Source organism: Lentzea atacamensis (assembly GCF_003269295.1).
Taxonomy (GTDB): Bacteria; Actinomycetota; Actinomycetes; order Mycobacteriales; family Pseudonocardiaceae; genus Lentzea; species Lentzea atacamensis.
In genome coordinates this window covers 1-110,243 of record NZ_QLTT01000014.1, presented here as the reverse complement: position 1 = coordinate 110,243, position 110,243 = coordinate 1, and the positions used below count along the sequence as shown (strand labels likewise).

Annotated in this window: 132 protein-coding genes (1 of these 132 running past the window's edge); 32 read left to right on the top strand and 100 right to left on the bottom strand. The window is 69.5% G+C overall.

What is annotated here, in order from left to right:
- The 29 genes from C8D87_RS42090 to C8D87_RS41955 all read right to left on the bottom strand — a co-directional run.
- A protein-coding gene (locus C8D87_RS42090; RefSeq protein ID WP_112231993.1) for a hypothetical protein crosses the window boundary here: on the bottom strand, window positions 1-331 show its 5' portion. 77 nt of this gene lie to the left of the window's left edge; 331 of the gene's 408 nt are visible here — the first part of the coding sequence; it begins with the start codon at window positions 329-331; its stop codon lies beyond the left edge, outside the window.
- Between the two features lie 95 nt (window positions 332-426).
- Window positions 427-840: a hypothetical protein gene (locus tag C8D87_RS42085; protein WP_146772055.1), complete on the bottom strand. Its 414-nt coding sequence runs from the start codon at window positions 838-840 to the stop codon at window positions 427-429.
- A gap of 357 nt (window positions 841-1,197) precedes the next feature.
- Window positions 1,198-1,518 carry a hypothetical protein gene (locus C8D87_RS42080; protein WP_112231990.1) on the bottom strand — a complete coding sequence of 107 codons (321 nt, stop codon included), beginning with the start codon at window positions 1,516-1,518 and terminating at the stop codon, window positions 1,198-1,200.
- Between the two features lie 200 nt (window positions 1,519-1,718).
- Window positions 1,719-2,132, bottom strand: a complete 414-nt coding sequence (locus tag C8D87_RS42075) for a hypothetical protein (protein ID WP_112231988.1) — start codon at window positions 2,130-2,132, stop codon at window positions 1,719-1,721.
- 242 nt (window positions 2,133-2,374) lie between these two features.
- Window positions 2,375-2,797 carry a hypothetical protein gene (locus tag C8D87_RS42070; protein ID WP_112231986.1) on the bottom strand — a complete coding sequence of 141 codons (423 nt, stop codon included), beginning with the start codon at window positions 2,795-2,797 and terminating at the stop codon, window positions 2,375-2,377.
- 108 nt (window positions 2,798-2,905) lie between these two features.
- Window positions 2,906-3,388 carry a single-stranded DNA-binding protein gene (locus tag C8D87_RS42065; RefSeq protein WP_112231984.1) on the bottom strand — a complete coding sequence of 161 codons (483 nt, stop codon included), beginning with the start codon at window positions 3,386-3,388 and terminating at the stop codon, window positions 2,906-2,908.
- 341 nt (window positions 3,389-3,729) lie between these two features.
- Window positions 3,730-4,113, bottom strand: coding sequence for a hypothetical protein (locus C8D87_RS42060; RefSeq protein WP_112231982.1), 384 nt, complete (start codon window positions 4,111-4,113; stop codon window positions 3,730-3,732).
- Window positions 4,110-4,517, bottom strand: coding sequence for a hypothetical protein (locus C8D87_RS42055; RefSeq protein WP_112231980.1), 408 nt, complete (start codon window positions 4,515-4,517; stop codon window positions 4,110-4,112). Before C8D87_RS42055 ends, C8D87_RS42060 begins: the two co-directional genes overlap by 4 nt.
- Window positions 4,518-4,549: 32 nt before the next feature.
- Window positions 4,550-6,019, bottom strand: a complete 1,470-nt coding sequence (locus C8D87_RS42050) for an ATP-binding protein (protein ID WP_112231978.1) — start codon at window positions 6,017-6,019, stop codon at window positions 4,550-4,552.
- 96 nt (window positions 6,020-6,115) lie between these two features.
- Window positions 6,116-6,505, bottom strand: coding sequence for a hypothetical protein (locus C8D87_RS42045; RefSeq protein ID WP_146772054.1), 390 nt, complete (start codon window positions 6,503-6,505; stop codon window positions 6,116-6,118).
- 213 nt (window positions 6,506-6,718) lie between these two features.
- Window positions 6,719-7,075, bottom strand: a complete 357-nt coding sequence (locus tag C8D87_RS42040) for a hypothetical protein (protein ID WP_112231974.1) — start codon at window positions 7,073-7,075, stop codon at window positions 6,719-6,721.
- Window positions 7,072-7,410 carry a hypothetical protein gene (locus C8D87_RS42035; RefSeq protein WP_112231973.1) on the bottom strand — a complete coding sequence of 113 codons (339 nt, stop codon included), beginning with the start codon at window positions 7,408-7,410 and terminating at the stop codon, window positions 7,072-7,074. The genes C8D87_RS42040 and C8D87_RS42035 overlap by 4 nt, the downstream gene beginning before the upstream one ends.
- A gap of 70 nt (window positions 7,411-7,480) precedes the next feature.
- Entirely contained in the window at window positions 7,481-8,089 is a 609-nt protein-coding gene (locus C8D87_RS42030; protein ID WP_146772053.1) for a hypothetical protein, read from the bottom strand.
- A 106-nt stretch (window positions 8,090-8,195) separates the two neighbouring features.
- Entirely contained in the window at window positions 8,196-9,185 is a 990-nt protein-coding gene (locus C8D87_RS42025) for a bifunctional DNA primase/polymerase (RefSeq protein ID WP_170166780.1), read from the bottom strand.
- 43 nt (window positions 9,186-9,228) lie between these two features.
- The gene (locus C8D87_RS42020) at window positions 9,229-9,774 is read right to left on the bottom strand and encodes a hypothetical protein (RefSeq protein WP_112231970.1); all 546 of its coding nucleotides are present in this window, start codon (window positions 9,772-9,774) and stop codon (window positions 9,229-9,231) included.
- Between the two features lie 84 nt (window positions 9,775-9,858).
- Window positions 9,859-9,987 carry a hypothetical protein gene (locus C8D87_RS48790; protein ID WP_267899928.1) on the bottom strand — a complete coding sequence of 43 codons (129 nt, stop codon included), beginning with the start codon at window positions 9,985-9,987 and terminating at the stop codon, window positions 9,859-9,861.
- 134 nt (window positions 9,988-10,121) lie between these two features.
- Complete coding sequence (locus tag C8D87_RS42015; protein WP_146772052.1) at window positions 10,122-10,580, bottom strand: hypothetical protein; 459 nt, start codon at window positions 10,578-10,580, stop codon at window positions 10,122-10,124.
- Window positions 10,577-11,194, bottom strand: coding sequence for a hypothetical protein (locus C8D87_RS42010; RefSeq protein WP_112231967.1), 618 nt, complete (start codon window positions 11,192-11,194; stop codon window positions 10,577-10,579). The genes C8D87_RS42015 and C8D87_RS42010 overlap by 4 nt, the downstream gene beginning before the upstream one ends.
- Window positions 11,195-11,334: 140 nt before the next feature.
- Window positions 11,335-12,015, bottom strand: coding sequence for a hypothetical protein (locus C8D87_RS42005; protein WP_112231965.1), 681 nt, complete (start codon window positions 12,013-12,015; stop codon window positions 11,335-11,337).
- Between the two features lie 87 nt (window positions 12,016-12,102).
- A complete protein-coding gene (locus tag C8D87_RS42000) occupies window positions 12,103-12,540 on the bottom strand; it encodes an SLOG family protein (RefSeq protein WP_233442545.1) in 438 nt (145 codons plus the stop codon).
- Between the two features lie 170 nt (window positions 12,541-12,710).
- Window positions 12,711-12,902, bottom strand: coding sequence for a hypothetical protein (locus tag C8D87_RS41995; RefSeq protein WP_112231961.1), 192 nt, complete (start codon window positions 12,900-12,902; stop codon window positions 12,711-12,713).
- A gap of 105 nt (window positions 12,903-13,007) precedes the next feature.
- Window positions 13,008-13,424 (bottom strand): hypothetical protein, encoded by a 417-nt coding sequence (locus C8D87_RS41990; protein WP_146772051.1) that lies wholly within the window; start codon window positions 13,422-13,424, stop codon window positions 13,008-13,010.
- A 35-nt stretch (window positions 13,425-13,459) separates the two neighbouring features.
- Window positions 13,460-13,681 (bottom strand): hypothetical protein, encoded by a 222-nt coding sequence (locus C8D87_RS41985; RefSeq protein ID WP_112231957.1) that lies wholly within the window; start codon window positions 13,679-13,681, stop codon window positions 13,460-13,462.
- Window positions 13,682-13,735: 54 nt separating this feature from the next.
- A complete protein-coding gene (locus C8D87_RS41980; protein ID WP_146772050.1) occupies window positions 13,736-14,191 on the bottom strand; it encodes a hypothetical protein in 456 nt (151 codons plus the stop codon).
- Window positions 14,192-14,317: 126 nt separating this feature from the next.
- Entirely contained in the window at window positions 14,318-14,557 is a 240-nt protein-coding gene (locus C8D87_RS41975) for a hypothetical protein (protein WP_112231953.1), read from the bottom strand.
- Window positions 14,558-14,778: 221 nt separating this feature from the next.
- Entirely contained in the window at window positions 14,779-14,988 is a 210-nt protein-coding gene (locus C8D87_RS41970) for a hypothetical protein (protein WP_112231951.1), read from the bottom strand.
- A complete protein-coding gene (locus C8D87_RS41965) occupies window positions 14,981-15,163 on the bottom strand; it encodes a hypothetical protein (RefSeq protein WP_112231949.1) in 183 nt (60 codons plus the stop codon). Before C8D87_RS41965 ends, C8D87_RS41970 begins: the two co-directional genes overlap by 8 nt.
- Before the next feature lie 34 nt (window positions 15,164-15,197).
- The gene (locus C8D87_RS41960; RefSeq protein WP_112231947.1) at window positions 15,198-15,554 is read right to left on the bottom strand and encodes a hypothetical protein; all 357 of its coding nucleotides are present in this window, start codon (window positions 15,552-15,554) and stop codon (window positions 15,198-15,200) included.
- A complete protein-coding gene (locus C8D87_RS41955; RefSeq protein WP_112231945.1) occupies window positions 15,551-16,357 on the bottom strand; it encodes a phosphoadenosine phosphosulfate reductase domain-containing protein in 807 nt (268 codons plus the stop codon). Before C8D87_RS41955 ends, C8D87_RS41960 begins: the two co-directional genes overlap by 4 nt.
- Window positions 16,358-16,611: 254 nt before the next feature.
- Here C8D87_RS41955 and C8D87_RS41950 point away from each other — a divergent pair, with 254 nt between their 5' ends.
- Window positions 16,612-17,838: an IS110 family RNA-guided transposase gene (locus C8D87_RS41950; protein WP_112231943.1), complete on the top strand. Its 1,227-nt coding sequence runs from the start codon at window positions 16,612-16,614 to the stop codon at window positions 17,836-17,838.
- Between the two features lie 155 nt (window positions 17,839-17,993).
- Here the strand turns inward: C8D87_RS41950 and C8D87_RS41945 are convergent, their stop codons facing one another.
- The 30 genes from C8D87_RS41945 to C8D87_RS41800 form a co-directional block, all read right to left on the bottom strand.
- Complete coding sequence (locus C8D87_RS41945; protein WP_215732640.1) at window positions 17,994-18,677, bottom strand: XF1762 family protein; 684 nt, start codon at window positions 18,675-18,677, stop codon at window positions 17,994-17,996.
- Window positions 18,674-19,111: a hypothetical protein gene (locus C8D87_RS41940; protein ID WP_112231941.1), complete on the bottom strand. Its 438-nt coding sequence runs from the start codon at window positions 19,109-19,111 to the stop codon at window positions 18,674-18,676. Before C8D87_RS41940 ends, C8D87_RS41945 begins: the two co-directional genes overlap by 4 nt.
- A complete protein-coding gene (locus C8D87_RS41935) occupies window positions 19,108-19,557 on the bottom strand; it encodes a hypothetical protein (protein WP_112231939.1) in 450 nt (149 codons plus the stop codon). Before C8D87_RS41935 ends, C8D87_RS41940 begins: the two co-directional genes overlap by 4 nt.
- 332 nt (window positions 19,558-19,889) lie before the next feature.
- Window positions 19,890-21,023 carry an ImmA/IrrE family metallo-endopeptidase gene (locus tag C8D87_RS41930; RefSeq protein ID WP_170166779.1) on the bottom strand — a complete coding sequence of 378 codons (1,134 nt, stop codon included), beginning with the start codon at window positions 21,021-21,023 and terminating at the stop codon, window positions 19,890-19,892.
- 297 nt (window positions 21,024-21,320) lie between these two features.
- The gene (locus tag C8D87_RS41925) at window positions 21,321-21,569 is read right to left on the bottom strand and encodes a hypothetical protein (protein ID WP_112231935.1); all 249 of its coding nucleotides are present in this window, start codon (window positions 21,567-21,569) and stop codon (window positions 21,321-21,323) included.
- Window positions 21,570-21,625: 56 nt separating this feature from the next.
- Window positions 21,626-22,039, bottom strand: a complete 414-nt coding sequence (locus C8D87_RS41920) for a DUF7715 family protein (RefSeq protein WP_112231933.1) — start codon at window positions 22,037-22,039, stop codon at window positions 21,626-21,628.
- Window positions 22,040-22,075: 36 nt separating this feature from the next.
- A complete protein-coding gene (locus C8D87_RS41915) occupies window positions 22,076-23,026 on the bottom strand; it encodes a hypothetical protein (protein WP_112231931.1) in 951 nt (316 codons plus the stop codon).
- Between the two features lie 82 nt (window positions 23,027-23,108).
- A complete protein-coding gene (locus tag C8D87_RS41910) occupies window positions 23,109-23,741 on the bottom strand; it encodes a hypothetical protein (RefSeq protein WP_112231929.1) in 633 nt (210 codons plus the stop codon).
- 105 nt (window positions 23,742-23,846) lie between these two features.
- A complete protein-coding gene (locus C8D87_RS41905; protein WP_112231927.1) occupies window positions 23,847-24,341 on the bottom strand; it encodes a hypothetical protein in 495 nt (164 codons plus the stop codon).
- Between the two features lie 104 nt (window positions 24,342-24,445).
- Entirely contained in the window at window positions 24,446-24,670 is a 225-nt protein-coding gene (locus C8D87_RS41900; RefSeq protein WP_112231925.1) for a hypothetical protein, read from the bottom strand.
- Window positions 24,663-24,797, bottom strand: a complete 135-nt coding sequence (locus C8D87_RS48785) for a hypothetical protein (RefSeq protein ID WP_267899927.1) — start codon at window positions 24,795-24,797, stop codon at window positions 24,663-24,665. Before C8D87_RS48785 ends, C8D87_RS41900 begins: the two co-directional genes overlap by 8 nt.
- Before the next feature lie 143 nt (window positions 24,798-24,940).
- Window positions 24,941-25,765 carry a class I SAM-dependent methyltransferase gene (locus C8D87_RS41895; protein WP_146772049.1) on the bottom strand — a complete coding sequence of 275 codons (825 nt, stop codon included), beginning with the start codon at window positions 25,763-25,765 and terminating at the stop codon, window positions 24,941-24,943.
- 228 nt (window positions 25,766-25,993) lie between these two features.
- Window positions 25,994-26,659 carry a hypothetical protein gene (locus C8D87_RS41890; RefSeq protein ID WP_112231921.1) on the bottom strand — a complete coding sequence of 222 codons (666 nt, stop codon included), beginning with the start codon at window positions 26,657-26,659 and terminating at the stop codon, window positions 25,994-25,996.
- Between the two features lie 183 nt (window positions 26,660-26,842).
- On the bottom strand, window positions 26,843-27,472 hold the full coding sequence (locus C8D87_RS41885) for a hypothetical protein (RefSeq protein WP_112231919.1): 630 nt from the start codon (window positions 27,470-27,472) through the stop codon (window positions 26,843-26,845).
- A gap of 69 nt (window positions 27,473-27,541) precedes the next feature.
- Complete coding sequence (locus C8D87_RS41880; protein WP_112231917.1) at window positions 27,542-28,924, bottom strand: hypothetical protein; 1,383 nt, start codon at window positions 28,922-28,924, stop codon at window positions 27,542-27,544.
- 156 nt (window positions 28,925-29,080) lie between these two features.
- Entirely contained in the window at window positions 29,081-29,638 is a 558-nt protein-coding gene (locus C8D87_RS41875) for a hypothetical protein (protein ID WP_112231916.1), read from the bottom strand.
- Window positions 29,635-30,168: a hypothetical protein gene (locus tag C8D87_RS41870; RefSeq protein ID WP_112231914.1), complete on the bottom strand. Its 534-nt coding sequence runs from the start codon at window positions 30,166-30,168 to the stop codon at window positions 29,635-29,637. Before C8D87_RS41870 ends, C8D87_RS41875 begins: the two co-directional genes overlap by 4 nt.
- An 86-nt stretch (window positions 30,169-30,254) precedes the next feature.
- Entirely contained in the window at window positions 30,255-30,968 is a 714-nt protein-coding gene (locus C8D87_RS41865; RefSeq protein ID WP_112231912.1) for a hypothetical protein, read from the bottom strand.
- Window positions 30,969-31,277: 309 nt separating this feature from the next.
- Entirely contained in the window at window positions 31,278-31,607 is a 330-nt protein-coding gene (locus tag C8D87_RS41860; RefSeq protein ID WP_112231910.1) for a hypothetical protein, read from the bottom strand.
- Entirely contained in the window at window positions 31,600-32,463 is an 864-nt protein-coding gene (locus C8D87_RS41855) for a hypothetical protein (protein WP_146772048.1), read from the bottom strand. Before C8D87_RS41855 ends, C8D87_RS41860 begins: the two co-directional genes overlap by 8 nt.
- Window positions 32,464-32,665: 202 nt before the next feature.
- The gene (locus C8D87_RS41850) at window positions 32,666-33,037 is read right to left on the bottom strand and encodes a DUF5983 family protein (protein WP_146772047.1); all 372 of its coding nucleotides are present in this window, start codon (window positions 33,035-33,037) and stop codon (window positions 32,666-32,668) included.
- Between the two features lie 215 nt (window positions 33,038-33,252).
- Complete coding sequence (locus tag C8D87_RS41845) at window positions 33,253-33,588, bottom strand: beta clamp domain-containing protein (protein WP_112231904.1); 336 nt, start codon at window positions 33,586-33,588, stop codon at window positions 33,253-33,255.
- A gap of 169 nt (window positions 33,589-33,757) precedes the next feature.
- Window positions 33,758-35,581 carry a hypothetical protein gene (locus tag C8D87_RS41840; RefSeq protein WP_112231902.1) on the bottom strand — a complete coding sequence of 608 codons (1,824 nt, stop codon included), beginning with the start codon at window positions 35,579-35,581 and terminating at the stop codon, window positions 33,758-33,760.
- Between the two features lie 247 nt (window positions 35,582-35,828).
- Entirely contained in the window at window positions 35,829-36,716 is an 888-nt protein-coding gene (locus C8D87_RS41835; protein WP_112231900.1) for a deazapurine DNA modification protein DpdA family protein, read from the bottom strand.
- A 156-nt stretch (window positions 36,717-36,872) separates the two neighbouring features.
- Window positions 36,873-37,556: a hypothetical protein gene (locus C8D87_RS41830; protein ID WP_112231898.1), complete on the bottom strand. Its 684-nt coding sequence runs from the start codon at window positions 37,554-37,556 to the stop codon at window positions 36,873-36,875.
- 48 nt (window positions 37,557-37,604) lie between these two features.
- Window positions 37,605-38,972: a hypothetical protein gene (locus tag C8D87_RS41825; RefSeq protein ID WP_146772046.1), complete on the bottom strand. Its 1,368-nt coding sequence runs from the start codon at window positions 38,970-38,972 to the stop codon at window positions 37,605-37,607.
- Window positions 38,973-39,233: 261 nt separating this feature from the next.
- Window positions 39,234-39,770 (bottom strand): hypothetical protein, encoded by a 537-nt coding sequence (locus C8D87_RS41820; RefSeq protein WP_112231893.1) that lies wholly within the window; start codon window positions 39,768-39,770, stop codon window positions 39,234-39,236.
- A gap of 198 nt (window positions 39,771-39,968) precedes the next feature.
- Complete coding sequence (locus C8D87_RS41815) at window positions 39,969-40,853, bottom strand: hypothetical protein (protein ID WP_112231891.1); 885 nt, start codon at window positions 40,851-40,853, stop codon at window positions 39,969-39,971.
- 696 nt (window positions 40,854-41,549) lie between these two features.
- Window positions 41,550-42,452 carry a hypothetical protein gene (locus C8D87_RS41805; protein ID WP_112231887.1) on the bottom strand — a complete coding sequence of 301 codons (903 nt, stop codon included), beginning with the start codon at window positions 42,450-42,452 and terminating at the stop codon, window positions 41,550-41,552.
- A gap of 337 nt (window positions 42,453-42,789) precedes the next feature.
- The gene (locus C8D87_RS41800; protein WP_112231885.1) at window positions 42,790-43,290 is read right to left on the bottom strand and encodes a hypothetical protein; all 501 of its coding nucleotides are present in this window, start codon (window positions 43,288-43,290) and stop codon (window positions 42,790-42,792) included.
- Window positions 43,291-43,895: 605 nt separating this feature from the next.
- Between C8D87_RS41800 and C8D87_RS41795 the strand changes: the two genes are divergently transcribed.
- Window positions 43,896-44,753: a MarR family winged helix-turn-helix transcriptional regulator gene (locus C8D87_RS41795; protein ID WP_146772045.1), complete on the top strand. Its 858-nt coding sequence runs from the start codon at window positions 43,896-43,898 to the stop codon at window positions 44,751-44,753.
- Between the two features lie 112 nt (window positions 44,754-44,865).
- Window positions 44,866-46,053 (top strand): MFS transporter, encoded by a 1,188-nt coding sequence (locus C8D87_RS41790; protein WP_170166778.1) that lies wholly within the window; start codon window positions 44,866-44,868, stop codon window positions 46,051-46,053.
- A 23-nt stretch (window positions 46,054-46,076) separates the two neighbouring features.
- Here the strand turns inward: C8D87_RS41790 and C8D87_RS41785 are convergent, their stop codons facing one another.
- Window positions 46,077-46,619, bottom strand: a complete 543-nt coding sequence (locus C8D87_RS41785; protein ID WP_146772044.1) for a hypothetical protein — start codon at window positions 46,617-46,619, stop codon at window positions 46,077-46,079.
- 489 nt (window positions 46,620-47,108) lie between these two features.
- Between C8D87_RS41785 and C8D87_RS41780 the strand changes: the two genes are divergently transcribed.
- The 6 genes from C8D87_RS41780 to C8D87_RS41755 all read left to right on the top strand — a co-directional run bounded on the left by C8D87_RS41780 (window position 47,109) and on the right by C8D87_RS41755 (window position 53,964).
- Window positions 47,109-47,612, top strand: a complete 504-nt coding sequence (locus tag C8D87_RS41780) for an AraC family ligand binding domain-containing protein (protein WP_146772043.1) — start codon at window positions 47,109-47,111, stop codon at window positions 47,610-47,612.
- A 30-nt stretch (window positions 47,613-47,642) separates the two neighbouring features.
- Window positions 47,643-48,110 (top strand): hypothetical protein, encoded by a 468-nt coding sequence (locus C8D87_RS41775; protein ID WP_112231876.1) that lies wholly within the window; start codon window positions 47,643-47,645, stop codon window positions 48,108-48,110.
- 576 nt (window positions 48,111-48,686) lie between these two features.
- Window positions 48,687-49,976 (top strand): GGDEF domain-containing protein, encoded by a 1,290-nt coding sequence (locus C8D87_RS41770; protein WP_146772042.1) that lies wholly within the window; start codon window positions 48,687-48,689, stop codon window positions 49,974-49,976.
- Window positions 49,977-50,448: 472 nt separating this feature from the next.
- Complete coding sequence (locus C8D87_RS41765; protein WP_112231872.1) at window positions 50,449-50,715, top strand: helix-turn-helix domain-containing protein; 267 nt, start codon at window positions 50,449-50,451, stop codon at window positions 50,713-50,715.
- A gap of 43 nt (window positions 50,716-50,758) precedes the next feature.
- Window positions 50,759-51,268 (top strand): hypothetical protein, encoded by a 510-nt coding sequence (locus C8D87_RS41760; protein ID WP_112231870.1) that lies wholly within the window; start codon window positions 50,759-50,761, stop codon window positions 51,266-51,268.
- A 296-nt stretch (window positions 51,269-51,564) separates the two neighbouring features.
- A complete protein-coding gene (locus C8D87_RS41755) occupies window positions 51,565-53,964 on the top strand; it encodes a helix-turn-helix transcriptional regulator (RefSeq protein ID WP_112231868.1) in 2,400 nt (799 codons plus the stop codon).
- A gap of 44 nt (window positions 53,965-54,008) precedes the next feature.
- On the opposite strand, the gene C8D87_RS41750 is transcribed toward C8D87_RS41755, so the two are convergent.
- The 9 genes from C8D87_RS41750 to C8D87_RS41715 form a co-directional block, all read right to left on the bottom strand.
- A complete protein-coding gene (locus C8D87_RS41750) occupies window positions 54,009-55,211 on the bottom strand; it encodes a cytochrome P450 family protein (protein WP_112231866.1) in 1,203 nt (400 codons plus the stop codon).
- Window positions 55,212-55,836: 625 nt separating this feature from the next.
- Entirely contained in the window at window positions 55,837-56,733 is an 897-nt protein-coding gene (locus tag C8D87_RS41745; protein ID WP_112231864.1) for a formyltetrahydrofolate deformylase, read from the bottom strand.
- The gene (locus C8D87_RS46555) at window positions 56,733-56,873 is read right to left on the bottom strand and encodes a hypothetical protein (protein WP_170166777.1); all 141 of its coding nucleotides are present in this window, start codon (window positions 56,871-56,873) and stop codon (window positions 56,733-56,735) included. Before C8D87_RS46555 ends, C8D87_RS41745 begins: the two co-directional genes overlap by 1 nt.
- Entirely contained in the window at window positions 56,870-58,228 is a 1,359-nt protein-coding gene (locus C8D87_RS41740) for an MFS transporter (protein WP_170166776.1), read from the bottom strand. Before C8D87_RS41740 ends, C8D87_RS46555 begins: the two co-directional genes overlap by 4 nt.
- Window positions 58,229-58,394: 166 nt before the next feature.
- Window positions 58,395-58,808 carry a DUF6355 family natural product biosynthesis protein gene (locus C8D87_RS41735; protein WP_112231860.1) on the bottom strand — a complete coding sequence of 138 codons (414 nt, stop codon included), beginning with the start codon at window positions 58,806-58,808 and terminating at the stop codon, window positions 58,395-58,397.
- Window positions 58,809-59,083: 275 nt separating this feature from the next.
- Complete coding sequence (locus tag C8D87_RS41730) at window positions 59,084-59,491, bottom strand: hypothetical protein (RefSeq protein ID WP_112231858.1); 408 nt, start codon at window positions 59,489-59,491, stop codon at window positions 59,084-59,086.
- Window positions 59,492-59,737: 246 nt separating this feature from the next.
- Window positions 59,738-60,403 (bottom strand): hypothetical protein, encoded by a 666-nt coding sequence (locus C8D87_RS41725; RefSeq protein WP_146772041.1) that lies wholly within the window; start codon window positions 60,401-60,403, stop codon window positions 59,738-59,740.
- A complete protein-coding gene (locus C8D87_RS41720) occupies window positions 60,400-60,960 on the bottom strand; it encodes a helix-turn-helix domain-containing protein (protein ID WP_112231854.1) in 561 nt (186 codons plus the stop codon). Before C8D87_RS41720 ends, C8D87_RS41725 begins: the two co-directional genes overlap by 4 nt.
- A 17-nt stretch (window positions 60,961-60,977) precedes the next feature.
- Window positions 60,978-61,856, bottom strand: coding sequence for an inositol monophosphatase family protein (locus tag C8D87_RS41715; protein ID WP_215732639.1), 879 nt, complete (start codon window positions 61,854-61,856; stop codon window positions 60,978-60,980).
- Between the two features lie 434 nt (window positions 61,857-62,290).
- On the opposite strand from C8D87_RS41715, the gene C8D87_RS41710 reads away from it, so the two are divergent.
- The 7 genes from C8D87_RS41710 to C8D87_RS41675 are packed head-to-tail and all read left to right on the top strand — an operon-like array spanning window position 62,291 to window position 68,180.
- Window positions 62,291-63,448, top strand: coding sequence for a hypothetical protein (locus tag C8D87_RS41710; protein WP_146772040.1), 1,158 nt, complete (start codon window positions 62,291-62,293; stop codon window positions 63,446-63,448).
- Window positions 63,445-64,173, top strand: a complete 729-nt coding sequence (locus C8D87_RS41705; RefSeq protein ID WP_112231850.1) for a hypothetical protein — start codon at window positions 63,445-63,447, stop codon at window positions 64,171-64,173. The genes C8D87_RS41710 and C8D87_RS41705 overlap by 4 nt, the downstream gene beginning before the upstream one ends.
- 27 nt (window positions 64,174-64,200) lie before the next feature.
- Window positions 64,201-64,824: a hypothetical protein gene (locus C8D87_RS41700; protein ID WP_112231848.1), complete on the top strand. Its 624-nt coding sequence runs from the start codon at window positions 64,201-64,203 to the stop codon at window positions 64,822-64,824.
- The gene (locus C8D87_RS46550) at window positions 64,821-65,918 is read left to right on the top strand and encodes a hypothetical protein (RefSeq protein ID WP_170166775.1); all 1,098 of its coding nucleotides are present in this window, start codon (window positions 64,821-64,823) and stop codon (window positions 65,916-65,918) included. The genes C8D87_RS41700 and C8D87_RS46550 overlap by 4 nt, the downstream gene beginning before the upstream one ends.
- Complete coding sequence (locus C8D87_RS41685) at window positions 65,915-66,703, top strand: thioesterase II family protein (protein WP_112231842.1); 789 nt, start codon at window positions 65,915-65,917, stop codon at window positions 66,701-66,703. Before C8D87_RS46550 ends, C8D87_RS41685 begins: the two co-directional genes overlap by 4 nt.
- Window positions 66,700-67,239: a GNAT family N-acetyltransferase gene (locus tag C8D87_RS41680; RefSeq protein WP_170166774.1), complete on the top strand. Its 540-nt coding sequence runs from the start codon at window positions 66,700-66,702 to the stop codon at window positions 67,237-67,239. Before C8D87_RS41685 ends, C8D87_RS41680 begins: the two co-directional genes overlap by 4 nt.
- Entirely contained in the window at window positions 67,236-68,180 is a 945-nt protein-coding gene (locus tag C8D87_RS41675; protein ID WP_112231838.1) for a glutaminyl-peptide cyclotransferase, read from the top strand. The genes C8D87_RS41680 and C8D87_RS41675 overlap by 4 nt, the downstream gene beginning before the upstream one ends.
- A 73-nt stretch (window positions 68,181-68,253) precedes the next feature.
- Here the strand turns inward: C8D87_RS41675 and C8D87_RS41670 are convergent, their stop codons facing one another.
- The 22 genes from C8D87_RS41670 to C8D87_RS41570 form a co-directional block, all read right to left on the bottom strand.
- Complete coding sequence (locus C8D87_RS41670) at window positions 68,254-69,159, bottom strand: NUDIX hydrolase (protein ID WP_170166773.1); 906 nt, start codon at window positions 69,157-69,159, stop codon at window positions 68,254-68,256.
- Between the two features lie 164 nt (window positions 69,160-69,323).
- Window positions 69,324-69,512 carry a hypothetical protein gene (locus C8D87_RS41665; RefSeq protein WP_112231836.1) on the bottom strand — a complete coding sequence of 63 codons (189 nt, stop codon included), beginning with the start codon at window positions 69,510-69,512 and terminating at the stop codon, window positions 69,324-69,326.
- A 257-nt stretch (window positions 69,513-69,769) separates the two neighbouring features.
- Window positions 69,770-70,969, bottom strand: a complete 1,200-nt coding sequence (locus C8D87_RS41660; RefSeq protein ID WP_112231834.1) for a hypothetical protein — start codon at window positions 70,967-70,969, stop codon at window positions 69,770-69,772.
- Window positions 70,970-71,059: 90 nt separating this feature from the next.
- Entirely contained in the window at window positions 71,060-71,278 is a 219-nt protein-coding gene (locus C8D87_RS41655; RefSeq protein ID WP_146772039.1) for a hypothetical protein, read from the bottom strand.
- A 117-nt stretch (window positions 71,279-71,395) separates the two neighbouring features.
- Entirely contained in the window at window positions 71,396-72,394 is a 999-nt protein-coding gene (locus C8D87_RS41650) for a hypothetical protein (protein WP_146772038.1), read from the bottom strand.
- 46 nt (window positions 72,395-72,440) lie between these two features.
- Window positions 72,441-73,358 (bottom strand): DUF4238 domain-containing protein, encoded by a 918-nt coding sequence (locus C8D87_RS41645; RefSeq protein ID WP_112231828.1) that lies wholly within the window; start codon window positions 73,356-73,358, stop codon window positions 72,441-72,443.
- 164 nt (window positions 73,359-73,522) lie between these two features.
- Window positions 73,523-74,137 carry a hypothetical protein gene (locus tag C8D87_RS41640; RefSeq protein WP_146772037.1) on the bottom strand — a complete coding sequence of 205 codons (615 nt, stop codon included), beginning with the start codon at window positions 74,135-74,137 and terminating at the stop codon, window positions 73,523-73,525.
- A 328-nt stretch (window positions 74,138-74,465) separates the two neighbouring features.
- Window positions 74,466-75,383 carry an aminoglycoside phosphotransferase family protein gene (locus C8D87_RS48360; RefSeq protein ID WP_233442538.1) on the bottom strand — a complete coding sequence of 306 codons (918 nt, stop codon included), beginning with the start codon at window positions 75,381-75,383 and terminating at the stop codon, window positions 74,466-74,468.
- A gap of 51 nt (window positions 75,384-75,434) precedes the next feature.
- A complete protein-coding gene (locus C8D87_RS48355; protein WP_233442537.1) occupies window positions 75,435-76,142 on the bottom strand; it encodes a dTMP kinase in 708 nt (235 codons plus the stop codon).
- A complete protein-coding gene (locus C8D87_RS41630) occupies window positions 76,136-76,945 on the bottom strand; it encodes an inositol monophosphatase family protein (protein ID WP_233442536.1) in 810 nt (269 codons plus the stop codon). Before C8D87_RS41630 ends, C8D87_RS48355 begins: the two co-directional genes overlap by 7 nt.
- Entirely contained in the window at window positions 76,942-77,493 is a 552-nt protein-coding gene (locus C8D87_RS48350; RefSeq protein WP_112231822.1) for an AAA family ATPase, read from the bottom strand. The genes C8D87_RS41630 and C8D87_RS48350 overlap by 4 nt, the downstream gene beginning before the upstream one ends.
- Window positions 77,490-78,341 carry a nucleotidyltransferase family protein gene (locus C8D87_RS41620; RefSeq protein WP_112231821.1) on the bottom strand — a complete coding sequence of 284 codons (852 nt, stop codon included), beginning with the start codon at window positions 78,339-78,341 and terminating at the stop codon, window positions 77,490-77,492. The genes C8D87_RS48350 and C8D87_RS41620 overlap by 4 nt, the downstream gene beginning before the upstream one ends.
- Window positions 78,338-79,462 carry a hypothetical protein gene (locus tag C8D87_RS41615; protein ID WP_112231819.1) on the bottom strand — a complete coding sequence of 375 codons (1,125 nt, stop codon included), beginning with the start codon at window positions 79,460-79,462 and terminating at the stop codon, window positions 78,338-78,340. The genes C8D87_RS41620 and C8D87_RS41615 overlap by 4 nt, the downstream gene beginning before the upstream one ends.
- The gene (locus tag C8D87_RS41610; RefSeq protein ID WP_112231817.1) at window positions 79,450-80,265 is read right to left on the bottom strand and encodes a cupin domain-containing protein; all 816 of its coding nucleotides are present in this window, start codon (window positions 80,263-80,265) and stop codon (window positions 79,450-79,452) included. Before C8D87_RS41610 ends, C8D87_RS41615 begins: the two co-directional genes overlap by 13 nt.
- On the bottom strand, window positions 80,262-81,044 hold the full coding sequence (locus C8D87_RS41605; protein WP_112231815.1) for an HAD family hydrolase: 783 nt from the start codon (window positions 81,042-81,044) through the stop codon (window positions 80,262-80,264). Before C8D87_RS41605 ends, C8D87_RS41610 begins: the two co-directional genes overlap by 4 nt.
- Entirely contained in the window at window positions 81,041-81,748 is a 708-nt protein-coding gene (locus tag C8D87_RS41600; RefSeq protein WP_112231813.1) for a beta/alpha barrel domain-containing protein, read from the bottom strand. The genes C8D87_RS41605 and C8D87_RS41600 overlap by 4 nt, the downstream gene beginning before the upstream one ends.
- Window positions 81,732-82,664, bottom strand: coding sequence for a sugar phosphate isomerase/epimerase family protein (locus C8D87_RS41595; protein ID WP_112231811.1), 933 nt, complete (start codon window positions 82,662-82,664; stop codon window positions 81,732-81,734). The genes C8D87_RS41600 and C8D87_RS41595 overlap by 17 nt, the downstream gene beginning before the upstream one ends.
- Entirely contained in the window at window positions 82,655-83,110 is a 456-nt protein-coding gene (locus tag C8D87_RS41590) for a nucleoside 2-deoxyribosyltransferase (protein WP_112231809.1), read from the bottom strand. The genes C8D87_RS41595 and C8D87_RS41590 overlap by 10 nt, the downstream gene beginning before the upstream one ends.
- Window positions 83,107-83,856, bottom strand: coding sequence for a 7-cyano-7-deazaguanine synthase (locus C8D87_RS41585; protein WP_112232083.1), 750 nt, complete (start codon window positions 83,854-83,856; stop codon window positions 83,107-83,109). The genes C8D87_RS41590 and C8D87_RS41585 overlap by 4 nt, the downstream gene beginning before the upstream one ends.
- Window positions 83,857-83,891: 35 nt before the next feature.
- Window positions 83,892-84,605, bottom strand: coding sequence for a nucleoside/nucleotide kinase family protein (locus C8D87_RS41580; RefSeq protein ID WP_233442535.1), 714 nt, complete (start codon window positions 84,603-84,605; stop codon window positions 83,892-83,894).
- Window positions 84,606-84,660: 55 nt separating this feature from the next.
- The gene (locus C8D87_RS41575; protein ID WP_112231807.1) at window positions 84,661-85,362 is read right to left on the bottom strand and encodes a 7-carboxy-7-deazaguanine synthase QueE; all 702 of its coding nucleotides are present in this window, start codon (window positions 85,360-85,362) and stop codon (window positions 84,661-84,663) included.
- Window positions 85,359-86,102, bottom strand: a complete 744-nt coding sequence (locus C8D87_RS41570; RefSeq protein ID WP_146772036.1) for a 6-carboxytetrahydropterin synthase — start codon at window positions 86,100-86,102, stop codon at window positions 85,359-85,361. The genes C8D87_RS41575 and C8D87_RS41570 overlap by 4 nt, the downstream gene beginning before the upstream one ends.
- Window positions 86,103-86,259: 157 nt before the next feature.
- On the opposite strand from C8D87_RS41570, the gene C8D87_RS41565 reads away from it, so the two are divergent.
- The 3 genes from C8D87_RS41565 to C8D87_RS41555 all read left to right on the top strand — a co-directional run bounded on the left by C8D87_RS41565 (window position 86,260) and on the right by C8D87_RS41555 (window position 89,713).
- On the top strand, window positions 86,260-87,654 hold the full coding sequence (locus C8D87_RS41565) for a sporulation protein (protein ID WP_112231803.1): 1,395 nt from the start codon (window positions 86,260-86,262) through the stop codon (window positions 87,652-87,654).
- 9 nt (window positions 87,655-87,663) lie between these two features.
- Window positions 87,664-88,503 (top strand): AAA family ATPase, encoded by an 840-nt coding sequence (locus tag C8D87_RS41560; protein WP_112231801.1) that lies wholly within the window; start codon window positions 87,664-87,666, stop codon window positions 88,501-88,503.
- A gap of 130 nt (window positions 88,504-88,633) precedes the next feature.
- A complete protein-coding gene (locus C8D87_RS41555; protein WP_112231799.1) occupies window positions 88,634-89,713 on the top strand; it encodes a glycosyltransferase family 4 protein in 1,080 nt (359 codons plus the stop codon).
- Window positions 89,714-89,901: 188 nt separating this feature from the next.
- Here the strand turns inward: C8D87_RS41555 and C8D87_RS41550 are convergent, their stop codons facing one another.
- Entirely contained in the window at window positions 89,902-93,219 is a 3,318-nt protein-coding gene (locus C8D87_RS41550; protein ID WP_112231797.1) for an error-prone DNA polymerase, read from the bottom strand.
- Between the two features lie 431 nt (window positions 93,220-93,650).
- Here C8D87_RS41550 and C8D87_RS41545 point away from each other — a divergent pair, with 431 nt between their 5' ends.
- Both C8D87_RS41545 and C8D87_RS41540 read left to right on the top strand, forming a co-directional pair.
- Window positions 93,651-94,148 (top strand): ATP-dependent DNA ligase, encoded by a 498-nt coding sequence (locus C8D87_RS41545; RefSeq protein ID WP_170166772.1) that lies wholly within the window; start codon window positions 93,651-93,653, stop codon window positions 94,146-94,148.
- Window positions 94,127-94,570 carry a DNA ligase-like domain-containing protein gene (locus C8D87_RS41540; RefSeq protein ID WP_112231793.1) on the top strand — a complete coding sequence of 148 codons (444 nt, stop codon included), beginning with the start codon at window positions 94,127-94,129 and terminating at the stop codon, window positions 94,568-94,570. The genes C8D87_RS41545 and C8D87_RS41540 overlap by 22 nt, the downstream gene beginning before the upstream one ends.
- A 100-nt stretch (window positions 94,571-94,670) precedes the next feature.
- Here C8D87_RS41540 and C8D87_RS46545 read toward each other — a convergent pair whose 3' ends face one another.
- The 8 genes from C8D87_RS46545 to C8D87_RS41505 form a co-directional block, all read right to left on the bottom strand.
- Complete coding sequence (locus C8D87_RS46545) at window positions 94,671-94,829, bottom strand: hypothetical protein (RefSeq protein ID WP_170166771.1); 159 nt, start codon at window positions 94,827-94,829, stop codon at window positions 94,671-94,673.
- On the bottom strand, window positions 94,826-96,085 hold the full coding sequence (locus tag C8D87_RS41535; RefSeq protein WP_112231791.1) for a hypothetical protein: 1,260 nt from the start codon (window positions 96,083-96,085) through the stop codon (window positions 94,826-94,828). Before C8D87_RS41535 ends, C8D87_RS46545 begins: the two co-directional genes overlap by 4 nt.
- Before the next feature lie 192 nt (window positions 96,086-96,277).
- Window positions 96,278-96,901, bottom strand: a complete 624-nt coding sequence (locus C8D87_RS41530) for a hypothetical protein (protein ID WP_112231789.1) — start codon at window positions 96,899-96,901, stop codon at window positions 96,278-96,280.
- Window positions 96,901-97,485: a hypothetical protein gene (locus C8D87_RS41525; protein WP_112231787.1), complete on the bottom strand. Its 585-nt coding sequence runs from the start codon at window positions 97,483-97,485 to the stop codon at window positions 96,901-96,903. The genes C8D87_RS41530 and C8D87_RS41525 overlap by 1 nt, the downstream gene beginning before the upstream one ends.
- On the bottom strand, window positions 97,482-97,979 hold the full coding sequence (locus C8D87_RS41520) for a hypothetical protein (RefSeq protein WP_146772034.1): 498 nt from the start codon (window positions 97,977-97,979) through the stop codon (window positions 97,482-97,484). The genes C8D87_RS41525 and C8D87_RS41520 overlap by 4 nt, the downstream gene beginning before the upstream one ends.
- Before the next feature lie 177 nt (window positions 97,980-98,156).
- Window positions 98,157-98,522: a hypothetical protein gene (locus C8D87_RS41515; protein WP_112231783.1), complete on the bottom strand. Its 366-nt coding sequence runs from the start codon at window positions 98,520-98,522 to the stop codon at window positions 98,157-98,159.
- Between the two features lie 119 nt (window positions 98,523-98,641).
- On the bottom strand, window positions 98,642-98,965 hold the full coding sequence (locus tag C8D87_RS41510; protein ID WP_146772033.1) for a hypothetical protein: 324 nt from the start codon (window positions 98,963-98,965) through the stop codon (window positions 98,642-98,644).
- 148 nt (window positions 98,966-99,113) lie between these two features.
- A complete protein-coding gene (locus C8D87_RS41505; protein ID WP_112231780.1) occupies window positions 99,114-100,274 on the bottom strand; it encodes a coiled-coil domain-containing protein in 1,161 nt (386 codons plus the stop codon).
- Between the two features lie 141 nt (window positions 100,275-100,415).
- Between C8D87_RS41505 and C8D87_RS41500 the strand changes: the two genes are divergently transcribed.
- The 11 genes from C8D87_RS41500 to C8D87_RS45480 form a co-directional block, all read left to right on the top strand.
- On the top strand, window positions 100,416-101,228 hold the full coding sequence (locus C8D87_RS41500) for a hypothetical protein (protein WP_112231778.1): 813 nt from the start codon (window positions 100,416-100,418) through the stop codon (window positions 101,226-101,228).
- Complete coding sequence (locus C8D87_RS41495; RefSeq protein WP_112231776.1) at window positions 101,225-102,448, top strand: hypothetical protein; 1,224 nt, start codon at window positions 101,225-101,227, stop codon at window positions 102,446-102,448. The genes C8D87_RS41500 and C8D87_RS41495 overlap by 4 nt, the downstream gene beginning before the upstream one ends.
- Entirely contained in the window at window positions 102,445-102,594 is a 150-nt protein-coding gene (locus tag C8D87_RS46540; RefSeq protein WP_170166770.1) for a hypothetical protein, read from the top strand. The genes C8D87_RS41495 and C8D87_RS46540 overlap by 4 nt, the downstream gene beginning before the upstream one ends.
- 39 nt (window positions 102,595-102,633) lie before the next feature.
- On the top strand, window positions 102,634-102,966 hold the full coding sequence (locus tag C8D87_RS41490; protein WP_112231774.1) for a hypothetical protein: 333 nt from the start codon (window positions 102,634-102,636) through the stop codon (window positions 102,964-102,966).
- Window positions 102,967-103,141: 175 nt separating this feature from the next.
- Window positions 103,142-103,399, top strand: a complete 258-nt coding sequence (locus C8D87_RS41485) for a hypothetical protein (RefSeq protein ID WP_112231772.1) — start codon at window positions 103,142-103,144, stop codon at window positions 103,397-103,399.
- Between the two features lie 312 nt (window positions 103,400-103,711).
- Window positions 103,712-104,431, top strand: a complete 720-nt coding sequence (locus tag C8D87_RS41480; protein ID WP_112231770.1) for a hypothetical protein — start codon at window positions 103,712-103,714, stop codon at window positions 104,429-104,431.
- Window positions 104,428-105,069: a hypothetical protein gene (locus C8D87_RS41475; protein ID WP_112231768.1), complete on the top strand. Its 642-nt coding sequence runs from the start codon at window positions 104,428-104,430 to the stop codon at window positions 105,067-105,069. Before C8D87_RS41480 ends, C8D87_RS41475 begins: the two co-directional genes overlap by 4 nt.
- A complete protein-coding gene (locus tag C8D87_RS41470) occupies window positions 105,066-106,214 on the top strand; it encodes a tyrosine-type recombinase/integrase (protein WP_112231766.1) in 1,149 nt (382 codons plus the stop codon). The genes C8D87_RS41475 and C8D87_RS41470 overlap by 4 nt, the downstream gene beginning before the upstream one ends.
- A 353-nt stretch (window positions 106,215-106,567) precedes the next feature.
- Window positions 106,568-107,932 (top strand): hypothetical protein, encoded by a 1,365-nt coding sequence (locus C8D87_RS45485; protein WP_146772032.1) that lies wholly within the window; start codon window positions 106,568-106,570, stop codon window positions 107,930-107,932.
- A gap of 835 nt (window positions 107,933-108,767) precedes the next feature.
- The gene (locus tag C8D87_RS41455) at window positions 108,768-109,952 is read left to right on the top strand and encodes a ParA family protein (RefSeq protein ID WP_112231760.1); all 1,185 of its coding nucleotides are present in this window, start codon (window positions 108,768-108,770) and stop codon (window positions 109,950-109,952) included.
- A partial coding sequence (locus C8D87_RS45480) for a hypothetical protein (protein ID WP_215732638.1) occupies window positions 109,949-110,243 on the top strand: 295 nt, incomplete at its 3' end. The genes C8D87_RS41455 and C8D87_RS45480, both read left to right, overlap by 4 nt.

Genomic DNA, 110,243 nt, shown 5'->3' with positions numbered 1-110,243 from the left:
GCACGAGCACCACGCCGAGCGGCGCCAGGTCGCCCAGCTCCCCGAACGCGACGGCCAGCGGCGTGAGAACGACCCCGGCCGCGGCACCCCAGCGCTTCCGCCGACGCCGGAGCTTGGGCAGCAGCCACAACCGCGTGAGCCAGGCAGCCCCAGCGGTGAGCACTGCGCCGAGAATGACCAGGAACGGGAGCGCGGCCACCCACGTGCTGCCGGGCGCGAACACCCTGCCGGTCACCACGGCGACCAGTCCCGCGGCTGCGGCACCGAAGTAGGCGCCGGCGCCGAAGGCGCCGATGAACCGGAGGAAGGCGACGAACGAGGAGAACCTCATGTCGTCGAAGGGTAGGACACCTGGCCTGCGCGAACGGCGGAAACCGGAACTCTGGGGATGTCTGGACGGCTGTCGTGCGCGCAGTTCGGACCGGCTCACCTGGTCACCGCCAGCGCCCGGTGGGTGAGGGCCTGCGCGCGCAACTGCCGCGCGGCCGCTGCCGGGTTGCGCAGCACACGGCGGAACTCGTTCACCGCCGCGGTCCACTCCTCGGCGCAGCGCTGGCAGGCCACCGTGCGGGCCGGGCGGCCGCGGTCGAACTCCCGAGAGGACCGGGTGCCGTCGCAGTCCTCGCAGTGTGCCCGCCAGAACCTGCACACCGGGGACTGCGCGTACCAGCCTTCGCTCTGGCACGACGGGCACAGGCACACGGTGCCCTTGGGCGGCGGCTCGGTGGGCAACGGCGTGTGGTTCGTGTCGGTGCCGAAGAACATGCTGTAGGTCAGACCGCCGTAGTCCACGGCGAGATCGAAGTGGTCCGTTCCAGGGGCGTAGGTGCCAACAGGCACGACGGAACCTTTCTGCAGACGGGCGGCGGCTTGCCGGTCGCGGCCCGGGGGCTCGGTATCGAGCCCGACGTCGAGAAGTCGCCCTCGGCCGGGCGGACCCGATGGGGGTAGGCGGGTGCCCGGCCGAGGGATGAGCGGGCAGCAGCGTCGGGTGGTGGCGACGCGCGCCTCAGCTCAGCCAGGAAGACTCGACGCCTCCGCGCAGCGGCAGGTAGGTGGAGGCGGTGAAGGGCCCGCAGGACCGGGGAGCGCCTCGGCCAGGGCGTCGGCTCGCCTCGCCCTCAGGGCTTCGACTGCCGGTCCTGCGGGTGTTCGCGGTGCCCAACCGATCCACGGTGGGGCAGTGACGTGGGCGGCTCAGGCGGCTGGCGTGACAGCCCCGGTCTGCATGGCCGCTTTGACGTGCCGCGTGTGGGCGCCCTTGGCGTAGGGCGCGCCCATCGGCTTGCTTCGCCACTCGCCGCACGCGCACGACGCGACGAACTTGCCGTCGAGCTCCTGCAGGACGATGCTGTGCCGCTCCGTCCCCGGCCGTTCCACCTTGGTACGCAACGCGTCTGGGCCGTGACGGTCGAAGTTCGCCGCCAGGCGCTCGTAACGTGACCGGGCGGCGTGCTTGACCCCGGCGGCCGCGCGGCGCTGCGCCAGGCTCACGACGTTGTTGTGCCGCTTGTTCATGGGACAACCTCTCCAAGGGCGCGGAAGGACTACGCGATGCGCAACTCGATGCCGGTTGTCCGAGTCGTGCGGACAACCCGGGGATGTGGGTGAGGACGAGCTCGCAGGTGCTGCGACCGAGTCGACGCGGGCAGGCGCGCGGTCGGACAGCGTGAGCTCCACTGGGCAGAAGTGCGTGGTGCGACCGGCTGCTTGCCCGATCAGGCTGCTGCCGCCACAGCACCATGGCCGCCGCCGTTGGTCTGCCGGGCCAGCCGCATCGAGCGCAGCGTGCGACGAATGTTCTGTTCGTAGACGCCCGAGGCGGTGACATCGGCCCTGTACCGGCGGTCCCAGGCCAGCCACTCCGACATGCTCAAGCCGGGCACCTCCTCCTCCAACTGGCCCGAGCGTTCCAGGTGGGTGCGCACGTTCTGCGGCAGGAAGTGCCAGTACTGCGGGGCCACCGTCGCGTCGCCGAGGCGGGCACGTTCGCGCGTGGTGCGGAGGTAGCCCTGGCGCCACAGGTCGATCGTCGCCGACCAGCGCTCGTAGCGCGCACGCGCGTCGGTCTTGGCGTCGGCCGCCGCGCGGCGCTGCGCCAGACACACCACGTTCTTGTGCTGCTTGCTCATGACAACCCTCTCGGCCAAGGTTCGACAACGACATCGCTGCTCAGCGCGGTTACGGCTGTTCACACACCGAGCTGGGGTGTGTGGACAACCGATGGCGCACGAGTGGACGGGGTCTCGGCCAGGCGCGACGCCGGGGGGTGACGGCGCGCGCCTGGCCGAGGTGAGCGGGCAGCTGTGCCACTGCGAGGGGGCACGCGCCTCAGCTCGGACAGAAGGTCTGGCAGGTGAACTTGCTTGCTGGATCAGGTGCCGTCGAGCCCGCAGTTCAGGCACAGCAGCACGACGGGCTCCGGCGACGACAGGTCCGCGGCCTCGTCCTCGGTCATCTGCCGGCCGTCGGCGTAGAACCAGGCGCTGCGGCGGTCGGCGGCCGTGCAGTCCTCCGGACGCTTGACGGCCCACTTCCTTCCCGGAACCTCGACGACAGTTCGGCCAGGCGCCACCCAGTCACCGCCGTAGCGACTACCCGCGGCACCGTGCCACCGCACGAACTGCCGGCGGTACCGAAGCGCGGTGCCTTTCAGGTCGGGGCCCTGGTAGTAGATGCCGTCCCCGAACATGAAACGCGCAGCGTTGTCGGCGAACTCGTTGATGGCGATGGACCACGGGGTGCCACCGGCTTGCGCGGCCGGCGTTTCGAAGGTCTCGACCAGAACGGACGACATGACGGGTAAGTCCTCCAACTCGGTGAACTGGCAGGAGAGCGGAACGAGCGCACGGGTGGTGGCCCCTCACCGTGGTGCTGAGGTGAGGGGCCACGACCGGGGTGTGGATCAGAACGGGGGCTCGCCGGAGCCGGCGTTGGCCGGGGCCGCGCCCCACGGGTCGTCGGCGGGCGCGCCGCCACCTTGCGGCTGCTGGCCGCCGAAGCCACCACCCTGGCCGCCGTTGCGGCTGACCTTGTTGACCTTCGCGGTCGCGTACCGCAGCGACGGGCCGATCTCGTCGACATCCAGCTCGACGACGGTGACCTTCTGGCCTTCCTTGTTCTCGAACGAACGCTGCTTGAGCCGTCCCTCGACGAGAACGCGGGTGCCCTTGGTCAGCGACTCGGCGACGTTCTCCGCCACCTGCCGCCACACGTTGCAGCGCAGGAACAGCGTGTCGCCGTCCTTCCACTCGCCGGACTGACGGTCGAAGTTGCGCGGGGTGGAGGCGATGGTGAAGCTGGCGACGGCCGCGCCGGACTGGGTGAAGCGGAGCTCGGGGTCGGCGGTCAGGTTGCCGACGACGGTGATGGTGGTCTCTCCAGCCATGGCGAGAACTCCCTTGCAGATCGGTGATCAGGTCACCGACAACCCCGCCTCCTCCTCACCCACCCCGATGGCAATTTCATCGAGTGGGTTCGGCCCGAGGGGGCTGCCGATCTGCGGCAGGCAGATCAGGGCGTGGAAGGCCCCGAAGGGGGTGTCAAGGAGTTCGGCCCGCGCTTTTCGGGCCGGGCTCCTTGACACGGACCTGGAGCGTTCTGATTTGCTCAGAGCAGATCGACAGCCCCCGGTCCGAACCCGCTTGCCCCTTCCCCCCGCACAGCAACCACCACGTTGTTCGCATCGACGCGGCGCGTGGTGAACGAGAGGGCCAATGGCCGTGCGGATCAGCTGGCGGGGCCGACGACGCGGATGATGTTCGGGTAGCGGTCGACAGCGTCGAGACGCTGACCCGCGATCCTGACGACGACGGTGGAGCCGGGGCGCAACTCCTCGTCGACATCGCGCACATCGCGGCTGTTCTTCCAGAACCACAACGAGGTTTCGTTCGCCAGCGTGCCGCACTGCACGGTGTGCACCCGGCGCTCACGGTGCCGGCGTTTGCCGGATCCCAGGCTCTTGCCGGTGATCGTGCAGGTGACGTCCTGCTGGTTCGCGTGGACCTGGCGGGTGACGTAGACGCACGCACACAGGGCGGCAACCGCCGCCGCGGTGACCAGCGCGCAGACGGCGCGACGGTCGCGCAGCCCGCTCCTGTGTGGACCGCTCACCGGTAGGTGCCCCCGTCGAGCCGGTGAACATGTTCGTAGCGGCGACGATCAGGTTCACCGCTTTCCCAGCCGGGAACGTCCCGCCACACCGAGAGCGTCCGCTCTGCGGGCACCATCGTGACGTCCCAGGGGCATGGGGAGGCGGGAACCGTCGTCGGCTCGACCTCGTAGCCGGTGACGTAGGAGACCTCCACGATGCAGTTGTTGAAGAACAGCCTGTGCTCCTCGGCGAATCGCAGGGCCTCGTCGAGGTCCTCGAACGTCTGCGTGAAGCCTGCGCCGCCGAACTGCTCCCAGTCCGCTTTGGAGCCAAGAACCATGCCTTGACGAATAGCGTTGCGGACGTAGACCTCGACCCTGCGGTAGACCCGCACGGCCTCCCTGGCTTCCGACTCGGCGTCCACAGATCCTCTTTTCCTAGCAACAGAACCACTTGTCACGCCGGGACACCGCACGACGCGGAATCCCGGCGTACGCCGAGGCCGTTGCGCAGCGACAGCGCCTGGCGGACGTGGCGGTCCGAAGGCACGTCGGCGCCGGCGAGGTCGGCCAGCGTCCACGCGAGACGCAGTACGGCGTCCCCACCTCGAACGGACAGCACGCCGCGCTGCTGCGCGTCCTGTACAGAGGCGGTGGTCGCGGCGGGCAGCGGGACGGCGTGCAACACCTCGGCTGGCACCGTGGCGTTGAGCTCGCCTCCAGCCGCACCAGTCGCGCCGGTGCGGCCACGCCAACGGCCCACCGAGCGAGCCCGTGCCGCGCAGACCGCCGCCCGCTCCTGCGCGAGAAGGCGCATTTCCTGCTCTCGATCGGTTGGCTCGGCGACGCACGTGCTCAGCGAGTGCGCCATGTCGAAGGCGTCGACCAGAACCGGCGCGAGCCGCGACGCTCTGGCGGTGTGCGTCGCGAGCAGCTGAAACCCCGCCGGGTAGCGCGTCACACGACCACCGCGGGCGATGGACACCTCGCGCCGGCACATCATCGAACGCAGCGCGTCCAGCTCCGCGCCCGAGAAGTCGCCGAGTTCTCGGGCGACCAGCAGGCCGTGGTGCGCTTCGCTGCCCGCGCCGGGCGCCGTGCCGCCGATCAGCGCGGCGAGCAGCCTGCTGGGATGCAGGTTGACCATCGGCGGCGTGCGCGACAGGCGGACACCTCCGAGGTGCGGCCCGGTCAGCGAGCGCACCACGGCGACGTCGAGTTGCTGTGCCGGGGTGAGGTCGGGCAGGAGTTGGTGAAGCCATTGGGCCACCAGCCCGGTGGCCGCATTGTCGGCGCCGTCGATCAAGAGGTGGTGCCCGCCGGTGGCGGCGACCTTCGCGATCTCCCGTGCTTCCGCCGAAACCGGACGGGCCGGCGAGCGTAGGTGATCTGTGAGGTCGCTGGCCGCCGGGCGCCGGGTGCTGAGAGCGTCGTCGTCGCCCCGGAGCCAGGCGGCAACGTCGGACAAGCCACGCCCAGCAAGAACCTCGGCTCCGTCGATCAGGAGGGCCTCGCGGGCGGCGGCCGCGGGCACGATGACCCTGCGGATCCCGTGTGCACGGGCCGCCTGCACAGCCGACACGGTTCCACGCGTAGGACGCAGACCGCCGTCCAGACCGACCTCACCGAGCACGGCGCTGCCCGCGAGGCGTTCTGCGGGAACATCGTTGGCGGCCGCCAGCATCGCGACCGCGACCGCCGCGGCGTCCGGCCATTGCGCGGTCACCGGGTCGAGACGTACTTCGACCTGGTGGTGTCGGTCTCGTTCACCGGCGCCGTCCAGCGCCGCGAGCACACGCAGGAGCAGGGTGGTCGGGTCGCCGTCGCCGGTGAAGGTGATGCGCTCCTCGCCGGGGGCCGCGGTTGCAATCAGCCTGATCATGTGACCGGTCAGCCCGTGCAGAGCCACTGTTTTGACGGTGATCATGACGGAAATCCGTTCTGCAGACGAGAGATTCGCGCGCGCATGAGGACGCCCCCGTCCGGCACGAAGTGCGTGCCGGACGGGGGCGAGGCAGTGAGGTCAGCCCGGCAGGCCGGCTGCGTAGCGGAAGGCGCCGGGGTCGACGTCGATGGGCCCGCCGTCCATCGCGACCGGTCGCACGCCGCGACCGGCGAGCAGCCCGGCTTCCTCGGGATCGGCTGCGTAGTCCCAGCGTTCGTCGGCCCGCACCTGGTCGTAGATGTGGTCGTGGCCGTTCTCGCAGGCGTAGCCGCGGTTGCCGGGCAGGTACCAGGTCACGCCGCCGCACTCGACGTAGGTGCTTTCGCCGTCCTCGGGGTTCGTGAGTTCGACGAGCCAGCTGCAGGGCCACACCTCCTCCTCGAGGAAGCAGGCGCGGATCGCGGCGATGCTGGCGTGCGTGACCGGGGTGCCTTCGGCGTGACGGGCTCGGTTTCCGCATACAGGCAACGAGGTTCTCCCGTGTGGTGCTGAGCGGGAGTTGTTCGATTTCCCGCTGCCCCGCCGTGCTGGTGGGGTGCACTCGGGTCGCGCCGGGCGCGGTCCGGGGTCAAGCCGCGGTGTTTTTCCGTGGCTTGACCCCGGGGCGGGGCCGGGGCAGAGTGCGGCGCCCCACCAGCACGGCGGGGCGGCCACTCCGGAGCGCTTTCGGCCCAGATGCGGTCAGATGACGACCACGCTGGCAGGACGCACGTTGCACATGACTTTGCCGTCCGCTGAGCGCAGCTGCAGACGGCCGGGGAAGCCGGGTTGGGCCCACGCAGTCCAGGTGGTGCCGTGGTGCTCGATGAGGCTGCCCTGGTATCGCACGGTTTCACCGCCCTTGATGCGTGGTGCCTTGGGTGTGGTGGGGCGGGGCCCGGTCGTGTGTGTGACCTCGTGGTTGGCGAAGCGGGTGCCGCGTGCGGTCGTCCACGGATACTGGTCGCTGGGGTAGCGGGGGGCGAATGTGACGGCGACCGCGGTGTTGCGCGTGACGTGGCCGGCGGCGGTCTGCTCGGACGTCGGGCTTGTCATCATTCGCCGCTCCTGCGGTGCACCCGCCAGTCAGCGTCGGGGCCGATCTCGATCGTGACCACGGCCAGGAAACCGGTGTCGTCTACCTCAACTCCGGGCGGCAGGTTGTCCAGCCGGAGATGGCCGCCGACGATCACACCCATGCCCTTCAAGGCGCCCTTGAGCGCGCCGGGGAACAGCGAGCTGTTGGCGAGCCCGTGGAACTTCGGGTGGCTACGAAAGGCGGCCATGTCGCAGTGACGCGTGCCGATGATCGGCACCTTCACCTGGCGGTACATGAACTCGCGGTCTACGGAGAAGACGTCACTGGCCTTCGCCTTGAAGCTCACCGTTGCCATGTCTTGTCCTTCCGCAGATTGTGTTGCCGCGCATGCGGCACTCCAGTGGCTCGTCCGCCCGCCACGTCCGTCACTCGGCACGACCGGTGATTGCGCGGCGTCCTCCGCGCACAGCGCCCGATTCCGGTACGTCAGGACCGGTAACGCCGGGCACCGGAAGATGTGCTGGCTCTGGGGTGACGCCGTTGCGGTTGAGCACCCCCAGCAGCGCCAGAGCCCCCAGCTTGCGATCACCGCCGGTGCCGACCGGCGTGTCCAGGACAGGCCGCAGGGATTCCGCGGCCTGCTCGACGTCGATGACCACCGCGCCGTCCGCGACCGGCAGCGCGATCCCGTCGTACATCAACGTGTCGAGCACGGGCTGTGCCTCGGGTGCGAGATCGCGGGGCCGGGAGATCTGCACGCGCCGCGGCTTGGGCAGGCGGCGGGTCCAGTCATCGGCATGGCGATGGTGGAACTCGGGATTGGTGACGCATCGCCTGCACAACCGGCCGGGTTCGATCTCGGCGTGCAGTAGCGCGGCGATCAGCGGTTCGACGCCGTAGTCGACGAACTCGCCGATGATGTCGGCCAGAGTGCGGGACCAGTTGCAGTGCAGGGCCCCGCTAGGAAACGCAAGGTGCACCGTCGGATGGGCATCGTGCGCGACGGTGCCCATCAGGTGGCGGGCTGTGATCATGGCGTGGCTCGGCTTTCCCCCGCGTGCGGGAAATCTGGCTGTGTGCCCTCGCTCGGCGTAGGTGATGAGCTGCTCTGCTGGAAGCAGGTGCCCACGGCAGCGACGATCAGGCTGCGCGGTCTTCCAGCCGCCGCGGTGATCGGCGGCCGGCTTCCAGGCCGTCGCTGATGGCGGCGTCGGCCTCCAGCGCCGGAACTCGTCGCTGCTGGGCGGCGATGTGAAGTGCGGATCGCGCCTCGTCGTCGGTGAACTCGCCGCCGCCGACCAGGCGGCCGAGTGTGTAGGCGGCGCTGACCAGGGTGTTGTGGGCGGTGCCCGGCAAGGCGTTCGCGACTTTGCCGGCGACCGTGTCGAGGTAGGCCTGGCGGCGGGCGTCTGCCAACGGGCGCACGTCGCCGAACACGATCAGCTCGGGCTCTGGACGCGAAGGCGGGGTGAAGAGCGGGACCACCCACTGCGGCAGCGGTGCGATCGGCGCGCGGCGGGCGACGGTGTAGAGGCCGTCGCGGCGCATCGACCCGGCGGCGACGACGAACCCGCCGGCGCCGCGGCTGTCGATGCGCCACCCGGCGCGTCCGGCGGTGTTGCGCAACGGGCAGTCCTCGTCCACCGCGAAGTAGAGATGCGTCGACGGGCTGGGGCTCACGACGGTGTAGGTGTCGTCCGGGTACGGCTGCCCGGCTAGTTCGGCGAGACGGGCCAGGACGTCGCTGCCGTGCCGGGCACCGGCCCACTCCGGTGGGGCCTGCTCGCCATGGGCGTCGTCGAGGTCAAGCACGTACAGGTTGCTGGGGCCGCAGGCGATGCCGACGTTGGACGTCGGTGAGGCGCTCCACCAGTAGCGGATGAGGTCCGGGTCGGTCGTGGCGCGCTGCTCCCATCCGAGGTGGCCCTGGGCACACACCCCGGTGCCCTGGCAGCGGCGTTTTCCGTGCAGGCACGGAGTCTTCGAACGCGGCCAGAGCGGAAACACGTGCAGGCCGGCGAGTGCGGCGGCCAGGGCCACGCCCATCAGGCGCGGCGCGGGGCGGCGCCGCCACGTTGGACCTCGTGTCGTGTGGCGGAGCACCTCGCCGCCGGGTCGCGGTGTGGTCATCGTCATCTTCCCTTACGACCAGAGTAGGCCGACTTTCCCCTGTTCAAGCGGATTTTCGGCTGAACGGAAGCACCGTCGCGAGTGGACGCTCGGCGGTGCGGCGCAGGTGCAGATCCACCAGCAGCGCCAGGAAGGGCAGGGACGGAGGGTGCTTGTGCACGCCGTTGAATCCGGGATCGTCGGCACCGGCGGGGATCTCGCCGTTGACGGTGACCTGCCAGTAGTCGCCGCGCGGCCCGTACGGAGCGGACTCGGCCCGCGACACGACGGTAATCTCCTGGCCGTCCGGATCGCGCAGGCGCACCGTCACCATCGAGCCCATCCCTTCGAGCACGCGTTCCCCGACGAGCGCGGGGTCGTGCGCAGGGCGGACGAGCAGCTCATGGAGGTGCACCGACAGCGGGACGCCGCCCAGGCGCCGGTGCAACTCGACGAGGTGCCCGCGGGCCCAGTTGTAGACGCCGCACTCGCCCAGACACCCGCGCGGAACGTTGGTCTCGACGGCGTCGGGCAGCAGGTAGCTGCGGCTGAAGTCGTAGGGGGTAATCCAGCGCAGATACCGAACGGGCTGGACAGCTGCGGGTGCCACAACGCCTCCTGACTGTCAGTGGTGGGCAACGACGGTGACGCCAGCGCTCCAAGCCGCTGAAGCGAGCAGGAGCGCTGGCGTCACTCACGACTTGAACAGCCAGCACACCCAGATCACCACGAAGATCACGACGACCACCACGGGAATGAGATTCGGGCCCCGCAGGTCTTCGACGGGAAACGGCTTGCTGGCGAGCTCCATGACGACGGGCACGGCGCCTCCTGACACAGTTCGGTGTAGACGGTGGTGGCGCGCGGAGTTCAGGGGGCGGGCGCGACGGCCGCCACAGCGCGGACCCGCTCGGCGGCGAGGGCTTGTCGCCCCCGAGCGGGCGAGTTGTCCGTTGCTCAGCACGAGCGCTGGCTGCGCAGGTGCGGGAGATCGAGCCACCGGCACAGCCAGCCGACCGCGCGCACCTGGTCGACGGGCAGCTGGTCGAGGTCGACGCGCCCACCGGCACCGACGAGGTGGTCGATCGCCCACTGCCGGGCGTCGCCGGGCCGTTCCACCAGCTCCGACCAGACCCGCTGCAGCTGGCTGAGCGGCACCCCGGCGACCACAGAGCGGCGCACGGAGTCGTCGAGGCACCAGTGCCGCATGCCGGACTCGACGCGCACCCGGTGCGAGTCCGGGAACAGCACGCCGTCTTCGCGGTCGACGCCGAGCCAGTGCAGCTCGTAGTGCGAGAGCAGGCTTGCGCGCAGCCTGAGTTCGCGCGTGTCCAGGACGGCCGACGACGCATGTGGCTCTCCGGGCGGGGTGGCGTTGCGGGACACGCGGGCAGGGGCGCGGTGACCCGTGGTCAACGGCGCAGCCGAAGCAAGGACGCCAGCAGTGAACTCAGGCTCCGAAGTCCCGCGGGTGCCGGCGAGGTGGAGAGCAGCTCGGGCGGTACGGGCGCGGGACCGGGGTGCTGCGCGGGCGGACGGTCGCAGGAGTCCTGAATGGAGTCCCGGCTGGAGTCCCACGGCGTGCAGTGGGTGGTGCGGCGGCCGTCGTCCCACAGCACGGTCATCTGCCAGCTGGGGCTGGCGGGGTCGTCGTCGTGGAAGTCGTAGTCGATCGAGACGACGGTGTAGCCGGTGCCCCAGTAGCCGCACCGGTAGCGGAGGCCGGGCTCACGGGGTCCGACAGCTCGGGCGATGCCTTCCCAGGCATCGCGGGCCCGCTCGGCGTTGCCCCAGGACTGGTAACGCGCGCAGAGCTCCTCGAGGACCTCCGGTGCAGGCGACCACACGCAGCCGCAGTCGTTGTCTTCCTCGTGCAGCGGCGTGTATGGGTTGATCCGCCGGTCCCACACAGGAGTCCAGAGGAGTCCGGTGCCGCGGCAGTGGCCGCAGCCGGGGTCGGCCCATGTCCACCGTGCGTGCTCGACCTTGCAGTAGCCGTCCGGTGGGGTGATCGTGAGGTCTGTCGCCATGGGGCTCTCCGTGTGGGGTGGGTTGCGGGACAGGCGGCTGTCGGGGTGGACGCTCGGCTCGCAGTGGGTCGCGGAGGACACCGGATCGTGTGTTCTCGTTGCAGGACAACGGATGCAGCGAGCCACGCCGGGAATCTGGCTCAGTACATGGGGACGGTGCCGTCGCCGGCGCGCTGCCGGATCGGTGGCCGTTCGATCACCTGCGGGCACCCCACGTGGTCGAAGGCGTAGAACCGGTCGTCGATCGCGACCACGTCACCGACCGCCAATGACCTGTTGCCCCGGTCGCGGTACTCCACGGCCCGACGGTCGGGAGTGCCGAACTCAGGGTCGTGACCGATGTAGAACAGGTCGAACGCCCGGCCCAGCAGGACGTGGTCGTCGAGACCGTCCTCGACGTAGGTGAAGACCTCGGTGACCGACTGGCCAGGCGCGTAGCCGCTGGCGGTCGCGTGGTTGTTGTGGAATACGCGGATCCACACTGCGGGGAAGGCGTCGGCGGCGGCCTGGGCGGTGGTCATGGACCCTCCTGTGGTGCGGATGGTCCGGCCAGACGCCGGCCTGCGAAGGCCGGGGCGTTCCTGGTCGGGCCGTGACGAGACAGGCCGGTTCTGGCGAATTCGCTGGTCAGAACCGGAGGGGGAGCTGGTGATCAGCCCGCCGGGCAGGACGACGGAGCTGCTTGTGACCCGAGCGGGCTTCTTGTGGCTCAGGCAGGTGATGACGGCACCGACTCGGTAGCTGCCGACCCGCTCGAAGTGGCAGTGGCAGGTGAGTTCGCCGACGGTGATGGTGCGCACCGTGAGCTCGAGGAGAGCCATCCCCGTACTCCGTTCACTGGGTTTGCGTGCGCGGGAGTGGTCGGTCTCCCGCTGCCCCACCGGTACGGCGGGGTGGGGCGACCCTGGCTACGGCCTGTTCAGCAGCGGCACCTCTTGCCCGGACGGGACATTGGGGTGGCTCGTGGCGGGATAGACGCTTGTCCAGATTCCCGCTGCGCGCGCCAGGCCGGCGGTGTGAGTGGCGCCGGGAGACTCGTCGAGGATGAACGCCAGGCAGCGTCCGGCGCCGAGGTCGACGGCGGCCTGGACCATCTCCTCGTTGCGGCGGAACCCGGCGTTGCGCCGGAACTGGCCGTCCTCAAACCATTTCGCCGGGTATCGGTCGACGCGGCCGCCCCAGTGCGTCCAGCACTCTTCGCACAGGCGATCGGCGCCGCGCGGGCATGCCCCGGACATCAGGATCGTGTCCGGGTGCCATACCTGGGCGAGCTTGTCGCGGATAACAGTGGTGTCGGTCCAGAGCTGGGAACCGGTGATCAACACCCGCCGGTAGAACCCGTCCATCACGTGGGCCGCCTCCGAGGTCGGTGAACTCCCCGCAGTGCGCAGGGCGGAGGTGACTCACGTGGTCGGGGTTGGCGGGGTCCAGCGCGGTGTGCTGGAGGCCGGCGGCACCGGCCACGTACCGTCGCTGGCCCTGCCTTGCGGGAGGACGGCGATCTCGGCGGCCGCTCTTACCTGATCCAGCCCATGCCGAAAAGCATCACCCGGCAGTACACGAGGATCAGTGCGATCGGGTAGGCGCGCCACCAGCCGACGTAGTGCCCGAACACGGCGAGCACCCCGATCGCCAGGACGGCGATGTAGGCGGCATACGCCACGAGGCGGAGATTGTCGACGACGAAGTCGACGATGGTGTTCTTCATGGAAAGGTCCTCGCTCGGCTTCGGGCCGCGCGGCGGCAGTGGTCGGTCCGCGTCACGCGGCGTCTTGTGGCAGCGCGGAGGCCTGGACTGACTCCGTGCGGGGAGTCAGCCCAGGCCTTCGGATGAGTCGGCGCGGCTGGTCCACGCTTGCGGCTTGTAATCCAGGCTGCGGTAGGGATCTCGGCGGCGGAGGCCGTGTGTGGAGCAGACCCTGGTCGTGACGTCGGTCCGGGTGCCGTCGTTCGCGCATGGTCCGCAGTGCCCCGCGGCCGCGCCTCGGTCGGTGAGCGTCCAGTTTTCGAAGTAGTCGAGCAGGATCCACGCCGTGTCATGGGTGGGGCACAACGAGGCCTCGGTGTTCTCGCCGCACCGGCCGCACAGCCAGAGGCCGTGAAACGTCGTCTCGGTGCGCACCTCGAAGTCCGCGTCGGGTGTTGCACGTCTGGCCAGTGCCGCCTTGACGAGCTTGTGTGTCCTGTCGAATGCGACCTCGTCGAGCTGCTCGGCGGTCATTCCGGTCATCGACTGCCTTCCTCGTCGGGTGCCGTGACGCGGGCTCAGAGCCCAAGGTGGCGGCGGGGGTCGTCGCAGGCGGGCAGGTGGTGTTTCAGCCAGTGGGCGGCGCCGTCATGTCTTCCGTGGTGTTCCAGCTGCGCGACCATCGCGTTGATCTCGCGGCAGCTGTAGGCGAAGGCAAGGTCTTCGGCGAGGGCAGGGTCGCTGAACACCTCGGCGAAGAGGCTGTTGGGGTCGTAGACGAGTTCGTCGGGTGCGGGCATGGGCAAATACCCCCTCTCCGGGGTGTCGGGGCAGCAGCAGCGGCTGCGGGCGGGTCAGAAGACGCGGAAGCCTTGGTAGCGGGCGGCCGTGCGCAAGAACGGGATGAAGTCGTCTGCGAACGCGGCCGGATGCTCCGCGCCGGCGGCGCGGGCGAGGTCGTAGGCGGCGAGGGCCTGGGCGCACTCGTGAGCGGGCACGTGCCAGCCGTCACCGCTGGCGAGCTTGTGGGTGGGAATGCCGGGCATCCCGGTGTCGCCGTGGTCGGCGCGGACGAGTTCCAGGGCCTGCAGGTACTCGCGGGCGCGGGAGGTGATTGGCTGCTCGTCGCGGAAGTCGCTGCGGTCGAGGTGGTCGCCGTCGGGGAATTCGGGCACCGGGCTGGGAAACGCCATACCGAGCTCGACGAGTGCGTTGCACAGCGCGGTGGTCTCAAGCGCGACCCCGCGTTCGATGTGGACGTTCAGCTCGAAGTCGGGCACGCCCTGGACGTGCATCTGGTGACAACCCACGTGGAGTCCTTCCGCTCGGTTTCCGGTGCTCACCGGCCGGGGTGGTCGATCCCGGGCATGAGCACCGCTGTGGGGCAGGGAGAAGGAGCTCGCCGGTCGAGGCGAGGGTGTGGAGCAGGAGTGCGATCAGGGCGCGGTGCGCGGCGAGCCGGCCGTCGTGGCCGCAGCCTTGGTGGCGGCCTTGGGCGCTGCCGCCGCAGAGCGAACCGACTCGGGCTCGTCGTCGACGTCCTCGGCCAGGTCGTCGGCAGGGTTCTGGATGCCGTAGCGGATGCGGTCACACCAGGCGTCAACGAGCTTCGGCGCGGCGGTGAGCACGACAACCATGCCGAGAATGGCCAGGGCACCAAGAATCGGATCCCACATAGGACACTTCCTCACGTCGCGGGTGCTGCTCCGCCGGGTGGTGGAGCGCGGCCCGTCGGCGCGGCCGGGCCCGTGGGGGCAAGTGCTCTTCTTGCCCCCACGGGACTGGTCGTGCAGGCTCGGCGCGATCCACCACCCGGTGGGCCACCCGCGTGGCAACCCTCACCGACGGTCCGCACCACGCAGGCCGGAACGTCGTCGGTCTGGTCCACGGCGGGCGGTCAGGGTTTGGTGGTTCCCGCAAACGCGTCGTTGGGTTTGCCCGATGCGCGGTGGTCGGCGAACCTCCGCACCTCGCTGGTCGCCCACCTCAGTTGCTGGATCATGCGGTCGGCCGTTTCCGGCGCGACGGCCACCTTGACCTCGGTCATGCCGACGCTGAAGCGGAGCGTCACGTGTTCGCCGGCCCAGTCGACGTCGGCGTCAGTCACTGGTCACGACCGGGATCTCGCAGCTGACGCAGTGCCGATCGGAGGTGGTGTTGTAGCAGCCGCAGGCGCAGCGGATCAGGAGGCCGGCGCGCAGCGCCACTATGCGGATGACGGTGTCCTCCTCCGGCGTGGCGTTGGCAAAGAGCAGGGACAGTGTGTCGGCAGGTTCGGGCATGATGCTGTTTCCCTATCACGAGGTGATGCGCTGCTCAGGGGCATGGCGAATGCCGCGCCGAGTTGCCGGGCCTCGCGGCCGAGGGCGGCGCTTCACGCGCCGAGCCGGCTTGGCGATCACGGTGCAGAGCCAGTAGCCGGTCCGCTTCGTCCGCGCACTCCTGCATCGCGGTCACGTACCGCGCGTGCAGTTCGCGGGCCACGGCTGCGAGCCACTCCGCCGGCTGCTCAGCGGCCGTGTCGAGCACGGAGTCGAGGTCCCCCGCGACCTTCGCGTAGATCCCGGACTGGGCCTTCAGGCGGATGACGATGTTCGGTAGGCCGGACCGCGAGAGCACAGACGTGGCTGTGGCGGTCGAGACGTCGTCGGAGATCTGTGCCGGGGGGCTCATCGGACAGGTTCCTTTGCACGTCGCAGGATCTCGGCCATGCTGAGATCGGCTTTGAAGGTGTGGCCGATCCGCTGTTCGACTGCGGCGTACTCCTCGGCCAGTGCGGGGTTGTGCTGTGCGGCGAGAACCAGTTCCTTCGATCCGGCCAGCACGCAGAACACACACGACAGCCGCGGCATGCCGAGGTCGTAGGCGGGATGGTGGGGCAGCCCGGAGCGGCGGATGGTCGTCCACACCTGGTCTTGGGTCCAGGTGAAGATGGGCAGCCAGCGGTCGACGATCCGGCGGCTGTTGGTCGCCGCCTTGTCGGGTCCGAATGGGACCTTCTTGGCGCGGGCGTGGGACTCCTCGGCGCGGATGCCAAGGCAGTTGAGGATCCGGATCGGACGGAACAACGTGCTGGGGTTGCGGCGCCGGTGGGCTTTCGCGAGTCGCGTCATCAGCTTGGCGACCTGCGCGGTCTTGTGATCACTGGTGCAGTAGCGCGCGGTGGCGGACGGAAACTTGCCACGCTGCGCGATCTGATCCAGCAGATCGCCGAGCTCGCGGCGGACGACCTCGAAGTACAGGCCATAGGCCTCGGCATGTCGCCGGGCGAGGTCCAACGTGCCCGGCCACTCGACGCGACCAAGGTCCGCGTGGACGACGATGATCCGCCAGCGGCCGACTCCGGCCGCGTCGCACTGCTCGACGACGTGCGTGAGCATCGCCTGTGAGTCCTTGCCCGCACTTGAGTTGATGAGGATGACGTCGTAGGACGCCAAGTCGGGCGTGCTCACCTCCAGTGGCACGGAGATGTTCATGGAAGTCCTAATCAGTTCTGGGAGTGGCCATCCGGCACACTCCTGGTGGTAGCCGGCCGGCGGGTGAGCACTCTTTTGTCCTGGACGCCTGAGTCCTGCTGAAAGACAGTGCCCCTGCCGGTGGGCCGGGAGAGTCGATCGCTGCTGGGATGTCGTGCCCCGCGTGTTCGTGGCGGGAAGCACTGCTTGATTAGGTCGCTGATGGTTCTCCCGCGGGCTGCACAAGGAGATCGAGATCGAGAGCGGGAGGGCCGTTGCGGCTGTTCGTGGGGGATGACTGGGCCGAGGACCATCACGACGTCGAGCTGATGGACGGCACGGGTCGCCGGCTGGCCAAGGCCCGGCTGCCCGAGGGCGTGGCGGGGATGGCCCGGCTGCACGCGATGATCGGCGAGCAGCTCGGCGAGACCGACGACGAGGACGTGGAGGTGCTGGTCGGGATTGAGACCGACCGGGGCCCGTGGGTGGCGGCGCTGGTCGCGGCCGGCTACACGGTGCTGGCGGTCAACCCGTTGCAGGCGGCCAGGTTCCGCGACCGGCTGGGAGTGTCGGGCGCCAAGAGCGACGCCGGTGACGCGCACGTGCTGGCGGACATGGCCCGCACCCACTCCCACGAACTGCGGCCGGTCGCCGGGGACAGCTCCGAGGCCGAAGCGATCAAGGTCCTGGCCCGCATCCACAAGACGCTGATCTGGGAACGCACCCGTCACACCCAGCGACTGCGGCACGCCCTGCTCGACTACTTCCCCGCCGCACTGGACGCGTTCGAGGACCTCGACGCCGCCGACACCCTGGAACTGCTGGCCAAAGCCTCCACTCCAGCGCGGGCCGCCCGGCTGACGATCGCCCAGATCAGCGGCGTGCTCAAACGCGCGCGCCGCAAGAACATCGCGGAGAAAGCCAGCCTGATCCAGGCCGCGCTGCGGACCGGGCATCTCGGCCGGCCCGAGATCGTGGCGGAGGCCTACGCCGCCTCGGTCCAGGCGCTCATCGCGGTCCTGGCCACGCTCAACACGCAGGTGAAGACCTTGCAGGGGCAGGTGGAGGCCCATTTTGGGCAGCACCCGGCCGCTGAGATCATCGGGTCCCAGCCCGGTCTGGGACCGATCCTCAGCGCTCGGGTGCTCGCAGAGTTCGGCGACGACCCCGGCCGTTACGCCTGTGCCAAGGCCCGCAAGAACTACGCGGGCACCTCCCCGATCACCCGCGCGTCGGGCAGGAAGAAGGTCGCCCTGGCCCGCTTCATCCACAACGACCGGCTGATCGACGCGCTGATGTCCCAGGCGTTCGGCGCGCTGAAAACCTCGCCCGGAGCACGCGCCTACTACGACCGGCAGCGCGCCCGCGGCGCAGGGCACAACGCCGCCCTGCGCCAGCTGGCGAACCGGTTGGTCGGCATCCTGCACGGCTGCCTCAAAACCGGCACCCTCTACGACGAGACGACCGCCTGGTCGCATCACGCCGAGAACGTCGCGGCTTGACATTTCAGCTCCTGGGATGTCTTTCAGGACGCCGAGTTCGGCTGCGGTGGCGCACCAACAGGAAGGAGGTCGGCGAAGGGTGAGTGGCGCGGGCGCGCAGGACGGCCTGGCGGACCGGCTTCATGCCGGGCGCCGCACGAGCCAGGTGCGGTGGATCAGGAGTGATTCGCTGGTCGCGGATACAGCTCGTCGACGCTGAGGTCGTAGAACTCCAGGCTTGCCTGCTCGGCGCCACCGAGGCAGGCACGGCACATACCCTGGTGCCGGCTGAGCGCGGCTCGGCCGACATCGGTACCGCATTCCCTGCAGCAGTGGGCCGCGAGCAGGGATGCGACAGCCTCGGGCGGCGGCGGGGAGGCCTGCGGCGCCTCCCACAGCGTGCGCTGAACGCTGGCGGAGCCGTGATCTGTGCGCGGCCGCGAGGGGCGGTTCCACCCGGCGTGGGGGCGCCGGTGCGCAACCACGATCCATACGGCCGCACGCAGGCTTGCACCGTTCTCGCCGCTGTCGGGCTGGGTGTAGGTGATCAGCCGGGTGTATCCCAGGGCCTGCGCGGCGCGCCATGCGGTCGCGTAGAGCGCGCTGCAGGCGTTGCGAGTGCCGTCGGTCGCGGTGCGCACGACCTCGAGCGTCTGGCCGTCGTCGAAGTGCTGGGCGACCGGGCGGCCGACGATCACGACCCCGGCCAGCGTCTCGCTCGCCACGTGGACGACGCCGGCACTGAACTTGTGGCCGGGCGGGGGAGGCAGGTGCCGGTGGTAGTCGGTGACGAACTCGCACGCCTGCTCGAAAGTCACCGGGACGATGGTCAGCAGCGAGGTCTTCTGCTGCCTGGTCACGGTTTCTCGTCGCGGCCGGTGAGACGGTGGACCACCACGCCTGCGGCAGGGGCGAGCGCCGCGTAGACGTCGGGGGCGACATACCAGCCTCGCATCGCCGTCCACGGCTCGCCGTCGTAACGACGAGGCTCGCCCAGCAGCGACGGGTGGACGTGGCCTGCGCGCAGGTTGCCATCCCAGTACGGGCCGTGCGAGACGCGGTCGAAGTAGACGTCCTCGCCGGTGAGGTCCAGCCGGATCAGTGGTGTGCCGTCAGGGATCTCCAAGTTCGGGCGAGACAGGAAGTCCTCCAGCGGGACGCTGCTGACGATCTCCCACAAGCCGCGCATGCCGTTGAGGAGGACAACGGCCGCGGAGACATTGCCGGCCATACCGACCTGCACCAGGCGCAGACGGTGCCGCAGCGGTTCGCGGTAGCCGCGGATCGGGCTCACGGCGACACCTCCCCGGTGGAAGGCAGGTACAGGCCGGGTTCGAGTGCGACGGCCTGCTCGTCATGGACAGCCCAGCTGGTCGCGAGGTAGCGGCGGACCAACTCGTCGACGACGGCTTGGCCGTCGCGGGCGCGAAACCACGGCTCAAAGGTCGACTGAGTACCTCCTGTGATGCCGTCGGGGAAGCAGGTATCGCCGCCCAGCACCTCGCAGTCGGCCATTTCGGTGTCCGCGCAGAGTCTCGGTTGGCGGGAGTGGTACTCCAGTGACATGCCGCCACCGGGCGAGTGGAGTAGTTCGGGGCGGACCTGCAGTTCGACGGCGCCGAGCGGCCCGATGACGATCACGGACAGGTAGGAATCCAAGGGGCAGCGCCGCACCTGCAGGGACAGCGGGGGTGGGATCGAAACGCTGGTGTCGAACACGACGAGGTCGGTTCCGGACATGCGGTTCTCCCTTACACGAGAACAGTTCGGGCTGGCTGGTCCACCAGGTGCGCGCGGACCGCAGGACGACCAGAAGGCTTGGGGTGCGTGGCCGGGGTGTGGCTGGTTCACCCCGGCCACGCGGTTCAGGGGGCGGCGGCCGCAGCTGGCAGGACCGCTAGGCTGGGGCGGTCGGGCCGGTGGTCGGGTATTCCGCTCGGTTTCCCCGGCCGGCTCAGACAGCCGGTGGATGCCTGTGGTCGGACGTCCCGCGTTCGCGCGAGACGTTGCCCTTTACCGGGCACATCCACCGGCACCCCAGCACGATGGGCCGCGCGGACCGCGGTTGTCGTTCAGGCCGCCGCGGGGAACTCGTCGGCGAGCTCGTCCTCCGCGTCGGAAAGCTCGGCAGGGTCCAGGGCCGCGAGGATCTGCTTCGACACGCGGAGCACCGTCTCGGCCGCGGCCTGGATGACCTGGACATCACCTTCGGCCCAGGAATTGACGTAGGGCGCGGAGTACTTGCCAGTGTCCAGCCCCAATGCGCCGCACACGATGTAGGCGACCGACTCGGCCTGGGTCTCCGCCTTGCCGCGGTGCCGTGCGTAGCCGTAGTCAGGATCGACGTGGCCGCACAACTTGTGGGCCAGCTCGTGCACCGCTGTCTTGACCTTCTGCGCGTCGGAGACGTCGTTGCGTACCCACACCGTCCTGCCATCGGTCCGGCCGTTCGCGCCGCCCAGCGTCGCGGGGTCGACGTACTTGAACGCCATGCCCGAGGCTTCGATCAACGCGATCACGTCGGCCAGCGCACCGGTGGTGTCGTCGCCGGTGAGCAGCTCGGGCCGTGCCCCGTGCACCTTGATCCGCCGCCGCACGGCGAGCGGCGCGGGGATCTCGGCGTCCTGCGGCCGCTTGAGCTGCGAGGCGTCGAAGACATAGGCCGGTTTGAAGCCGACCAGTACCTGGTTCAGGCTGCGTCCGTGCGCGTCACGCGCGATCTTCTTGCCGGTGTCGGCTTCGTGCTTGTCGCACTCCTCCTTGGTCAGCTTGCGCTTGCGCGGTCTCCAGATCGGGATGCCGAAGGCAGCGTCGGGGTCGGATCCGGCAGGGCGCTGCGGCACGTTGAGGTCGCAGCCGCAGTACTTCAGTTTCGCGCCCTTGCACACGGCGGGGTCGTGCGTGGCCTGCGCTTTCCAGGCGCTGAAGGACTGCACGAACGTGGGCGCGAAACCACGCGCCTGGCAGGCCAGGAGGATGAGGAGCTGGTTGCCCAGCGAGTACCTGGCGCCGAACTGCGCGACGAGGTCGAGGGTCTCGATCCACTTCTCCTCGTTGCCCAGGGCCGCGATCGCAGCGTCGAGCCGGGCCTTCATGGCCTCGACGACCTCATCTCGTGCGGCTGACGACTCGCGCTTGCGGGAGCGTCGACGGGCCGGCGCAGGCGCGGTGGGCTTGTCGGCGGTGAGGGCTGGGGAGTCGGACATGCTTCCTCCGCTCAGTCTCTGCTGCCCAAAGGGGTGGTCGGTCCCCTCTGAACAGAAGCGTGTGAGCCCCGGTCTCGGTGGGGCGCACTCGCCCCGCGTTGGCACCGGGGGAAGGGGGCAAGCCCGCATTTGGCTTGCGCCCGGCCCGGTGCCAACGCAGAGTGCGGCCGCCCCACCGAGACCGGGACGGGCACGTTGTTGCTGCCACTCACCTCTGTCATTCCTGGACGTGGACCCGTGAGCGCGGCGTCGGGCCACCACCTGGGGTTCGGGAGCCGTGCCAGGCGGGTATCGGGCTCAGCTCTCGTCCAGGTCGAGACAGTCGGCCGCCAGGCCCAGCGCCAGACCGCGCGCGGTGAGGGCGTCGGGACTTTTGTCCATGGCCAGCAGGTATGCGGAGCCCTCCGGCTCGCGGTCGTGGTCGAAGTGGACCTCAGTGGTGACCACCAGGCGGACGAGGGATTCCAGTTCGTGCGGTGCAAGGCCGGACATCGCGCGCAGCAGCGGTGACGGACCGGGTTGGGCGGCGAGCTTGATAGCGGTCACGGTGGCTCCTTCGAGTGGCTGAGGTGATCCCTTGTGGACAGAAGTGGCGGAACACGTCACTGTGTGGCCGCCGTGGTGACGGGCGGCCGTTCGTGGATGTCGTCGCCGCGGCGTTCGACGACGGTGCCGACGGGAAAGGCGCCGGCGATGCGGGCGATGTCGCGAGCGGCCTGGTAAGCCCAGTCGCGCACGGTCCGGTTGTCGGGCAGTCCGGCGCGCAGCAGGCTGGTGTGGTGGGCGACGACGTAGTCGCTCCAGGTCATCTCACGTTCGACAACCTCGGCGGTGCTGGTCGGTTGCCGCGTGTCCAGGCCGGTGAAGGCCCGGCAGCAGCGGCAGGCGCGGTCAGGATCGGGGTTGTCGCAGGACGAGGTGATATCGACGAGTTCGTCGGGGGAGCAGCCGATGAAGTCGTCGCCGTGCAGCCCTTGGGTTCGGGTGGTGGCGACGAGCACGGCGAGGGGGGACACGGGGCCTCCTTCGGTCGCCGGGCGGCGATGCGCGAGTCAGGCCAGGGTGTGGGCAGCGTCGGGGTCGAACTCGACGCTGACGCGAAAGATCTGGTCGCCCTCGCCGACGTCGTGCTTGGCGAGGGCTCGGTGGCCGTACGGCGCGGTGCGTAGCGCGGCGTCGCGGTCGGGGCCGACGAAGAACAGCTCGGCCTTCATGGGAGCGGCCACAGCGTCGATCGCGGCGTTGGGACGGGCGAGCCGGCCGTGGATCTCCAGCGGCTGCTCGGTCTGGGAGTCGCGGTAGGTGAGGTACTGGTCAAGCAGCTCGCGGTGGTCGTGGAGGTAGTCCTCGATGGACCAGTCCGGGTCCAGCAGCAACGCGTTCAGGTCGGCGACCGGCACCGGGATCGCCGCGGTGAACTGCCAGTAGATCTCCTCGCTGGCTTGGAGTTCCATAGGCACGGCGACCGTCTCGGCGCCGCTGGGGGCGGTGGCGGTGACCTGCAGTCGTGCCCAGCGGGAGTCCGGGTTCGCGAGTGACCGGTGTGCCGCGTCGACCAACTGCGGCATCGGATGCTCCGTGCTGGGTACGTCGTCGTCGAGCAGGTGACCGGTGTACGCGCGCAGCGCCTCCGGGCCGACCTTGCTCAGCGCGGAGGGATTGCCGTGCACGACCAGGTAATCCACGAGTTCGCAGACCCGCATGGGCGGCAGGGCGGCGAACTCGGCCGCGTGCAGCGGATCGGTGTGCTCGCTGGTGAACCAGTCGATCAGCAGCCGCGCGGCAGCGCGGATGGCGCTCGGGACGCCGGGGGCGGAGCACAGGTTGCGGGAGAGGTCTCGCCGCGCGAGCGCCACGAGCGCCAGGTGGGCGGGCGCGCCGGTGTAGGTGACGCCGTAGGCGTCGGTGAGCTGGTAGTCCGTGCCGGTGTCGGCGGTGATGCCGATGGCGGCCGCGATCTGGGCCGGAACCGGGCGAGTGTCGGGGGTGATGGCGGTGGGCATGGTGAGGTGTCCTTCGGGCAGCACGAGAACGGCCCGCCAGCGCGGAGAACGCTGACGGGCCGTGAAGGAGTGGGGTGTCGGGTTAGAACATGACCGGGTCGAGGTCGGCGTGGTTGACGCGGAGGATCTGCTCGCCGGGGTTGTCGTACACCGTGGTGGTGGTTCCCTCGCCGAGCGCGCGCACCAGCGTGGTCAGGTGGGTGCGGGTGAGGTCGGTGCAGCTGGTGTTGTCGCTGCTCAGGTGGATGATGAGGCTGTTCGTGTCGAGCGTCTGGCTGTTGATGAAGCTGGCGAGCCACGAGGGCATGCTCAGTTCCTGGGCGGCGGCGATCACGTCGTCGTCGACGTCGATGCCGAACTCGGCGAACCACTCAGACAGCGCGTCGACGGTGTCGCCGCCGTTCCAGCCGCCGTCTTCGTCCTCGATCAGCTTCATCCGCCCGAACAGGTCCAGCACAGCGGCGAGCTGCACGACCTCGTTGGCGCTGGCCGCGGACTCGGCGCGACGGCCGGGCACCGGTAGGTCGGGGCCGTTGTCCGGTCCGCTCGGCGTTGCGGACTCCGTTGTGGTGGCCATCTTGTCGACGTGCTCGCCGATCTCCGGATGATCACAGGGTGGCACCGCCATGTCGGCTGCGGCCACGCTGTCCGTAACCGGCACTGTGGCCGGCGTGCTTCCTGGATCGTCGTCGTACCAGGTGTTCTCGCTGTCCATTGGGAACTCCGCTCGGTTTCACAGGGCACGTGAGCGGTTCCGCGCGGCATCGGATGGTCGGCTCCGGGGTGCCGCCGCGACCGCTTCCGTGAAGGGGATCCCGGCTCAGGCCGGGGGCTGGGCACCGGCGTCTGAGCTGCTGGCGGTGAGGACCAGCGGGGCGCCGGTGCCGATCTCGTCGACAAAGCCGAGTGTGCGAGCGGCTTCGTTGAGAAGCGCTTGCAGTTCCTGGTTGATGGTCTTCTTGTTCACCGTGCGGTCGCCGAAGCCGTGGCTGAAGTCGACAGAGCCGTTGGGGCCGAAGTGGGCGTCCTGAAGCCAGTAGGGCTCGTCGACCAGGCGGGACAGGAAATAGCTGTGGGGCTTGGGGTTGCTGGCAGTGGCGATCTGCAGGTGCGCTTCGAGGCCAATCATCCAGCCGTAGCGAGGGTTGGCCTCCTTCTGCCTTGCGCTGGCCAGATAGGTGAGGACGCCGGGTTCTTCCTTGCGTACGACGGAGACGACGGTGGCGGTGACGGTCGCCAGTTCGTCGCCGGTGTCGGGGTCGACGAGCACGATGTCGCGCGCGGGGATGACTGGAGTTGCGCTGCTGGTGGACATGGAGTGTCAGCTCCTTTGGGAGTGCAGCGGGAGATGGCGAAGCGCGGGCCGGATGGCTCGGTGATTCGCCGTTCGGCCCGCGCTTCGGGAGTCCAGAGGTCTGTTCAGATCAGAAGGGCGCGATCCGCACCTGGGAGCCGGGATGGTGTTCGTCGGTAGGGCTCGGTCAGTTCGACGACACGCTCGGCCTCGGCGCGGGTGAGCATCGCGGCATGGGCTTTGCGGCGCGTCGTGTGGCCGTCCGGCGTGACTCGCTGCGCGGTCTTCTGGTCGGGGAACCGCACGAACACCGCCCAGTACCGGTCGGCGCTCGGAGGGAGTTCAGTCACCGTCGTCCGGTTTGGTGCAGTCAGGGCACAGCAGCCGGCCGTCGGAGGTCTGGACGAAACCGCTGTCGATGGCGTGCCGGGTCGCTTTCCGCTCGGCGGCCGCGCGGTCCTGCTCGGTGGTGCCCATGATCTCGAAGGGAACCTCGATCGGAACGCCGGCGTCGCCGGAGCCCTACTGCACTGGTCGCATTGGATCCAGAGGCCGTGGGTGATGGCCATGCTGGGGGTTCTCCTGTTCGTCGCTGCACACGCGGGACTGGTCGCGAGCAGCTATCGGGTGAGCAAGGCCAGCTGGCCGTGGTGGTCGGCCACGGGAAGCCGGGCGGCCGACGCACGTTCGGCGAAGTCCGCGCGGACGACCTCCACGACCACGTTGACGTCGAGCCAGTCGTCCTTGTAGAAGGCCGTGTCGATGCCGACGCTGGGCTCCGGCTTCAGTTCGATGCCGGTTGCGGCAACGAACTTGCGGTATTCGTCGTCGCCGGTGTCGCGCTGCAACCCCGGCAGTCCTGAGTAGCTGAACGGGGCGGCGGTCTGCGGGATGAGAAACGTCCCGCGGCGGGCGATCATCGAGGCCAGAGCGATGACGTGGTACTCGAAACGGCGGCCGCGGTACCCGCCGGGTGCGTCCGCGCTGCGGGGGACCGCGCCGTAGGGCGGATTGGAGACCGCGTAGTCGAACGTGCCGAGCTCGTCGAGCATCGTCGGGATGTCCATGACGTCCGCGCAGATCCACTGGGCTTCGGGTACGACGCGTTTGCCGACCCGCACGTACTCGGGGTTGCGTTCGATGCAGACCAGCGGTCGGCTGCCGTGCGGATACCGGCCCCAGCTGTCTCGGCAGTGGAACGCCAACCGGCCGATGCCGGCGCACAGATCGACGACCCGCTCGCCGAACACCTCCAGGTGTGCCATCTCGCGTGCCAGCCCGGCGGGTGTGAAGTGGGCTCGGTCGGAGGCGCTGCGGGCGGTCGAGGAGGCGAGATAGTGGTCGAGGACGAACTCCTTTTCGTCCTCATCCAGTGGGCGATCGGAATCGACCAGTCGGCAGGCTTGTTCGTGCAGACGTTCCTGTTCGAGGGTCAGCTTGGCCACGGTGGCCCCCTTGTTCGCTCGATTGCCGTGGCGCGCGATGCAGGTGGTCGGTCCTGCGTGGACGCGCGGGAGTAAGTGCGGCGCGAGGTGCGCGAATCCGGTGAAGCTGGGCTCCCTGTTCACCGGGTGGTGGCGGCGCAGGGGTGCGGCGCCACCACCACGCGGGCGAGATGTGAAGCCCCTTGCGTGTGAAGCCATTCGGTCAGCTCGGGCGAGTGCCCGAGGCGTTCAGCCGCCGCGACGGCCGGCCAGCACGTCGCGGTCACGTCCCGCGTCGGCGACAAGGGTGTGCGCGAGCGCGGGGATGAGCAGGCGCACGGCGGCCTGCGGGTCGTGGTTCCAGATGCGCTCGGCGATGGTGATCCGCCGCGTGTCGTGGTCGATCTCGGTCAGGGCACCGGGCGTGACGCGATAGCAATGCTCGCCAAGCTGGTCGATCAGATGGCGTGCGAACTCGGCGGGATCACCGGCGACATCGGGCGCTGTCTGGGTGCGGACGTGGTTGTCGAGCGGGTCGGTCTGGCTGAACTCCCAGCGACGCGACGTGCGGAACACGCAGCGCCCGTCGCGCTGGCCCGCCTGGTAGTGCGGACGGACCACGCGCAGGCCCGTCTGGTCGGGCTTGGGCTGGCGGCCGCGGCGGGCCCAGCCTTGCTCGGTGTCGATGTCGCGGAGCACCAGCTGGTGCTCGCCTGCTTGCAGAAGCAGGGAGATCTGGTTGTGCAGGCTCAGTTTCTGCACGCTGCTGGCCGCGGCGAGCAGCAGCGCGGCCACGGGGTTGTCGGGTTGGGCTTCGGCGAGGTCGGTGAGCGTGTTCCAGTCCCAGCCGCTACCAGGCTGGGGTGCCTGGTAGCGCTGCTCGGTGCGCACGGCGAGGGTGGTTGCGGCAGGCATGCGGGTGCTCCAGTGCTCGGTTTCGCCGACCGCGGTGGGGTGGTCGGTCCCCGTGCGGTCCGGGTGCTGGGGGTGCGCGTTGCGTGCGGTGGGTTCGTGACGACGCGCCTGGGAGTGGCACTTGTCGTGCCGGTCAGTGCGGGTGGGCGCTCACCGGGCCGCGGCGGGTCGGTCCGCCGGGGGTTATCCGAGGTGCACGACGACGACGACGTCGTGGTGGTGGTCGATGTCTTCGAGCGCGATCCCAGCCGCCGCGGCGACGATGGCGGTAGCCAGCTGCGCGCGGCGCTGGGCGATCTCAGCGAGCAGGCCGCTGAACCAGGCCTGGAAGTTGTCGTCCAGCGGTGCCGGAGCGCCGTCGTCACCGAGACCGGTGATCAGACACGGGCCGTGGATCACCGGGGCGGTGTCGAGGTCGAGCACGGCGCGGACGTAGCCGCGTTCGCCGTCGCTGGCGATGTAGTGTCCGTCGCGGACGTCGGCGAGCAGCTGGTGCAGCAGCACGGTCGCGCCGGGGTTGACCGACTCGCTGGTTTGGTCGCGCATCTCGACCAGGAACTGCACCTTGCGCAGCGCGGGTATCAGCGAACAGAACTGGTCACCGACGTGGCGGGCGATGTCGCGAGCCGGGTTGGTCGCGCTGATCTCGACCGGCCTGGCGCCGAACATGTCCAGCGCGATCGCGACCATGGCACCAGGCGCGGCGGTCGCCCACCGGGGCACGGTGTGTTGTCCGTCCGCGCTCCAACTGGCGGCGTCGTTGGTCAGGGCGTCGATCCGGTCGGTGATGTCCTGCTGGTCGTGTTCTCGCATGGTTTTCCCTTCAGGGCAACGAAAAGGGTCGAGTGAGGGAGGGGGTGGCGGCGCGCGGTTGTCGTTCGGCTACTTCCCGGCGTCGGCGAAGTAGCGGACGTCGTCCTCGTCGGTCACGTCCGCCTCGCTGACCCACGCCCAGAAATCCGCGATGGGGAACAACTCGGCGAGCTCGGCGTGGGCCGCGTCGCTGTACATGACGCCCTCGTGGTTGACCGCGGTGCTCGGCGCGGTCAACGCGGCGATCACCGCGTGCGCCTCGGCCGACAGCCGAACGATCCAGCTGCCGTCTGAGGCGGTGCTGAATCGCGTGGCAGCCTGCGGTTCGGCCAGCTGGCGCCCGAACACCGCGCGCAGGACCAGGTCGCCGAGCTCGCGGTCGACGGTGTGAAGCGCATGGCTGTACAGCCGCAAGAGATCGGCGTTGGCGTGGTCGCGGCGGGCGTTGCCGATGCCGAGGACGGCCGCGCCGAGCAGCGGCACCAGCTCGGCACCGGAGGGAATGGGCAGCGTCTCGTAGATCTCGCTGACGGCCATGCGGTGGCTGCTGGGGTCGCACTCCTCGTCGCGCATCCGCACGCCGCATTCGTCGTTGTCGTACCGCGCGTCCTCGTCGACGAGGTCCAGGGCGTGACCGTCGACGCTGGTGAAGTCGACCTGCCAGCCGTGGTCGCCCACCGTCAGGTAGACCTTCGCGGCCGCTTCAATGTGGTGGCTGTCCGCGATGTTCCACGATTCGACCGCGGCGACCTCGTCGGTCTCGACGGTGCGGCGCTGGTAGGTGCGTGCCCAGTCGGCGGCGGTCACCTCCCGCCAGTCGCTGTCGGTGGACATCTCGTAGAGGCGGCCGTCGACGGCGACCAGGTCGCCTGCGGCGAGTTCCGGGTAGCCCTGGTGCTGGTAGCGGATCGCTTGCGCGGTGACCGGGTCGTGGTGCGGCTGCTGCGCGGTGGCGGGCAGGCTGATCGCGTAGGCCTCGCGCACCGGGGCCATCCGGTCGGCGGCCGGAGGAACACGCCAGTTCAGCACCGAGATTCGGCTGAGCGAGTCGTAGCCGCGGCCTACGCGGGTGAAGGCCTGGACCCACACGGTCTGGTCCTCGTAGACGCGCACCGCGATGACGCCAGCGTCGAACAGCGCCCTGTGCGCGGCGGCCACGTCGTCGAAGACGCGCCGGTGCAGGTCGTGCTTGATCCTGCTGGCCCACCACTTGGCCGGTGCCTTGGTGAGGCTCACCCGCACGCTCTCCTGGCCGCGCATGGGCTTGACGACCAGCCACCAGCCGTCGAGAACGACCACCGTGCAGGTGCCGTCGATGGGGTCGGTGTCGAAGTAGTCCCAGGGCCGTCCGTGCGCGATGGTCCAGTCGCGGTAGCCACGGCGCGGGCCCGACGGGTCGTGCAGCACCGGGTCGGCACCGACGGCCGTGGATGTGGGGAGGGTCGTGGGCATGGTCGAGCTCCCGTTCGGTAAGGGTGGGCAGCGAGGCGCTGTGCCATGGGCCGGGCCTTCGTGCGTGGCGATAGGCAGCGGTGCACGTTGTCGTTGGCGGGCAACAAAAAACCCCGCGTCACGTGGTGACCGGGGCTGGCTGGTTGTTGAGGTTGATCAGCTGTGCAGGGGGACGAGATCAGGAAGCCGGCCGTGCTGGTCCTCGTAGGCCATCAGCCGCTCGATCACCGGGGACCAGTCGTGGGCTTGGTCTTCGCGGCGCACCTCGGCGAAAACGAAGCAGGGATCGTTGCGCAACGCCGGGCATTCCTCGCGCGCCAGTTCAAGGCAGCCCTTGTGCAGGCCGTCGCCCGCCGCGACCTCGCCCTGCGCGACCACTACCCACGCGGTCGGTGCCGAGTTCAGGGCGTCACCGCAGTACTGGCACAGCCAGTGCTGTTCGGCCGCACGAACCCTGACCGCGTTGAGTGCCTTCCACGTGACCTGGTCACCGATGACCGGAGCCACCCACGGCACCGAACGGCCCTTGCTGACCGGCCGGGGCAGGCCGCGGCCGGGCTGTCCTTCATCGCCGACCACCTCGCCCGCCGCGACGCCGTCGAACTCACACCTCGTGTTGAGGCAGTAGACGTACTTCGTGTCGAAGCGCAGTTGCAGCGGTCGCCTGCAGTCAGGGCACGACGGAAACGGAGCCAGGAGCACCGTGGTGCTCACCCCGCGTCCTCCGCGTCGAGGCTGGCGATGATGTCGGCGAGCGACTGCGGGATCGAGGAGTTCGGGATCGCCACGTCGAGCTGGGCGAGGTCGTCATCGCTCACCGAGCGGCCCACCCACTCCTCCAGCTGCTCGCGCGTGATCAGCTGCGTGAGGGGCTGATCGAGGCGGTGCTGAGCGAGAGTGGCGGCGAGTTCCCAGAAACGGAGGATCAGCAGCATCGGTTGTCCCGGCGGTGGCCGGAGCAGACCGAGCCCCGCCTGCTTCAGAGACGTCCAGGTGCCAGCCACCCAGGCGGGATCACACTCGGCGAGGGCGCGGCAGGTAGTGACCTCCGCGGCGGCGACCACGCGGAACGAGGACGAATTCATCGGGTCGGCGGGCTGGTCGAGGGTGCCGGGAAAGTAGGTGAAGAACCCGTCCATCGCGGCCTCGAGGATCACGCCAGGTTCGACCGTGGACTGCTCGGAGTGCGGCTCGGGGTGCTTGATCTCGATGACGGTTCCGGGCTGTGGGAACGGATTGGGCATGCGTGTCTCCAGGGTGCGTACGCAGAGGCCGCGCGCAGGGACAAGGTGTCCGTCGGCGCGCGGGCAGGTCCGAAGTGGAGAGAGGTTCAGCCGATGAGCGCGAGCTGTGACGGCATGTAGACGCAGTCGACGGTTTCACCGTGGTGCTGGCCGGAGCAGGTGATGTCCGTGGGCACGACGCGGCTGGGACGCGCGAGCTTCGCGCGGGCCTCTGCCTCGTGGTCGTCGATGCGGAACCTCTCGATCTTCTCGTAGTTGACGAGCATCTCGGCGAACTCCGGAATCTCGGGCAGGCCGGCTGCCTGGTACATCCGCATGTACAAGCCCGTCGCCGCGGACGTGAGGGGCGAGATCAAGCTGGTGTTGTGCAGCAGGCAGATGACTTCCGCTGCGGTGCCCGGCCGGGTGTCCTCACCGGCGACGACCCGATCGAGCAGCTCACGACAGTGCGCGCGGTAGACGAGCTCAAGGTTCATGCGCTTGTGGGTCGGATAGAACAGCGAAACGCCCACGTGCCAGATGCGGTCCGCCTCGCTGCGGTGCCGGGCGCAGGCCTTCTGAATCTCTTCCTCGCACCACACCCACTGGTCCTCGAACCCGCTGACCGCGCCGACAGCCCCCTCGACCAGGGTCGCGAGGTCGATCCCGTTGGTCGTCGTTGTAGTCGGCTCGGTCTGTCCGTGACGAAGCCGGTCGAGGTTGGCCCACCGGCGCTGATATGACGCCCGTGCGTCGTGCTTGGTGCGTGCCGCCGCGCGGCGTTCCGCCAGGCTCACAATGGTGTTGCGGCGCTTGCGCATGACAAGTCTCCACAAAGGATCGGCTACAGGTGGGTGGGCACGGCGGAGACCGACGTCGTGCCGGAAACCGCCGCTGGCGTCGAACTGCTTCTTGCCGCCACCCGCCTGGTCCGGCCGGGGCCGTGTGCCCCAGGCGGTGGGGCGCACTCGTCATGCGCCGGGAGCGGGGAAAGGGGGCAAGCCCCGCTTTTGGGCTTGCCCCCGGCCCGCTGCCGGGGCAGAGTGCGGCCGCCCCACCGCCTGGGGGCTCGGCGCCACCTGCGCACATCCGCTCTGGTCAGAGGTTCTGGTGTCGCGTGGATCAGCAGGTCAGGGCAGCCGCTGCTGCTCGACCTCGGCCGTCAGCCACTGGTTGAACGTGCGTGACTTGGACCCGCCGGCCGCGCGGTGCGCGCGCCACTCCGCGAGCTGATCCGCGGTGATCGCCGGGGTGACCTCGGACCATCCAGAGCCGGATTCGGCGCGCTCGAAAACCGCCCAGGCGGCCTGGTGCCCCGGCACCACACTGCGAACGAAGACCCGGTCACCGCGGATTGCTGGTCCTGATGGACGGGCTGGCAACAACTCCACGTCCATCTCGGCGCTGTCCAGCGAGAGCGTGGCGAGCCCGAGTGGCGTCTCGATGCTGAGGTCAGCCACCGGGCACCACCGCAGGGACGGAGCCTGCTTCCCGCAGTGCGTTGTCGTTGCCGTGCAGCCAGTCGGCTACCTCGGCCAGCGTGTGTGCACCGAGCACCTCGACGTCGTCGACGAGACCGGCTTCGGCTCGACAGGACCACGGAACGATGACCCGGCCGATGCCGCGGGCGCGGGCGGCCTGCACGGCGGGCAGCACACCGTGGGCGGGGCGCAGCCTGCCGTCCCGCCAGACATCGCCGAACACGGCGGTGCCGGCCAACCGCTGTCGAGAGGTTCCCGCGCCGGACGCGAGCACGGCGGCGGCCACGGCGGCCGACGCCGGCACCGCATTCTGGGGTGGGTCGAGGTGTACCTCGACCCGGCGGCGAAGCTTGTGGCCCGAGTGGGCGACAGCGCCGCGCACCAGTGCGCACAGTTCGCGATCGTCGCCGCCGCTCGCTCCGTTCACGCTGATCGTGTCCGGGCCGTCATCGGTGATTGCGGTGACGGTGACGAGGTGGCCGGTCTCGCCGTCCAGGGCCACGGTGGCCACGGTGGCGATGCTGGAAGTGACGCGGAGGGCGAGACGGCCGGGGCAGCCGTACTTCAGGTCGACGTCGAGGTAGCAGCGGCGGCACGCCACTCCCGTCTCGGAGTAGTCGGCGCCCTTTCCGGTGGCGTGGCAGCAGGGCGTGAGCGGAATCAGGTACTCGGAGTCGTCCGGGAGCCCGGCAGGCGCGGATCTGTCGAGGATGAGCAGATCACCGTCGGCGTCGATGCCGCGGACTCGGGCGGCGAGCAGCAGGCTGACCTGAACGGTGCTGCCGTCCTCGAGCGTGAGCGTCACGTCAGTGCTGGGCGTTGCGGAGTCGGACATGGTCACGGGGCCTTTCCAGGAGGGGAGGGCACGACGAACTGCGGCTGCTCGGCGGACCGGTATCGGTGCGCCGAGCAGCCGCGCGGGTGAGGGGAGTGGTGAGCCGGTTCAGAAAGGTGAGGAGCGGCGGGGGATTCGTTGGTCGCAATCCAGGCCACGACAACGGCGAGGCTGTACTCGCGGGTGGCCGGGGAACGCTGGGCTACCAGTCGAATGTGGGAAGTAGCTCCGTGGTGCACGCGTCCGCGTCGAAAAGGATGTAGGAACAGCCGCTGACGCGGGCAAGGTCGACGATGGGAATCAGCTCGTCAGGCCACTCACCCGGCTCCGCGAACTCAGAGACGGGCTCCTGCGGCACGTACACCAGCCAGCCGTACTCGGTATTGTGGGCGAGCACGCCCTCGTAGGAGTCGAGCTCCATGCAGGTCTTCTCAGCGAGGTGCGAGGTGGAGAGATCGAGATAGGTGGAGATCACCAGGTCGGTGACCGGCGCGGTCTTGCGCCGATTGCGAATTCGCGGAATAGCGGAAAACAATTTACGGCAATGGGATTTCCATCGAAGTCTGGGCAGCATGAAACCCCTCTCGATCAGCGTTGGAATTGCGTGCGTGTCAACCGTGTCCAGATGACCGGTTGTGCGGTGTTGGAGGCAGCTGGGATGGACTCACCGCGGGGCTTGTCTCATCCGGCCGGTGCCGAGCCGTTCATCGGCGGCGGCGCGGGATCAGCTGGACACGGGCATCAGCCGGCCTGCGGCGGCACGCGAGCCGGGCTCGCGGGGGCGGCCCGTCACTGCGAGCAGGTAAGCAGCCAGCGGGGGCTTGGAGCGTGCGGGCCAAGACCGAGGCGACGAGCAGCGTCGGCGAGCCGGGTGTCCCAGCTTTCCTGTGTTCGCAGGCGGTCCAGGGCGAGTAGGTCGAGGGTCCGGTCGCAGCTGGTCAGCATCAGCCGGCCGTCGAGGCCCTCCAGCAGCACGCCGCCGATCACCGGTGCGACTGGCTTGGTCGCAATCGCGATGTCCGCGGCCTGCAACCCGGCCGACAGGTCGGCGTAGGTGGCGGTGAACACGATCGGAGCGGGATTCGTCGCCGTCTCCGTTTCGGGACGTTGCAGCATCGTGGTCAACGTCGATCACTCCTCATAGGACGGAGGCGGTTGGGGGAGACAGCAGCTGGGCGCGGCACTCGCGTGGCGACCACGTGGGGGCGGACCGGAACGCCCGCATCTCGTGCGGCCGAAGAATCGGCGCACAGGGTCGGGCGATGCCGTGTCAGGCACGCCAGAGGGATGCGCGCTACGCGGCTTTGGCGCCGGGGACCCAGCCGGGCGCGAGGTGGGGCCAGCGCTCGATGTCGAGGTCGGGGTCGAGGACGACCTTCTCGATGTGCTCGGCCGGATAACCGAGAAAGGCCAGCACCTCGAAGTAGAAGCGCGTGTCCTCGCTCGGCTTACGCCACGATCCGTCGGCGGTGCTGGTGTAGCCGGCGTTGAAGTGGCTCTCGCACGCGGCGAGCACCATGGCGAGACGGATGTGCGCGGCCTGGGCCGCGGACGTGGTCCGCTTGCGCAGGTGCACGGCGATCGGGTACTCGCTGCGGATGTTGCCCTTGGACTGGTCCAGGCCCAGCAGCGTGCAGGCGTAGCTGTGCATGGGGGCGGCCTCTGCCAGGTAGTGGCTGGCCTGCACCTCGGCGAGCGCGAGCCAGTTCTGCAGCCGCGCGGGCAGCGACTTCTCGTCGCGGCTGCGCCACCCCTTGAAGCAGGTCTTCTCCAGCCACTTGCGGCGGTCGGTTTTCGCCTTCTTCCACAGCTTGTTGTTGGCCGCGGCGCGCTTGTTCTCCGCGGCCTTCCATTCCCTCGAGCGCGTGGCCTCGGACTTGAACCCCTCGCGCAGGAGGTGGCCGTGGGCGGCGTAGTCGGTGCAGACGAAGACGACCTTGGCCTTGTCGTAGACCAGGACGTCCTCGACGTAGGCCGCGTGGCCGGGGCAGTCGGCGTGCTCGTCGTCGCTGAGGTGGTGCTCCGCGCTCTCGTCGGCGAGCAGCCCGCGCAGGGTGACCGCGGTGGCGTCGTCGGAGGCGACCTGCCGGACGCCGGCGGCCTGCAGCTCGGCGCGCGCCGCCTCGATCTTCACCTGCGCGATCGTGCGGTGGCCGAACGCGGCGTAGTCCAGGCAGTACTCGGTCAGTTCGACGTCGAGGTCACTGTCCACCTCGATCGCGACGGCGTGCCCTGGGCAGGTGGCGTGCTGGTCCGGGTCGAGCGGCGTGAGGTCGTCGGCGCCGCAGAGTTCGTCCACGGACTCGGCGGTGTCGGGCAGGTCGCGGTCGTCGACGACCGCGACGCCGTTCTCCTGCAGCCGCTGCGCCTCTTCGGCCTGCTTGATCCGCTGGTTCTGCGCGACGAGCTTCTGCCGCAGCCGCCACTGGAAGTTGCGGGGGTTGGTGTTGAGGACCTCGACGAGCTCGGCGTGATCGGCCTCGTCGGTGATGTCGGCGAGCGCGGACATCAGCAGAATGTCGGTGTCAGGCATGGCCGCGCTCGCGGCGCGGGTCCGCGGACTGGCAGCGACCTTCAGGCCTGCCTCGACGCGCTCGACAGAGTGGGTCACCCTCCTGGCGATCGTCTCGGCGTCGAGGCCGAACAGCGAGAGTTCCTCGTAGATACCGGCCTGTTCGAACTCGGTGAAGTCTTTGCGGTGGCCGTTCTCGTTGCTTTGCGCTACCAGGATGTCTGCCCTGGTGGTGCCAGGCTCGTGCACCACGATGTCGATCAGAAGATCCGGGTTTTCCAGCTTCCTGACCTCCACCGCGGCGGCGTGGCGGTTGAAGCCCGCGATAACCCCCACGACGCCGTCCGTCGGGTCCGGAACCGTCATGATCAGCGAGGCTTTCGGGTCCATGCCGTTCGCGGCGATCGACTCGATCAGGTCGGGCCGTTCGGTGCGGATGTCGCCGATCTCGCGGGAGTTGCCGACCGCGCGCAGCCTGCGTGGGTCGACCCTGCGCAGGATGTACGGGTACTCGGTCTTCTCGTTCGTGACGTCCACTGTCAGGGGAACGATCTCGGCGTCGTCGGCAGGGGTGACGTCGTGCTCGGTGTCGAGGGTCGTGGTCATCGTGTGGCCCCGTTTCAGGTGTTTCGGGCATGGCTGCGCCCTGGCGTGAATGCGGGAATGTGTTGGCGCGAAAGAAAAAGGGGGATTCCGTAACCGGGGCGTGGTCGCCGCCGGCGTGGTCCGGTGGTGCGCTCGCTGTGCGGCGCCGCTGAGGGCGGGGTGTCCAGCGCTGTTTGCTGGACACCCCGCCCTCGGGGGTGCACGCTGCGCGGCGCACACCAGGGCCCGGCGGTGCGGGCGCCCTTGCTCAGACCAGGGCTGGGCGGTAGTTCTCCGACTCGCGGATCGCGTCGATGACCTGTTCGCGCCAGGTCAAGGCCCAGCGCGGGCAGTTGTTGCAGATTCCCTTGTGCCGGCAGCCAGGCAGCCGGAGCTCGGTCTTCCTCGCCTGGTCGGACCAGGCCATGCTGTCCGCTGAGCGGAAGTACGGGGCGTAGGCCCGCAGCGCCGTGACCTTCAGGCCGAACCCGTGCAGCCGGTAGCCGCGGCGGGCGAAGTGTTCGGCGATGACACCGATGGGTTTGATGGAGCCCCTGCGGCACACCGAGCCGAGCCCTACCAGCGGCTGTGCGGCCAGGTCGATGCCCGCTTTGCGGTACATCGCGTCGTGACGCACGTAGTCCTCAAGGGACCAGCCCTGAAGCACAGGCAGCCATGGAGCGTGCGGGAACTCGCGGGCCAGGTACAGGTAGGACTCGAGGGTGTCCTCCTGGTGCTCGAGCACCGTGGCGCCGGCGCGGAGCAGGACGTCCGGCTCGCAAGGGCTGTCGAGAGGCGCCACGAACATCGGCATGCCGATGTCGCCCATGAAGCGGTAGACCATGCCGCCGTAGGTGTCTTCGTTCCAGCGCCAGGCGCCGTGGTCGTGGATCTCGGTGTAGGCGCCGCTGTCGATGACGTACGGCACGCCGGCGATCGGCATCGCGAGGCTGCCGGGCTTGTAGGCGGCGAGCGTGTGCGCGGAGACGCACAGCGGCACCGGGCTGTGCGTCAGCCACCACGGACGGTGCGAGCCCAGGAAGAACATGAGCCGGCGCGCTGGGTCGCGTGCGCGGTCGTTCTGCGTCCAGGGCGTGATCGTGAGGTCGTACATGCGCGGCCACTGCGCGCGGCGGATCGGGGCGTAGACCGGCATCGAGGTTCTCCTTCCCGATGTCCGGCCGGGGCTGGGCGGCGCGGCCGGACATCGGGCGGCAGTCCGGTCGCGCCACCCAGCCCCGGCGGGAAGGTCCCGCTCAGGCGAGTGCACGCAAGCAGCGACGGACGTGCCCTGCCGGGACGGGCGTGAGCGTTACTGCGAGCGGGACTCGTAGACGTCGGTGCGCCACAGCTGGGAGGTCTCGTCGAGCGCGGTCCAGTCGCGGAAACGCTCGAAGCCCAGTTCCTTGAGGGACTTGTCGGCCGCGGCGAAATCGGGTGTGGTCTGACCGTCGGCCGGCCAGACGGTGAGGCGCAGCGGGCCCTCGCTCTTGCTGTGGACGGTGAGTTCGCAGTGGTGCGGAACCCAGTGCGCGACAGAGGATTCCGGTTCCTCGACGGTGCCGTCGGGCATCGCGGCGATCGCGGTCCGCCACGGCACACCGAGCTTGGCGTCCCGCACGTCGGCGGGTTCGTCGAGCCACTGCAGGACGTCGGACTGGCCGAACAACGCCTCGCCGTAGTTGTCGCAGGGTGCGGCGAACAGGCCGAGGCCGGGCACGTACGAGCAGGTCGTGCCCGGCTCACCGAGGGGTTCCTCGTGAGCGGTGAACGCGACGTCGGGCGCGGCCTCGATCAGCATGTTGGCCAGCGCAGTGGCGTCGCCGAACGAGAACGTTCCTTCCGCGCTGTAGGGCTCGCCCAAGGCCAGGGTGAGGCGGTCGGGCTGCTCGTCGTAGTCGACGAGGCCGTACCGCTCGAGGATGTCCATCACGGTGCGGACGCGGTGCGGCGGGCAGGCGTGGATGGTGGCGGATCCAGAGGTGAAGTTGCCCATGGTCGGGTCGTCTCCCTTTGTCGGCGCGATAGTGCAGGTGGGGTTGGTTCAGACGGTGAGGCGGAGCTGGGAGGCGGCCGCCCACGCGGCGGGGAAGGCCGGGCCGGTCTTGGATTGCGCGGTGGCGGGCGCGATGGTGAGGAACTGCTCGCCGGTCGGTGTGCCGTCGGCGAGCTGGTGCGGTTCGCGGTGACGCAGCCAGGCACGCGGGTGGGTGTCGTCGGGGAATGCCGGGTCGCCGATGGTCACCGGCACTCCCGCGCAGCGGGCTCGCTGGTCCAGGCGGGCGCGCATGCGGCCGGGCTCGCCGACGTCGAGGATGCGCACCGATCGAGCGTGATTGGCCTTGCCGTCCGTGCGGGGCGACAGCGCGCGGCGCACGTCGTAGACCGCCCACGGCAGGCTGGCCAGCAGCTCGGTGAACGCCGCGAGCACCGCGGCGGTGCCGGTTGAGGCGCGCAGCAGCGACAGCAGCCGTTGTCCTTTGATCAGGCCCTGGGTGGGGTTGAGCGCGGTGGCGGCGAACTCCATCGCGAGCGCCAGCACGCCGGCGTCGGGTTCGGCGACGAACCGGGCCACGGCTTCCACTCGCCCTGCCTGGGTCGTCAACGCGAAAGGGCAGTAGGTGCAGGCGCTTTTGACCCAGTCCTGCTCCAGGTCGAAGGTGGTGCGCAGGAACGCCTGGGCGCGGGCGCGATCCCAGCCCCACTCGCGCAGCGGGTATTGGCCGGTGCGCAGCGTGGTGTTGTACTTCGCGTCGCGCTCGGCGCGGCGGGCTTCGCCGAGTTCGTAGCCCATGACGTGCCGGTACGGCTGGCCCTGGGTGAGCTCGGCGATCACGGTGTCAAGCGGCCAGGCCTTGAAGTGCTGGCTGCACAGTCGGTCACCAGTCGTCTGCGGGACGGTCCCGCCGTTGAACATCTCGTGCGCCAGCGTCCAGGCCCCCACCAGGTGCAGCCGGTCCGGCGCGCGGGTGTCGGACAGGATGTCCACGCCATCGGCTTGGCGGGCGCCGTGCCGGGCGACCTGGATGTACCGCACACCCGCCGCGGTCATCTGCGGCAACAAGTGGGTCTCGACCAGGCGGCGGGTGGTGGGCCATTCCTGCCCCGTCATGCCGGTGATCACCGCGAGCTCGCTGAGGTCGAAGTCCCGGCTGGAGGGGTCGGCGAGCCAGCGGGCGAGGATCGCGCTGGAGTCGCAGCCCAGCCCGTAACCCAGCACCACCTTGGGAGGTGGCTGGCCACGGATGACCGTCAGCGGTAGGACCACCGGTGGTGGCCGCAGCAGCCCGAGGCTCGCCTGCGCCTGGCGGACAGCCTGGAGTGCGACCTCCTCTGCGATGCGGTCACCGAGCGGATCCAGCAGGGCGGTGACCCCGTCACGCCTTTGCCCGGTGAGGGTGTTCGCGGGCATCGACATGGCCTCCTTCAGGTGTCGCGGGCATGGCTCCGCCCTCGTTCGGATGCGGGAATGCGTTGGAACTAAACGAGAAGGTGGGGGCGACGTGAGCAGCGCTGGCCAGACGGCCCTGGGTCGTCTCTCGTTTCCGGGTCGGCCGCCGTTCACACCGCAGACGCAGCACATCCCGCCCAGCAGGGCGGGATGTGCTGGTTGGCGTGACCGAAGAACGGCGAGCCTGTCCGCGGTCCGCTGTCGGTGTCAGCGGTTCGTGCGCTAGCCGGCGAGGGTTTCGGTGTAGACGGTGGCTCCGGTGCGAGTGATGATCCTGACGGTCTGGCCGCCGTAGAGGTCGTGGTCGTCGTAATTGATGACCCACTGGGCGAAGGTGGCGGCCGGGGTGTCCTGCAGGTAGGTGACGTCAGCGCAGTACGGCTCGCCGGTGGGTTGGTAGACGTGCACGAACACCAGGTCTGCGGCGGGCTGGATGGGACCCGGTGTGGCGGCAATGGGCTTGGGCGTCGGCGGGACCCGGTGCTGGTTGTGCTGCACGGCAAGGCCTTCTTGCCAGACCGTGCCCCCGTTCTCACGGTCCAGTTTCATGGCCTGTTCCCACGTCAAGGTGAACTGGAAGTAGGCCTTGTGCGGCTCACCTGCCACGACGTGGCCTAGCACGCGCCTGGTTTCCTGCCGAGCGGTTGTCGTCAACTCGACGATCTCCTCCGCGGTCGCGTCCCAGGCGATGATCGTGTCGGTGATGCTCGAGTAAATGGCGAACTTGCCGTTCGGTTGTAGAAGGATCTGCTGACTCACCGCACCTCCGCGTGCGTTCCGGCGGACAGCCCCGGCGCCGGCGGTTCCACCGCGTGAGGGGCGTCCCCGCGTGCTGGCGGGGCGCACTCGTTCGGCGCCGACGCGCCGAGCGGGGGCAAGCCTGTTTTTGGCTTGCCCCCGCCGGTGTGGTGGCGCAGAGTGCGGCGCCCCGTCCGAGCGCGGGGAGATCCGTCAGCCTCAGTCGATGCTCAGAAGGAGGCGGCAGTCCGCGGCGGCGTGCACGACTCCTGACGTGACCAGGGCGTTGTCGTCCCACCGCTGGAAGTTCGCCGTGTATCCCGGCCGCCGGCGTTCGCAGCGACACCAGGCGCCGTGGTAGGCCATGCGGGCGTCGCTGACGAGCGTGAAGGTGCCGGACATCGTGTTACCCCAGACGTGCCACGTGTCGTTGAGGCGCTTGCGAGCCACGTACTGATTCCCGCCGCCCGGAAGATCCTCCGAAGAGGCGTGAATCTCAGCGAGTTGCTTCGCTGTTTCCTCTGCGGTGAGCACCGGGCGGTCGAGTAGTGGCACCCAGGTCAGGCCGTTGAACAACTGCCAGTGGGCGTTTTCCGCGAGGCGATCCTCCGAGTCCGCGAGTTCGGCCGCCGCCTGCTCGCGGTCCGCACGGGTCACGAGGGGCCTCGTGAACGCAATGGGGGCGCCTCGGTAGACGCGGGAGTTGTCCGCCTCGAAGCTCCTGATCAGTCCCTGGCGCTCCCGTCGCATCGTGTCGACCGCGTCGTCGTACTCGGCCTCGCTGACGATGCCGTCGAGTAGGGCTTCAATACCGGAGAAACCCGTCGCCATCGGTTGGCCGTCCTGAACGGACGCGGCGAGAAATTTCTCCAGCTCGCGGGCATCGAACCTGGACCGGTCGTAGGTGTCGAACGTGGTGGCGCCGCCGCGCCCCTCGTTGAAGATCAGGCCCACGACGCCGAGCGTCGGGTGCACGAGCTCGGCGGAGAAGGCGACGCCGTCCGGACTTGGCACGTAGGACAGGTCCTTGATCGTGAACCTGTACGGCGCCTCGATGTTGGTGTGCACCCAGACGGAGCGGGTGTTGGCGCTTTTCCTGGTCATAGGCTGTCCCTGAAGTCGAGGTTGGGGCCCCGGCGGAACGGGCCCTGGACAGCGCGAAGGCCCGGTGCGGGTTCAGTGAGAACCGGCACCGGGCCTTCGCGTCGAACGTGTAGAGGGAGGGCGTCAGCGCTGCTGCGGCCTAGGGCAGCGCCGAGCTCGTCGTGCTAGGCCACAATTGCTTGCGAAGCAAGGGAAAAGACGCTGGCGCGCACTCTGTGACGCGTAGCGGGGAGTGCCCGGTGTGGTGGTGCAGGGGGATGCGGAGGCTCCGCCGGGCTCGGGGAACACCCGGCAAATGGCTCAGGAAGAACGGCGCGCAGCGTGGGCTGCCAGCAGCGCGGTGAGGTTCGACCGCATGTGGCGCGATGCCCCACGGCGCGAGGTTGCTGCGCCAGGTGGGCGGCGGCTGGCTCAGAAGTCGATCGAGCGCGTCCGGGAGCGACGGAGGGCGACTGAGACTGCAGGCGGTAGTTCGCCGTACTGGGCTTTCCTGTGCTCGCTACGGATGTCGATGAGTTCGAAGGCTCCCCCAGGGAGGAGGTAGCCCTGGCCAGTCGACACGGCGTCGCGCATGCGGAATCGCAGGCTCACGTCGATCTCACGACAGGGCATCTCGCTTTCTGTTCCAGGGAAAGGAAAAGAGGGCTCGTTACCCGCGCTGTCTCAGCGCGCGGTGGTGGCGAGCCGCTTGCGACGTCAGGCGTCGTTGAGGCGCAGCCACGAGTCGGCGAGCTGTTCCAGCCACTGCGTGACCGGGCCTTGCGCGGACTCGTCCGGGTGCTCGGCGAAGATCGAGTCTGCGTGGCTGAGCTTCTGGTCGGGTGACCAGACGTAGGCGCACGGGTGGCCGCACCACCAGAAGTTCCAGCGGGTCCCGTCCGCGCCCTCACGGGTGGCCGACCACGGCTGCCAGGGTGCGATGCGGCGGACGCGGTCGCCGAGATCTCGGCGGCCTTCCCACGCGTCACCGGTGAACTCGTCCACCGCCCGCTGGTAGAACGACGAACCGAACGTGCCGGCGAGGGAGCCCTTGAATCCGGGGTCGGGCAGGTTCGCGATCGTCCAGTCCACGATTGCGTCGCGGAGGCCGCGACCCTGGTCGACGATGCCGTGCTCGGCCAGCCACGCTTCCTCCCAGCCGTCGGCGCGGCCCATCAGCCACCGTGTCGACAGCGTGGCCGGTGTGCGGTCGTCGGCGGCGATGGCGATCAGCGGACGCCACACGTCGACCTCACCCGCCGCGGCCTCGATGTGGCTGCCGCCCGCGTACCGGTACCGGAACGCGCCTTGGGTGATGCCGTAGGAGCGCATCTGCCACGGGTCGGCGGCGTAGTCGCGCAGACCCACGCAGATCTCGCCGCCGCGCCACCAGGTGTCGCACAGCGCCTCGAACGCCTCCTGCGTCTCGGGCACGAAGTGCACGGAGCCGGCCGCGGGGTACTTCGGGTGCCGGGAGGGATCGCGCAGGTCGGGCTCGCGGATGTCGAAGCGATCGGGGAAGGCGTCGAACGGCGCGTTCGGGCCGGGATTGACCATGATCTGCATCCACCCGTCCCAGCTGAAATGCAGGTCAGCGCGCTTGTGGTGAAACTTGAACATGTCTGCTCCGGAGCGTCGGTGGGGTACACCAGCGCGAAGGCCCGGCACCAGTTCGTTGTGAACCGGTGCCGGGCCTTCGGCGCGAAAGACGAGCGGGTGATCAGTTGCTGGTGGGCTTGAGGCAGCTCAGGGGCACTCCCTGAAAGTCGTAGGAGGCGCGGCCAGGGGCAAGCCCTGCTTGTGGGCTTGCCCCTCTCGGAGTGGTGGTGCAGAGTGCGTCGCCCTCGCCGGGCGCGGGGAGTGACCGCAGCTCTCTCGACGCTAAGCGCGCGTCACGGGTGCGCGAGCGGCGCTAGCTGGTCACGTAGTGGTGATCCACGCCGGGGCCACCCGCCTGTCAGGTGTCGCGCTGGCCGACCAGGTACCAGCCGGTCACCGTGGCTGCGCCCGCGACCGTGGCCGTGGCGGTGGCGCCCCTGGTGGCGTAGACGCGGCCGTTGACGCGCTTGACCTGGTGCAGGCAGGACCGGGTGATGGTCTCGCCGTCGGCCAAGTGGTCACGGACGGCTGCGAGCACCGCCGACTCGTCGTCGGGATAGCCGGCCGGGGCTGCGGGCAGGGGCACATGCCAGAGCTCGCGGGGGCCTCCGCGTACGGCGATCGCGCCCAGTGGACCCCACCTGTCGTCGATCCTCGGGTCGTTGTTCCTGATCAACCGCTTGGCCAGGGCCTCGGCGTCGGCATAGGACAACGGTCCGTCGTCGATGACAACGTAGGTGTCCTTGTCAGCGAAGACCGAGTCCAGGCCGTGTTCGTGGTCGGCTTGCTCAACGGCGGCGCGGAACGCGGCCGCCAGGTCGGCGCCCTCGATGTAGTCGTAGAAAGGTTCTCCGCCCATGTGGTCCTCTTCTCCTGCGACCCCAAGCGACCAGCACGAGGTTCCCTCGGTGTCGAGGAGTTCTCACGCGGTGTTGTCCGGCCGCTGCCCCGCTGTCCGGCGGGGCAGCGCTCGTCGGCGCCGGGGGCGGCCGACGGGGTCAAGCGCGCGGCGCTCTTCCGCGCGCTTGAGGCCTGGCCGCCCCCGGCGCAGCGTGCGCGTCTGCCCGCCGGCCAGCGGGCCAGCGGCAGCTGGTTCCGGTTCGGCAACGACTTTCGGCGGTATGTTTTGTATCCAAAATGGGGTGTACTCCCAGCTCATACCGCATTGCATGATCCGGTGATCCGGTGATCCGGGTATCGGACTCATCGGTAACGGTGAGCGGGCAAACTGCGGTATAGCTGCTAACAGGGGGATTTAGCCGTCGCTCGGTGATCATCGTTGTTACCAAGCGTGAGCAGAGCTGGCGTACGCTGAGCGCGCTGAACTGTGGCGGCGGTTCAGGTAGCCGGGGATCGGCACAGGGGTGGGTCGGGCCTGGTGCATTGGGGTGGAGGGTCATCGCAGTGACGCATGACGGCAAAGAGGGACGCGACGGGGAAGACGCTGCGCTGCCCTCGCTCGCGGTGAAGTTGCAGCTGCTGATGGACGTCTGCCGCCGGCCGGACGGAAGCCGATGGAGGGGCGGCAAGGACATCGCCGACGACCTCCTCGCGCGGACCGGCGTCGAGGTCACGCCCTCACAGATCTCGGCCCTGATCAGGGGTGCACATCAGAATCCGCACGCGAAGACGCGAGACGGCCTGGCAGAGCTGTTCGGGGTTCCGCTGGAGTACCTCGCCGCACCGGTGTCCGACCGGATCAGGCGCATCACGGCCGAGGTGCACGACGACCTGCTGCGGCAGCAGCGCGACGGCACCGCGAGCGAGCATGCCCAGGACTCCGCGGCTGAGGCCGGTGACGATGCCGCGGCGGCGGACGAAGCCATGTTGACCACCACGTTCGTCCTCGGGGTCAACCAGCAGGTGAAGGCCATCGCCGCCGGGATCGCCGAAGAGTCCGGTTTGACCCCGTCGCAGGCCGAGGCGTTGCTCCAGCTGGCTAACACCAGGCGTTCGATGACGCTGGGCGAGTTCGCGTCGGCGTGTGGAAAACCCGGCCCGACGATGACCCGGGTCGCGGACGCGCTCGAAGCCCAGGAACTGATCTGCCAGTGCCCGCTGGAGACCGATCGGCGCGTGCGGCGCGTCACGATCAGCACGAAGGGGCAGGAACTGGTCGACCGGCACACGCGAGCGCCCGCCGCCGCGGTGCTCGAAGCGCTCGATCTCGAGGGGATGGACCCGGCCTCGCGCGCGATCGCCTTCAAGGTGCTGGGCGCGCTGGCTGGCCTGAAGGACGGCGCGCCGACGGGAACGCAGACGGCCCCAGGGGAGGTCGACAAGGACTCGCCGGGGCCGCCGGACGTGCGTGGCGTAGCGTGACCGCAGGGGCGCGTCGGGTGACCGTGCGCTGAGCTGTTCCGGCACGACGCGGGGGCGAGTGTCGTGGTGAGTTAAGAGGAGTAGGTCGCTGAGGTCACAAGAGCAGCGACCGGTGGGTGCTTTCCGGTTGGTGTGGGCCGTACCGGCCTTCCGCGTGGTGTTCGCCGCGGACGCGGTCTCCACGTTAGGCGATCAGTTCGCGCGTGTGGCACTGGCGCTGTTGGTCTGGGGCCGGACCGGGTCGGCGTGGTGGACCGCCGCGATCTACGCGTTGACTTTCCTTCCGGACCTGGTCGGCTCGATCGGGCTGGCGTGGCTGGCTGACTACTACCCGCGCAAGTCCGTGCTGGTGACCTGCACGACGGTGCAGGCGGTGGCCTACGCGCTTATGGCGATTCCCGATCTTCCGCTGTGGCTGATCGCGGTGCTGCTCACCGCGTCGGCCACCGTGCTGGCGCCGGCGAAAGCGGCACAGGGCGCGCTGATCCCCGAGGTGCTGCCCGCTGAGCGTCTGCCCGCGGGCTTGGGATTGATGGATCAGGCGCGAACCATCGCTCAGCTCGGCGGCTTGGGCGCGGGTGGGGCGCTGGTCGCGGTGGTAGGGCCCGAGGTCGTGCTCGCGACCAACGCCGTGACGTTCGCGTTCGGGGCGGCAGCGGTGGGCTGGGGTGTCACGGCGCGGCCGCCGGCTGGTGGCAGCCGCAAGCCCGCCACGCAGTGGAAGGACGCGATCAGCGCGCTGCGCCGCGACCGCGAGGTGCTGGCGCTGGTGGCGATTGCGTGGATGGCGACGATCGTGGTCGTGCCGGATGGCGTGGTCGCGCCGCTGGCCTCCGAGCTCGCGGCCGGCACCTGGTCCGTGGGCGTTCTTCTCGCGGTGCATCCGTTGGCACTTCTGGCGGGCCTGAACGTGGTGGCGCACGCGTCGCCACGGCGGAAAGGCGTGGTGCTGTGGTCTTTGGCGGCGCTCTCAGTCGTTCCCCTGGTCGGCTTCGCCGCCCGGCCCGGCCTGACTGGCGCGCTCGTGTTGCTCGCGCTGTCCGGGGTCGGCACGGCATATCAGACGATGATGCGCGCCGAGCTGACGATCCGGCTGCCCGATCGGGTTCGCGGTTCGGCCCTGGGGTTCGCGCGCAGCGGTGTGCGGGTCGGGCAGGGCATCGGTGTCGCGGCCGCCGGCGCGCTGGTTGAGCTGACCCGCTCGCCGTCCGTGGTGATCGCGGTGGCTGGGTTGGTGGGGGCCTGCTGGGTGGCCGCGGCCGGGACCGGGTGGCGCCGCGCGCGGATGTCGGCGCGTTAGCGCGCGCCACCCTGCCCTGGGGATCAGCTGGCGCCGTTGAGCGTGGCCTTCAGGTTGGTTCCGGAGACGACCCGGCGGTCCTTGATCGCGTTTCCCTGGTCGTTGGCGATGCGGGCCATGGCCTCGAAGAAGCGCCGGGCGATGTCCAGCTCCTCCAGACTGAACTGGTCGAGGATCTTGTACTGGTGGTCCTGCAGCCCGTAGTAGCCGAAGACGTCGCGGATGAACTCGGCGGGCAGCTGGATGCGGCGGTCGCGAGGATCATCAGTGGGCATGCGGAGGTGGCGGACCGCCCACCCGCGCGCCACCAGGGTGTCGATCGCCGCCCTGGCGCGCTCCTCGGTGAGGTCACTGACCCGCGCGAGCTCGAACTCCGACAGCGTGTTGTCACCGGATTTCTTGGCGAGGTTGGTGATTACCTGCACCGCGTCCTCGCTGATGCCCAGGTCATTGGCCATCGCCTGCCACATGTGCCGCACAGCGAGTGCGACTTCACACACCTGCACGCTCCAGATCTGTTTCTGCTTGGCGCGCAGTTCGTCCTTCAATTGGTCCTGAGTGGACACGTGCCCCCCTATGGAACGTGTTTACAGTCTCTGACCTGCTCTTTGGCTCGTTCGAGCCTGCGACACTACCTGCGGTTAACCGATCCGGAAACGAAGTAATTCTGCGCCGGGTAGAAACCCGTAGTTTTGCCTATTACCTAGCTCGAACGGGTGAAGCGATGGCGTGCTGTAGCCGTCGCCTGCACGATGTTCGTCGGGTTCCGGGCCGCCCTAGGCCGACCGTGTTAGTTTCGAGACGAGTGGGAATCGCGCTCCGCAACAGCCGACTGGCCGGGGCGAGTGCGGTCCGTCGTTCGTGACATCGCTCTCACCACCGCGCCGACGGCGGGGAGGCGCATCGGACGACCCGTGTGGTGCGAGCGCATCACCGACGAGAGGCCCGCGCCGGGGGGCGGGGCCGGTAAGGCCGTTGTGCCGGGTCTCCACTGGGGGGAGGCGACCCGGTGACCCGTCATCCCCCTGCTTGAGGCCCCGTGGAGGCCAAGCAGCATGACTGATCTTCGACCCGTGGTGACCGCCTCGTCCGAGGCTGCGGAGTTGCCGTTTCTTGCCACGACCCACCGGGTGCTCGTGCCAGCGGCCGCGACCGGGGGCGCGTTGTCGGCGCTGGACGCGGGCATCGTCCCGACAGGTTTCGCTCCGCCGTTGCACCAGCACCTGAGCGAGCACGAGTTGTTCATCGTGGCCTCCGGCGCGGTGCGATTCGTGGCGGGCGATGTGACGCAGGTCGTGGAGGGATCGGGTATGGCGTTTCTGCCTGCCCGCGAGGCGCACAGCTTCCAGGTTCTGCACGACGCCCAGATGTACGTGCTCACCGTGCCGAGCGGCCTCGCGCTCGCGGGGAACTACGAGCGGTTCGTCATGGCGGTGAGCGCCTTGTCGGGTGCGGCGGCGCCGACGGACGAGGAGTTGTTCGGACGGCTCGCCACTCTCGGCGCCCAGCACGACATCCCGATCGTCGGCCCGCCACCGCAAATGCAGGAAAGCGCCTAGTCCAGGTCACCGACCAGCGGGGGAGGGGATGTGCGGACCGAGCCGTTCACCGTGCAGGCCGTGTGGCCGCCGGGCCTGGACCTGGAGCAGGTCTGCGGACAGCTGGTGACCGCTGTCATCAGCTTCCACACGGCGGGCCCGATCGCCGCGGTGGCGGGGATCCTGCCGCCGGGCATGGGGCCGCGGATGCTGCTGCTGGTGGTCTACACGCCGGAGATGATCGACGCCGAGGAGCTGGGGACGCTTCTCGACGACAGCGTCCTGTCGGCCGTGCATGCCGTGGACGAGACGCTCGATCTCGGCTGCGTGCAACCCGTGCTGATCGCTCCGGTGCAGCTGGCCGGGGTGACACTGCAGGGGGCCGCGTCGATCGAGGCGATCTTCCCGCGCTGCGCCGCGCTGGAGTGGGGAGGCAGCGCCGAGTTGTTGCCCGTCGGGTTGTCGGCCACGCGGGCACGGCGGCCTGTGCCCGTTACGCGCGGTGACACGGTCATGTGACGGGACCAGATCCCATCGGCGGCCTCCAATCTGGTCACGCTGGGTATCCGCTTAGGCCGTTCAGGTATTACTTTCATTATGGAGATGTTTCACGGCGCAATCGTGCTTAGCGTCGGCGTGGACATCGCAGGTCCGGAAACGGGAGGCCGGACGGCGCGCACGGCACGGCGGGGGGAGACAAGGCGTGGAGAACGTCCACGACAGCACAACGGCGGTTCGCGACGGGTGGGCGCCCGTCGCGAACCGCCGCCGACGTTCAGGTATCGCTTGGAGTGCGATCTACCACTCGACTTCGCCGCGCAGCTTCATCGAGTTCACCTCCCCCAGTCGCGCCCGGGACGGCGCGGTTGTCCGGCATGACGTGGACAACGGGGGGCTCACCACTCAACTTCGCCGTGGCGCACGGGGATCACCTCCTGACGGGAGGTCTCGCGCGCAGCGCAGGCACTCACCAGCCGTGGGGCGGCCGGTGGGGCATGGCGTCCGCGCTCGGGGGAGAGGGGACCTTCGCAGCACAGTGTGGCGGAGTCGACCTATTCGCGTTACGTCCGGTCGACGGATGTTTGGGTCCGGCTGATGAACTGGAGGCAATGGGGGTTGTGGACGCTGCGGCCTCGGGTGCTCGCCGGCGTCCTGCTCGTGGAGCTGGGCACGGTGGGGTGGGTCGTGCATTCGGCGCTGACCGGCCCGCGGCCCACCGGCGAGGATTGGGCACGGCTGGGCCTGCTGGCGACGGCCGCGCTGGCGCACGTGCAGCTGTCGCGGCGGGCGGAGGAGCGGCGCCGCGCTGACGGGACGAAGCTGCACATCGACGTGTTGTCGATCTGGACCTTCCCGGCGGCGCTGTTGCTGCCGATCCCGCTGGTGGCGGTGCTGATCGCGCTGACGCGGTGGCAGCGGCACCGCATCGCGCGCAAGCCGACGTTCAAGGCCGTGCTGACCGGGTGCTCGATCATGTTGGCGGCGTGCTCGGCGCATTGGCTGACCTGGGCCACGGGCGCGCTGGGCCGCGGCGTGCTGGTCGAGGGCGCGGTGGTGCTGGTGGCGGCCGCGGTGTTCTGCGTGCAGCAGCTGCTGCTGATCGGCGTGGTGATCCTGCTCGAGGCCGATCAGCGGCCGCCGCTGTCGCAGGTGTTCGGGACTCCGCGTCAGTGGCGGGAGATGTACCTGGCGATTTCGCTCGGCGTGGCGGTCGCGCTGGCGCAGTCGCATCCGGTCCTGGTCGTGGTGATGGTGGGTGTCGGCACAGTGATCAACCGCCTGGCCGGCGCGCGGGCGCAGGCCGAGCAGGCGGTCCGGCTCGCGCAGAAGGCGGCCTGGACCGACCCGCTGACCCAGGTGCTGAACAAGGCCGGGTGGGAGCACAAGGCGCTGGACGGGCTGCGGCGGGCGGCGGCGGCGGGACGCCCGCGCGCGGTGGTGCTGGTGGATCTGGACCACTTCAAGAAGATCAACGACACCCTGGGACATCTGTCCGGGGACGAGGTGCTCCAGCAGGTGGCGCAGGCGCTCACCGACCGGGTACGCAGCGGCGACCACGTCACCCGGTTCGGCGGCGAGGAGTTCGTGGTGGCCCTGCCCGACGCCGATGTGGATGAGGCCCGCCAGGTGGCTGATCGGCTGCTGGAGGGCATTCGGGACGTGCGGGTCCTCGCGACCCGGTTACGCGGCGGTGACCCCGTGATCGTGGGTGGCGCCGACTGGCCGTGCACCGCCTCGATCGGCGTCGCGGTGACCACGTCCGACACCGGCCCGGACGTCCTTCTCAAACGGGCGGACGAAGCCATGTACCAGGCGAAACACACCGGACGTAACAAGGTGGTCGTGGCCGGCGAGCCAGGCCGGACGCGAGCCGTGATCGCGTAGTCAGCTCGGTACGCCGTCGGCTCCGTCGTGAAATTCGTTTCACGACGGAGCCGACGGGGCTGCACTAGGAGTGCTCCACTGATAACTCTACGCGTCCGAGACTACTCCGTTAGAGTGAACGGTGAAATGTATTTCACCGAATGGCCTAGCCATCACGGTGAGCGACGATGTAGACCTGTACTACCCCGATCGCGAGGGTTTTGATTACGAAGGGTAGTCGATCGGTCGGAAGCTCGGGGGAGTGACGGCGACCGGTCGACGGCCGGCGGCAGCGGACGCCACCGTGTTCGTTCCTGTGTTCGAACACGGTGCGTATCCGGCTCCGAGGCCGGTTGGGGAACCGGGCTCCCTCGGATGCCGCAGCGCCCCTCGGGGCGCGTCGTGATCGAAGGAGGGAGCGGGGCAGCCGTCTGGCCTGCGGGGTCCAGACGGCGCTCTCGCGCCCGGATCACACAAGTTGGGGGACACGACGATGACAACGGGTTCGGACCGGACGCCGCCGATCAGTGCGGCGGGACGGATCGCCTGGATTCTCGATCAGTTCACGCAGGGGGAGCCCGCGAGGCGGCTCACCGACCTGCGGCGGGAGACGGCGCTGCCGCTCAGCACGGTGCACCGCCACCTGACTGGCTTGGTCGACCACGAGCTTCTCGAGCTCGACGAGGACGGGCGGTACCGGGTGGGCCCGCTGCTGCGCCGGATCGCCAGACAGCTCGACACCGCGGATGCGGCGAGCTGACGAGACGGGCGGGGAGACGACCGTGATGCAGGCAACGCCCGTAATGACCTCATCGGATGAGCTCGCGCGACGCAGCAGGCTGGCGAAGGCCATCTGGAACACCGATGACCTCACGACGCTTCTGTGCGACTTCACCGGCCTGGGGCTCAAGGCCGAGCTGCGCAGCCGCGAGCTTCGGCCGCCGAGCGAGCTGGAGCGCAAGGACCTGCAGTTGCACGTGGGCTGCAAGAACGTGCTGGTGCGCGACGGTGTGACGCAGGCCGCGATCCACACGGCGCAGCCACCGCTCGTGCTCGTGGCGTTCCATGCCGTCGTTGCCCGCCACCGGCTTCCCGATGAGGTTCGCGAGGCGCTGGAGCACGGACCGATCGGACTGGGGGTGGCACTGCGGCCCTACGGGGTCCGCCGGCACACCCACGGCATCGGTTTCGTCGAGCCTGTGGACGACGTCGGCGGGCGGCAGTTGCTACGGGTGCACGCCACGTTGAGTCTTCCCGGTATCGGTCCCGTGGCGCTGGTCGACGAGATCGTGTACGCCAGCGCGCTGCGGTGACCCCGCCCACCCCGCAGGTTCAGCGGGCACGTGTCCGCTTTCGACCAACCGTCGGCGACCTCACCACCCCGCCGACGTGCCGGGAGCACACGGCCGGACGTCACATCCCGGCCGTGTGCTCCATTACCACCCCAGTCCTGCGCTCTTTCTTGGCGCACAACGGACCTGCAGCCGAGTCACCGTCTGAGGGTTTCGCGCGTCACTGTGGACAGTTCCTTCGTCGTGTGTGACGGAGGTGACGAACGTCCATTGGGGAGGATCAGCGGATCACCCATGGTGTGTCGTAGGTTGGGGAAATGCCTGGTAACCAGGTCGATACTGAGCCGGGACGGCTGCCGGTCCGGCTGTCGTCGTTTGTCGGTCGTCGGCAGCTGCTGACCGATTTGGGACGCATGATGGGCCAGGAGCGGCTGATCACGCTGATGGGTGTCGGTGGCACCGGCAAGACGCGGCTGGCGCTGGAAGTCGCCGACCAGACCCGGCGGTCCTTCGACGACGTCCGATTCGTCTCCTTGGCGGATCTGCAGGTGCCGGACCTGTTGGTGCAGCAGCTGGTCAAGGCAGTAGGCGTGCCTGATCAATCCGCCACCGACTCGGTCCCTGCGCTGGTGGAGCTGCTGGTGGCCAGGCGTCGGTTGCTGCTGGTGCTGGACAACTGCGAGCACCTTGTTGATGCGGTGGGATCACTGGTCACCACGCTGTTGCGCGAAGCGCCACAGCTGCACGTGCTGGCCACGTCGCGCGAGCGGCTGGCCGTTGAGGGCGAGCAGCTGGTGTTCGTGCCCCCGCTGACGGTGCCACCCTCCGCCGAGCCGCCGGTCGATCTGAGATTCGAGTCGGTGCAGCTCTGCCGTGAACGCGCGGCCGCCAAGGTTCCAGGTTGGACGATCAGCGAGCAGAACTGGGCCGATGTGGTACGGATGCTGCAGTTGGTGGCCGGCATCCCGCTGCTGATCGAGCTGGCGGTCGCCCGGCTGAGGTCGATGCCGGTGAAGCAACTGGTGACCCGCCTGGCAAAGAGCATGGACAAGGTGCTCAGCCGCAACGACCGCACGGAGCTGAGCCACCACCAGAGCCTCAGCGGCGTCATCGGGTGGAGCTATGACCTCTGCGCGCCACGTGAGCAGCTGCTGTGGGCGAGAGCCGCGGTGTTCAAGGGCGGTTTCACCCTCGACGCGGCCGAGGCTGTGTGCGCCGATGATCATCTGGGCGCCGGCGAGATCGCTGACGTGCTGGCCGATCTCGTGGACAAGTCGATCGTCATCCCCTCGCCTGGCCGGGACCGCTACATCTTGCTGGAGCCGTTGCGGCAGTTCGGCCTGGACAAGCTGCGCATGCTCGGCGGGGAGGACGGCGTGCGCGACCGGCACCGCGGCTACTACACCCGGCTGGCGGTGACAGCCGCCTCGACGTGGCGCAATCCCGACGAGGTCAGGCTCCTGCACCGGATCAGCGCGGACATGCCGAACCTGCGGGCGGCGATGTCGGCGGCCCTGACCTCGCCACAGACCGCGGACACGGCCCTGCTGATCGCGGTCAGCCTCGGCCGGTGCCGATGGATCTTCTTCGCAGGGTCGCTGCCGGAGGGCCGGTACTGGCTGCGGCGCGGCATTGCCACCGCTGCGAGCCGGGCCACACCGCTGTACGCCGGCGCGGTCGCGATGGACGCGTGGGTCGCGATCTGCCTGGGCGCCGACCACGCGGAGGTGGCCGCGCAACTCGACCGGGCCGCCGAGCTCGCCGATCGGTGCGGTATGCCCGTGCCGGCGGTCATGTTCGCCCGCGGCGGGTACCTGCATTTCGTGGACGGCACCGCTCCGGTCACCCTGCCAGTGCTGCGGCAGGCCGACGACCAGTTCGCCGCACTCGGCCCGGAATTCGCCGGTGATCGGCACATGTGCCGGATGATGATCTCTCTGAGCGCCGCCCTGCTCGACGACGGCGAGAACCCGGAGGTCGACGCCCGCGAAGCGGCTGTGCGCCTCACCACGGACTTCTTGCGAGAAGCCGAAGAGACCGGCGCACCGTGGGCGATCAGCTGGGCGCTGTGGGCGGTCGGCGTCGCGCACGCGCGCGCTGGTGACCCGCAGCGCGGCTTGGAGATCGTGGCCGAAAGTCTGCGGCAGCAGATGGAGTTCGACGATCGCTGGGGACCGGTCTTCGGCATCCCCACGCTGGCGTGGATCCGCTCGAGGTTGCCCGCGGCCAGCAACGATGCGGCGCGGGTGACCGCAACACTGGTGGGCGCGTCACGCACGCTCGAACGGCTGACCGGCATAGGCATCAGCAGGCACGTCCCGCACACCCGCTTCCTCGCCGAGACCACCGCGATCCTGCGCCGCCAGCTGACCGCGGAGGACTACCGCCGCGCCACGGAGATCGGCGAACGCGTGCAGAGCGTCCAGGAGGCACTGCGCCTCACCTTCGGCGAGCACGTCGCCGGCGACACCACTCCGGGCGGTGTCGCCGCGGACGTGGTGCCGGGCGAGCTCACGGAAACGCAATGGACGATCGCGTGCAAGGTCGCCGAGGGCAAGACCAGCAAGCGCATCGCGGCCGATTTGACCGTCTCCCCGCGCACTGTCGAACACCACATCCAGAACATCTACGGCGTCCTGGGATTCAGCCCTGGTTCACGTGCCCGGCTGACCGCCTGGGTCCTCGCCCAGCCCCAGCGCGGGCAACCACCGGCGTGACGACGGTCACGAGCGGCTGATCGAACGCGGTCACGCCGGCCGGGTCAGGACAGCACCAGCCGCAGCTCGGCGACTCCGCCGACGATGGAGGAGGCCAGCCGGGGCGGCTCCCGCTCGACCAGGACGCTGTGCGGAAACCGTGCCGCCAACTGGGCCAGCGCAACCTCGGCCTGCATGCGGGCCAGCTGTGAGCCTGGGCAGTTGTGGATGCCGTGCCCGAATCCGACGTGCTGGATCGGAGCGGACCGTCCCAGATCGAACTCGTCGGCGCGGTCGGTGGTGTCGGGGTCGTGTCCGGCCGCGCTCAGCGACACCAGCACGATCTCCCCGGCGGCGATGGGCGTGCCGTCAACCTCGATGTCCTGCAGCGTCACCCGGTGGGTGGCGTTGCGGGTCGGAGGGTCGAAGCGCAGTGTCTCCTCGACCGCCGCGGGTACCAGCGCGGGATCCTCGACCAGTCGGCGCCACTGCGGCGGGTCCGCGAGCAGCGCGTACATCGCATTGCCGATCAGACCCGCCGTGGTCTCGTGCCCACCCACAACCAGCAGGAACAGCATCGCGATCAGTTCGTCGCGGCTGAGCTTGTCGTCGTCGACGCTGGCGTGCACCAGCATGGAGCACAGGCCGTCGTCAGGCGTGGCGCGTTTGCTGTCGGCCAACTGTTCGAGGTAGCGGGTCATCTCGATCGAGGCGGGCCCGGTGAGAGCCGGGTCGTCCAGCACCAGCGCGGAGGTCCACGTGTGCAGCATGCCCCGGTCCTGCTCCGGCACTCCGAGCATCTCGCACACGATCGTGATCGGGAGAATGAACGCGAACCTGCTGATGAGGTCGATCGGCACCCCGGTCGGCAGCGTGTCCAGAAGTTCTGCGGTCAGCTGCTCGGCCCGCGGCCGCAGCCGATTTACCCCGTCGGCGTTGAAGCTCTTCACGACCAGGTTGCGCAGCCGCGTGTGTTGCGGGGGGTCGGCGTTCATCATCGTTTCGCTGAACATGCCCGAGAGCTCGCGGGGTGTTCCCGCTGCGGCCAGCTGCCTGGTGATCACCTCGGTCAACCGGCCGGAGTCTTTGCTCAGCCGGGGATCGGCCAGCAGCCGTTTGGCCTGTTTCAGGCCGGTGGTCACCACGTACACCGTGGGGCCGTCGGGCACTTTCGCGCGATGCACGGTGCCCACCTCGCGCAGCTCCCGCTCGTCGGCGTGATGCCGGTAGCCGCACTGCCCGGTAACCAGGGTGTCCGGTGATGGCATGCCCCTCGTCCTCCTGCTCCTGTGGAGTTGGTCCCCCAGTGGCCCGCCTTGCTGTCGATCAGCGGGTTGAGAGCATCCTGCGTCGCTCCGGTTCGGAGAGTCACCGGCGGGTCGGCCGGTGATCTACTCGTCCGGTGTTCTTACCTACGGCATGCCGACGCTGTCACGGTGGCCAGTAGTAAGCCCGGTAGTTCTACCGATGCGCCCGCCCCGGTCAGCACACCAAGGTGGGTGACGCCAGTAGATCGCGCACACAACGCCGAACGGCCCTCCGCAACGAGGGTTGTGTCCACGACGGAGCAGTCAGGCAGCTGAGCGCTCGGGGGAGCATTCGCGGCCGCCTGACGCTCCTCGGCGCACGTGTGGCGCTGCGCGGTGACAACCGAGGGAGGGTGAGCCGTCTGGATCGCGAGGTTCAGGCGGCAGCCTCGCCGTGACACCGGGAGCCGTTGCAGGGCCAGCCCAAGCCCTCGGCCCTCGCCCGTCGGCACGCTGTTGGCGACTCACGACCCCGCCAGGACGACAAGCAGACGGCCGGACCCCCCATCCACCCCGGCCGTGTGCTTTCTCACCACCCCGTCCGCGCTCTTTCTTGGCGCACAACGAGACCGTTGGCGGGGACTGGTCATGGGTCGATGCGGACGGTGCCGCCGCGGTAGGGCAGGATCCGGCCCTCGCAGTGGCTGGTGAGCCCGTCGACCAGGACCCGGACCTCGGCGGTGCGGCCGTGCTGTTCCAGTTGTGCCGGCGTCGGCCTGGGGCCGAGCTGCTCGATGCCGAGGGCGTGCTGGGCGATGATCGGTCCCTCGTCGAGCTCGGCGGTGACGTAGTGCGCGGTCGCGCCGATCATCTTGACGCCGCGGGCGTGCGCCTGGCGATACGGGGCCACGCCGGGATGGGCCGGGAGCAAGGAGTGGTGGACGTTGATCGCGGCCAGGTGCTCGTCGAGCACGTCGACGTTGAGGATCTGCATGAAGCGGGCCAGCACCAGCACGTCGATGTCGTGTTCTTTGAGCAGTTGGGTGAGCTGGTCGTGTGCGGCTGCGTTCCCGGCGGGATCGGATCCGGCGCCTGGCCAGGGGATGTGGGTAAACGGCACTCCGGCGCGCAGGGTGGCGTCCTGCAAGGTGGTGTGGTTGCCGGCCACGGCCACGATGTGGCCGGCCAGCTTGTTCTGCTGGTGCAGGGCGAGCAACTCGGTCAGGCAGTGATCGGCTTTCGTGACGAGGACCAGGACGCGAGGCTTCTCCGCGGCCGGCTTGCCTGCCTTGCCCACGAGTTGGATGCGCCACTCCTGCAGATCCCACTGCGCGGCGACGGTGCGGAAGTCCGCGCGAAGCTGCTCACGGCTGTGCAGGGGGCTGGTGAACTCCGCGCGCAAGAACACCGTTCCCTCCGAGTCGGAGAAGACGCGGATGTTGGTGGAGGCGACCGCGCCGGCGCCGCGCATCCAGCTTTCGACGCTGTCGCGCAGCCTGACGCGATCGGGTCCGGCGGCCAGCAGCACGTGACGAGCAACCATCAGAGCACTTCCTTCTCAATGGGAGCGCGGCGGCCGCCGACGCGGCGGCGAACGGCGTCGACGACGGCCGCGGCGAGGTAGAGGACGAGCAACGCCGCGACGGCGAGGCGCTGGCGCAGCGGGCGCGCGGCTGCGGTCATGACGTCGGTCCGGGTTCGGTGCGCAGCGATCGGTCCGCGACGGTGAGCACCATGAGCGCCGCGCAGCAGGCGAGAGCGACGACCGCGGCCGTGCCGAGGGCCTGGATCAGCGCAACGACCGAGCCGGTGACGAGCTGCACGACGCCGTAGAGGCCACTGCACGCACCCGTGGCGCTGGCCGGGGCGGCGCGCAGCAGCGCGGTCTGTTGCGCGATGTTGACCAGACCGGCGGGCACACCGCACAGGGCGACGGCGGCCGCGAGCACGAGCAGCGGGGTCTGTTCTCCCGCTGTGGCAAGGATTGCCGCGGCGGCAGCGAGCGCGGCCGCGCCGGTCACCAGTGGTGGCCGCAGGCCGTGCCGGGCGATCAGCGCGGGCGTGGCCAGGCAGCACAGCACGGTCGTCACCGGAAGACCGGCCATCACGCCGGCGGCTTGCCCGGCGGTGAGCTCACGCTCGCCGACGAGCCAGACCGGGATGATCAAAGTCAACGCGTACAGGCCGCCGTAGTAGGCGCCGGTGCGCAGGTAGACCGCGCTGAGCCGCCGGGTCATCACCGACGGCGGAAACAGTGCGTATCGGGCGCGACGTTCCCACGTGACCAGGACCGAGGCCGCGACCGCGGCGGCGAGGCCGATGATCAGGCCGTGCGCGCCGGGGTCCTGCAGCGAGGCGAGGATCGCGCCGGCGACCGCGCCGAGCAAGACAAGGCCGAGCGGATCCAGGCGCCTCAGCAGGGAGCGACGGCGCACCGGCGCGGGGTCGGGCGGCAGGACGGTGACGATCAGGATCCCGGCGAGCGCGGCGAGCGGGATCGGTGCCAGCACGACCATCTGCCAACCGCCGAGCCCGACCAGCACCGAGCCGAGCGACGGTCCGGCGGCGAACGCCACCTCGGTCGCGAGCGAGATTGCGGCGAGACCGGCGACCTGGGCCGGACCGGACGGCCGCAACCGTCGGACGAGTACGACCGCGGCGGGGAACAGCGCCGCCGTGGCCGCGCCGAGCACCAGTCGGGTGGCGGCCAGGGCGGTGCCGGTGGTGGCGGCTGCGGCCGCCACACAGGTCAGCATGATGATCGCGAGGCCTGCGGCCGCGACGCGGCGTGGTCCGAGCAGGTCGGCGATGCGCCCGCCGGTCACCGCGGTCAGCCCGGCACCGAGGAAGTAGGACGGCACGAGCCACGGCGAAGCCATGTCGTCGGACAGAACCGGGACGGCGGCGGTGATAGAGCTGGAGGACAGCCCGCCGAGTGCGGTGCACGCCGTCAAGGCGAGCAGCGGGAGTACCGGGGCGTAGCGGGCTGTCGTGGGCTTGGGAGGCGCGGAAGTTCCTGCAGCGGCGTGGATCGTCACGGCGGATCCCCTCAGAACCGGTAGCTGGCCCGCACCCTGGGGGGATCGGGTGCGGGCCAGCGGGTCGGTTCGCGGTCAGTTGTTGTTGGCGTTCGTGTTGTTGTTGTTGTTCACCGCGGTCACCTCCCTCATCGCGTCGAGTTCAGTGAGGTGTGGGGTGGTGGGGTCACCAGCAGTCGCGGATGCACCAGGCGTTGGTGATCACGCCCGCGCCCTGCAGATCGCGGTGCCGGGAGAGGTTCACGGTGCCCAGGACGGTGATGTCGCGGTGGGTCCAGCCGTAGTTGAACTGAACGCGGATACGGGGATACGTCGAGCGGCCGCAGTGGGTGTAGTAGGCGTCCCAGCCCTGGTAGGGGTTGCGGTAGTAACCGCACTGGTAGTACGCGGCTCCCACGCTCGCGGAGCTGGCCGACCCGGCGAGAGCGGCGCCCTTGGCATCGGCACCTGCGGCCTGGATCTGCGCCGCCGGCGCGTGGTCCACCACCTGTGCGGACGCGGTGGCCGCGAACAGGCCGAGCAGCATGCCCGCCGCGACGACGAACGCGCCGACGACACGGCCGATGTAAGAACGAGTCATTACGTGGTTTCCCCTCAGATGTTTCGGTGAACGGAAGAAGACCCGAGATCCGGTTTCGGCGGAGCGGATTGCGCTTCCGTGCGATGCACTCAGAACAACGTGTGGGGCGGGAACACGTCAACGAACAAAGCCGAAGTCGTGCAAAACCAATTCTCTTGCCAGAAAAGTGCATGCCGATGTGCCGGAGCAGGTTTCTGCCCCGGCACACCTGGCATCGGTTTATGCGATTACTGCGAAGTGTTTCCGTGCGACGTCGTGGTGCGCGGACCTGCGGATCAGGCCGGGCAGGTGGGCTGGTACCAGTCCACCCAGGTCGTGCTGACCCAACCCCGCACGCCCGTACGAAGGTTCGTGGTCAGCATCCAGCGCTCGTCGCTGGTGTAGTCCTGGGGGTAGCGCGGCCAGCTGTACTTGTCCCAGCGCATCGAGTAGCCGAGGACGGGTTCACCGCCTGGAACAGCGCGGATGCGGACCCAGTCGCCGCTGCTGTACGGGTAGCCGGAGCAGTCCGCGGCCTTGATCTTCTCGGCTCCGGCGGCCTGGTTGTGCACCGCGGCCTTGGCCTGGATCTGCGAGCCGGGCTGGTTCATGGCCACCTGCGCATTGGCCGCGCCTGCGCCGAGCAGGGCGGTGGCCGCGATGGCGATGACACCAGCGGCGCGCCCGACAAGTGCTCGATTCATCAATCGTTTCCCCTCAGAGTTCCATGAACGGATGCGGACGATTGACCCCGCTTCAGCGGAACTGAAAGCGCATCCGTGTGACGCGACTCAGCACAACCCGGATCGGTTGCAGGCGTCAACGAATCGCGCGAATGTCGTGCAAAACTTGCTGTCAGCTATTCCGGGCACACCGGATTGCCGGGACGCAAGCTCGTTCCGGCAATCCAGCGTGCACTCATTCAGCTACTGACAGCCCTGTTCGCGTCGTTAGGCGAGACGTGGCTCGGGTTCTGGTGCCGATCTGGTGAAGTAGGGAAGCAGATGCGAGATGGACGGTCCGAGGAGCAAGGCCAAGACGACGCTGGCCGGCCCGAGGACACCGAGCTGCACCGCGGTCGCGGGACCAATGGCGCCCACGCCGAGCAGCAAGCTGGCCACGTCGAACGTGACGCGCACCGGGGCAAGCGAAGTGCGGCGGCGCCGGGCGATCTCGGCCATCACGCCGTCTCTGGGCAGCGCGCCGAGTCCGGCGCCGAGGTAGGCCGCGGCCCCCAGGGCGAACGCCGCGGCGCCGATGAGCAGGAACCCCGCGCGGACCAGCAGGTGCTCCACCGGCGGCAGCTTGGTTGCAAGCACGTCGCAGACGAGTGCCGGAACGAGCGCAGCGGTGATTGTCCCGGCGCCCCACCGGATTCCCAGTGGCACGTACAGGACGAGGAACACCATCTGCGTCGCGACGAACGCGCCGCCGATAGTCCAGCCGGTGTGCCGGGCGACCGCGGAGTGGAAGACGTCGAGCGGCAGCAGCCCAAGGCGGGCGTGCACCAGCAGAGCGATCCCGGCGCCCATCAGCACGGTGCCGTCGATCATCTGCGTCACGCGCGCGAAGCGCACCGGCATGGGCAGAAGCGGCCGCAAAGCCCGAAGTGTCATGACGCTTCCCGCAGTTCGTCGGCCTCGGTGTCATGGAGGGCGGCGGTGCGGTCGAACGCGGCCTGGACCGCGGCTGGCTTGACGTGCAACACGCGCGCGAGCCGGTAGGTGATCGCCTCGGGCACGACGCCGGTGAGGATGTACTGCTCGACGCTGCAGCGGCTGATCCCCAGGAACGTGGCCAGCAGCAGCGGCCGCTCGTCATCGGTGCCGAGACGGCCGGTGTGCTCCCACAGCAGGAGCCGGTCGAGGTTGGTGGCGCTGCGTACAGCCAGATCTGCGACTGTGAGCGCGCGATCCATGCGCAGGTCGGCGAGCGTGGGCTCCCCCAACGTCGGGTAGAGCAGCTCGGCGGGCAGGACGCGCAGGACGTGCGAGAGGGCGCGCAGATGACGGGCGGTCGGGGAGTTCTCGCCGGTCTCCCAGCGCCGGATGGTCTGGCGTGACTGGTTGATCCGGTTCCCGAGACCCTCGCGGGAGAGCTTCCGCTTGCGGCGCAACGCGTACAAGGCGTCGGGGCTGAATCGGGGACACTCGTCGATCGGCTTTCCGGGCATGGCTTCCTCCCCTCGGGTCAGGCCGTGCGGCCAGGCAGGACGGCGGGCAGCTGCTGGTCGTGGGCGGCGCGCCGGACTGCAGCCGCGCCGGACTGCGCGAGCACCTCGAGCAGGGCGTCGGAGATCCGCGGCGCCGCTGCGATGACCGGGTCGCCGAGCTGTGAGCCGGGGCCGGTGCGGCCGGGCGAGTGCACGAACGCGCCCGCCTCGTCGGCGATGAGCAGACCGGCGACGCGTTCACGCAGGCCCACGTCGTGTTGGACGTAGGCGTCGCTCCATCCGGCGGCGACATGGCACAACTGCAGCGCCGGAGAGCCGGTGATCCGGAGGTCGGCGACGTGCGGCCGCAGCCGCGCGACCAGGTCGGCCTGATCCGCGCTGGTCGCCGCGACGGGAGAGAACCCGGTGCTGATCAGGGCATCGTCGAGGTGCTGGGTGGAGCCGACGCGGATCTCGAGCCAGTCGCGGGAGATGTTGCGGTCGTGCAGCCGGGCGCCTTGCCCGAGACCGGCGGACCAGATCCGCTGGCTGTGCGGCTCGGCGACCGCGCCGGCCAGGACGACGTCGTCGAGCTGGGCGGCGATGGAGACCGCGTAGCTGGGCAGGCCGTAGAGGTAGTTCGTGGTCCCGTTGAGCGGGTCGAGAACCCACGTGATGCGGCCTGGGGTGGGCGGCTGCTCACTGAGCACGGCGTCACCGGGCCGGTGTAGCGCCAGCAGCTCGCGCATCAGGCGTTCCGCGGCGAGAGCGGCCGGGATGATCAGGCCAGAGGCGGTCGAGCGGGCGCCGCGCAGCGGGCCCCCCGCGGCACGCAGCCGGTCGGTCCAGATGACGTAGGCCGCTCGGGCAGCCAGGCTTTCAGCGAATTCCTTGAGTCGGTCGACGCGTGCGTACACGATCAGGTTCCCCCTGTATCGAGTGGCGAGGCAATGCGTTCCCGCATCGGCCCGCGCGTGGTGCGTGTCGTGTGCTCGGGGGAGAGTCGACGCCGAGAAGGTACATGAAGAAAACGGCCCCGTGTGATTTCTTCCGATGGCCGGAAATCGCAGCCTGAGGCAAAGGTTCCAATCACCGGAAATGCTGTCCACCCTTGATCGACAGCCCGTGGACCCGTCGTGACGCTCCGTGTAAGACGCGAAGGTCAGGATCTGTTTTTGCACGTCTTTGCCCTATGACCGATGACGTGCAGTAGTCATCGTGTGAAGGTGACCACCGGGTTCTTCGGCGACTCACATCCGAGAACCAGGCACAGGTAAACGCAAGCGACGGCGCGTGGTGGCACCGCTGTCGTATCTGCATGAACCACGTCACGGGGGGCAGGGACTTCTGCATGAAAACCATCGTTCGGTTGATCAGGGCAACGATTGACGATTCCGTGCGGCCGGGTTCATCTACTGAATCGGGCGTTCTGTACTCGGCTTCTCCCGCGAACGCCGCGAACCGCCGGATGTGGCAGCGCCTCACGCTCACCGGCTTGTTCGCGGTCGCTCTGCTGGCCGGTGCCTGCACCGTCGACCCTCGGCCCGACAACCCTGGGGGCGATCAACAGGCCGAACAGCAGGTCGAGGCGGGGGTGCCGCAGGAGTACCGCGCCAAGGCCCTCGCGCACGCCCGTGACCGGCAGATTGACGCGTGCGGCCTGCATGACCCGGCCGCTGCGGAGAAGGCCACCGGCGACAAGGGCGACGAGCTCGTGCCCGGCAGCGGCGGCCTGCACGAGTGCGACTTGCGCCTGCACAAGGGCGAGTTCAACTCGACCTGGAGGTTCAACGTCGAGGCCGGCGCGCTCTTCGACGCCAGTTCCCGCAAGAGCGCGGCACCGGAGAACCTCGGCGGCCTGGACATCTTCGTCACCGAACACGACACCAGTTGTGAGATCGCCAAGCCGATCGACGACGACTACGCGGTCGTCATCGTCGCGAACGCGCCCAGCGGGAAGGACAAGCCCGCCAAGGCACCCTGCCAGGTGCTGCGCGAGTACGTGACCGCGCTGGCGCCGACGTGGAAGGAACTGCCCAAGCGCGGCAGCGGCCGCACGACTCCGGAGTTCACGCTGACCCGGCTCGACCCGTGCTCGGCGGCCGCGACGGCGATGGACATGTTCGCCGAGCCGTTCCTGGAAACCTCGAACCCGGTGACGTGCACCGCGCGGTCGATGAAGCCAGCGCCGCCGCAGCAACGGCCCAAGGGCGTCGGCCGCGACGAGGTGACGGTCACCTGGGTCATGGACGACGACCCGTCCAAACTGGTCCGGGCCGGAGACGACAGCGCGCGCGAAGTCACCATCGACGGCCGCAAGGCGGTCCTCAACAAGGGCAGCAACGGCTGCACCACCTACATCGTGTGGGACCCCGACGTGTCCGTAGTCGCGGACAACCGCAACCCCGAGGACGAGACGCTCACCCAGCAGATCCGCGTCACGACCGCGACGTGCGACAACGCCGAGCAGATCGCGCAGAAGATCGTCGCGAAGGTGGCTGGCAAATGAGCCGCCGCCTGACCGCCGTCGTCCTCGCCGCCACCGCGGCCACCGCGCTGATCAGTGGCTGCACCAGCATTCTTCCCGGCACCGCGAAACCGGAGTCCGCTTCCAGCAGCCCGCGCGAGCCCGGCACGAACTGCAAGCGCAGTGCGAACCCCGAGCAGTGCGTCGAGTGGGTCGACACCAAGCCGAAGCAGGGCCAGGACCTGCTCGCACAGTCCACACAGGACGAACTGATCACGGCGTACATGCTGTGCTCCGCTGTGCCGACCGAGGTGTGGGACGAGCTGCTGGGGCCCGGCCACTACCGCTTCATCGGCCAGGGTCCGACCTGCACGATCTCCTCCGACGACAACCGCAAGACCCCGGACGGCAAGTTCGCGCCGGTCGTCGAGGTCGAGATCGCCGTGTGGGCCAAAGACCCGCTGGCCACCGATCTGGCCATCCTGAGGGGCAAGAAAGAGCTGGCCGAGAACGTCAGCGAGTTCACGATCGCGGGCAAGCCCGTCATGCGCTACGGCACGCCGGAGGACGCCGACGGCGTCGGCCGCGACAAAGAAGAGCTCAGCATCGCGGCGCTCGGCGACGTCAATGCGCCTGGTGTCCTGCGCGTCCGGCAGACCCTGCGCGCCCCGCGCGGCACCTCCTACGACGCCCCGATCGACCGGGCGCCGCTCACCAGCATGCGCGACGTGGTCGTGACCGAGCTGCTCAAAGTCCTTTTCCCGTAACGCTGATCGCTACTCCAGGGGGAGACCATGTCCATCACCAGCGTCCGGCGAATCACGCTCACGCTCGCCGCCGCCACGGCTGTCTGCCTGTCGATGTTGCCGGTCGCCGGCGCGGCCGCCGGCACCGTCGGGCAGGACAAGAAGCCGATTCAGATCGGTGACCTCGACCCGCGTGTGGACGCCAAGTCCGTAGGCGCACCGGTCGACCCGTGCGCGCTGGGCTGGGAGGCGTTCCCGGCCGAGGTGCGGCCTACCAAGCCGAACAAGCCGAAGCTCAAGATCCCCGACGAGAAAGACGTGTTCGCCACGGCCTGCAGGTACGACAACGGCGACGCGACGATCGTGACCAACCAGGCGGGCGGAACCCCGCAGCAGGGCCGCAACTTCATCACCCTCATCGCATGGGCCCGCCCCGGTCAGATGCCCACCGCGGTGGCCGACCACAAGGGTTCGACGGCCTCCACGTTCGGCGGCAAGCAGGGGCTGATCAAGTCCGGGATGAACAACTCGTCCAAGGAACCGTCCTGCACGGCGATCTTCCCGCTGGCCAACGGCGCGATCGGCGTGTCGATCACCAACGGTCGCTTCCCGACGGACACTTGCGCGATCGCCACGCACGTGGCCACGCACATCGCGCAGCAGACGCCATGAGCGGCCACTCCGGCCAGGGCGCTTCCGGCACCGCGGCGACCGGCTCGGCGGCCGTCGCCGCGGTCGCCGGCCCTGAGGTGCCGCCAGAGAGTGAGCTGGAGCAGACCCGGCCGATTCGCGCGCTGAGCTCGTGGATGCTGCTGCGGTACGCGGTCCGGCGACGGTGGCGGTCCTGGTTCCGCGCCGGGCGCGGCACCCAGGGCCTCGTGGTCGTGCTGTTGCTGGCGCTGGCCGCGGTGCTGCTGCGCAGCCCGCAGCCTGCCGCAGAGACGGCGGATCCGGCCGAGCAGGCGGCGCCGGCGACGGCGACCTGGAAGCCGCCGCCTCCGCTGCCGGCGTGGGCGACGGCGCGGGCACCGGTTGCTGCACAACAGGATCCCGCAGCGATCACCCCACGCACCCCGACCGATCAGGAACTCAGCCAGCTGCCGAAGGCGGTCGTCGGCACGGTCCTCCCGGCCGCGCCGGCTGACCCGGAACCCGGCGTCACACCCGGCATGACCGTCCTGCACCCGACGCGCGACGTCGCGGTGTACGCCGAGCCAGGCGGGTGCGCGGTCGCGGTGCTGCCCGCGCTCCAGATGCTCACGCCGAGCTGGGTGCCGGTGATCGACCGCACACCGGGCTGGGTGCTGGTGATGCTGCCGGTGCGGCCGCATCCCGGTGGCGCCGCCACGGTGGGGTGGATCCACCTGACACCGGACGTCGAACTGGCCGAGCGTGACCACCGCATCGACATCGACACCACCAACGGCCGCGTCAGCGTGCTCGCCGAGCTCGCCCACGCCGCCACCACCTCGTCCACGCTCGGCACCGTGGCCCCGGCCAGCTCCACCGTGCAGGCCCGCGGCCAGCGCAGCTTCGTCGCGGTCAGCGGCCACACGGAGTTCGCTTCCTGGCTGCTGCGGCTGTGGCTGCTGCGAGTCGACGCGAGCCGAGTCTGCACCGAGTCCTGGACGGCAGTATCCGTGCCAGGACTGCCCGGCACGTCCCCGCTGGGCAAGCTCGACCACGACGGGTGCGTGCCCACGCCCTCGTCGCTGCACGCCGCGCTCAGCCAGATACCCGCCGGGACGGTGGTGACCCTGCGATGACAGCGCTTCGTGCACGCGATCCCGTTGCCGCCCAACAACCTCCTCGCGGCCTCGTGCGGTTCCTGCCCCGCCGACCGGACCAGACCCGCACCCTCGTGTGTTTTCCCTGGTCCGGCGCCGGACCAAGCTGGTTCGGCCGCTGGGCCGCGGACATGCCCCACGTGGAGCTGCTCGCCGTCGTACTGCCCGGCCGCGGCGGCCGGCGCGCGGAGGGCCTGGAGCACCGGTTCGAGGTGATCGCCCGGCAGATCACCGCTGCGCTCACCACATATCGGGTCACCCAACCGATCGCGTTCCTGGGCCACTCGCTGGGCGCCCTGCTCGCCTACCAGGTCGCCCTCAACCTCCAGCGCCAAGGCATCGTCGTCGACGCGCTGGTCGCCTCCGGCAGCAGGGCCCCGGCGGTCCCGCCCGTCGTCGAGCTCCACAAGCTCGACGACACCAGACTCTTCGAACAGCTGCAGCACCTCGGCGGCCTGGTCGACGGCCAGCACCACGGCGAGGACTGGCGGCAACGGTTCCTGGACCGTACACGGGCTGACCTGACCGCATGCGAGACCTTCAGTCCGCGTGACGCCGCACCGCTGTCCTGCCACGTCACGACCTGGGCCGGCACCACCGACTGGTACGCACCCCCCGCCGCAGTCCGGCAATGGGCCGCAGTGTCCGCGCGACCCGTGCAGCACCAGATGTTCGACGGCGATCACTTCTTCATCAGGAACCTCAACGCCGAAGTCCTGCTCAACACCCTCGGCTGGACCGCACCGCACCAGGACGCGGCATGACCTCGATGCTCGCGTCGCTGACGGTGCACAACGGCAGCGAGGTCAGCGCCGAGGACTTGCGCGCGATGCTCGCGCGATGCTCGCCGTGCAGCCTGCGCGCCCGGTTCCTCGGCTCGGGAGTCGCGTTGGAGCAGCTGGCGGCGGCGCTGACGGGCGCGGCGTCGTCGAGAACGCTGGTCGCCCGGGTCGGCACGACCGTTGTCGGCATCGGCTCGGTCGACGGACCGGCGCCCTACGAGCTCGCGGTCCTGGTCGAGGACCGGTGGCAACGACGTGGTGTCGGCCGGCGCTTGGTGACGACGCTGGTGTCGACTGCGGCCGCGCATGGCGTGGACGAGCTCACGGTCGCGATGGCAGTCGGCAACGTCGCCGCCCAGCGCCTGGTCCGCGCGCTGTGGCCGTGCGCGCGGTTCACCGCGCCGGAAGCGGGGATGGTCGAAGGGCTCCTTTCCTTGCGCGACACCGAGTTCCTCCAGCACTCACCACTGCGCGTCGGCACGCCTGGGCTCGCGGAGACGAAGGCGGGTTCGCGGTGATCCGGGCGGGCATGCCGCCTCCTGCCGCCAGGCCATCGCCTGCGGGAACCCGCAGGCGGCGTTTGCTGGGGCTGATCGGGGTTGCCGCCGTGCTGAGCGCGTGCACACCCACCACGACCACGCCCGCGAGCGGGTCGCCGCCCTTCTCGACGACGGTTCCGGCATCGGCGGCGACCACGACCGCCACCTCGATCGCCAAGTCGCCCTCCGGCAAGGTCGAGACGTTCGCGGCCGCAGTGGTGGGCCGCATGGCCAGCGGCGACGGGGAGGGTCAAGGCTTGACCAGAAACACCGGGTCGCTGCTGGAGAGCACGAACACCGCGGGGTCGGGCGGGATCCGGGAACTCGACGATCCCAGCGGAACGCCGCGGGTGCGGGTGGTCGATCAGCCGGGCCGAACGGTGTCGGGTGTAGCGGTCAGCGCGCGGCCGAACCGGCCCAGCATCGTCTGGCAGCTGACACTTCGTGACCACGTCGCCATCGCCCGAGACCCGTCCACGCTGGGCGAGCAGCGGCAGGTCACCTTCCAGGGCGAGGGGTGGGGTCTGTGCGACGACGGCACCCAGCTGGTGCACAGCAACGGAACCATGCGGCTGATGCTGCGCGACGCGGACACCTTCGAGGAGAAAAGTGTCATCGAGGTGACCGGCGGGTGGTGGACGACAGGCCGTCTCGGTGAGCTGGAGTGTGTCGGCACTGACGGGCGCCGCGAGGTATGGGCGAACTTGGCGGGAACGAGCTGGATGCTGCGCGTCGATCTCGCCGCGCGTGCCGTGACAGCGGTCGCCGACCTGGCACCGGTGATGGCCGCGGCGACAAGCGCCACGCCCGGCGATGCGATCACCGGGATAGCCGCGATCCCCAACACCCGCAACGAGTTCTGGATATCAGGCAAGAGCTGGCGGACACCGATACGGGTCCGATTGACGCCGCGACCGTAGACGGCACGGGCCGGGGCGGCCCGTGCGGCCCGCCGCAGCTGTCGGCTGGTCGCCGATGTGCCTGCACGGCGGTTTACCCGATTGCGGCGACCAAAGCGCGGCGATGGTCAGGCCACATGAATCCCAATGTGGCCAGTGGAGACCAGTGGGCGCCGGAGTCCGGTCGCACGGTGAGGTTCGTGCGGGCGGACAACTCGAATCTCACCGTGTAGACAGCGGTCCAGGCGTGCAAGGTGTGCACGCTGGAGACCGGCCGGATCGCTCGCACGATCTCGGCGCGGCTGTCGGGCGGGGCGGCCAAGCCGGTCTCCTCGAGCAGCTTGCGGCGTGCGGTGGCGATGATGCCGTCCACCGTGGGTTTGCGATTACCGGCGCGCCAGCTCGTGGCCGTGCGGCCTTCGTCGGCGGGAGTGCCGTGGCCGCCGGGCAAGGCGGGGATCAAGCCATCGTGCGGGGTCGCGCGGGTGGTGAGGAGGACCTGGTCGCCGGCGACCGCGACGGCGTCGGCGACCACGGACTCCCCGAGGTGGTAGGCGGGCCCCAGGCTGGCAGGCAGGCCGATGCGTGGATCGGCGAGCAGTTGGTCGGCGCGCGGGTGCAGCGGGCGGCCGTGCTGGTCCATCGCCCATCCACGGCTGCGGAAGTACTCGCGTAGCGCTGCCGGCACCTGCGGCTGGCCCTCCGGCGCGGTCGGCACGGCTGGGTCGAGCAGGACTGGGTCGACGCCCGCGCGATTGGGGTGGCCGAGGAGGTCGAACCCAGCGGGAACGAGCGCCTCGCTCGCGGAGATCCAGCCGAAGCCTGGATGCTCGGCGAGCAACCGGGGCGGGTGACCGGATCCGCAGACGGGCGCCACGTTGACGGCGATGGTGTCCAGGTCGGCCGCGGTGTACGGGCGGTCTCCGTAGCCCTGTCCCCACCGGGACTCGTCAGGTACCACCAGAGCGTCGTGTTCGGTGATCACCGAGATCGTGTTCATGGGATCAGCATGTCGCTGGATCAGTTGGGAGAGAACAGTTCTGCTGTTTCCAGTGTGGACGGAAACAGCAGGAAACCCGGAAACCCTGCCGGTTCATGCGCTGGGGTGCGTCCGGTTCTGCGGCCGCATGTCACTGCGTGCGGCCGCGATCCGCATCGGAGATGTCAGGACCGGATGCTGGCCGCGCTGGCGAGCGGGTCGCGGGTGAGGGCAATGACGATCGCGGAGGCGTTGTCACGGTCTCCAGGCACGCCGTGCGCGAGTGCGGCGTGGAGAAACGCGTCGGCGACCGTGCCGGCGCCGGTGTGCTGGTGCTCGGTGACGGTCTCGGTCATGCGGTCGTGGCCGAGCACGCTGTGGTCATGGTGGGTTCCCCTTCGGTCGATGCTCGACGTGGCCGAGCGGTGCCAGCGTTTCCCCTGGGTGTGTGGAAAGCGTGGGGAAAAGCGTTGCGGGGCGTTGTTGACTCGTTGTTGGTTTTGCGTTGGCCGGGTACCTCACCGAGCCAACATTGGACGCCGTTTGTGGTGGTGGAGGCCTCGGAACGGGGCGGCACGCAGCTCATGCAGAGCAGCGGATCGAGCGGCCGGTTTGGTCGCGGTTGGCGCCGTCACCACTCGGGTTCGCCATGCTTCTGCAGCAGCACCCACGGGGTTTGCCAGGTTCCGTCGGCGGTGTGGAGCCGGAACGTGACCACTGGAGCGCAGCAGGTCCCGCAGGTGCCGATCGACCAGTCCGAGCGCAGTTCGCCAAAGCGGCTGAGGTCGGTGGAGGCGGCCGGACGCACGGGCAGACCGTGGCTGCCGCGCTGCTCGTCGAACACGGTGTCGGCGGCCGCGTGTACGCGCGCGGCGGGGTGCTCGCACGATGCCCAGTGGTAGCGCTGTTCGGGGGTGCTGGGGCCCAGGTGCAGTACTGCCACATCGGCGTCGGTCAGCTCGGGAAGGTCTTGGGGGCCGAGGGACTCTTCGACCTGCCTCCGTCCGATGATCTTGCCGACGCCGCGGTGGGTGAGCCCTGTGCGCTCGGCGAGCGCTCGTTGCGAGGTCGTGCCGGACGTGTCTTTCCACGTGGAGGCCTGGCTGAGCAGGCGGTCACGGTCGGCGGTGGCGGTCCGGATGGTGTTGGAGATGGCTTCCAGCCGCTGGAGTTCGCGCTCGCGGACGCGGTCCCGGATCGCGCGCAGCCGGTCAACCAGGCCGGGGATCATCACGTAGTTGCCGGGGGTGACCGGCGGGGCCGCGGCGCGCAGCGTCTCGGCTAGCTCGGTGAGATCGGGGTAGATCTCGGCGTCCGGGGCGATCCGCTGTTCGAGCTCAAGTTCCTGCTCGGTCGTGAGGGCGACGTCGTGGGTCTCGACGAGCGGCCAGTCCGCGAAGGCGGTGGCGAGCTCGTCGGCGATGCGCTGGCGGGCCTGCTCGGCGGCGGGCGTGAGCACCTGGGTGCCGACAGGCCGGTTGCAGTCGGCGTCGAAGTTCGGGTCGTTGACATCGGTCGTGGGCGGGTTGGGATCCGGGTCGACGTCTAGGCCGGCCGCGACGGTCTGGAACAACGGCACGAGCCGCTGCAGCAGTTCGCGCAGCTCGGCAGTGGCGACGATGACGGGAATCTTCCAGGCCACGCAGAACGGGGCTTGTGCGATGTGGTTCCAGCGGTAGTCGCCGGCGTCGATGCGTATCACCGCCGTGGCCAGCTTCGGGTAGCCGGTGTTGAGGTACAGGAAGGTCGGCACGTTGCCGTAGGTGCGTCCCTGCTGGAAGACGTAGTCGGGCGGCAGAGCGTCCGGCAAGGCGATGTCGATGGCTGGCATGGGAACTAAGTTCCCACGCCAGCCGAGCAGGGTCAATCCGCGTGGGAACTGAGTTCCCATGCGGGCTGTGAACCGGGGCTGTTGTGGTGATCAGCGGGGCGCGTCGTCGTCAACGACGTGGAGGTGTGGCCGACCCGGCTCGGCAACGCGGCGGGGTCGAGCGCTGCGGGTGAAGCGGGTCACGACCCGAGCCAGCTCCGGAAGCCCCGCGTCGACCAGCGCGGCGACCAGGTCGTCGTCGGTGAGAGTGTCGTCGGTGAGTTGGGCTTCGATCTGCCGAAGGCGCTCGACGTTAATTCTGTCGCTCATCGTCGACACGGTGCCCGTTCCCGGCCCGATACCTCAAGCTCGGACTGCGCCAGTCCAGCTCACGCTAGTAGCGCGCTCGACGGCATCCGCACGTCGGCCTGGTGCGATGGCCGGGTATTAGCGCTCGTCAGTGCGCGCTGGCCCGATGATCTTGCCGATCTGCGGGCGTGCGGCGACGAGGACCTCGGTGACGCCGGCGTCACGCATCGCGCGGGTCCGGTGCTGGCCGTTGACAAACCACACCGTCGGCTCGTTGGCGTTCTTGCCGAGAACGATCGGGTCGACCAGCAGGCTGTGCAACGCCTGCTGGTCCCAGCCGGTGATGCCGTCGACGTGGGCGGCCTCGAGCACGACGTCGCGCAGCTGGTCCGCCGCGCCGAGCCCTCGGGCTTTGGCCTCGCTGATCAGCCGGATGGCGGTCTCGATGACGGCTGACCAGTCTCCGCGGTGGTACCAGCAGCAGCTCCCGCTGGGAACGCCGGTGGCTCGATTCTCGCGGCTGCTCCGCCACGGCCACGGCAGCCTGGGCCGTCGTGGTGGCGTCCGACCTGGTGCGGCGGAGGTCATGCACTGTTGCCGGAACGGCTTCTCCAGCGGGATCTGGTGCATTGGCACCAGCGCATAGTCGACGTCGTCGGGCGCTGGTTCCGGCTCGAAATCGCGGCCGCGCTGGTCGTCGACGGGCCTGCCGACCAAGCGGTCGAGCTCGGGCTGGGTGATAGCCGTCCACTGCGGAGCAGACAACCAGTGCGGTGACTGGACTTCGAACGTGACCATCTGCCAGGAGCTGAGTGCGTCCGAGTCCCACCCCGGATATGTCGGGGTGATGATCCTCTGAACCCACAGCGGCGGAAGCGGTTCGCCCGGAACGTGGTCTCGCCACACCCGGCTCACAATGGACTCGCAGCCATTGGTCAGCGAGATGCCACCCTCGGCCACGTCCTGGATGGCGACCGCGACCGGTCGCAGCCCCGCGCTGACGAAGAGCTGCAACCGGAAACTCGCGACGATCCCGTCGTCCTCGATCCGGTACGAGGGCTCGTCGAGTACCCGGAAGCGAGACCCGGACAGCTCGGCCAGCGCCTGGTCTACAGGGTTGGGTCGCTGCGCGCTCACCGGCACAGCATGCCCGGCTGGGTCGCGCTCACGCTCGCGCTTCCGGTCAGACCATGCGCTCGAACATCAGCTGTGCCTGTGCGGGCTCGGGCAGGACGAGGCCGGCGAGCGGGTCGTCATCGGGATGGTGGAACACGCATCGCCGCGCGCCGTTGACGATCTCCTGGTTGAGCGACTTGCTGGCCTGGGTGGTGCCGGCGATCATGCGGTCGTCGCCGGTGCCGTCCACCATGAGCAGGGCGACGCGTCGGTCGAGCGGCACGAGGATCCCGTCGTTGGAGGCCAGGCTCAGCGGGGTGCGGATGTCGGCGTCGGCGATCGGGATCAGCGTGACGGGTGTGTCGGACGTGATCAGCGATTTCCGCTGGAACCGCACCACGGTCCACGCGCAGCCCAGCAGCGTGGCGACGGCGGACCGGAAGCTGCGGACCATCCCTTGCAGGTGGATCTCACGCAGCTGGTCGCGGTCCTCACGAGACAGTTCTCGTTGCCGCACATAGGTGTGCGGGCCTGCCCCCGCGAGTCCGGGGAGTTCGGCGCGGAGGCCGCGACTGGTGATCTCGCTGGCCAGCTCGGTGGCGACAGCCAGCATCTCCCGCTCGCCCGGTGTGCGCAGGTGCTGCAGAGCGGCCCACGCCGCGATCGGTTCGCGGTTCTCGTCGGTGAGGGGCCAGGCGCCCTTGTCGACGAGGTCGCGCACGGCGGCCGCCGCGGCTCCCTCGACTTCGGACAGCTGGTCCTCGAAGGCATCGGTGAGGTCACCCTCGGTGGTGCGCATGAGGTAAAAGTCCCTCTCGACGGTCGCCGAGGTCACCGAGATCGGGTGCCGCTTGGTGCCGGGCAGCTCGACCCGCGTCAGCTGCGCGTGCGCGCGGCCGGGGCCGGGCGGCCGGGCGAACCGCTCGAGGTGGAAGCGGGGAACGGTGTGGTGAGCTCGCTTGAGCTTCGGGTCAGACACGGTCATCCGTTCGGCTGTGCTGGGATTCGGCACCGAGTGTGGCTCGCCGGACGTGCTGGAACGAGCGATTACTCACCCGGCACAGCACCAGCCAGTGCCGCCACGCGTGCTCACCGAGGAGAACATGCTCGTTTGTGCCGGACGTGGTTGCGGGAGCTGCCGCCAGACCGTCAGCGTTCGACAGGCTGCGCCGCCCGTACCTGCTCGACGAGTTCCTGCATCTCCCCGGCCGTGAGCACGCCCATGCCTGTTCGCAACATCCAGCTGACCGCTCGCAGCGCAGTGCCTTCTCGCCGGGCGCCGTGCTCGGGCAGCAGCACCACGCGGTTGTTCTCGTCCAGCTCGAACCGTCCACCTTGGATCTTGCGGAGCACGATCGGCCGGAATGGCGTCAGGATGAGGCGCTCGGCGGTCACCACCTTGGCGTCGTAGTCGAGAGCGTTGAAGTCCATGCGCACCACCACGGGCAGCTTGTCGATCGGGAAGACCAGTGCCACCGCGTGCTTGTCGCTCGCCAGGCGTCGGCCACGCCACACCTCCGCGAGTTGCTCCAGCTCCTCGTACAGGGCGATCGCTCGTGGGTCCCGGGGTGCGTGCCGTCGCATCTGCCAGTCGACGATGGCTGACCGGGCCGACGTCGCGAACCCCGCCAAGGCGAACACCGAGAGCAAGCCCATGGCCCAGTTGGGGTCCGTGACGAACATCGTCACTGCGACCACCACGACGACGGCGGAACAAGCGACAGCGAGCGCCGAGAACACCCTCGACCAGGACACACGACGCATCGGGCGACCATAGCGCGGCCGCAGCTCGACGGCCTCGTCACCACGATCAGCCTCAGCCGGGGGAAGCAGTCCCTCACTGGCTGAGGACCGAGCAGTGCCCCGGCGGACATGTCTCGCCGGGGCCGGCCCGTCGTCATATGTAGGTTCTCGACGGTTGTGACATGTCGATCTTGTGTGACCTGCGAGTTCGGGCCAGTCTCATGGTGATGACACCATGATCAGTCTCAGTCGTCGTGTCATTTCCTCCGCTACTGCTCGACTGCGTGCGTCCGGAAGGCTCGGCATTTGGTGAGCCTGGCAGTCGAGTCGATGCGGCGCGCCGGTGAAGCTAGCCGATGAGGGCACGGCACCGGTCGAGCTGACGGATGAACTCGTCTGTTCGGCGGTCGCGTTGCTTCCACAGCACGGCGAGCCATCGCAGAGCGGTTGTGCGGCGTGCTGCGTCGAAGCGGGCGCGGTTGCGGTGGTCGATGCCGAGCTGGTCGGTGAGGGCGAGCCACGCTGTGTCGGGGATGTGGTGGGCGCTGATGTGCTCGATGTGGTCGGCGGCGTCGACGGCAGGATCGCTGAAACCAGCGAACTCGAAGTCCACTACGTACAGATCGGTGCGGTGGTGCAGCCAGTTGAGCAGATTGGCGTCACCGCGGCTGAACACTTTGGGCGCGGGCTGGGCGAGTAGATCGGCGTCGTTGCTGGCGCGCCAGCGCTGCAGCAATGCCAGCATCTGCGCGGTGTACTCGTCGTTGTCGGATTCGGCGAGCTGGCCGGGCCAGACATCGGTGAGGCGCGCGATGTAGTGGGTGATGGAGTCGACGCGTGGCCACGCCGCGAGCGGTTCAGTGAGTGGAAGGTCCTGCATCGCGCGGGTGGCGCGGGCCAGATCCCTAAGCGCGGCAAGGGGAAAGGCGTTCTCGTCGGCAGGAGTGCCCGGCACCAAGGTCATGCCGAGTGCTGGTTCGTCGGGATGCTCGTCGAGCCACAGCGGCCGGGGCGCGATGCCCAGGTCAGCGACGTGGTTCAGGCCGTGCCATTCTCGTTCGACGCGGTTGCGGTCGGTCTTGCGGTAGAGCTTGATGCAGGTGCCGTTCCAGGTGAACACGTCGTTGTTGCGGCCGCCGGTCAGGGCCTCCAGTTCCCAAGACTCGAGGACGGCGGCGAGTTTGTCGGGGTCGCCGTGGCGAGCCGCGCGTACGTCGGCCAGCAGGTCGCCGGGGATGGGCCGGGTGGCGCTGACGACGTTCGTCATGGTGGTGGGCTCTCCTGGAAGGGTGATCGGACGCGGCGGCGTGGGCTCAGTCTAGGAGGCTGTGCCGGGCGGGTGTGGGAGGTCGCCGCCTGAGTGCGGGCAGTGGTTGTCGGGCAGGTCAAGGGCGTGGTGCACGAGCTTGTGGACGTGTGCGGGCTCGTGGTTACCGCCGTGCACCTGGTCAAGGTCGGGGTTGCCTGCGGCGAGCCGCTCGTAGGCGTGGTCGACGCGGTTGAGGTACGCGCGGTGTTCGGCGGTGGTCTGCCGGTCCGGGCCGCGTCGGGCGGTGCGTCGCGTGGCGATATCGACAGGGGTGCGCAGCCAGAGCACCCGGCCAGGGAGGCGTCCGGTGAGGCCGGTGAGCGCGGTCAGCCACTGCAGGGCGGCGTCGGGGCTGGTGCGGGTGCGGTGCAGCAGCCCGGCGAGGGCGTAGGAGGACATGGTGTTCTCGCCGCGGTCCTCGATCACGATGCCGTCGGGTCCTGCGGCGTCGAGGGCGGTGGCCAGGACGGTGGCGACGAGGTCTGCGCGGATGGCGGCGGTGAGCAGGGTGTCCACGACCGGGTCGCTGCCCCGCAAGTACGGGTCACCCGCGGTGGCCAGGACCGCAACGAGGTCGGCGGCGACCGGGTCGGTGTCGAGTGTGGCGAGATCGTCGAGTGTGACCACGGTGCGGCCCTGACGGCGCAGGCAGTCGGCGAGCAGGCGGGTCTGGGTGGTCTTCCCGGCGCCCGGCAGTCCCTCGAACGTGATCAGCACAGTGAGGTCCGGGCATCGTCGAGGGCGGCGTGGAGGGTGTCGAGGACGGCGGTGAGCAGTCCGGGTGCGGTGGCGATCGTGAACCGGGATGCGGTGGTGTGGTCGGTTCCGTCGTGGTCGACGACGTGTGCGCCTGCTTCGCGTGCGATGACCGCGCCGGCTGCCATGTCCCAGGCGCGGTTGCCAAGCGTGATGGAGGCGTCGAGGTGGCCGGCGGCGAGCCAGGCGAGATCCACGGCGGCGGAGCCGAACATGCGGATGCGTTGGGCGCGGGGAGCGAGGTGCTGGTGTACCGCGTGAGCGATGGTGTTGCGGGGTCCCGCGTCGGGTCCGGTGCCGTAGTCGCCGACAGCGATCAGTGCCTGGGCGAGGTCGGTGGTGGGGGACGCGGTGATGGGCTGGCCATCGCAGAACGCGCCGTGTCCGGCCAGTGCCCAATGGCGGGTGCGGAGCAGCGGCAGGCTGATGACGCCGAGGATGGGGATCTGCTCGCGGATCAGGGCGAGGCTGATGCCGGTCAAGGGCAGCCCGCGTAGGTGGTTGGCGGTGCCGTCGATGGGGTCGAGCTCCCAGCGCGTGCCGGCCGTGGCGCCGCCTTCCTCCTCGCCGTGGACCGGGATTGCAGGGGTCTCGTGGGCAAGCCGAGCGCGGACGGCACGTTCGATGGCGACGTCGGTGTCGGTGGCCATGTCGCGGTCGCCTTTGGCGTGGACGGTGGTGGGCGGGTGTCCGCGCAGCAGCTGTTCGGCGTGGTCGACGGCGTGGTGGGCGGTGGTGAGCAGGTGCTCCAGTTCGGTGGTCACGACGTCTCCTGGGTGTTCAGGGCGCTGGTGAGGTGGGTGAGCAGGCGCGACAGGGTGTGCTCGGCGGGAGCGTCGGTGTCGAGGACGAGCGTGGGGGTGCTGATGGGGTCGGCGTCGGCCCGCAGCCGGTGGTGCAGGTCGGGTGTGCGGTCGGCTGCCGGGTGGCTGGCGGCGGTGTGATCGCGGTGTAGCCGGGTGAGCGCCGTGGCGGGGGCGCACACGCATTCGACGATGACCAGCGGCTGCGCGAGCTCGGCGGCCAGGGCGTGGAGCTGGGTGACCTGGTAGGCGCGGCTGTAGGTGCGGCCGTCGAGGATCACGGTTGTGGCCGGGTCGCGGCGTAGCTGCCACGCCGCGGCCCGGTAGAGCAGGTCGACCACGAAGTCGTCCTGCTCGCGGTCGTAGGTGGTCAGGGTGTCGCCGAACAGGTGGTAGCGCTCGGTGTCCTTGTCCAGCAGCATCACCGGGCTACCGGCCAGGTGGCCGGCCAGGGCGCGGGCGAGGGTGCTCTTGCCGGTGCCGGGCAGCCCGGCGAACGCGACGATCATCGCTGAGCCCCGGCGCGGGGATACGCGGGCAGGTCTGGCCAGCCCGTGCGCAGCCAGGTCCAGGCGTCGGCCGCCGTGGCGTCCAGGCTCACTGGGTGGGGTGCGGTTGCCGGGAGCGTGTGGTGCTGGCGCAGCGCGTCGGCGACCACCGGCCACCGCAGGCGATCGCCGTGGCTGAGCCGGTGCAGGCTGGCGGCTAACGCGTCACCAGGCGCAAGTACCGGCATCACCAGCTCCTGCTCGGGCACCACGGCCGTGGTGATGCGGTCGAGGGCGGTGTCGCTGAGTCCGGACCGCTCGGTGGTGTGCAGGTCGACGACGAACAGCGTGGTCACCGGGTCGCCGGTGGCGCGGGTCCACGTTGATCCGCCAGTGCCGGGCTGGTAGCCGAACGCGGTGAGCACCGCGGCCGCGGCGTCATGGTGATCGCGATCGAGCAGCAGGTCGAGGTCGCCGAACTCGCGGACGCCGAGTCCGCTGTGGACGGTGAGATCGGTCGCGATCCCGCCGAGCACCGCGACGCGGGCCCGCTCCTCGCGTAGTGCGGAAGTCAGCGCGGCGGCCTCACGGCGGTAGAGGCGGTGCTTGTGCTGGTTGGCGCGCAGGGTGCGCGTCAGGAACGCGGCCAGCGCCCTCGGCACTGTCGACACCGGGTACACGCGATAGTGGCCTGCCAGTAGGCACAAGGTCTTGGACAACACGCACGCGGCCAGCGCCTCACCGAGCGCGGCGCCACCCGACAGCGCGGCCGTGAGGTCCGGATGCGGGCCAGGCAGCGAGCACAACGCCCGCAGCACGGCCCAGCCTGGGGCGTCGGGATCGAAATCCGTGGTGTGCCGAACGGTCATGGCTGTTCCCGAGGGACGGGGGTGGTGGCGGCGCTGCGAACGGTGGTGAGGACGGTGTTCAGGTCGCGGATGAGTTGGTCAATGTCGTCGGTGACGGCGATGCGCACGCAGGGCAGGGCGGCGAGTAGACCGATGACGGTGTCGCGGGCCTGGTCGAGGGCGGCGAAGTCGGGTAGTGGTACGAGCCAGTGGTTGAGGTGGGAGCTGCGGCCGGTGTCCGGGTCATGCAGGAACAGCCGCGTGTTCGCCAGGGTGGCGCGGACTTCATCGGCGGGGACGGCCTCGGGCTGATGCGGGTTGCGGGTGCGTGCCGGCCACAGCATCAGCCGCGGGCAGGTGCTGCCCGTGATTCCGCTGCCGACGCGGCCGGCCAGGAGGGCGGGGTCGATGTCGGTCTTCTCCTGCTCGCCGCGGGCATGCGTGAACACGTCGAGGCCGTCGACCGCGCGCAGGGTGCCTGGCGCGGCTCGCAGTGGTGCGGGCCAGGCGTAGGCGGTCAGGCCGGTGGAGTCGGGCAGGAGCAGGACGCGGTCGTTGGCGACGAAGTGGCCGTCGGTGGCGCGCAGTCCCGCCAGCAGACAGGTGGTTTTGCCCGCCCCGGCGAGCCCGGCGATCAGCACGCCGCCGCCGCGATGGGCGAAGGCCGCGGCGTGAGCGTGCACTGCGCCGGCGTCGACGAGCTGGGCGGTGACCAGTTGTCGGGCCAGGCGGGCAGCCCACGGCCGGACGGGTTCGGGGTGGCCGGTCAGGGTGACCTCGCGGCGCTCGTTGTCGCGGTAGACCAGGATTCGGGGCTGGGGCAGCCACCACAGCGCCGCGGCGGGCAGCGTGCACGGGTGGGCGAGCTGGGCGGGGCCGACGTCCACGGCGGCGCCGGTGCACACCGCTGCGGCGAGGTCAGTGTCGATCCGCGCGGTGGTCCGGACTGTCAGCGTCCAGCCGGCCCCGGACGCGGTGGGCAGGTACGCGTGCAGCGCTGCCGTCACTGCCGGGATCACCGCGGGCGTATCGGCGCGCAGGGTCAGTCGCGCTGGCCCGTGCGCGAGGTGTCCGACGTGGCCTGCCGGTGCGCCGTGGGTGATCAGCCGAGCGTGCAACGCCGCCGCGGTCATCGCTCCCATGCCGTGTGGTCGCTGTGACGGAGGGTCTGGTCGTGCAGCGCGGACAGAGCTGTGTCGTCGCACTCGAGGTACAGGGTGGCCAGCCCGTGCGGGTCGGTCAGCGGCGCCGCCCAGTCGGGGGACGCGCTGAGGTGCTGGACCGGCCACGTGGACGGGTGCGAGGGGTCGGTGGCGAGGCTGAGCTGGTCGCCGGTGATGGTGACGCCGAGGCGGGGCGGCGCGGCACGGTGGTACTTGGGCAGCTCCGCTGGCGTTGCGGTGCCGGGCGGTTCGGCGCCGGTGTAGATGTTGAACACCGCGGCGGGGGCGTGTTCGGCGACGGTGAGGTGCCAGGCTCCAGGCGGCACGTGCACGTGCTCGCCCGGGCCGCAGGAGCGCCAAGCCAGGACCGGGGTGCCGTCGACGAGGTTGGTGTGGAGCATCAGCACACGCCCGGTCAGGACCTGGAACACCTCGACCTGGGTGCGCGTGTTCCAGTGCCCGATCGAGCGCGGCGGTTCGGCCGTGCCCGGCGCCGGCACCGCCCCGGGGTAGAGGACCAGGTCGGCGTGCCAGCGCACCGGTCCGTCTGCCGCCGGGGTGGTGCGGGCGGGCACCACGTCGCGCCACGCGTGGTAGAGCGGCGGGTTGTGCCCGTCGTGCAGCGCCGCGCGAGCCGCTGCGGGATCGGCCAGCCATGCCGCGCCGGCGTCGACGGCGGTCACGAGGTCTCGCAGGCTGCGGGTCTCACTTGGCTTTGTGAGGGCGTGGGTCAGCAGCGTGGTGGCGGCCGCGGGCTCGGTGGCGGGGAGGATGGCGGTCATGCTGCTCCTGGTGCGGCGGCGCAGAGGGCGAGGATGGCGGCGGGCAACTGGTCGAGCGCCGTGATGACCGGGACGTCGTGGTCGCAGCGCTTGTCGCGGTGGGTGAGCAGCACCGCGCGGCATCCTGCGTTGAGTGCGCCGGCGATGTCGGTGGTGGGGCTGTTGCCCACGTGCACCACGCGCTGCAGCGGAACCTGGCTGCGGGAGGCGACGGCGGCGAAGATCTCACGACGCGGTTTGGCGATGCCGATGTCGCTGGAGAAGACGGTGTCGTCGAACACCGACAACAGGCCCCGCTCTTCCATGATCAGCCGTGACACCGAGGCCGGGGTGGCGAGGGTGTTGGACGTGAGCACCAGCCGGGCTCCGGCTTGACGCAGCTCCCACAGTGCGGTCAACGCGCCGGGAAACACCTCGGGGCAGGCGCGTTGCACGGCGTGGGTGTGCGGGATGAGCAGGGTGTCGACCAGCCGCTGTTCATGGACCGGGTCCAGTGAACCCAGGTTGAGCGCCGTGAGCATCTCCATGACCTGGTCACGGACCGGGGGCTGTTCGCCGGTGTCCCGTTGGCGTGCGCGGGTGTCGTCGCGCACGGCGAGAACAGCCTCGCGCAGGCGATCGGGGCCCACGTCGTGCCCGAATGCGGTGAGGACCGTTTCGAACTCACGCAGCCGCCACTCGGCCTCGGCGTTGCGGTCGCCGTAGGTGATCAGCGTTCCCCACAGGTCGACGCTGACGACCCAGCCGTGCAGCGGAAGCGCCGCCGTAGGCCCGGTCACGACTGGTCCATCGACGGGCTCATCGGCGCGTGGGTGCGCAGCCACGCCGTGGCGGTGGCCGGGTCGTCGGCGCCCAGCAACAGCGACCCTGCGACCACGGCGTGCGCGCCGGCGGCGGCCAGCGCGGGCACGGTGTCGGCGCGGATGCCTCCGTCGGCGATCACCGGGATCTCCGCGCGTCCGGCGGCGGCCAGCAGGGCGCGGGCGGCGCGGATACGGGCGGGCGCGGCAGGGTCCATGCCGGTGCCCTTGGTGCCCAAGGGGGTGCCGACCATCAGCACCGCGTCGGTGTTGTCGGCGTAGTCCGACAACACTTCGACAGGTGTGTCCAGGGTGAGCGCGAGGCCGGTGGCCGCGCCGAGCTCGCGGGCCGTGTCCAGCGCCTCGTCGAGGTCGTCGGCGGTGCTGTGCAGGGTGATCAGGTCCGCGCCCGCGCGCACGAACGCTTCGGTCAGGTGGGTCGCTCGCTCTGCCATCAGGTGCACGTGGATCGGGATGCGGGTGTGCGGGCGGATCGCGGCGAGCAGGTCGGGGAACAACAGCGCGTCGGGGACCATCCGGGTGTCGGAGGCATCGAGGTGGAAGACGTCGGCGAGCGGGCCGAGGCGCTCGACCTCGGTCGACAGGGCGCCGAGGTCCGCTGACCACAACGACACCTCCACCCCGAGGCCCTGGGCGGGGAAGGTGTCAGCCGACCACGGCATCGGCGCTCACCTCCCGAGCGGATGCGGGCGTGAAGTGGGGGCGGCAGTGCTCGACGGAGGAACGCAGCAGCTCACGCACGGCACTGGAGCTGTCCTCGAAGCGCGGGTAGACCTCCAGCATCACCGGGATGTCGCCGATTCCGGCCTGGGTGAGCTGGTGGGCGAGGTCGGCGACGCCGACGGTGCCGTCCGGGTGCGGCCAGCCCCAGTGCGGGTCGCCGTGTCCGTCGGCGTTGTCCAGGTGCAGGCCTCGGATGTGCGGGCTCAACTCGGTGATCCAGTCGTCGACGCGGGCGTCCGCGCCGTGCAACGGCTGGTAGAGCATGTGCCCGGTGTCCAGCACCAGCCCGACGTTGGTGACCTCGCGCCGCTCGAGGTCCTGCAGCAGGTGGTGGCAGTCGGTGATGGTCGCGGGGTACTCGCGGGCGATCGGCGTGGGTTCGACGAGGAAGGAGTCCAGGCCGGCCGCGGCCGCGGCCTGGGCCAGCTCGGCGACGGCGTCGGTGAGGTCGGCGCGGCGCGCGGCGCGGGCACGTGTGTCGGCGTCGTCGTGGTCGCTGATGGTGCCCAGAGGGCCGCCGACGGCGCGGGCACCGAGCTCGGCGGCCAGGTCAATGGCGTGGCGCCACCAGGTCAGCGCGACCGCGCGGGCATCGGGGTCGGGGTCGAGCAGACCGCTGGGCACGTAGTGCGCCAGGCCGACGAACGCCGAGTCGATCGTGAGCCCGTAGTCGGCGGCCGCGGTGGTGATGCGGCGGGCGAGCCGGGTGCGCAGCTGGGCCGGTGCCCACGGGTCGAGCAGGTCGAAGGTGAACTGCACCAGGTCCAGGCCGAGGTCCTCGCGGACGAAGCGGGCCCACTCGTGGGGTTGGGGCATCCGCTTGACCGCGCAGCAGAGATTGACTCCTAGCGGCATCGTTGAGCTCCTTCCAGGTGTGCGCGCACGAGCTCGGCCAGCTCCGGGATGGAGCGGGCGGTGCCTCCGGTGAGCGCGTAGTCGATCATCAGGTTGTTGGAGTCGGTGCCGCCGAAGCGGCGGGAGTCGGTCTGCAGCCCGAAGCAGGGCACGCCGCGGGCGTAGGCCATGCCCAGCTCGACGCAGCCGCCTTCGTCGGGCACCCGTCCGTCGAGCACGAACACGAACACCCCGCAGCGGCGGATGGCGTCGCAGTCCATTTCGAACAGTCGCGTTCGGACGGTGTTCTCGTTGAGGCCTTGGCGCACCAGGGGTGCGGCTTCTCCGCCGTCGCGTTGCGGCAGCCAGGTGTCCAGGCCGATCTCGCGCAGGGCGGCGTCGACGAGCAGGTTGAAGGCCTTCTCGGCGTCGTTGAACAGTGGTGCGGCGATGTAGGCGATGGTCATCGGACCTCCTCGGCGGCGGAGTGGGCGCGGGCGGCAGGGTGGGCGCGGGCGGCGGGGTGGCCGACGGTGGCCAGCGCGGTGAAGAACTCCTCGGCGCGGTGAGCCGGGTAGCGGCCGGAGGTCATCGCGTCGACGTAGTAGTCGGCCACCCGCGACCAGCGCCATGGCGGGGCGTCGAAGGGGGCCTGCACCCCGTTGTTGACCAGGCTGATCCAGCGGCGCAGGCAGCTGGAGCAGGTGCCGCAGTGGGTGCGGGCGCCGTCGTCGCGGGCGCAGGAGAAGGTCAGTAGCAGGTGCTCGGCGGGCAGGCCCGCGGTGAGGTAGCCCGCGACGATCTCGGTCTTGGTCTGGGACCAGAACGGGCTGTCCACCCGCACGGCGCGGCCGGTCAGACCGCTGATGAACCTCGACATCTCGGTGAACGCGGCGGGGCTCTTGTCCAGGGTGTTGTCGCCCTTGACCCCGACGCACCACACGGTGTCGGCGCGCTGGGCAGCCAGCATCGCCAGGTGCGCGTTGCGCAGCGGAATGATCGCGTCGGGCTGTTCCCACCGGCCCAACTGCAGCTCGTCACTGATCTCGACGTCCATGCCGCAGGCCTCGACCAGATCGGCGATCGCGGCCCGTTCCTGGGCGGCGTAGCGGTGCCCGAGATCCAGATACAGGCACGGCGGCCGGCCCAGCACTTCCCAGGCGGGGAAGCTGTCCAGCCCAGCGGAGAACAGCAGGATCTCGGACACGGTCATGGTCGTGTGACTCCAGGAGGTCAAGGGCAGCAGCATCAGGGGCAGGAACACGCGGGTTGCGGCCCGGCCGGAAGATCGGTGCGCAGCAGGGCAGCGACGTGGGCGGCGACGTCGGTGTGCACGCACGGCGGGCACCGAGCGGCGGCCAGGATGCGGCGGACACGGCCGGAGTAGGTCGCGGCGACCAGGCGGTAGGCGGCGGCGTAGCGCGGCAGGAACACCAGCCGTTCCACCGAACCGGGGGTGCCGCCACCGTGGCCGCGGGCGATGGCGCGTTCGCGCGCCAACGGCCAGGGAACGTCCAGCCACACGGCCAGGTCCGGGTGCAGGAACCACGGGTCGACTACAGCGCGAACCCGGTCGAGCAGCTCCTGGACCTGTTCGTGCGGGTGCTGTTCGCCCAGGACCGTCACCGCGTAGGCGATCTTGGAGTACACGCCGTGGTCGACCACGACGACGTCGTGGCCGGCCAGCGCGGCCGCGTAGGTGTGGCGGTGGTGGAACGCCTCCCGCGCCAGACGCGCCAGCACGTCGACCGTCGCGTGGTGAGGCAGGCGGTAGCCGCCCAGCCCGGACCGCGCGCGCAACGGCCGCGAGTCCAGCAGCTCGGCCAGCCTGCCCGTCACCTCGTCCAGCGGGCCGTAATGCAGCACCGCCGTCGAGAACCCCGCGGCGGTCAGCCGTCGTCCCAAGTCGGACGCGGCGGTGGTCTTGCCCGCTCCCCACACGCCTTCCACCGTGATCAGCACGCCGCGATCCAGGCCGATCACAGGCGGCGGGGCGAACCCAGCGCCGACATGCGTCTCAGCGGCCAGGGCAATCACCCCACAGCAGCACATGCAGCCGGGTGGTCAGGTGAAAACCTCGCCGCAGTGCCGGGTCCGCCAGCGCGGCGGCACCCGCGAGCACCTGGTCGGCGGTCGTGCCCGCCGGCATGACGTACACCGGCGCCAGCTCGTGTGCCTGAGCCAACGCGGCGATCTCGTCGAGCTCGTCCGGGCCGGAGACGACGAACTTGAACACCGCCCGGCCGGTCGCAGTGAACGCCTGCAGCACCGCGGGTTTGATGCGTGTCGCCAGCGGCATCCCGGCCCCGAACCGCGTCAGCTTCGGTGAGACAGTGAACTGCGAGACCAGCGACTCCAGCCCGAATCGAGGCGCGATGGTCCCGTTGGTCTCCACCTCCACGCGCCGCCCGGCCTCCACCAGGCCGCGTACCAACGGCAGCAGCCGGGTCTGCTGGATCAGCGGTTCGCCACCGGTGATCACCACCAGCGCCTCGGCCCTGCTCAACGCCCATGCCAGCAGGTCCTCGACAGCAAGCTCCTGGGTCTTCGAGGCCAGGTCGTAGCGTGTGGCGTCCCAGGTATAGGCGGTGTCGCAGTCGCGGCAGGTCAGGTTGCAGCGCATCAGCCGGATGAACAAGGCGCGGCGCCCCAAGGAGGTTCCCTCGCCCTGGAAGGTCGGGCCGAAGAACTCCGACACCAGCAACGTGTCCCGGCTCATCGCACCGCGCCAGGGGTGTACTCGGCCCACCGGCGCGGCGACTCCCACACCCGGACCCCGGCGAGCGCAGCGGCATCGCCCTGGCCGGCGAGGACCGCGAGCTGCTCGTGCAGCTCGCGTGCCAGCAGCTCGGACGTGGGTGCGACCGGGACGACGTCGTTGAGCAGCTGGTAGTCCCAACGTTCGCCGATGAACTCCGCCACCAGCGCGCTCAGGCGCTGCCGCACGACCGTCCCGGTGTCCGGGTGCAGCCGCAGATCGACCATGTAGGAGTGGCCGTGCAGGCGCGCGCACTTGTGCCCGTCGGGAAGCCCGTGGAGCCTGTGCGCGGCCTCGAACCGCACCCGATGCGCCACCCCGGCGTCGAGCACAGCCGGATCGCCGGTGACCACGCGCACGGCGTCCAACGAGGCAGCCACCGGTCCGGGCATGTGCGCGCCGATCCAGCCAGACAGATGGTCGGCGATGCCATCGGTGTTGCCCACCGACGGCAGGACCTCGTCCAGGTCGCGGTGGTCCAGCGTGCTGCGCAGGTACTCGCCGACCGGGGCCAGCTCCGCGAAGTCCACCACGAACCCCGGTGCCTGCAGCATCGGCGCGACCAGCTCGACCTCGACGGTGAACGTATGCCCGTGCACCTGGCCCGCTGACGGGCCGCACGGCGCGCGATGCGCTGCGGCGAAGGCGAACCCGCGGTCGCCGATGCGGTATCCGCCTCGCTGGGCGTCGTGCTGTGCCACCCCCACCTCCAGGTTCGGTTCCGAATCTCATGAAAGCGGGCCGCGGCACGGCTGGGGAGGGCTCACGAGGGGGCTCACGGATCACAGGGGGTGACAACCTGTGTCGGTACGTGCACAGCTGCCGGGTGATCGTGCACGCTGGTCACGAGGTGAGGTCATGTCCGCGACGAAACCGTCGAAACCCGCCAACCCCGACCTGGAACGCGTGGTCGCCACAACAGAGGCCTCACGAGCCTCCTTGGCCCACCGGCTCAACGAACTGGCCACCACAGCGGGACTGCACACCCGCTACACCCACACGAGCTGGGCGAACTGGATTACCCGCGGCCACAACCCCCAGCCGGAGATCCGGCCGCTCATCGCCCAGGTCCTGGCAGAGCGGCTCGGCAGGCCGGTGACCTTGCGGGAGATCGGCCTGGAAGCCGACGATTCCCCGGAATCGTCCATCGGCCTGGACTTCCCGCGCGAACTTCCCGTGGCAGTCCAGGTCGCTACTCGCCTGTGGAGTCGCGTGGACCGCCGCACCTTCCTCACCGGCTCCGCGATGGCCGTCGGCGCCTACATCGTGCCGCTGCGGCGCTGGCTGACACTGCCAGCCGACCCCCGCGCCAACTCCTGCTCTCCCGAGGCGTTCCGCAGGGTCGGGCACAGTGACGTCGACGAGCTGGTCGCCGCCGCCGAGGACGCGCGCCGCTGGGACTCCCGCTACGGGGGCGGGCACTGGCGAACATCGGCGATCACCGCATGCCTCAAAGAACGCGCGGCACCGCTGCTGCACGGCAGCTACGACGACGCCACCGGCCGCAGGTTGTTCTCCGCAACCGCGCAACTGGCGCGCCTGGCCGGATGGACCGCGTTCGACAACGGGGACCAGGCACTGGCCCAGCGCCACTACATCCAAGCGCTGCGCCTGGCCCGCGCCGCCGGCGACCTCCCGCTCGGCGGCTATGTCGTGTCCTGCATGGCCTTGCAGGCATCGCTGCGTGGCTTTCACTCCGACGCCGCCGACATGGTCGACGCCGCCTACCACCGCACCCAGCACCACGCCTCCCGGCGAGTCCGTGCCTTCCACAAGCTCATCGAGGCTCGCGTGTGGGCCCGTGCCGGCAACAGCCGCGCCGCGGCCGCCGCGCTCAGCCGCTCCGAACTGCTGCTGGACACCGCCGAACACCACACCGGCGACGACCCCGCCTGGATCGACTTCTTCGACCACAACCGACTCGCCGCCGACGCCGTCGAGATCCACCGCGACCTGGGAAAACCGATCGAGGCCCTGACCTGGAACAGCCTCGCCAACGCGCCCATCGACGCCTTCGGCCGCTCCCACGCCCTGCGTGAAGCCGTGATCGCCACCTGCCACCTGCAAGGCCGCAATCCCGACCTCGACCGAGCCCTGCACCACACGCACCACGTCGTGACCGCGCTGACCTGTATCCGATCAGCCCGTACGCGCGAATACCTCGACCAGGTGCGCCTCCGCCTCGCCCGCTGGAAGTACGAACCGGCAGTACGACACCTCGAACACCGTGTGCGCACCGAACTGGCCGCCTAGGACTCCCGCATGACCAACACGACCGTGATCGACCTGCCGACCCCTGCCCTCGTGGTGCTGATCGGCGTGCAGGGCAGCGGCAAAAGCACCTTGGCCCGCCGCCACTTCGCCCCCGCCGAGATCCTGTCCAGCGACGAGTTCCGCACCCGCCTGTGCAACGACCCCGCCAGCCGAACCAACAGCCGCCGCGCTCGTGACCTCCTGCTCGACATGGCGCGGGCACGGCTGGACAACGCCGTCACCACCGTGATCGACGCGACCAACCTGCGTCGACAGGACAGGAGCGAACTGCTCGACCTCGCCAGAACGCACAACGTGCCGGCCGTCGCCGTGCTGCTCGACCTCCCGCTGCAACGCTGCCAGGCCCGAACCACGGCCCGGCTGAGGATCATCGGAGACGACGTCCTGCAGACCAACGCCGCGCGCATGGCCGACACGCTCACCACCGTCGCCGACGAAGGCTTTCACGCGGTCCACGTCGTCGACGCGGAGACGCTGCCGACCGTACAGTTCCGCCACGAACTACCGGATCCCGCAGCCCAGGACCGATGGGTGCTGGTAACCGATCAAGCCGGCCAGCACGTCCGACTTCCCGCAGACGACGTTCGCAGGCACCCCGCCGTGCTCGCCCTCATCGCACCCACGCCTTTCGACCACGCCCGAGCGGCTGCCCAACTCGCCTTCCGCGGCGCCGAACCCGCCCACGACACGGTGATCAGGGTCGACCTACCCCACTGCCACCCCGCAATGCTGATCTTTGACGCAGGCAGCGATCCCGGCTCGGGACACTGGATCGCGTCCCAGAGAACGCCAGAACCGAACATCCAGACCACGGTGGGTTCTGCGTGAGGAACCGGGCTCCTGGCCGCCGCCTCACTCCCTCGTCCCTGTCCTTCCGCCGTGGCAGAGGGCGTTTCCGCTCGACATCACGCTCAGCGCCTGCGGGATCTCGCGTTCGACGGTCCAGCCGAGGAGCCTCATGAAGATCGACCTCGTGCACCCAGGATATTTCCCCGTACAGCCGTCCGACCTGGCCACGAAAGGCTTGGGCGGCAACGAGACGAGCATGGTCGTGCTCGCTCGCGGCCTTGCTTCGCGAGGTCACGAGGTGCGGGTATACGCCGACTGCCCCCGCGTGGACGATCGCGGCGTCCGGTGGCTGCCCCTCACGGAACTGGGCAAGGACCACTACCGCGACGTGATCATTTTCTGGGTGCGGACCAAGAGGATGGAACCGGGCCGGTTCAACTCGCCGGTCCGAGCGGTGAAACTGGGACTGAGGAAACCCAACGACAGTCTCATCGGTGAGGTCCGCGCGGGCGACATCAACCTTGTCATCGCCGTCTCCGACTTTCACCGCAACCTCTATGTCACCGAACACGGCTACCCACACGATGCCGAATGGGTTGTCACACCAGACGGTCTCGACACAGCGGACTACGCCGACCCGCAGCCTAAGGTCGAAGGCCGGTTTCTGTACGCCGCCAACCCGAAACGTGGCCTGGAACAGCTGTTGGACATGTGGCCCGCCATCCACGATGCGCATCCGGACTCCGAGCTGTTCGTCGCGTCAAGTCACCTGCTGCGCGGCATCACACCCGAGGAAGACCTGCTCCGGGCAGGCGCGCTGTACGACCGCGCAAAAGCGATGGCACCCATCGGCGTGCACTATCTGGGCCGCGTAGCAAAACCCGATCTCATCAAGCTCCAGCTGACGGCACAGTTCTACCTGTACCCAACGACATCCCCAGAAACCTGCTGCATCGCGGCCATGGAGGCCGCTGCTGCCGGCGCAGTGATCGTCTGCTCGCCGACCGGGGCGCTACCGGACCGAGTCATCGACGGCGTCACAGGCTGCCTGATCGAGGGAGACCCGGCAGACGCCGACGTGGCCCAGACCTTCGTGGAGAAAATCACCGCGTTGCGAGCGGAGCCGGCCCGGCTGATACAGATGGCGCAGGCGGCGAGGGAGCTCGCTGGCGCTAGCGACTACACGCAGGTGCTGCCCGTCTGGGAGCACGCATTCGGTCGCGTTCTCGCTTCTCCTCCTCGCGGCTGATGCAGAGTCCGCCGCACTCATGGCGATGCCACCAAGCCCCCGATCAGTCGTCACCGGAAGACGGACTCGGCCCAGCGACACGTGAAGGAATGATCAATCCCATTCTCGATGTCACTACAGTAGTGACATCTCGGTGCCAAGATCATTGGGAAAGTGTCATCGAATTTGAGACGCTACAGCAGCTCGAGTCATCGGTAGTCCCGAGAGCGAAGATCCACTTCTTTCAGGTCGAGCTGTTGCAGCTTGTCTGCGACCAGGTTGATCGCGCCGTCGGAGCGTTCGACGATGCCGCGCACGATGAGCGCGCTGCTGGTCTTCGCGATGATCGCGTACTGATCCCAAACCCCTTGGCGCACCACGACGTTGACCATGCCGGTCTCGTCTTCGAGGTTGAGGAAGGTGATGCCGCCGGCGCTGGGCGGGCGTTGTCGGTGGGTGACGGCGCCGCCGACGAACACGCGAGTGCCATGCTCGATGGTGCGGATCGCGGCCGCGGCCAGGACACCGCGTTCGCGCAGGTAGGCGCGCATCAGTTCGATGGGATGTCCGTCGGGAGTGATCCGGGTGGCCCACAGGTCCGCGACGGTGAGCTCCCACGTGCTCATGCCGGGCAGTGTGGGTGGGGGGCTGGTCATGCTGGTGCCGGGCAGCAGGTGCGCGCGGTCGCGGGCCGCGGCGCCGGCCGACCACAAGGTGTCACGGCGCGACGATCCGAACGTGGTGAGCGCCCCAGCGGTGGCGAGGGCTTCGAGTTGGTCGGTGGCGAGTTCGGCGCGGCGGGCCAGGTCGGCGAGATCGGCGAACGGGCCGTTGTTGGTGCGGGTGTCGACGATGCGCTGGGCGGTGTCGGTGGTGATGGTGCGGACGACGTCGAGGCCGAGGCGCACGGCGAACCCGCCCGTGCTGGCGGGGTCGGGCTCTAGGGTGGAGTGCGCCAGGCTGGTAGTGACGTCGGCGCGGCGGGTGCGGACGCCGTGGCGGCGGGCGTCGGCGACGAGGGTCTGCGGGGAGTAGAAGCCCATCGGCTGGGCGCGCAGCAGCGCGGCGCAGAACGCGGCCGGGTGGTAGCGCTTGAAGTACGCGGACACGAACACCAAGTGCGCGAAGGACAAGGCGTGGCTCATCGGGAACCCGTAGGTCGAGAACGCGGCCACCTTCGTGAAGATCGAGTCCGCGAGCGCGCCGGTGATGCCGTTGGTGGCCATGCCGGAGTAGAAGCGGTTCCGCAGGCGTTCCATCTTCGCCGCCGAGCGCTTGGAGCCCATCGCGCGGCGCAGCTCGTCGGCCTCGCCCGGCGTGAACCCGGCGACGTCGACGGCGATCTGCATGATCTGCTCCTGGAAGAGCGGGACGCCGAGCGTGCGGTCCAGGGCGCGGGCGAGCAGCGGGTGGTCGTGGCGCCAGGGCTTGCCGTTGCGGCGCTGAATGAACGGGTGGACGCTGCCGCCCTGGATCGGGCCCGGCCTGATTAGCCCGACCTCGATCGCGAGGTCCCAGAAATTGCGGGGTTTGAGCCGGGGGAGCGTGGACATCTGCGCGCGGGACTCGACTTGGAAAACGCCGACGGTATCCGCCTCGCACAACATGTCGTAGACGGCCTGGTCGCCGAGGTCGAGGTGCGCGATGTCGACGTGCTGGTGCTCGTACTCGGCGACGAGGTCGACCGCGTAGTGGATGGCGGAGAGCATGCCGAGGCCGAGCAGGTCGAACTTCACCAGGCCGGTGGTGGCGCAGTCGTCCTTGTCCCACTGCAGCACGGTGCGGTTGTCCATGCGGGCTTGCTCGATCGGGACGACCTCGCTGACGGGCCGGTCGCAGATGACCATGCCGCCGGAGTGGATGCCCAGGTGCCGGGGGAACCCGTCGATCTCGCCGGCGAGCTCGCGCACGGGTTCGGGGATCGCCTGCTGGTCGGTGCGCTGCTGGTCGAGCGGGGTCCAGGCGTCGATCTGTTTGCTCCACGCGTCCTGCTGGCCGGTCGAGTAGCCGAGCGCGCGGGCCATGTCCCGCACTGCGGATTTCGGCCGGTAGGTGATGACGTTGCAGACCTGGGCGGCGTGGCGGCGGCCGTGCTTGCCGTAGACGTACTGGATCACCTCCTCGCGGCGGTCGGACTCGATGTCGACGTCGATGTCGGGCGGGCCGTCGCGGTCGGGGTGCAGGAACCGCTCGAAGAGCAGGTCCCAGCGGACCGGGTCGACGGCGGTGATGCCGAGCGCGTAGCAGACCGCAGAGTTCGCGGCGCTGCCGCGGCCCTGGCACAGGATGTTGTTGTTCTTGCAGAAGTTCACGATGTCGTGCACGGCGAGGAAGTAGCCGGGGAACCCGAGCTGGGCGATCACCTCGAGCTCCCGGTCGATCTGCGCCCACGACGTCGGCGAGTCCTGGCGGGTGCCGTAGCGGTGGTGCGCGCCGCGCTCGGTCAGCACTCGCAGCCAGGAGTCCTCGGTGTGCCCGTCCGGCACCGGGAACGGCGGCAGCTTCGGCGCGATGACCTGCAGGTCGAACAGGCACTCACCGCCCAGCGCCGCGGCGTTGGCGACGGCACCGGGGTAGCGGCGGAACCGGTGCGCCATCTCCTGCCCGGACCTGATGAACGCGGCCGGCGCGGGCGGCAGCCAACCCGCCATCTCGTCGAGCGACCGGTGCGCGCGCACAGCGGCCATCGCCGCGGCGAGCCGCCCGCGAGCCGGCGTCGCGTAGTGCACCGCGCCGGTCGCCACGATCGGCACCTTCGCCGCGTGGGCAAGCCTCGTGAGCAGGTCGTTGCGGGCGCTGTCGCCGGGGTAGCCGTGGTCGACGAGCTCGACCGCCACGTGGTCACGGCCGTAGCGGTCGATCAGCCGCAGCAACTCCTTGAGCGCGGCCTCCGCCCGCGCCGCCTCACCGCCCTCGCTGGCGAGGGCCTGGCGGACCGCGCTTTTGCGGCACCCGCCTGTCAGCACCAGCACGCGGCCGCGCAGCTCGTCGACGAGCTCGTCCCCGTTGTAGACCGGGCGGCCCTTCTCTGCTGCCTCGTGCAGGTTCGCCGAGCTGATCACCCGGCACAGCGCCGCGTAGCCCTCCGGCCCGCGCGCGACCGCGAGCAGGTGAGTGCCCTCGGGATCGGCGACTCCGTTCTGCGGCCCGGTCAATCCCAGGCTGAGCTCGGCGCCGAACGCCGTGCCGACGCCCGCGTCGCGCGCGGCCGTGGAGAGCCGGACCACGCCGTACATACCGTCGTGGTCGGTGAGCGCGATCCCGGACAGGCCTCGGCGCGCGGCCTCCTCGGCGAGCTCCTCGGGATGACTCGAGCCGTCCAGGAAAGAGAAGTTCGAGTGCGTGTGCAGCTCGACGTACGGCACCGCGGAGTCGCGGTCCGCGGCCGGGGTGTGCGGATCGGTGCCTGGAGGTCGATCCTCGGTGCGGCGGGCCGGTGCCGTGCGGCCAGCTTCCGCGCTCGATGGCGACGAGGCGAGCTGGCCAGCCAACTGCGCCCAGCTGGAGTACGGCGCGTTGAACGACACCTGGCTTTCCCCTTCCCGCCCAGCCTCGACCAGAGACGCTGAGGGGAAGTCAGCTCGAACACGCGTGCGAAGTGTGCGACTGAATGGCCTAGCAAGTCAACTCGACCGCGACTACGGGCGTCCGGCGCCGCCTGCCACCCGGTGGCGTCCCAGGTCGCTCTTGAACGAGCGAAGGCCTCAGTGGTCGGCACGCCGAGCCGGGCGTAACACCAAGCGATTGCACCGTCACAGTCCATGAAGGACTCATAGGGGGGTTTACCTGGCAAAATATTGAAGTGCTCACCTGTTCGGCCTAGCGTTCGAGGTGTGCCGGATCCGGTACACAGGCGTCCCGCGCCCCCACCGAGGACGGAGGCCGAATGTCTGCACAACCTCATCATCGCCGCGCGTCCGGGTAGTGGACGGCGTCGATGGCCGTCTTGCATGCTCCGGTGGAGCTGGTGGCGGCCCGCGCGCAGAAGAACCTGCCGCGGGCGGATGCCCGGCGTCCGGTGCGCTACGAACCGAAGTACGACGGCTGGCGCGGCCTGCTGTTCAGCGGCGACGGCGTGCTGCAGTCCCGGCGTGGAACCAACCTCGCTGCCCGGTTCCCTGAGCTGATCACCGCCGGACGCGCGCTCGGGGACGTGGTGCTCGACGGCGAGATCGTCGCCTTGCGCGACGGTCGCCTGGACTTCGGTGCCCTGACCAGCACGCCCCGTGGCCGCGTCGCCGCGGGCATCACCATCTACTTCGTCGCCTTCGACCTGCTCGCTGCCGGCGACCACGACCTTCGCCCGGAGACCTGCCAGGACCGACGCGCCCGGCTCGAAGCGGTGATGGCCGACGCGCGTCCGCCGCTGCAACTCATCCCGTACACCACCGACCGGGATCAGGCCTTGCCTGGATGCAGCCTGAGGTCTCCGCCGTGGGCATCGAAGGCTGTCTGATCAAACGCCTCGACCAGCCTTACCGCGTCGGCCGCAACGGGGATTGGATCAAGGTCCGGCACACCGTCGTCGTCGATGCGGTCGTCATCGGCGCCACCGGCAGCCCCAGCACGCCCGTCGAACTCCTGCTCGCCCGCCCCGACGCCACCGGCGAACTGCGCCGCATCGGGCTGTCCCAGCCGCTGTCACCCGCTCTGCGAGCCCAAGCCGGACCACATCTCGCCCTGACCGGTGAACCGCCTGTTCGCGTGTCCACCGGCCAGTTCGGCCGCGGCGAGACCGAATACAAGCCCGTCCACCCGACCTTGGTCGTCGAGGTCGAGGTCGAAGGGTCCGTACACGCGTTCACCAACCGGCTCCGGCCGACCGTTCACCGGCTCCGCTCCGACCTCACCCTGGCCGACCTGTACCCCGCGCCTTGACCGCAGGTGGCGCCGCAGAGCACTCCCCGGGAACCTGCATGGAGCCGCGGGCGTGCTGTAGTAACGCCCGCGGCTCCGGCGCGGCCTCGCCCGGCACTGGTCAGTCCGTGGCCACGCAGCTGGCTACGGGTCCGCACCGGGTCTCACCGCAGGACCAGGTCGCCATCAGGATCGTCGCTTTCAACTGGGCGGTGACCGGGTTGGCCTGCCACTGTTCGAGCTGCCGTGCGAACGTCGTCGCACCCTCACCGCTGATCATGCCGTCACCGCCTTGTTCTCGGCGGCCAGGTGCGCCGCTGCGTCGTACTCGGTGGCACCGGTGGCGTGCATCCAGGTGAGCATCCGTTCGAGCAGGTCGTGACGGCTGTAGTCACCTGGACGGGCCCTGGAGATCTGCCGCTGAAGGAAGGCCTCTTCGCCGAGCTCGGTGCGAAGCTGTGCCGCCGAGCGGCCGGTGAACCTCGGTGCGATCCGTTCCAGCTTGGCGCGCATTCCCGGCGCGGGCGGGAGAACCGCTGTCGCGCCGGTTACCGCGCGGCGGATGCCGTGGACTGCCCCCCGGAGGTGGTTGATCTGGCCGACGCGGTCCTCGGCGGTCTCGGCGGTCATGGCTGTGAGCTTCGCGGCGGACTGGGCGAGGCGCTGGCGGTCGACGCCCTCAAGCAGTCCTTCCTTGGACCTGCGTGCGATCTCCCTGCTGACCATCTCGATGGCCTTGGGCAGGGCGGAGGCCAGCGCGACCAGTCCGTCGAGGGCTGCCGCAAGGTCGGCGGGGGAGTCACCCGCACGACTCATCCAGCTCGACAGGTAACGGTGCACATGCTCGTTCGCGTCCCAGATCGCCGCGGACGGCGTTCCGGGCACGACGTCACCTGCGCTGCGCACATTGATCCCGCTTCCGTGTGCCGACAGCGTCCACTCCGGGGCGGCGCCGGGCAGCAGGCTCCGTGCCGACCAGGGCACCGTGTCGGAACTGGGCTCGACGTGGCCTTCTCCCGGCAGCGGCATCCGGCCACCGGCTTTCGCGCACCAGCGGTCTCCGCCGGCGTCGTCGGGCAGTTCGGGGTAGAGGATCCGAAGGGCCGCCTCGCTGTCGGCGGACCTGGACAGGTGCTCCGGAACGCACGTGATCGCGCCTGACCGGTGCGCGGTGCGTTCGCTCCACGTGCTCAGGTCGGTCAGGCGGGAGCTGACCTGGCTGAGTGCGGTGCCGAACTGGGCGGCCGGTCCCGTCACCATGTCGGACCTGAACTGGGGCAGAACGCCGTTGTCCCTGCCGAGCTGGTGGACGGCGGCGATGTGGAATCCGGCCGCCCGCAGGTGCTGGGCCACGCTCACGGCGACCGGCGCGGGAACGGCGATGGGGTCGACGTCGGACATCGGGCGCTGCCGGGCCGCCGAGGCCGCGCGACGTGCTTCGGTGTGTCCGGCACCGGTGGTGGCGCGCACTGCGTCCACGGCATTGCGCTTGGAGTGGCTGTTGCTCATCTGGGTGTCCTCCAGCGGGGAGCCCACGTCACCCCGCGAGGTTCGTCCAGGTGATTCGACGTCATCGCGTGGTGCTGCACTGCCGCGCCGAGACTCTAGGCCGTCTTGTCCGATGCGCCGATGTGGTCACGTGGGGACCGGGTCGGCTCGGAGTTGGGGCCGCGCGAGGCCACCGTTTGTCAGCTAACGACTATAGCGGTCAGGTGTCGCTGATGGTGGTCACCCGTGCAGGTGCCACAGCGTGATCGGGAAGTAGTACGGCTTGCCGGCGTTGGTCTGCGGTGGCTCGTTCTCCCCGCGGGTCCAGTCCAGCCACGGCTCGTCAGGGTCAATCCGCGTGCACCACGCGCACTCGCGGGCCTTCGTCTGGTGGTCGGGGCATTCGCGCAGTTGCCGCGCGTAGGTGGACTCGACGGTGTCGGAGTACCAGCTGTTGTCCGGGTCGCCACCTTCGTTCTTCTCGTACCAGCGCTGGAAGGCGGTGACGTCCGCCTGGGGCGGGTGACCGAGGATCACGATCTGCTCGGCGTCGTCGCCGAGCACGATGTAGCGCAGGCCGTCGAAGTCGTTGCTGTCCCGTACGACGTCGTCCGGGAATCCGGGCAAGGTGAAGACGCGGTGCGGCTGCGCGAACAACGGCGGCGTGCGGGGTTGCACGCCGTCGACCGGCTCCCACGGGGAGAGCGTGACGATGCGCTCGACCACGACCCCGTCCAGCGAGCCTGGGGGTGGATCGTCGAGCAGTTCCTCCGCGGCGGCGCGGGACCCGCCCAGTACGACGCGGGGGTCGCCGTGTTCCATCGTCCATCGGATGCCGAACTCGGTGTACTGGTGCGCACTCATCACGACACCGTCCTGTTCTCGTGGCTGGCCTGGGCGAGGCGGAACTCCTGCAGCGGCACCGCGGTGAGGTGGCGACCGGGATCGCGGTAGCCGTCGGCGATCGTGACGAACACGCCGTGATCGCCGAGGTCGTGCACGGTCGCGGTGTGGGAGCTGGTGGCCGTGAGGTGGTAGACCGGGGCGCCGTGCGGCGTGAACACCGTGTCGATCAGGTGGGGGATCTGCCGGCGGTGGTGGCGCAGCACCGCGCGCCAGGGTTTTCCGGGTCCGCCAGGGACCGGGACGAGGTGTTCTCCTCGTTCGGGGTAAAGGATCAGGCCGTCCGGCACGGCCTGATCCGGGCGGGCGTGGGTGAAGCCGACCACCTTGATGGTGTGGTCGAGGCGGTACCGCACCAGTGCCAGCGGCAGATCCGGGTGCTCGGTGTTGTAGGCGCGCACCTCGAGGAGGCCGGCCCGCAGCGCCCGGCGGTAGCGCCGGAACGCCGCGGCGAACGACGCGCTCGCCCTGTACGCCGCGAGTTCCGGGGCCGCGGTCGTACCGCGGTGGGTGGTCCCGGCTGGGTCGCCGTCCGCGGGCGTCACGACCGGTCCTCGTCGTCGGCGGGCGGGTCGACGGGGATCCACTGGTGGCCTTGCCGTTGCCACCAGCCCTGCATCTCCGGGTGGTCGGGCTCGTCGTCGGTCAGGTCGAGCAGCGCGCCGGACGGGGCGTCGCCTTCGTCTCCGGCGGGGAAGGGTTCGCGGCCGTCGCGCGCCATCGGCAGGGTCGGGGCGGCGGCCGCGGTGGTGAGGGCGAGCAGCGGCAGGTTCGCGAGGTCGAGCAGCGCCCTGCCCGGCTCGGTGATGGTGATCGGCACGTCCGGTCCGCAGCCGGAAGGCGCGGGCACGGTGGCGACGAGACCTCCGGCGGCGAGCCGTTCGATGGCTTGGGTGACCCGGCGGCCGAGGCCTCCTCCGGGGCCGGTGGAGCGGACGTCGGTGCGGCGGATCGCCCAGCCGGCGCGGAGGTGGTGGCGCCACGCGACCTTGCCCTCCTGGACCGCGCGCAGCAGTTCACGCTGGGCCGGTTTCAGCATGGCCACACCCCGGCGGTGGTGGACTGGCCGTGCTGATGCGGGGTGCGGGTGTCCGGGGCAGGGCAGGTGTGCGGGATCATCTGAGGTGACTCCGTTTCGTCGCATGCGGGATGGGTCCGCTGGCCGGCGGCCTGGCCGGGGGCTTTCTCAGGGCCTCCCCGTCCAGGTCGGCCAGCGTCACCGGGCAGCGAAGTGGGCCTGGACCTGCTTCAGCAGCTCCGGCATGTCGTCGTCGGTGTAGCCGTCCGGTACCGCGTAGGGCGGGCTCTGCCCGGCCAGCTCCCTCGCCTGCATGGGGTCCACGCCGATCCCGACCGCGCGCCACACGATGTCGCCCATCGCCTGCCGGTGGGTCGGCGCGATGTCGGTGGTCCAGATCAGTTCGGCGAACTCCAACGCGGCGTGCGCCGCTTCTCGGGTCAGCGGCTGGGCCGGGCACCAGGTCACCCGCCACTCGCCGGCCTTGGGGTCGACAAGCAGGGCGGCGTGGCCGCTGCGGGTGGACCAGAGCACGGTGTCGTCGAGGTGGTATTCGATGGTCACTGTCGTTCAGCCCCCGAGATGGCACGGATACGGATGGTTTCGCGGGACACACGTATGCAATCTGCTTGTGCTGCGGCGAAAGGCCGTGTGCCTGTCAAGCTGATCGCGCGGTGCCTGCATCAATTGGTGGCGATCCAGTCAGCTTTGGCCTGTTCCACAAACACCTCGTCGTCGACTAGGGTTGCGAACAGACGCGGCACGAGGAGAAGCACGGCTGCGCGCGCAGCGTGCTCCAGCTCGCCGCGGCTTTCAGCATCGTGGAGAGCCAAGCGGAACGCCTGCACAAGGTCGTGAGGCTTCTGCGCCAGTCCTCCGATCCGTTCGCTGACACCTTGATAGAAGGTCGCGAGGCCGGGGATTCCGCCCCCGAAGCCTTTCAGGCGTCGCTCGACCTCGGCTGCGTCGGGCAGTTCCACCTGGCGATCACGAGGGTCGCTGGCCATCTGAGTGCTCCTCCATGTTGCGTCGTCCCAAGCGAATTTGGCTTCGAGCCACATTTGAGGTGGACCGTTTCAACGTCGAACGTCCTCTCTGTGGGTCTCGTCGAGGTCAGCGGCTGGTGAGAGCAGCAGTTCCTCGTTTGGTCACTGGTTAGGCGCCGGCGAGCAGCTGTTGGATCTGGTCTCGCAGTTCGGCGTCGTCGTCGCCGAGACGGCCGTGCGCGGCCGCGAGGACGGTGCGCAGCGCCCGGTTCCGGTCGAGCTGGGCGCGCTGGGAGTTCTCGGTGGTCTCCGCACGCGTGGTGAGCGCGCCGATCTGCTGCTGCAGCGTCCCGAGCTGCTCGGTGTGCTGGCGCCGCTCGGTCTCTCGGGCGGCCTCGAGGTCGGCGCGGATCTGGTCGAGCCGGGCGTCGAAGGCGGCGCGGACCTCGTCGAGGTTCTGCTGGTGCTGTTCGGCGCGGCGTTCGAGTGCCTGCAGGAACTCATCGCGCAGGGCGCGTTCCAGGGTGAGGTTGGCGGCCTCGGCGTCATCGGCCCGCTGCTTCTCGGTGGCCCACTCGGCGCGGGCGGAGTTGCGCTCGGAGGTGCGGGTGGCCAGTTGGGTCTCGGCTGTCTCCACCCGCTCGATGAGGGCCTGGATCCGTTCGGCGTCGCGTCGCTGGGCGTTCTGCAGTTCAAGGACCTGGCCCTCGGCGCGCCGTGTGTCGGACATTGCCCGTTCCTTGGCCTCCCGGTCGCGGCGGCCCTCGCGTTCGGCGGCCTCGGCCCGTTGATCGGCTGACTGCCGCGCGGCGCGCTCCTCGGCGGCGACCTGCTCGGCTGCTTCGACGCGGCCGTTGGCCTCGGCCACCAGTCGCAGCGCTTCCTCGCGGTCGGCGCGGGCGGTGGCCACGGCGTCGTCGAGCTGGGTCCGCACGCCGGTCAGCGTGTCCAGCAGTGCGGCCACCGGGCCGGCGATCGCCCGCACCGGGCCGAGCACGGCGTCGACGGCCTCGCCGAGCTCGACCACGTTGACCTCGGCGACGGCGGCGCGGGCGTCGGTGACGGCGGCCAGGGCGCGCTCGGCGCGGCCGAGTTCGCGGCAGGACGCCGTCCGGTCGCCGACCGGCCAGCTGGTGTCGCTGTCCCGGCAGAACTCGAGCTTGCGGCCGGTACCGGCGTCCGGCAGCACCTTGCGGCACAGCGAGAACCCGCACAGCCGCGGCCCGTCCGGCGACCCGGCGACCGGCTTGACGAGCGGGTTCACCCCCGCACCAGCCCCGGAAGCGCCTCCGCCCTGGTCACCGGCCTGCTGACCGCGATCTTCAGTCATACGATCATCCTAGCGCATAATGTTTCGTAAACGGAAGACGGCTAGTTTTGTTTACAGAACAGAACTGATAGCCTCTGGTGAGCAGTACATAATGCCGGTTATCTACTACTCGTGCCCGGACGCGGGACGGAGGGGGTCGCTGTGGACGCGCAGACCGTTCCAGGCACGGATCTACCGGCGTTGGGCGCGCTGGCGCGACAGGGCTCCGCCGCGCCGAGCTCCGCGCCCGCGGCGACAAACCTCTCGGACGCGGTGCTGGCCGGGCTGCGCGAGCGGGCCCGCCGGGAGGCTGGTCCGTTCATCGACCCCGTCGTGCTGCGGCAGCTGGAAGGCAAGCTCGCCAGGGCGCATCCGGAGTGGCTGAGCGCGGTGATCGGCCGGCCGGTGCACGGCTGGCGCAGCCTGGGCTGGACCGAGCTCGTGCTGCTCGGCCTGGCGCGCGACGCCGAACCCGACCCACCGGTGCCGCCGCGGGTACTCGCCGAGCGCGAGCGGGAGGCTCTGCAGGAGCGGTGCCGCGCCGAGCGCCTGGAGCAGCAGGCCGAGGCGTGGGCGTCGCTGCGAGCGGCGCTGCCGGTTCGCGTGTCGGTGGCCTACAACGGTTCCGGCCGCCACCACTACGCCGCCTACGTGTCGGGGGCCGAGCACATCGTCGTGAGGGAGCCGCTGCGCACCGGCCGCCTGCGCCGGGACGCGAACCGCTCGTTGTGCTGGACCCCGAGCAGAGCGCCACACCTGCTGTTCGAGAACCTGGACATCCCGAACGACCGCATCCCGACCTGCAAGGCCTGCCTGCGCACCGCCGAGCGAATCGCCCACCCGCACCCGGCAGGTCAGACGCGTGGTACCGAGAAGAACACGGGTGAGAGGACGGCCGCCGTGAGCGCTTCGATCCTGGCGCTGGAGCTGCCGACCGACCTGCCAGCCGATTCGGTCGTCGGTGGTGCGAAGTGAGCAACGGCAAGGCCTCGGCGGCGTGGGACGGGCTGAACGAACGGCAGCGGCTGTACCTGTCGACGATCTTCCGGTTCGACCAGGCCGCCGAGGCCGACATCCGTCGCCAGAAGGCCGAGTGGCTCACGACGCCGCCGGCCTCCGAGTGGCGGTTGGTCACCTACGACATCAAGCTTCCCCGCGACCTCGGCGGCTACAGCTCGGTGCAGCACGAGCTGCGCGAGGCCGGTCAGCACGACTCGGGTTCGGGTTCGACGCTGGCCGCGCTCGAACGCCGGGGCCTGGTCGAGGTCGAGCACGACCACATCTACATCGCCGTGCTGGGCAAGCACGTGCCGCGCGTGCGGGTCCGGCTCACCGCCGCCGGCCGGGCAGCGGCACGTGCGGGCGCGGGCATCACCGGCCCGGCGACCGCACCGGCCGGGCTGATGGCGCGCTGGTCGTTCGCCGCGCTGGCCCGGCTGTACGAGGCCGGGGACAACGGCCTGACCACGCAGACCACGTGGGACGAGGACGACAAGGCACCTCCGTGGAAGACGCTGCTGCACCTGCGGGACCGCAAGGACGGCAGCCACATCGAGGAGTTCTCGGTGCACACCCGCAAGGAGGGGATCAACCCGCTGACCGGCCACGAGTACACCACGCGCACCGAGTACCGTGTGCGGCTCTCACCGGCGGGCGTGCGGCACTACGAGCTGCACCACGCGTGCTACCGGGAGCTGTACCCGGACGTCGAGGCGGTCGAGCCTCGGCACAAGCTCGACCTGGCGCACGCCGACCTGGCCGCGCACCAGGCACGCAAGCCACCACACCTGGTGCGCGTCACCGACGTGCCGGTCCTGGCACGCCTGGCCGTGCTGGAGGCCGCGGGCAACTGCTACCTGCGGACGACCCTGATCAAGGCCTACGAGGAGCGCGGCTGGCCGGTGCCGGAGGACGTGCGCGCCCTACCGTCCGGGCTGACGCCGTGGCAGGTCAAGAAACTGACCCGTACCGAGAGGTCGATCGACCGGCTGCGCGGACACCGTGACGGGCCGCTGGTCGACGTCCTCGAGGTGGAGAACCTGCCCCAGCACCGCCACACGCATCCGGTGCTGCCGCTGGTCGTGCTGACCGAGCACGGTCGCCGGCACTACGCCGGCCACCGCGACGAGTACCTGCGCGCCTACCCCGACCTGACGCTGCCGGACACCATCACGGAGCGGAGCGTGCAAGCGTGAGCGATTCCGAGAACCCGGACGAGGCAGTGCGTGCCGAGCTTCGCGCGCTGATCGCGACCGGCATCGGCCTGGCCGAACGCGCCGAGACGCTGGCGGCGCGCATCGGAGGCTCCGACGACCCCGACGTCGCCGATCGGGATCACTGACCAGTTCAGCACCGTTGGGCATCCCAGAAGGAGAACAACGTGACGATCGACACCGGTGTGGTCAGCCCAGGACAGGCGGCGGTCCAGGACGGTCTCGCCGCGGCCGCGGCAGCGTTCACCGCGGCCCGCGAGCAACTCGGCCCGGACGCCACCGACGCGGAGTTGCGCAAGCACGCGGACTGGCTGCTGCTGCGAAGCCGGACCGAGCTGCTCGACCCGGACCGGATCGCCATCGCGGCCGAGGCGTTCGTCCGCGCCAGCGGCGGCGTGTGGGACGCGCTGCTGCCGGACCAGAAGACCCCTGAACAAAGGCCTCGCGGCCGCCACGATCGCCGCCTACCACGACATGGGCCGGAACCACTAGCGGCCTGAGCGCAGCATCGTGCACACGATGACCTGCACATGCCGACTCCAGCGGGATCGGCGCCGCCACAGCGGTGGCCGGGAACCGGCGTGATCAGCAAGGCACGCGAGACGCTCAGTTTCGGTCAACACTGAAGCTATAGTGAAATTGCACATGAACGCGAAGGGACCGGCGAGACGGCCAATGCCCCCGACACCGCAGTCCACTCCCCCGCACGTCCCCGTGCCGAACACCGCGCTGACCGTGGTTCTGCTCGGTCTTCTCGCGGTGTCAGGCACCGCGGCGATCGTGCTCGTGTCCGTCGCGCATCAGCTCTGGATCGGAGCCGCTTGCGCGGCGACTACCGTCGCGCTGATCATGCTCTGCGACCAGCGGCTGCGGCGGCACGGTGCCGCCCGCCGCGCCGCGCGCAACAACGCCACCGGTCCGCAGCGGTCATGACCACCGACTACCGCGCCGCGCCCCGGGGACGCCTCCTGGTTCGACCGGCCGGACACCCGATCGACGAAGGTCTTCCACGCGTGTGACGCCGCGGAGCTGCACTCCAGCGGGCAGCGGTGGGCCAGCCTCATCGCCTGCTCACCGCGGTCTGCTCCCAGCAGGTACTCGACGACAACTCCGTGATGCGCCTGGACGAGGTGCCGCAGCAACTCCGGTGCCGACGCGCCGCATGCACACGGATCTGGCAACGGCACGACCAGGCCACGTACGGCACGGCAGACTCAACCAGGCAGAGCAGAAAGAGGCCCCGAGATGGACGAGCTCACGCAGAGCCAGCGGCCGCCGACCATGGTCGTGGTCGATGAGGCGGCCGGACTGCTCGGCAGCGCGCCGGCGGTCAACTTCAGCGCCGCCGCGACCCTGCTCGGCGACCTGATCAGCCAGCTGCGGGCCGCCCACGCTCGCCCTGGCGCCTCGCGCCGACCGCCGCGGCGAGGCGGACCGGCCATGACCGGTGAGCGGCATCCCGCCGAGCTGCTCGCGCAGCAGCTCGCGCCCGCCGCGGCGAGCACCGCCGCCGAGTTCGCCGCGCGCTGGTGGACCGCGTACCTGTACGCCCCGATCCCCCGCCGCGGCCGCCGCCGCCTGTCCGAGATCGACACCGTGGCCGCGCTCGCCGCCGTATCTCCCGACACCCGACTCGAACGCGGCTGGATCACCGCCGAGCAGATCCACGCCTACGCCGCCGAAGCGGCGAGCAACACCCAGGCCGCGATGGACGCCTGGCGCGGCCGCGGCGACATCCACATCGTCAGTGACTACAACGGCCCGTGGCTGCACATCGAAGGAACGCCGTTGGGCCGGTTCGCCACCGTCCCGGCCGAGGCGGACGACATCCTGCTCTTTCCCGGACACGTCGACATGCGGGTGACCTCCACCCTGGTGACCGTGCATCGACGCCTGCAGCCTGAACCCGTGGCGTTGTGGCCAGCGGCCCACCTGGCCGCCAGTGAGGACGGAGCCATGCCGTGACCCTCCGCACCGACACCGCGAGCCTGGGCGGCCAGTGGCATGACGACGGCCTTGCTGCGCTGCGCGAGACGGAGCGCTCCGGGCCGGCGGACACACGCTGGATGATCGCGGCCTACCTGCTCGCGACGGCGCTCGGCTTCGTTGTCTTCACCGTCGCCGTTGCCGGGGTCCTCACCGAGTTCTGGCCAGCGCGGCTGCTGCTGGCGGCGGCCGCCGGGCCCGCGATCAGCTACGGGCTGCTCAGCCTGGGCGCCTCGCACGGACGGCGCACGGTGCTGCGCCGCTGGCGCCACTCACTACTCCCGCCACGGCGTCACCCGACGGCCGCACCTCGGAGGCGACCAGGCATGAAGCACAAGCGGTTGAGGGTGTCCGTCGAGCACGTACGGGCGCTGTGCGCGGGCAACCAGGGCCGCACGGTGCTGGTGCTCGGCCAGGACGGCCTGCGGGTCGTCACCCCGGACCAGGCCTTCGACGGCGTGTTCAACCAGCGGGCATTCCGGGTGCTGTGCAGCCGCAGCGAGCTGCTCGACGAGGGCCTGCACATCGGCGGCGACGGACAGCTCGCCGGCCCCACCGTGGCGGTGTCCACCCGCGTCGCCGCCTACCTCAACACCGTGCTCGAGGAGATCGCGTGACCGAGACGGAGAGCACCGACATCGTGCCGCGGCCGGCCAGCGCGGTCGAGGCCGCCGCACGAGGTGAGGTCTCACTCGACAGCGCGGTCCGCATGGTGCTGCCGACACCGCTGCCCGATGAGCGCTACCACGTGCGTGGCCTGACCGAGCTGTGGGTCACCACCGTCATCGGCCGCGACTCCGAGCACACCCGCAAGGCATACGAGTTCGGGCTGACCCTGTGGCTGGACTACTGCCTGCGCGCCAGCGTCGACCCTCTGACCGCCCGCCGTGCCGACGTCGACGACTGGACCGCCACCCACCTGGCGGGAAAGAGCGCCGAGACGATCCACCAGCGCCTGGCCGCGGTCGGCAACTGGTACCACTACCTGATCGACAACGACATCGACGTGCGCAATCCCGTCGCGCGGGTGAAACGGCCCAAGCGTCAGCCCAACAAGTCCGCGACGCACTACCTCGACGTCGACGAGCTCAACGCGCTGATGGCCGAGGCCGACCAGCGGCTGGAGGAAGCCAAGAAGATCGGCGGGCTCGCGCTGGAAATCGCCGCACGCGATGTCGCCGTGCTGCGCGTCCTGTTCACCACGGCGGTCCGGTCCGGCGCGGTGCAGCTAGCCACGGTGCAGGACGTCCGGCTGGTCGTCGACGGCCACCGGGTTCTGCGGTTCCACGGCAAAGGCGACGCAGGGCAGACCACCGTGCGACTCAAACCGCTGGTTCCGTGGGCGGCCGTCGCCCTCGACTACTACCACGGCCTGGTCGCCGCCCGGCTCGGCGTGCCGTTCGACGAGCTCGACGGCCTGGCGTTCCGCACGACGCCCTACCACGGCCAGCCGGGCGGAAGCGGCCTGCGCTCGGACGCCCTGGGCTCGATGATCCGCTCGATCGCTGCCAGCGCGGACATCGCAACCGACGCCGGCATCGTGAAGAGCAAGGCCGCCAAGATCACTCCGCACTGGCTGCGGCACACTGCGGCCACGCTGCTCGGCAGGGAGAAGTCGCCGGCCGAAGTACAGGACTTCCTCGACCACGCCGATCCCCGCACCACCCGCATCTACCTACACACCGAGCAGTCGCTGAACTCCTCGCTCGCGTACAGCACGATGGCGTTTATCCGCGACAGCGCGACTGATGGCACCTCGTAAAGTGCGTCTCCTTGACGCCAGGGCGGATGACGCGACCGCTTCTTTGAAGAAAGTCCTGGTCAAAGCCGGTATCTTCGCTTGGGTGCCTTGGGCGAGGCACGCGCTTCCGCCAGCGGCTCGGGCGGCCTCCCAGGTGGCAGTGAAATAGTGGTCGCATGCTTCCACCGGTCCGACTATCCCGATTCGAGCTGGTCAGCTGCGTCCAGCGCATCGTCGGCCGACACCTGGACGCTGGCTGCTGCGAGCCGAATGAGACGCCGTCACCTGCCAGGGTGGACCCCCGCGAAGTTCTCGCGTACCTCCGTCGACACCCGGCCGCTGAGTCTCCCGACTGGGTCATGCGGGCTGATGCGATGGACGCCCAGCTCCTTGTAGTCGCCAGCACCTGGGATCGCTGGCGGTCGGAGCGGTACCACCTACGTGGCGGATTGGCTGATGGTCTCTTCTACGACCAGATGGGGGCCGTGCTGGGGCTTGGCCGGGAGAGCCACCGTCGAACCGAGAACGATCCGCGGCCGGCACGTCGGCGACGGACCGGCCGCGGAGATCCTCATCAACCAGCTCGTGCCCGGCTGGCCACGCTGTCCGATCTGCTGCGCCATGACGACCCGAACCCTGACCTCAGTCGTGGTGTCCGCCGCGAAAACGAGGTCGAGCTCGAAGACCCGAGGTGGACCTGGGTTATCGACCACCGCGAGCAGCTGGGTCACGTCTCGTATCAACTGGCTGCGGCAGCCGGGCGGCACGGTGTGACTTCCAGGTGGGTTGACGAACTCATCGCCGACGTCGACAGCGACGCTGTCTCTCCTGCAACGCCAGCAGTGCTCGGGCTAGCGATCGCAGAGGTACGGACCGCGCGGGCAGTCGTCGAACTCACGACCACGCACGCCGTTCACCGCATCCTGCTCACCGGAGAAGCTTTGCGGTGCCAGTTCTCGGGTATCGGCTGTCATGCGCACTGGCAGTCGGCTCCTCCGCCGACCGACGTCGCCAGCCTGGTCCGCGAGATCGCACATCGCCGTGACCGCCTGGGTGACTCCCGCCTGGATCACCTTCCGTCGCCTGAAGTCGCTGAACCTGCGATGGTGCTGGCGTTCCTGCGCAGGTCACCGTGCACCAACAGGGCTGCCAGGGCACTCGACCACCTAGCAGGCCTGCAACTTTGCAATGCACTCTGGTGGCAGGACCGCGCGGCTGAACTGACAGCACTGCGAGCTGGCCTGAAGATTGGCAGTCCGAGGGACGTGCTCCGCCGTCAGCTTGGTGCCGTGCACGCCATCACTCGCGGACAGGGCGTCCAAGATCGCTTTGACAGGCTCGCCGGGCTTGCAGAGTTTGGTCAGCCTGATGAGAAGCAAGGTCGCGAGGCTCGCCGGATCAGAACGGCACCGGCCAACGCCGAGGACCATTGGGTCGCGGCAAATCAGGCCGCTATCGACCAGGTTGCGTTCGCATTGCTCAGCATGACGAGCGCGCTCGTGGTCCCTGAAGAGGAACGAGAGTGGCTAGATCTCCTCGCACTTGAGCGCAAGGACGGCACATATACGAGGTCTTCGCTGGTAACGATCGCGTACGCGGCTGAGGAGGTTCAGGCAGCACTCGGCAGCGGCGCGAAGGTTCCCTCTATAGAAGTAAAGAAGATCTTGGACGCTGTTGACGCGCTTCCCACGGTAAAGCGCATCCGTGCCGCCACCAATACTGTCGATTACGAGCTGTAGGTCGAGCAGCTCCCTGCGACAGAAAACCCACCAATGTGGACCGCCAAGTCACCCTGTCTGCCGAACACCGCTCAGCTGTGGTGTATATATGCTCGTGCAGCTATACAAGCAGGTTGAGGAGGCGGATTAGTCTCTAATCCAGCCTCTTCGTCCGCCTTCTAGCTAGGCGGTGGTTATACCTGTCGATCAGTTCGGTCCTGCGATCCACTGGGAGTTGCTTGTACAGTCGGAGCCTGAGTTGATTTCTACAGTCGTACCTAAGTCTTCTACAACGGTTTGAATTTGAGTCTGATGGTGTTGCGTCCTTCAGCTCTTTTCTTACACCGTCTTCTCGTTCATATATACAACTTACCTCGTGCATGTAGGCCAAGCTATATAAATGACCTGTCTCACAGATGCATAAGGGATCGTTGTAGTAGCCAATATTCAAGACCAACTTACCGGCAGGGTTACGGATCTGTATTTAGCCCATCTAGAAGCCTAATATACGAACCACCTTACAATCAGAGGGGAAGATTAGCATTCGCTTACATGTGCAACCTGGTGAGCAAACGAGTTTACGATTGCGTTCATAGACCACCTTCTGTGCATGTTTATACCTCGACTGACTTTCCATCTCAGCACCACATGCGCATCTCGCTGATGGGTGGCGCGCACAGCGGATCGTCGCTCCGTCGACACGCCTCACCAACAGGACGGCCGTGCGGAGGTAGCCTCAGCGGCACGCACGTGCACCTACTGGCTCCAGGTCGCAGATCTCAGCTAGCTCGGTCGTGCGCGCGACGAGACATGCCACCGCGAATGTCAACAACGTGTCTGGAGGGGGAGTCGACCTGTGGTTGCCACCCAGCTGCTTGATCTGAGCCGTGCCGGTGTGAGAGGTGCGGGCGACCTGTCCGAGGCAGAGAAGGCCGAGGTCGAGGCGTACCTCACTTGGTTGGAGGGTCAGCTCAACCTCAAGGGCTTCAGCGACAGCACCACCGACGCGGAGCTTGAAGAGTTCGTCGAAATGCTCAGGCCGCTTCTGGAACGCGTCGTTGCCGTGTTCACAGGAAAGGGCGGGCAGGGAAAGACCTCGATCGCCTCCCACACCGCTGCTCTGCTCGCTGAAGCCGAGGCTGCCAAGGCTGAGCAGGGGCTTCCCTACGGGCGCGTCCTTCACATCGAGATGGACTTGCAGGGGAACGCCCACGAAGACTTCGGAACCGGCGATCACGAACTCAACGACGAGGGCGAAGCTCTTGCTCAGGCTGTGTTGCATGGGCACGAGCCAGTGATCATCAGGGATGTCCGCGGCCGCCAGTGCCTCGACATGTTGCCAGCCGGCGAGGAGCTGTCGAACCTCCCTGCGATGATCATTGCTGTTCAACAGCAGCGTGGTCTGGCTGTGTGGCTGGGCCTTGCCGTGATGATCGCCCGGCTTGTCATCCGGCACGGCTACGTCTGGGTAGTGATCGACTGCCCGCCGTCGAGCAAGGAGCCGCAGAAGCTCGCGCTGTCGGCCGCGCGTTACGCGTTGATCCCGATCTCCGTCGCGGACTCCGGGTCGCTCAAGGGCCTCGGCGGCGTCAGCAAGCGGTTCTCCGAGACTCGAAGGTTCAACCCAGACCTTCAGCTGTTGGGTGTGGTGTTGTTCAACTTCCCCCACAAGTACTACTTCGACAAGAAGGCAAACGAGAAGCGTCCGGTTGGCGCGTGGGTTGAAGCGCGAACAGAGGTCGAGGCGATGCTCAAGGCGGCAGAAGTCGACGCGCCGGTGTTCAGGACCGTTATCCGTAGTTCTGAGGCAGTGGCAAGGGCGTGCCGGAAGCGAGGGCAGCTGACCTTCGAGGTCGCCGAAGCCACTGACGGCGTCAAGTGGTGGGAGAAGCGCAAGGGAGGTCGGGGGACAGTCCTGCCCACCGAGCGGGCGGAGCAGGTTGGTGAGGACTACCTCGACTTGACCGAGGAGATCGTCATGGCGGTTTCGACGATCGAGGCCGAGGAGGCCGCGGTCAGTGCCGAGGAGGTGTCAGCATGACTGAAGAGGTCGCCACGGTGGAAGCCCCTGACCGAGGGCCGGCAAAGCCGACGACACCGGACGTCAAAGGTCTTGGCGGAGGCGGCCGCTCCAAGCGGGCAGCTCGGATCGCGGCAGCGCAACAGGCAGCCCAATTGGCGGCAGCGCAGGCAGCCGGGGCAAAGCCGGTCGAGCAGCCCGTCGTCGAGCAGCCCGTCGTCGAGCAGCCCGTCGTCGAGCAGCCCGTCGTCGAGCAGCCCGTCGTCGAGCAGCCCGTCGTGGAACAGCCCGTCGTCGAGCAGCCCGTCGTGG

Bases quoted from the DNA above. Each gene is read 5' to 3' on its own strand.
- C8D87_RS42080 (WP_112231990.1), bottom strand. From the start codon at position 1,518: ATGAACAAGCGGCACAACAACGTCGTGAGCCTGGCGCAGCGCCGCGCG.
- C8D87_RS42075 (WP_112231988.1), bottom strand. From the start codon at position 2,132: ATGAGCAAGCAGCACAAGAACGTGGTGTGTCTGGCGCAGCGCCGCGCG.
- C8D87_RS42070 (WP_112231986.1), bottom strand. From the start codon at position 2,797: ATGTCGTCCGTTCTGGTCGAGACCTTCGAAACGCCGGCCGCGCAAGCC.
- C8D87_RS42065 (WP_112231984.1), bottom strand. From the start codon at position 3,388: ATGGCTGGAGAGACCACCATCACCGTCGTCGGCAACCTGACCGCCGAC.
- C8D87_RS42050 (WP_112231978.1), bottom strand. From the start codon at position 6,019: ATGATCACCGTCAAAACAGTGGCTCTGCACGGGCTGACCGGTCACATG.
- C8D87_RS42040 (WP_112231974.1), bottom strand. From the start codon at position 7,075: ATGATGACAAGCCCGACGTCCGAGCAGACCGCCGCCGGCCACGTCACG.
- C8D87_RS42035 (WP_112231973.1), bottom strand. From the start codon at position 7,410: ATGGCAACGGTGAGCTTCAAGGCGAAGGCCAGTGACGTCTTCTCCGTA.
- C8D87_RS42030 (WP_146772053.1), bottom strand. From the start codon at position 8,089: ATGATCACAGCCCGCCACCTGATGGGCACCGTCGCGCACGATGCCCAT.
- C8D87_RS42025 (WP_170166780.1), bottom strand. From the start codon at position 9,185: ATGACCACACCGCGACCCGGCGGCGAGGTGCTCCGCCACACGACACGA.
- C8D87_RS42010 (WP_112231967.1), bottom strand. From the start codon at position 11,194: ATGGCGACAGACCTCACGATCACCCCACCGGACGGCTACTGCAAGGTC.
- C8D87_RS42005 (WP_112231965.1), bottom strand. From the start codon at position 12,015: ATGGCTCTCCTCGAGCTCACGGTGCGCACCATCACCGTCGGCGAACTC.
- C8D87_RS42000 (WP_233442545.1), bottom strand. From the start codon at position 12,540: ATGGACGGGTTCTACCGGCGGGTGTTGATCACCGGTTCCCAGCTCTGG.
- C8D87_RS41995 (WP_112231961.1), bottom strand. From the start codon at position 12,902: ATGAAGAACACCATCGTCGACTTCGTCGTCGACAATCTCCGCCTCGTG.
- C8D87_RS41990 (WP_146772051.1), bottom strand. From the start codon at position 13,424: ATGACCGGAATGACCGCCGAGCAGCTCGACGAGGTCGCATTCGACAGG.
- C8D87_RS41985 (WP_112231957.1), bottom strand. From the start codon at position 13,681: ATGCCCGCACCCGACGAACTCGTCTACGACCCCAACAGCCTCTTCGCC.
- C8D87_RS41975 (WP_112231953.1), bottom strand. From the start codon at position 14,557: ATGTGGGATCCGATTCTTGGTGCCCTGGCCATTCTCGGCATGGTTGTC.
- C8D87_RS41965 (WP_112231949.1), bottom strand. From the start codon at position 15,163: ATGCCCGAACCTGCCGACACACTGTCCCTGCTCTTTGCCAACGCCACG.
- C8D87_RS41960 (WP_112231947.1), bottom strand. From the start codon at position 15,554: ATGAGCCCCCCGGCACAGATCTCCGACGACGTCTCGACCGCCACAGCC.
- C8D87_RS41955 (WP_112231945.1), bottom strand. From the start codon at position 16,357: ATGAACATCTCCGTGCCACTGGAGGTGAGCACGCCCGACTTGGCGTCC.
- C8D87_RS41935 (WP_112231939.1), bottom strand. From the start codon at position 19,557: ATGTCCGGAACCGACCTCGTCGTGTTCGACACCAGCGTTTCGATCCCA.
- C8D87_RS41930 (WP_170166779.1), bottom strand. From the start codon at position 21,023: ATGTCCGACTCCCCAGCCCTCACCGCCGACAAGCCCACCGCGCCTGCG.
- C8D87_RS41915 (WP_112231931.1), bottom strand. From the start codon at position 23,026: ATGCCCACCGCCATCACCCCCGACACTCGCCCGGTTCCGGCCCAGATC.
- C8D87_RS41910 (WP_112231929.1), bottom strand. From the start codon at position 23,741: ATGGACAGCGAGAACACCTGGTACGACGACGATCCAGGAAGCACGCCG.
- C8D87_RS41905 (WP_112231927.1), bottom strand. From the start codon at position 24,341: ATGTCCACCAGCAGCGCAACTCCAGTCATCCCCGCGCGCGACATCGTG.
- C8D87_RS48785 (WP_267899927.1), bottom strand. From the start codon at position 24,797: ATGGGCACCACCGAGCAGGACCGCGCGGCCGCCGAGCGGAAAGCGACC.
- C8D87_RS41890 (WP_112231921.1), bottom strand. From the start codon at position 26,659: ATGCCTGCCGCAACCACCCTCGCCGTGCGCACCGAGCAGCGCTACCAG.
- C8D87_RS41885 (WP_112231919.1), bottom strand. From the start codon at position 27,472: ATGCGAGAACACGACCAGCAGGACATCACCGACCGGATCGACGCCCTG.
- C8D87_RS41880 (WP_112231917.1), bottom strand. From the start codon at position 28,924: ATGCCCACGACCCTCCCCACATCCACGGCCGTCGGTGCCGACCCGGTG.
- C8D87_RS41870 (WP_112231914.1), bottom strand. From the start codon at position 30,168: ATGCCCAATCCGTTCCCACAGCCCGGAACCGTCATCGAGATCAAGCAC.
- C8D87_RS41865 (WP_112231912.1), bottom strand. From the start codon at position 30,968: ATGCGCAAGCGCCGCAACACCATTGTGAGCCTGGCGGAACGCCGCGCG.
- C8D87_RS41855 (WP_146772048.1), bottom strand. From the start codon at position 32,463: ATGTCCGACTCCGCAACGCCCAGCACTGACGTGACGCTCACGCTCGAG.
- C8D87_RS41850 (WP_146772047.1), bottom strand. From the start codon at position 33,037: ATGCTGCCCAGACTTCGATGGAAATCCCATTGCCGTAAATTGTTTTCC.
- C8D87_RS41840 (WP_112231902.1), bottom strand. From the start codon at position 35,581: ATGACCACGACCCTCGACACCGAGCACGACGTCACCCCTGCCGACGAC.
- C8D87_RS41835 (WP_112231900.1), bottom strand. From the start codon at position 36,716: ATGCCGGTCTACGCCCCGATCCGCCGCGCGCAGTGGCCGCGCATGTAC.
- C8D87_RS41830 (WP_112231898.1), bottom strand. From the start codon at position 37,556: ATGGGCAACTTCACCTCTGGATCCGCCACCATCCACGCCTGCCCGCCG.
- C8D87_RS41825 (WP_146772046.1), bottom strand. From the start codon at position 38,972: ATGCCCGCGAACACCCTCACCGGGCAAAGGCGTGACGGGGTCACCGCC.
- C8D87_RS41815 (WP_112231891.1), bottom strand. From the start codon at position 40,853: ATGACCAGGAAAAGCGCCAACACCCGCTCCGTCTGGGTGCACACCAAC.
- C8D87_RS41805 (WP_112231887.1), bottom strand. From the start codon at position 42,452: ATGTTCAAGTTTCACCACAAGCGCGCTGACCTGCATTTCAGCTGGGAC.
- C8D87_RS41800 (WP_112231885.1), bottom strand. From the start codon at position 43,290: ATGGGCGGAGAACCTTTCTACGACTACATCGAGGGCGCCGACCTGGCG.
- C8D87_RS41780 (WP_146772043.1), top strand. From the start codon at position 47,109: ATGACTGATCTTCGACCCGTGGTGACCGCCTCGTCCGAGGCTGCGGAG.
- C8D87_RS41770 (WP_146772042.1), top strand. From the start codon at position 48,687: ATGAACTGGAGGCAATGGGGGTTGTGGACGCTGCGGCCTCGGGTGCTC.
- C8D87_RS41765 (WP_112231872.1), top strand. From the start codon at position 50,449: ATGACAACGGGTTCGGACCGGACGCCGCCGATCAGTGCGGCGGGACGG.
- C8D87_RS41760 (WP_112231870.1), top strand. From the start codon at position 50,759: ATGACCTCATCGGATGAGCTCGCGCGACGCAGCAGGCTGGCGAAGGCC.
- C8D87_RS41755 (WP_112231868.1), top strand. From the start codon at position 51,565: ATGCCTGGTAACCAGGTCGATACTGAGCCGGGACGGCTGCCGGTCCGG.
- C8D87_RS41750 (WP_112231866.1), bottom strand. From the start codon at position 55,211: ATGCCATCACCGGACACCCTGGTTACCGGGCAGTGCGGCTACCGGCAT.
- C8D87_RS41745 (WP_112231864.1), bottom strand. From the start codon at position 56,733: ATGGTTGCTCGTCACGTGCTGCTGGCCGCCGGACCCGATCGCGTCAGG.
- C8D87_RS46555 (WP_170166777.1), bottom strand. From the start codon at position 56,873: ATGACCGCAGCCGCGCGCCCGCTGCGCCAGCGCCTCGCCGTCGCGGCG.
- C8D87_RS41735 (WP_112231860.1), bottom strand. From the start codon at position 58,808: ATGACTCGTTCTTACATCGGCCGTGTCGTCGGCGCGTTCGTCGTCGCG.
- C8D87_RS41730 (WP_112231858.1), bottom strand. From the start codon at position 59,491: ATGAATCGAGCACTTGTCGGGCGCGCCGCTGGTGTCATCGCCATCGCG.
- C8D87_RS41725 (WP_146772041.1), bottom strand. From the start codon at position 60,403: ATGACACTTCGGGCTTTGCGGCCGCTTCTGCCCATGCCGGTGCGCTTC.
- C8D87_RS41720 (WP_112231854.1), bottom strand. From the start codon at position 60,960: ATGCCCGGAAAGCCGATCGACGAGTGTCCCCGATTCAGCCCCGACGCC.
- C8D87_RS41710 (WP_146772040.1), top strand. From the start codon at position 62,291: ATGAAAACCATCGTTCGGTTGATCAGGGCAACGATTGACGATTCCGTG.
- C8D87_RS41705 (WP_112231850.1), top strand. From the start codon at position 63,445: ATGAGCCGCCGCCTGACCGCCGTCGTCCTCGCCGCCACCGCGGCCACC.
- C8D87_RS41700 (WP_112231848.1), top strand. From the start codon at position 64,201: ATGTCCATCACCAGCGTCCGGCGAATCACGCTCACGCTCGCCGCCGCC.
- C8D87_RS46550 (WP_170166775.1), top strand. From the start codon at position 64,821: ATGAGCGGCCACTCCGGCCAGGGCGCTTCCGGCACCGCGGCGACCGGC.
- C8D87_RS41685 (WP_112231842.1), top strand. From the start codon at position 65,915: ATGACAGCGCTTCGTGCACGCGATCCCGTTGCCGCCCAACAACCTCCT.
- C8D87_RS41680 (WP_170166774.1), top strand. From the start codon at position 66,700: ATGACCTCGATGCTCGCGTCGCTGACGGTGCACAACGGCAGCGAGGTC.
- C8D87_RS41670 (WP_170166773.1), bottom strand. From the start codon at position 69,159: ATGAACACGATCTCGGTGATCACCGAACACGACGCTCTGGTGGTACCT.
- C8D87_RS41660 (WP_112231834.1), bottom strand. From the start codon at position 70,969: ATGCCAGCCATCGACATCGCCTTGCCGGACGCTCTGCCGCCCGACTAC.
- C8D87_RS41655 (WP_146772039.1), bottom strand. From the start codon at position 71,278: ATGAGCGACAGAATTAACGTCGAGCGCCTTCGGCAGATCGAAGCCCAA.
- C8D87_RS41645 (WP_112231828.1), bottom strand. From the start codon at position 73,358: ATGACCGTGTCTGACCCGAAGCTCAAGCGAGCTCACCACACCGTTCCC.
- C8D87_RS41640 (WP_146772037.1), bottom strand. From the start codon at position 74,137: ATGCGTCGTGTGTCCTGGTCGAGGGTGTTCTCGGCGCTCGCTGTCGCT.
- C8D87_RS48360 (WP_233442538.1), bottom strand. From the start codon at position 75,383: ATGACGAACGTCGTCAGCGCCACCCGGCCCATCCCCGGCGACCTGCTG.
- C8D87_RS48350 (WP_112231822.1), bottom strand. From the start codon at position 77,493: ATGATCGTCGCGTTCGCCGGGCTGCCCGGCACCGGCAAGAGCACCCTC.
- C8D87_RS41620 (WP_112231821.1), bottom strand. From the start codon at position 78,341: ATGACCGTTCGGCACACCACGGATTTCGATCCCGACGCCCCAGGCTGG.
- C8D87_RS41615 (WP_112231819.1), bottom strand. From the start codon at position 79,462: ATGGGAGCGATGACCGCGGCGGCGTTGCACGCTCGGCTGATCACCCAC.
- C8D87_RS41610 (WP_112231817.1), bottom strand. From the start codon at position 80,265: ATGACCGCCATCCTCCCCGCCACCGAGCCCGCGGCCGCCACCACGCTG.
- C8D87_RS41600 (WP_112231813.1), bottom strand. From the start codon at position 81,748: ATGCCGTGGTCGGCTGACACCTTCCCCGCCCAGGGCCTCGGGGTGGAG.
- C8D87_RS41595 (WP_112231811.1), bottom strand. From the start codon at position 82,664: ATGCCGCTAGGAGTCAATCTCTGCTGCGCGGTCAAGCGGATGCCCCAA.
- C8D87_RS41590 (WP_112231809.1), bottom strand. From the start codon at position 83,110: ATGACCATCGCCTACATCGCCGCACCACTGTTCAACGACGCCGAGAAG.
- C8D87_RS41585 (WP_112232083.1), bottom strand. From the start codon at position 83,856: ATGACCGTGTCCGAGATCCTGCTGTTCTCCGCTGGGCTGGACAGCTTC.
- C8D87_RS41575 (WP_112231807.1), bottom strand. From the start codon at position 85,362: ATGAGCCGGGACACGTTGCTGGTGTCGGAGTTCTTCGGCCCGACCTTC.
- C8D87_RS41565 (WP_112231803.1), top strand. From the start codon at position 86,260: ATGTCCGCGACGAAACCGTCGAAACCCGCCAACCCCGACCTGGAACGC.
- C8D87_RS41560 (WP_112231801.1), top strand. From the start codon at position 87,664: ATGACCAACACGACCGTGATCGACCTGCCGACCCCTGCCCTCGTGGTG.
- C8D87_RS41555 (WP_112231799.1), top strand. From the start codon at position 88,634: ATGAAGATCGACCTCGTGCACCCAGGATATTTCCCCGTACAGCCGTCC.
- C8D87_RS46545 (WP_170166771.1), bottom strand. From the start codon at position 94,829: ATGATCAGCGGTGAGGGTGCGACGACGTTCGCACGGCAGCTCGAACAG.
- C8D87_RS41530 (WP_112231789.1), bottom strand. From the start codon at position 96,901: ATGAGTGCGCACCAGTACACCGAGTTCGGCATCCGATGGACGATGGAA.
- C8D87_RS41520 (WP_146772034.1), bottom strand. From the start codon at position 97,979: ATGCTGAAACCGGCCCAGCGTGAACTGCTGCGCGCGGTCCAGGAGGGC.
- C8D87_RS41510 (WP_146772033.1), bottom strand. From the start codon at position 98,965: ATGGCCAGCGACCCTCGTGATCGCCAGGTGGAACTGCCCGACGCAGCC.
- C8D87_RS41505 (WP_112231780.1), bottom strand. From the start codon at position 100,274: ATGACTGAAGATCGCGGTCAGCAGGCCGGTGACCAGGGCGGAGGCGCT.
- C8D87_RS41485 (WP_112231772.1), top strand. From the start codon at position 103,142: ATGCCCCCGACACCGCAGTCCACTCCCCCGCACGTCCCCGTGCCGAAC.
- C8D87_RS41480 (WP_112231770.1), top strand. From the start codon at position 103,712: ATGGACGAGCTCACGCAGAGCCAGCGGCCGCCGACCATGGTCGTGGTC.
- C8D87_RS45485 (WP_146772032.1), top strand. From the start codon at position 106,568: ATGGACGCCCAGCTCCTTGTAGTCGCCAGCACCTGGGATCGCTGGCGG.